Source organism: Cupriavidus sp. 09_S30, from assembly GCF_056930435.1.
This window is the reverse complement of record NZ_JBXOWI010000002.1, coordinates 1251049-1366081: the sequence shown is the minus strand read 5'-3', so window position 1 is coordinate 1366081 and position 115033 is coordinate 1251049. Positions and strand designations below refer to the sequence as shown.

The window sequence follows — 115033 nt, the reverse complement described above, 5'->3', positions numbered from 1 at the left end:
TTCCCGCCGCCGGCCGCACCACGCGCGAGGGACGGCAGTGGCTGCGGGGCGAACCGGTCGAAGACACCGAGGTGTGGCGCAACGAAGGCATTGCCGGCCGTGCCGACCTGCGCCACATGCTGCTGCAGCAAGGACTGCGCGCCACGGTGCTGTCGCTCGCCGAGGTACGCGCGGACGACAGCGCACTGGCGGCCCGCATCGCAGCCCTTCAGGCCGAGGGCTGCCAGGCCATCGTCTGCGACGCCGCAACCGATGATGACCTGGATCGCATCGCGCGGGCCTCGGCCCGCCTGCCCCATGCCTTCTGGGTCGGCTCGGCCGGCCTGGCGCCGGCGCTGATGCGCGCGCTCGGACTGGGCCGCCACGCCGCTTCTGCGGCCGCTCCTGCCTCCGCACAGGCCGGTGCCATCCCGGCCAGCACACCGGTGCTGACCGTGGTCGGCAGCATGTCCAGCGTCTCCCATGCGCAGGCCGACCGCCTGCGGGCAAGCGCGGGCGCAGCGCTGCTGGCGCTGGAGTTGCCCGTCGATGCGCCGGACGATGCCCTGTCTGCACTGCGCGATGCCGTCGCGACGGCCTTGGGTGCGGGCCGCGACGTCCTGGTCGCGTTGAGCCAGGCGACCCGAGGCGACACCGCGGACGGACTGCGCTACTGCCAGCGCCTGGCCGCGCTGCTGGCGCCCGCCCTGCCCCTGGCTGGCGCGCTGATTGCCACCGGCGGCGAAACCGCCCGCGCCCTGCTTTCCGCCGCCGGCATCGACGCGCTGGAAATCGCCGACGAGATCGAACCCGGCATGCCGCTGCTGCTGGCACGCCGGCCCGGCGCACCGCTGCCGGTCGTCACCAAGGCGGGCGGCTTCGGCACGCCCGGCTCCCTGCATGCGGCGTGGCACCGGCTCGCCGGCGCCACGCGCAAGAACCAAGCGTCGGCCCCCGCCCGACCAAAGGAAACTCAGCAATGACTGCAACGACCTATCGCCCCGTCCTCGGCATCACCATGGGCGATGCCGCCGGCATCGGCCCCGAGATCATCATGAAGGCGCTCACGCACCGCGCGGTCTACGAGCAATGCCGGCCGCTCGTCATCGGCGACGCCGCCCGCCTGCGCGATGCGGGCAAGCGCGCCGGCGTGGCCTTGGAAGTGCGCGCCGTCGCGCGGCCGGCTGACGCCGGCTTCCGTCCCGGCGTGGTCGACTGCATCGACCTCGGCCTGATCCCGGCCGACCTGCCCTACGGCCAGCTCTCGCCGGTGGCCGGCGACGCCGCCTACCAGTACATCGCGCGCACCGTGGAGCTGACCTCGGCCGGCGAGCTCGACGCCATCTGCACGGCCCCGCTGAACAAGGAAGCGCTGCATGCGGGCGGCCATATCTTCCCCGGCCACACCGAGATGCTGGCGCACCTGACCGGCATCGATGAAGTCTCGATGATGCTGGTTGCGCCCAATCTGCGCGTGATCCACGTGACTACCCATATCGGCCTGCTCGACGCCATCCGCCGCATCGAGCCGGGCCTGGTCCAGCGCACCATCGAGCGGGCGCATACCACACTGGTGCGCGCCGGCATCACCGAGCCCCGCATCGGCGTGTGCGGCATCAACCCCCACGCCGGCGAGAACGGCCTGTTCGGCTATGGCGAGGAAGAAGAGAAGATCGTGCCGGCGGTGCGGGCACTGCAGGCGCGCGGCTGGCAGGTGGAGGGCCCGCTGCCCGCCGACACGCTGTTCTTCCGCGCCGGTCGCGGCGACTTCGATGTGGTGGTGGCGATGTACCACGACCAGGGCCATGGCCCGGTCAAGGTCATGGGGCTGGAGGCCGGGGTCAACATCACCGTGGGCCTGCCGGTGATCCGCACCTCGGTCGACCACGGCACCGCCTTCGACATTGCCGGCAAGGGCATTGCCGATGAGCGCAGCATGCTCGAGGCCATCCGGCAGGCTTGCGACCTGGCGGCCCACCGCGACGCGCCGCCGGCCGCGCGCGCAGCCTGAAGCCGGCCACCACAGCTTCCATACCGTAACGCAGCAGCCCAGAACCGGCGGGCACACGCCGGGCTGGCGGGATCATTCCCGCACCTGATCAGGAGACAATAATGACGTCGTTCTCGTACTGGGACACCGTCCTCATCATTGCGATGGTGGCGGTCTACATCGTGGTGACCAGCGTGGCCAGCGTCCGCCTGCGTAGCCGCAATTCCGAGCAGTTCATGGTGGCCGGCCGCTCGATGCCGGCGGTGGTCGTCGCGGTGCTGCTGATGTCGGAGTACATCGGCGCCAAGTCGACGGTGGGGACCTCGCAGGAGGCATTCAGCGTGGGGATCGCCGCCTCCTGGTCGGTGATCTCGGCGGCCATCGGCTTCCTCTTGTTCGGCCTGTTCATTGCCAAGCGCCTGTACGCCTCGGGCGAGTTCACCATCTCCGGCTTCATTGCCAAGAAGTACGGCAACGGCGCCAAGCTGGTGGTCTCCGCCGTCATGATCTATGCCTTGTTCCTGGTGAACGTGGGCAACTACGTCAGCGGCGCGGCGGCCATCTCCACCGTGATGCATATCAACCTGACCACGGCGGCCGTGATCACCGCCGTCATCAGCACCATCTATTTCGCCTGGGGCGGCCTCAAGAGCGTGGCCTACCTGACCATCGTGCACAGTGCCGTCAAGCTGCTCGGCATCGGCATCCTGGTCGCGGTGGCGTGGCGGCTGTGCGGCGGCATCACGCCCATGGTGCGGACCATGCCCGAGCACTATTTCACCTGGAATGGCGCGCTGAGCGGCGGCACCATCGGCGCCTGGATCATCGGCTCGGCCGGCGCCATCTTCTCCACGCAGTTCATCATCCAGGCCATCTCGTCCACCAAGAGCCCGGCCGCCGCGCGCCGGGCGTCGCTGATGGCGGCGGTGCTGTGCGTGCCCATTTCGATCGCGCTGGGCTTCATCGGCGTGGCGGCCAAGTACCTGTACCCGGAAATCAAGAGCCTGTATGCGCTGCCGGTCTTCCTGGAGCACATGCACCCGCTGCTGGCCGGTGTCGTCACCACCTCGCTGGTCGCCTCGATCTTCGTCAGCGTGTGCACGGTCGCGCTCGCCATCGCCTCGCTGATCGTCAAGGACTTCTATGTGCCGCGCTACCAGCCCACGCCCGAGCAGGAACTGCGGGCCACGCGCTGGATCTCGCTGGTGGTCGGCTTCCTGCCGCTGGTCTTCGTGCTGTTCGTGCCGCAGATCCTGGCACTGTCCTTCTTCACCCGCGCGCTGCGCCTGTCGGTCTCGATCGTCGCCCTGATCGGCATCTACCTGCCCTTGTTCGGCAGCAGCCGCGGCGTCATCGGCGGCCTGGTCCTGGCCGCGCTGGCGACCACCGCCTGGTATCTGCTGGGCAACCCGTTCGGCCTCGACAATATGTATATCGCGCTGGTGACGCCGGCCCTGGTGCTGGTGCTCGAAAAGCTGTGCGCGCCCGCCGGCGCACGCCATCGCCAGGCGCCCACAGGCGCTCGGACCAACGGCACAGCGCAATGACTGACCGCTATCCTCAGGGAAACGACATGAACGCCAACGCCCCACTCGCCACACTCGCCACCGCGCCGGCACAGACCGATCACGACGGCGAGGTGCACATCGCGCACGCCGACGCCGGCCGCCGCGAGGCCTATCTGCCGACGCCCTGCGTGCAGAACCACGCCGCCAACCTGCACGCGCTGCCCAACGGTGACCTGCTTTGCGTGTGGTTCGGCGGCACGCAGGAAGGCATTCCCGATGTCTCGATCTATCTCTCGCGGCTGCCCGCCGGCGGCAATGGCTGGACGCCGGCGGTGAAGCTGTCGGACGACCCGACGCGCTCGGAACAGAACCCCATCCTCTTCACCGCCCCCGACGGCCGGCTCTGGCTGATCTACACCGCCCAGCTCTCCGGCCACCAGAACACGGCCATCGTGCGCCGGCGCATCTCGACCGACGGCGGCCACAACTGGGGCCCCATCGAGACCCTGTTCGACCGCCCCGGCACCTTCGTGCGCCAGCCCATCGTGGTGCTGCCCGACGGGGCCTGGGCCTGCCCGGTCTTCCTGTGCCGCACGCAGCCGGGCGAACGCTGGGTCGGCAACGACGACATCAGCGCCGTCATGGTGTCGGACGACCAGGGCCTCACCTGGCGCGAGCACGAGGTGCCCGGCAGTGTCGGCTGCGTGCACATGAATGTGCAGCCCCTGGCCGACGGCAGCCTGCTGGCGCTCTACCGCAGCCGCTGGGCGGATCATATCTACGCCAGCCGCTCGCGCGACGGCCGCGCCTGGAGCGCGCCGGAGCCCACCGCGCTGCCCAACAACAACTCCTCGATCCAGTTCGTCGCGCTGCGCAACGGCCACCTGGCCCTGGTCTTCAACGAGAGCGACGCCTCGCACAGCAGCGGACGCCGTGCCTCCCTGTACGACGACATCGAGGATTCCGAGGACAGCGGCGAGCTGCGCGAGCAGCAGGCATCGGCGCGCGGCACCGCCTTCTGGGGCGCGCCGCGAGCACCGCTGTCGCTGGCGATCTCCGAGGACGGCGGGCGGACCTGGCGCCGCCGGCGCAACCTGGAGATCGGCGACGGCTACTGCATGACGAACAACTCCGCCGAGCAGCGCAACCGCGAGTACTCCTACCCGTCCATCGTGCAGGGGGCGGACGGCGCCCTGCATATCGCCTTCACCTACTTCCGCCAGCGCATCAAGTACGTGACGGTCGACGAATCCTGGGTGAGGGGCTAAGGGGCTGAGGCAGCCGGGCCGCAGGCATGCGCAGACGGATTTGCTACATTTGATCCCTGTCGCATGCCACCCGGCATGCGCCGCCCTTGCTACTGGAACGCCCGAGATGAAAGTGACGAAGCGCCGCGAGGCCATGCTGAACGCCGTGCTGAGCGGCATGAACGATGTTGCGACGCTGTGCGAGCACTTCGGCATGTCGGAAGCCACGGTACGGCGCGACCTGCGTGCGCTCGCCTCGGACCGCCGCATCCTGCGCACCTACGGCGGCGCCGCGGCGGTAGGCTCGCACGAACCGGAAGCGCCGCTGGAAGAGCGCCGCCTCAGCGGCCAGGCGCAGAAGGAAGCGATCGCGCTGGCGGCCTACGCGCATCTCGCCGACGGTGACACGGTCTTTCTCGACGGCGGCACGACGACCGCCGCGCTGGCGCGCCACCTATCCGGCAAGACGCTGCAAATCGTCACCAACAACCTGCTGGTGGTCGGCACGCTGGCGGCCACCGGCCTGCCGGTGACGCTGATCGGCGGCGAGGTCCGCGCGTCGAGCATGAGCACGCTGGGCGCCCTGGCCCAGCTGACACTGAGCCGCATCAGCGTCGACAAGGCCTTCCTCGGCGCCGACGGCGTAGTGGCCTCGAACGGACTGTGCGAGGCTTCGGCAGAGCAGGCCTATCTCAAGGAATGCGTGATCCGCCAGTCGGCGCAGGTGTTCGTGCTGGCCACGGCGGACAAGATTGGACGGGCCAGCCAGCAGCATTGGACTCCCATCGAGCGCCCCTGGACCCTGATCACCGACAACGGGGTCACGCTGGAACAGCTGGCCCCATTTCAGGCGCGCGGCGAAGTCCGCGTGCAGACCGCAGGCCCGACCGACTCCCCGGCCGGCTAGCTGGCTAGCTAGGCAGACAAGCCAGAACACCCCCGCAACGGAAGCTGCATCATGGAAGCCCCCTCGCAAGAACCGCGGCATGCGGTCGTCACCGGCGCCTCGTCCGGCATCGGCCGCGCCATCGCCATGCGCCTGCTGCAGGACGGCTGGCGCGTGACCGGCCTGTGCCGTAGGCTGCCGGCCGAAGCTGTCGAGCGCCTCACCATCGTGCCCGTCGATGTCACCGACCTGACGCGGCTGGTGGCAGTCTGCGACCAGCTCGGCGCCGTCGATGCCCTGGTGCACGCCGCGGGCATCATGCGCACCGCGCCGCTGGGCGAACTGTCGAGCGAAGACGGCGCGGCCATGTGGCGGGTCCATGTGGAGGCGGCGGCATGCCTGGCCGACCGGCTGGCGCCGCGCATGCCGGCGGGCGGGCGCATCCTCCTGATCGGCAGCCGCACCGCCAACGGCGCCGCCACACGCAGCCAGTACGCCGCCACCAAGGCGGCCCTGGTCGGCATGGCGCGCTCCTGGGCGGCAGAACTGGCGCCGCGCGGCATCACCGTCAACGTGATCGCGCCGGGCGCCACCGACACCCCCTTCCTGCGCGATCCCGCCCGCGCCCACACGCCGCCCCGGATGCCGCCGATCGGCCGCTTCGTCTCGCCCGAGGAAGTCGCGGCGCTCGCGGCGTTCCTGCTCGGCGAGTATGGCGGTGCCATCACGGGCCAGCAGATCGTGATGTGCGGCGGCGCCTCGCTGTAGCGTTGCGTCCCGAGCGCGGGCGCCTTGCCGGCCGTAGTGACGGGATGGCTACGCGCCCTTGAAGCGCGGCTTGCGTTTCTCTTTCCAGGCCAGCGCTCCCTCCTTGATATCGTCGGACTGGATGGCCCGCTGCATGTCGGCAGCCAGCGCCGCGGCATCCAGCGCGCCGCGCGCGATGCCGTTCAGGTGCGTTTTCATGCCCTGCACGGCCAGGGGCGCCAGCGCGGCGATGGTCTCCGCCAGCCGGTCGACGTGTGCGTGCAGCTCGGCCTCCGGCACCATGCCGGTGAGGAAGCCGCAGCCCAGCATCTCGACGGCGTCGATGCGCTCGGCCGTCAGGAAGAGCCGCTTGGCCGCATTCAGGCCCAGGCGGCTCACGTAGCGCTCCATGCCGCGCCGGTAGAAATGCAGCCCGAGGCGGGCCGCCGGCATGAACATCTCGACCTTGTCGGTGCCGACGCGGAAGTCGCAGGCGAGGGCCAGGTCGGTCGCCCCGCCATACAGGCCGCCGTTGATCTCCGCGATGGTCACCGGCCGGCAGTCCTCGAGGGCATTGACCAGCGGCTCGAAGCCGGCCCCGCGCTGGCCGGCCGCCAGCTTGCCGATGTCGAAGCCGCTGCAGAAGTACTTGCCGCTGCCGCGCACGCGCAGCACCCTGACCTGGCTGGCGTTGACGGTATCGATGTGCCGCTGTAACTCCTGCAGGTCGTCCGGCCCCAGCCGGTTGGCCAGCTCCGGACGCCGCAGCGTGACGGTGGCGATATGGCCGGCGATCTCCAGGGATGGAAGGGCGCCTTCTTTGGACATGTCTGTGTCTCCAATCTATCAACAAGAAGAATCTTGACGCGGAGGCGTTCTCGCCCCCGTCTGTGTGCGCGCCGGACGGATCGCGGCAGGGTCAGGGAAGCAGCACAGCGGAGCCCGTGGTTGCGCGGCCCTCCAGCTGCCGATGGGCCTCGCGCACGTCGTCGAGCCGGTAGCGGTGATTGACTTCCAGCCGCAAGCGGCCGTGCTCCACCGCCTCGAACAGCGCGCCCGCCGCCCGGCGCAATGCGTCGGCATCGGCGATAAAGGTACGCAGCGTGGGCCGCGCAACGATCAGCGATCTGGCGTGCAGCAGTTGCAGGTCGAATGCTTCCACGTCCCCGGACGCCGTGCCGTAGTTGATCGCCATGCCGCAGGGGCGCAGGCATTGCAGCGACGGCAGGAACACGTCCTTGCCGACGGCGTCGTAGACCACCGCCACGCCCTTGCCGCCGGTGAGCGCGAGCACGCCCGCCACGAAGTCTTCGCTGCGGTAGTCGATGACGTGGTGGCAGCCATGGGCAAGTGCCACCGCCTTTTTCGCCGCCGTGCCGACGGTGCCGATCACGCTTGCGCCCAGCGCGCGCGCCCACTGCGCCAGCAGGATGCCCATGCCGCCCGCGGCGGCATGCACCAGCACGGTGTCGCCAGGCTCGACGGCATAGAGCCGGCGCACTAGGTACTCGGCAGTCAGGCCGCGCAGCAAGGTAGCGCCGGCCACCTCTTCGGACAGCGCGTCCGGCAGCGGCACCACGCGCTCGGCCGGGACATTGCGCGTCACCTGGTAGGCCCCAGGATGGAAGCAGGCGACACGCTGGCCGGGAGCGATGCCGGTGGTGCCGGCACCGATCGCCACGACCTGTCCAGCGCCGACCGACCCGAGCGTGATCGGGAACGGAACATGCGCGTGCGGGCCATGCGCCCCTTTGCGCTGGTAGATGTCCGCGAAGTTCAGGCCGATCGCCGACTGGCGCACCTGGACTTCCCCTGGCCCGGGGGGCGGCACCTCGACCTCGAGCACCTCGAGCACCTCGAGCACGTCGGGGCCGCCATGTTCACGTATTTGTACAGTCTTTGATTGCATACAAAACCCCGACCACCGTGTTCGCGATGAGCGATCCAGGCCTGCCCGTTAGCGTCTACCCTGATCATTCAGCGTCTTTTTTACATCGCACCCAGTCCGGAGCCCCTCGCCGCGCCGGTCCAAGTCAGCGGAGATTACCGGAAGGGTCGGTTCTCCGCATCATGGAAACTCCGTATACGTATTTTTATAAAACGTATCCGTATACTTTGCGGCATTGAATTATTCATCGAGGAACACCGATGCCGCTTTACGCGCAGGACATTGCGGCTGGCGCGCCAGCCGATCTCCCCCTATCCGGTTGCACCGTGCTGGACCTGTCGATCGCACGAGCCGGCCCGGCCGCGGTACGACTGCTGTCAGACTGGGGCGCCGACGTCATTCGCGTGGAACCCCCGCCGCCGCGCGACCGCGGCTCCGTCACCGGGCGGCGCCGCGGTTCGGACGAGCAGAACCTGCACCGGAACAAGCGCAGCCTCTGCCTGGACCTGAAAACCGCGCAGGGCGCCGAAGTGCTGGCACGGCTGGTGAAGCGGGCCGACGTGGTGGTCGAGAATTTCCGCTCGGTCGTGAAGGAGCGCCTGGGCCTGTCGTACGAGCGGCTCAGCCAGCTGAATCCGCGCATCATCCTGGCCAGCATCTCCGGCTTCGGCCAGGATGGCCCCTACCGGGAGCGGCCCGGCCTGGACCAGATCGTGCAGGGCATGTCCGGCCTCAGTTCCGTGACCGGCGAACCCGGCCAGGGGCCGCTGCGCGTCGGCATCGCCATCTCGGACACGACCGCCGGCATGTTCCTGGGCCAGGGCATCCTGCTGGCCCTGCTGCACCGGGAGCGCACCGGCCGCGGCCAATGGGTGCACACCTCGCTGATCGAAGGCATGCTGAACAAGCTCGACTTCCAGGGCGTGCGCTACACGGTCGACGGCGATGTGCCTACGCAGCAGGGCAACGCCCATCCCACGCTGGTACCGATGGGCACGTACCGCGCGCGCGACGGCGTCGTCAATATCGCCGCCAGCACCGACCGCATGTGGTCGAACCTCTGCCATGTGCTCGACGCCGGCTGGCTGTCGGCAGAGGCAGACTTCCACGACGCCGCCAGCCGGGCGGCCCACCGGCACCGCCTCGACGAGGCGATCAACCAGGTGACGTCGGGCTTCACAACCGCCGAGCTGACCGCCCGGCTCAATGCGGCGGGCGTGCCCTGCGGCCCGGTCTTCGATATCGGACAGGCATTCGAAGACCCCCAGGTTCAGCATCTGCGCATGACCCGCCCGGCCCACCACCCGGTGCTCGGCCAGCTCGAGCTGCTGCGTTCGCCGATCAATCTGTCCGCCGCCCCGCACCCCGAGCGCTTCACGCGTGCGGCGCCCGACCCGGGAGAACACACCGACCAGGTCCTGCGCGAACTGGGCTACGACGACGACCACGTTGCCTGCCTGCGCGCGGACAACGTCGCGGCCTGAGCGCGGCCTTCCCGCCCTCCCGCCATCACAGCTTCGACACAAACGATAACGGAGACACCCATGACACTTGCCCTCCGGCACGCGGCGATGGCCGCTGCCATCGCATTCACCGCGGGCGCCGCCGCCTTGCCCTCGGCGGCCCAGGCGCAAGCCTATCCGAGCCGGCCGATCCGGCTGCTGGTCGGCTACACGCCCGCAGGCGCCGCCGACTATGTGGCGCGCGTCTTCGGCGAAGCGCTCTCCAAGGAACTGGGGCAGCCCGTGCTGATCGACAACAAACCCGGAGCCGGCAGCACGCTGGCGTCGGCGATGCTCGCGCAGGCCGCGCCCGACGGCTACACGCTGGGCCTGGCCACGGCCACCATCTACGGCGTCGACCAGCACCTCTACAAGGCGCGCTACAAGGCCGAGAACTTCACGCCCATCACGCGCCTGACCATCTCGCCGCTGATCCTGGCCGTCAACAAGAACCTGAACATCAACGACGTGAAGGCACTCGCCGCGAAGGCCAAGGCGAACCCTGGCAAGTTCAACTATTCGTCCTCCGGCATCGGCGGGGCACCCCACCTGGCCGGGCTGCAGTTCGAGAAGGCGATCGGCGCGCAGATGACGCACGTGCCCTACAAGGGCGGGGCGCCGTCGCTGCAGGCCGTGGCGGCGGGCGAGGTAGAGATGTCGTTCGGCACGGCCGCATCGGTGCTGCCGCTGGGCAACCAGGGCGTGATCAAGATGATCGGCGTCACCACGCCACAGCGTTCGGCGGTCGCGCCCAAGCTGCCCCCGCTGGCTGAACTTGGGCTGCCCGGCTTCGACTTCACCTTCTGGTTCGGTCTGTTCGGTCCGGCCGGCCTGCCGCCGGAGATAGGCAACCGCCTGTTCACCGCCGCAACGAAGGTGATGGCGGACCCGCAGATCCGCGCCAAGCTGGCCACCAACGGCAGCGAAGTGGCGACGTCGCGCTCGCCTGCCGAGTTCGCCAATTGGGCCGCAGCCGACGGCCGCACCTCCCTGGATCGAGTCGTGGAGGCCGGGGTGAAGGTGGATTAGCGCAGACGGAGACGGCGGCGCAGGCAAGGACGGCGGTGCTGCGCCGCCGCCCGGACACCGCTAGCGCCGGGCCCGCATCCGCGCCGCCTCGTCGGCCGGCATGGCCGCGATCATGTCGGCATAGACATCCCCGCCGGTGGCGATATGGCGGACCATGGCCTTCGCCGCGGCCTCTTCATCGCCGCGCAGGATGGCGTCCATCACCGCCTTGTGTTCTTCCAGCGAGGCCAGGATGCGCGCCGGCTTCTCGAAACGCAGGTCGCGCATGCCGCGCATGCGCGCGCGCATGGTGACGATCTGCCGCGACAGGATTTCATTGCAGCACGCCTCGTAGATGACGTGGTGGAAGCTGTCGTTCGCCGCGCGGTAGCGCTCGCCGTCCGCCTGCTCCGCCGCCACGCGGCACGCCTCATATCCCGCCTGCATCGCCTCCCGCTGCGCCGCGGAGATACGGCGCGCGGCGAGCTGCGCTGAGAGCGCTTCGAGCTGCACCAGGATCTCGCTCATGGCGACGTACTCGCGCAGCGTGATCGAGGAGACGATGGCGCCCTGGCGCGGCACCAGGTCCACCAGGCCGGCCGAGGCAAGCTGGATCAGCGCCTCGCGCACCGGGGTGCGCGACACGCCAAAGCGCGCCAGCAACTGCTGCTCCTCGATCTGCGCGCCACTGGGCAGCTTGCCCGACAAGATCTCCTGTTCGATGGCGGAGCGGATGGTCTCGGACAAGCTCTTCTTTTCTTCGGACATGGGGAGACGGATAGGGCAAAAAAAGCCGGAAAGCGGAGCACGCGGGATTTCACTCCCGCACCGCTGTACGTATGCATAATGCAGGCATAAGTGTACAGTACCGGCAGCCCGCGTCCCCCTGCCCCCGCTCCTTGCGCGCTTGCGCGGCCCCGCTGGCGGGGCCTCTGCGCGCTCACATATGGAAGTTCAGCGTCATCACCGCCGAGCGGCCCGGCGCCCAGGTCGCGTAGATGGGATAGGCCGAAGAGAAGTACTTCTTGTCGAAGATGTTCTGCAGGTTCAGCTGCAGGTCGAGCGTCTTGTTGATGCGGTAGGTGGCGACGGCGTCGAAGCGCGCATAGCCGGGCGTCCACTTGCGCGTGGTGGCGGTGACCGAGGCGTAGGTCAGGCTGGAGAACGTGGCGCCGCCGCCGATCGACAGCTTGGGCAGCACGTCATAGTAGGTCCACAGCGTGAAATTATGCTTGGGCACCATGACCATGGGCAGGCCGGACGCGGAAGGATTGGCGGGCCCGCCATTGGTCGTGATCGCATCGAGGTAGGAGTAGCCCCCGAACACGCGCCACTTGTCGGTGAGATTGCCGGCCGCGCCCAGTTCCACGCCGCGCACACGCTGGCTGCCGGCGTTGATGGTGCCGCCCAGGCCATCGGCGACGCGTGCATTGGTCTTGTCGGTCTGGAACAGCGCCGAGGTCAGCGACAGGCGGCGGTCCAGCGCGTCCCACTTGGCGCCGACCTCGATATTGCGGCTGCGCTCGGGCGACAGGTTCTGGTTGCCGTTGTTGATCTGGTCGGTACCACCGCCCAGCCCGCTGTTGGCGCCCGGCGGGTTGGCCGAGGTGCCGTAGGACGCGTACAGGCTCACCGCGTCGACCGGCTTGTACACCAGGCCGAGCTGGTAGCTGAACAGGTTGGAGGTATTGTTCAGGTCCGGCGCGCCGGCCTGGGTGGCATTGACATCGAAGCGGTCGAAGCGGGTGCCGGCATTGAAGAGCCAGCGGTCGCTCAGCTTCACGCTGTCGAACAGGTAGGCCGACCAGACATTGGTGCGGGTGCGCGTGGGCGCGCCGGGGAAACCCTTGTCGCCGTTGAGCACGATGTTGCCGGTCCAGGGCACGTCCGGGTTCCAGCCGCCAACCAGCGTGCAGTTGAATGCCACCGAGCACGGTCCCCCGGTTCGGATGTTGTTCCCTGCGCTGTCGCTGACCAGATAGCCTTCGTAAAGGCTGTTTTCCCAACTGAATTCCACTCCGGCGGTCAGCGTATGCTCCATGCCGAACAGCCTGGCCTTGCCGGTCATCTCGGTCTGGTTGGCGATGCTGTTGTTCGCGTACTTGCCGCTCTTGGCCTGGAGCTGCAGGATGCCCGGGTTGTTGTTCAGGAACTGCGGGTTGGTGGCGACGTAGTCCAGCGTCGCGCGGCCGAACATGGTGGTGTTGCGGATCTTCCAGTTGTCGTCGATGCGGTGCTCGACGCGGATTTCACCGGTATCCGTCTGCCCGTAGCGGTAATCGCGCGTATTCAGCCCATAGAACTGCGAGCGCGTGATGCCGCTGCCCGCGCCCGGCGTGCCGCCGGTGGTACGGAACGGCACGCTGAAGTCGGGCATGTCATAGCTGTTCAGGTGGTAGTAGCTCAGCGTCACCGTGGTCGGCGTATTGAGCCCGAACGCCACTGAAGGCGCTACACCCCAGCGCCGGCTATAGACATTGTTGCGGCCCGGCTGGTTGGCGTCGTGCCCCATCACGTTCAAGCGCACCGCGGTTTCATCGTTGATGCGCCGGTTCATGTCCAGGGTGGCGCGCTTGTACGCCTCCGTGCCCAGACCGAGGCTGGCCTCGGTGAAATCGTCCGCGCGCGGCATCTTGGTAACGATGTCGATGCTGCCGCCCACCGCCCCGCGCCCCGCGTAGACCGAGTCAGGCCCCTTGATTACGCTGATCTGCTCGATGGCAAAGGTCTCGCGGTTCTGCACACCGGAATCGCGCAGGCCATCCACGAAGATCGAATTGCGCGACTCGAATCCGCGGATGACCGGACGGTCGGCCGAAGGGTTCGCCGCCGCATCCCCGCCCAGGAAGGTGATGCCGGGCACGGTCTTGAGCGCATCCGAGAACGTGGTGGCGTTGGTCTGCTTGAGCAGTTCCTCGGGAATCACGGTGACCGAGCGCGGCGTATCGATCAGCGGCGCGACGAACTTGTACGAGGGCAGTGCCTTCGTCTGCAGCGGCGAGTCGGCTGTCACCACGGCAGCGGGCAAGGTCGCGACCGGTGCCTTCTGTTCGTCCTGGCCCTGCTGCGTCGCTTGTTGGGCAGCAGCGGGCGTGGCATGGATAAGGCTTGTGCAGTAAAGCACACCGACGGACGCGAGCACACGGGTGCGCGTCTTGAAGGGGGAAATCATGGCGTCGACAAATCGAGGGATGTAAAGCGCACGCAAGATGCGTGGAAGGCGGCGACGGCGAAGGCACTAGGCAGGGCGGATCGGCAGGCTTGCCGGCCCGATCCGGCGTCAATGCCGACACCGAAATCACGAACGCGAATGCGAGTGATTCGCAATAAGCGCGAAGTGTATCGAGTATGTGGCGAAATGTAAACACGCGCTTAATGCAAAGCGACGGATCCGGCGCCGTGGACTCGGGCCCGACAGCCGCCCCAAGTCCGCCTGCGGCCGGCCCTGCGGGACGCCCACGTGCCGCGAACGCCGGGCGGGCTGTGCAAGATCAGCATTGCGAGTGCGTGCGATCTGCGTGCGATCTGCAGTAAGCTGCAACATCCCCACCCGCCGACAGGCTTACGGAAGACCAATACCGTGACAGAACTACAAGACCAGGGCCAAGCCAGCCCCGAGACAGCCCCCATCTATCCTTTCGCCGCACCGCCCGAGCCAGGCAGCGTGCTGGAAGTGGCGCCGGGCGTGCACTGGATCCGCATGCCTCTGCCCTATTCGCTAGACCATATCAATCTGTGGGCCATCGCCGATGGTGAGGGCTGCGCCGTGGTCGATACCGGTGCGCGCACCGACGAGGCCGTCGCCATCTGGCGCCGGCTGGGCAGCAGCGTGCCCGGCCTCGACAGGCTGACGCGCGTCTTCGTCACGCATATGCACCCCGACCACGTCGGCATGGCCGGATGGCTGACCCGCAAGTTCGGCTGCAAGCTCTGGATGACCCGGCTGGAATACCTGAACTGCCGCGTCGCCACCTCGGACACCGGCCGCGAGGCGCCGCCCGATGGCGTGGACTTCTACCGCGCCGCGGGCTGGAGCGAGGCCGCGCTGGAGGCCTACCGCGCCCGCTTCGGCCGTTTCGGCCAGCATATCCATGCCCTGCCGGACAGCTTCCGGCGCCTGCAGGACGGCGACGAGATCATCATCGGCAGCCATGTCTGGCGCGTTGTCGTCGGCACCGGCCACTCGCCGGAGCACGCCTGCCTGTACTGTCCCGAACTCAAGCTCTTGATCTCCGGCGACCAGGTGCTGCCGCGCATCTCGTCCAACGTCTCGGTCTACCCGATCGAGCCCGATGCCGACCCGATCGCCGACTGGTACGCCTCGCTGGACAAGATCCAGCGTGAAGTGCCCGATGATGTGTTGGTGCTGCCGTCACACAACGATTGCTTCCGCGGCCTGCACGCCCGTCTCGACAAGCTGCGCCGCGGCCAGGACCGCAGCCTCGAGCGCCTGCGCAGCGAGTTGCACGAGCCGCGCCGCGCCGTCGACGTCTTCGGTGCCCTGTTCTCGCGCGCCATCGTCGAGTCGGACCGCGCCCTGCTGGGGCTGGCCACGGGCGAGAGCATCGCCTGCCTGAACTACCTGGTCCATCGCGGCGAAGTCCGGCGCGAATTGCGGGACGACGGCGTCATGCTGTACCAATTGGTCTAGCAAGGCGGCCCACTGTCCCGGCTGCGGCTGCGTCTGCGGCGCCGGCAGCAGACGTGCCGGTCTGTCGGCAGGAACGCTCAGACCGATGCAGCCAACCCGGCGATGTTCTCTCGCGCACGCGCATCGCAATCCGCGAACGCCGGGGTCAGGAACAGGCGTTCGCGCTCTGCCAGTGCCTGGAGGAAGGCAATGCGCCGCCGCAGGAAGGCGTCGTACAGCGCCTCGCCTGCCAGCCCGGTATGCGCGGCCAGCACGGCGCGGTTTTCTTCGAACACCGCCGCGGTGTAGGCCGCGAATGCCTCGGCGGGGGCCGCGAGCCGGTAAAGATCCAGATCCAGCACCACTTCGGCCTCCAGCAGCGACGGCACGTGGGCGCGGGTATCCAGCACGATGCGCGCCGCCATGGCCAAGGTACTGGCGTCGGTGCCCGCCGCCAGCGTCGGGATCCATGCCGCCGAAGCCGCCTCGTTGTGCTCGCAGCCCGGCACATAGACCGCATCGTGGAGCAGCACCGCCAGCGCTTGCGCCGGCGCCAGCGCAATGCCGCGGCTGTGCGCCACCTCGAACATCTCCAGCACATGGCGGCGGTCGTGGTAATGCCGGTACGGCGCGTCGTAGCAGGCCAGGGCCTGCAGCACCGCCGCCCGCGGCAGGAAATCCAGGCAGCCCAGCGCCGCCGGCCAGTCTGGCGCGAAGCGGGGCTGGTCGCCCTGCGGCGTCTCGACCGGCTCAAGGAAGACATCGAGCGGCCGCACCCACAATTGCGAGCGGTCGCGCATGGCCTCGTACACCACGACCTGGGAAAGATCCGCTTCGATACGGCCCAGGCCTACGATGCGGTACGCGCCCCCTTTGTAGTGGCGGTATGGCATGCCCGGCAGCAGGTCGGAAGCGGCATCGGCAGCGGTGGTGGACGTGGCGTCGGCGGGGTCCAGCGGGGAAAGCGGCATTGGCGTCGTGGCAAGGGGCGGGTTGCGGGTCGCGCGCCGGCCAGTGAAGCCCGCGGCGCGCGGTGATTCTCTCACGAGGCCCGGCAAGGGGCCCGGGGGCATCAGCCCGCCTTCGTCCGCTTAGTTGGAAAACGCATAAGCATCGTCGTTCTTATTCGTTCCCGCCCATCCCCGGCACGCCGTAGAGTGGGCAGTCCTCTGCAGGTCGATGGCTGCAAACCCGCCAGCCCCGCCGCGCAGGGCCCTCGCCTGGTAAGGCGCGGGCCGCCCAAGCCCTCAGGAAGCCATCATGCCATTCAGCGCCCCGCCGGAGCCAGCCACGCCACATCCGAGCGCCAGCAGCACGCCGGCAGGCAGCGGCCGAGTGCGAGGCGCATGGCGCAGCGGTGCAGGCCTGGCAGCGGGCGCCGCCGGCGTCGCGCTATGCTTGCGCGGTGGTTCCGGATGGCTCGAATTGGCGGGCCTGTTCCTTGCCAGCCTGGGCGTACACCTCTGGGTTCTGTCCCGCCAGCGGGTCTAGCTTCGACGCCCGACCTGGACCCGGTCTGCGTGAGCCTGCTCAGACGATGTCCTTGCGCAGGAACAGGCTGAGCGGATCGGACCGGTAGCTGCCAAAGGGTGCGCACGCCATCCGCGCTGCGTAACGCCCCCGCTCGCTCTCCCCCCGTCTCGATGCCCTCGTCAGGTGGCGCCGGCAAGCGGCCATTTGGCACGGCGCTCTGCACAAGTGGGCAGGCGCGTTTCACCGGCGATCCGGAAGGTGCATTTATATACACTCGCGAATGTATATAATTCACCCCCTGTCCGGAGCACCAAGCACGCGCCGCGTGCCCCTCCCCTCGCTCCTTCCCTGTGTCGCGCCGCCAGCTTGCCATCGCGGCCTCCACACAGCGTCCGCCTTGTGGACGAGCCTTGACAAGGAATCACATTGAACGCCATTGAAGTCATCCTGGGCATGCTGGTGGCCGTCGTCGCCAGCGGCTATCTCGCCCGCCTGTCGCCGGTCGCGCTACCCCTGCCCCTGGTACAGATTGCGCTGGGCGCGCTGATCGCGGGGGTCTTCCACGCCGGTGTCGCGCTGGACCCTGCTACCTTCTTCCTGCTGTTCCTGCCCCCGCTGCTGTTCCTGGATGGATGGCGCATCCCCAAGAGCGGACTCGCGCGCGACCGTACGGTCGTCCTCGAACTGGCGCTCGGCCTGGTGGTGTTCACGGTGGTCGGCGCCGGCTTCCTGATCCACTGGATGATCCCGGCGATGCCATTGCCGGTGGCCTTCGCGCTGGCCGCGATCGTCTCGCCGACCGACCCGGTGGCGGTCTCGGCCATCACCGCGCGCACGCGCATGCCCAAGCGCCTGATGCACATCCTGGAAGGCGAGTCGCTGCTCAACGATGCGTCGGGCCTGGTGTGTTTCCGCTTCGCGGTGGCGGCGGCGCTGACGGGCAGCTTTTCGCTGGCGCACGCCTCCCTGACCTTCCTGTGGATGGCGCTGGCCGGGCTGGCCATCGGCGTTGGCACCACCCTGGCGATCAGCTTCGCGCAGCGCTGGCTGGCGCCGCGCGTCGGCGAGGAAAGCGGCTCGTCCATCCTGGTGAGCCTGCTGATTCCCTTCGGCGCCTACCTGCTGGCAGAAACGGCTGAGGCCTCGGGCATCCTGGCCGCCGTGGCCGCTGGCATCACCACCAGCTACGTGGAATTGCGCGGCCGCACGGCGGCGGCCACGCGCGTGCAGCGCACCGCCGTGTGGGACACGGTGCAGTTCACCTTGAACGGCATGATGTTCGTGCTGCTGGGCGAGCAGCTGCCGCGCATCCTGCAGGGCGCGGTCGCCTCGGTGGCGCAGAGCGGGCACCTGAGCCCCTGGTGGCTGGCGGTGTACGCGCTGGCGATCAATGTGGGGCTGGCGCTGCTGCGCCTGGCCTGGGTCTGGGTGTCGCTGCGGCTCACGCTGAAGGCGGCGCGCCGGCGCGGCGAAGCCGTGCGCAAGCCGCACTGGCGCCTGGTGGTGGCCACCTCGCTGGCCGGGGTGCGTGGCGCCATCACGCTGGCGGGTGTGCTGACGCTGCCGCTGCAGACACTGGCCGGCGAGCCGTTCCCGGCGCGCGACCTGGCGATATTCCTGGCCGCCGCCGTGATCCTGCTGTCGCTGCTGACCGCCAGCATCGGCCTGCCGCGCCTGCTCGAAGGCCTGGAGTTCCCCGAGGAACCGGCCGAGAAACTCGAGCAAGACCTCGGCCGGCGCCAGGCCGCCGAGGCCGCCATCGCCGCCATCGAGCAGGCCCAGTTCGATGCCTTGCGCGCGCCTGCCGACATGGACGTCTACGCCAATGCCGCGGCCCACGTGATCTCGCTGTACCAGCACCGCCTGGAACTGGACGGCAGCGTGCCGGGCGACACCGACCCCGCGCAACTGCGCAAGGCCGACCAGGCCGAGCGCGAAATGCGCCTGGCCGGCCTGCGGGCCGAGCGCCAAGCCATCTTCTCGCTGGCCCGCCAGGACCGGATCTCCGACGAAACCGCGCGCAAGCTGGTGCGGGAACTGGACCTGATGGAGTCGCGCTCGCGCTAGGGGGCATGGCGGGTCCCGGCGCCGTCAGCCGCGCCCCCGGCACGCAGCCGGGTGTAACATGGCTGACCCGCACCGTGCCGCAGCCCGCGGCCGGCCGCCCAACCGATCCGGCGCCCCGGCGCCCCGCGACCAGGCCAGCAGACGGCATGAAGAACCGCCCGCTCCAGCTCCTTTCCTGCCATGCGCCCGGCATGCAGGCGGTCGTCGCCGACACGCGCCAGACCTTTGCGCGGCATACGCATGAACAGTTCGGCGTGGGCGTGATCGATCGCGGCGCGCACCGCTCGCGCAGCGGACGCGGCGTCGTCGAGGCCGCTGCGGGCCACATCATCACGGTCAACCCCGGCGAAGTTCATGACGGCGCGCCGCTCGGCGACGGCGGCCGCGCCTGGCGCATGCTTTATTTCGATCCGGTACTGGTGCAGCAAGCAGGCGAAGAGATTGGAGCCGGCAAAGCGGTCTCATGCGAATTCACGCAGCCTGTCGTGACCGACTCCGCCATCGCCACCGGCTTCCACCGCCTGTTCGCGCTGATGACGAGCCCGGCACCGGCGGGCGGCACGCTGGAGTGCGACAGCCTGCTGCTCACCCTGCTGGCCCGGCTGACCCAGTGCGGCACGGCGCCGATGACGCAGGCCCCTGCCGCCATCCTGCGCGCCAAGGCGCTGCTCGATGACGACCCCGCCGCCGCCCTCACACTGGCCGACCTGGCGCGCGCCAGCGGCCTGAGCCGTTTCCAGGTGGTGCGCGGCTTCACCCGCGCCACCGGGCTGACGCCGCACGCCTACCTGGTGCAGCGGCGCCTTCACCGCGCCCGCGCCCTGATCGCGCGCGGCACGCCGCTGTCCGACGCCGCCGCCGCCAGCGGCTTTGCCGACCAGAGCCATATGACGCGGCTGTTCGTGCGCAGCTTCGGCATCACGCCCAGCGCTTACGCGCGCGCCTGAATCCGGCAGCCTCTGTCCCTCCCTCCGCGCACGCTGCAATTCTGTTCAAGACGCAGCGCCCCATGCCGGCCTACGCTGTGGCCTTTCCTTCCCGGGGGCCCCCGATGCAACGACGATTCCTTGGCTATGGCTGCCTGGCGCTGGCCATGGCGATGGTGGGCAGCACCGTCGCCGGCAGCAAGATCATCGCCGCCGGCCTGCCGCCCTTCACCGCCACCGCGCTGCGCTTCGCCCTCGCACTGCCGTGCTTCGTGCTGCTGATGCGCTTGACGCGGGCTGCCTGGCCGCGCCCGCACCGCCGCGACTGGCTGCTGCTGTGTCTGCAGGCCGCCGCCGGCAGCGTAGGCTATACCACCCTGCTAATCGCCGGCCTGCGCCTGACCTCGGCGGCCGACGCGGGCGTGATCATCGGCACGCTGCCGGTGGTCTCCGCCGGCATTGCCATCCTGGTATTGCGCGAGAAGCCCGGGCCGCGACTGTTGCTGGCCATCGGGCTGGCGACGGCGGGGGTGGCGGCGATCACCTTCGCGCCCGGTGCCGGCAGCGGGCATGCCTTGTCCGGCAGTCTGCTGGTGCTGGCGGCGGTCGTGTGCGAAGGACTATTCATCCTGCTCAACCGCCGCCTGCGCCGGCCGATCGCGCCGCTGGCGTTGTCCACCATCATGAGCGGCATCGGCCTGTTGGTCTGCCTTGTGCCTGCTCTCTTCGAAGCCCGGCCGGCTACGCTGTCCGCACCGGCCCTGGCGGCCGTCGCCTACTACGCGCTCGGGCCCACCGTGTGTGGTTTCCTGCTGTGGTACGCCGGGTCCGCCCGCACCAGCGGCACGGAGGCCGCGCTGTTCACCGCGCTGGCTCCCGCATCGGCGGTGCTGCTCGCCTTCGCCTGGCTCGGCGAGCCGGTACGCTGGCCGCAACTCGCCGGCGTGGGCTGCGTACTGCTGGCCGTGCTCAGCCTCGTGCTGGCGCCGCGGACCGGCAGCGCCCCGCTTACTGGATCTTCGACGGCTGCCCGACCGGCACCAGGTCCTTGCCGTCGAACCTGACCATCTGCATGGTGTTGATGGGGAAATAGCTGGAGGGCGAGTTGCTCAGCGTAATGCCCGGCAACATCATCGCGAAGCGCACGTCCTTCAGCGTGGTGGCCTGCTTGAGCACGTTCTCGCGCGTCAGATTGTCGCCCGCCTTCTTCAACACATACTCCAGCGCCTGGCCGCTGATATAGCCATACACCGCGATGCTGTTGGCCACGTCCTCATCGGGCAGGTAGGTCTTCAGGAAGTTGCGGTAGGCCTGGGTCTCGGGATCGTTGTCCCACTGGCTCTGCGATGCGTCCTTGAAGAAGCGCATCGACAGCACCCCGACCGACTTGTCCAGGCCGGCCGGCGCGAAGGTGCCTTTCACGTAGGCGGACACATAGGTCACGTACTGCTGGTCGGGCCGCCAGCCGAGGTCGTAGACCTTCCGGATCGCCTGCGCGGCCTGGCGCGCCAGGGAGAAATTGACGAAGACATTGGCGCCTGACGCCTTGAGCTGGACGATCTGCGAGTCCACGCTCGGGTCGGACGTCTCGTAGGAGGCCTGGGCCACGATCATCTTGTCGGCCTTGGCCCCCAGGCCCTGCCGCAATCCTTGCAGCAGGTCCTTGCCGAAATCGTCGTTCTGGTAGAGCACGGCAATCTTCGCATCGGGCCGCGTCTTCAGGATGTTCTGGGCGAAGAAGGCGCCTTCGGCCTCATAGCTCGGGTTGAACGGCACGGTCCAGCGGAAATGCTTGGGATCGTCGAATTTGCCGGTGCCAACCGACACCATCAGGTTGGGCACGCCCTTGACATTGACATAGCGCTGGATAGCCAGGTTGGCTGCCGTTCCTACGTTCCCCGACAGAACCAGCACCCCGTCCTGCTCCACCAGCCGGCGCGTGGCTTCGATGGTCTTGGGCGGCGAATACTGGTCGTCGTAGGTGATGAAGCGCACCTTTCGCCCATTGATGCCGCCGCGGTCGTTGACCATCTTCATATAGGCCGCGATGCTGCGGCCGATGGCGCCATAGGCCGATACCGGCCCGCTGTACGGATTGGCGTTGCCGATGCGGATCTCGGTATCGCTGGCGCCGGTGTCGTACTGCTTCTGGGCGTGCGTGACCGGCGCGGCAAGCGCCAGGCCCAGGGCGGCCGCGATGCCCAGGGCTGTCGAACGGTGCATCCTTGACTCCTCCATTTTGCGGCCGCCTGGGGCCGCTTCTTGTCGCGATTGCCACATGCTTGCCACCTGCCGCCGCGGCCTGCGCCGCGCGGCTAGCGCGCGGCGAAGCGCTCTCTCGCCTTGCGCACCAGGCCCGCCACGCCGGCCGGCATGACGAAGACGAACAGGATCAGTACCACGCCGTAGATCGCCCACGGCGCGGCCTTGGAGATCTTCTCGGCCGCGCTCGGCACGAACATGATGAAGAGCGCGCCGTACAAGGCGCCGGAGATGGTGCCCACGCCGCCCACCACCACCCCCACCAGCAGCGAGATCGACAGGAACATCGGGAAGGAATCCGGAGCGACGAACTGCACCGCGATCGCCGACAGGGCGCCGCCCACCCCCGTATACATCGCCGAGACGGCGAAGGCGCCGGCCTTGTAGTGGCGGTTGTCCACGCCCATGCCTTCGGCCGCCAGCGGGTGGTCGCGGATGGCCACGATGGCGCGGCCGACGCCGCTCTCCAGCAGGTTGCGCGCGAGCAGGAACATCACCGCCACCACCGCCAGCGAGAACAGGTAGAGCCACTGGTCCTGCGTCAGCGGCAGGCCGAACGGCGCATCCGGCTTCATCAGTACGATGCCCTGCACGCCGCCGGTCCATGGCTCCAGGTACTTGTACTTGAGCAGTTGCGGCATCGCCACGCTGAGTGCGAAGGTGGCCAGCGCCAGGTAGAGGCCTTCCAGCTTGAGCGCCGGCAGCCCGAACAGGTAGCCCGCCACCAGGCAGACCCCCGCGGCCACCGGGATGGTGGCCCAGTACGGCACGCCGAAATGATCCATCAGGATGGCGGAGGCATAGGCACCGATCGCATAGAAGGCGCCGTGCCCGAGCGAGATCTGCCCGTTGTAGCCGGTGAGGATGTTCAGCCCGAGCAGCGCCACGGCGTAGGACAGCACCATGGTGGCCTGGAAGATGGCGTAGCCCTGTGCCACGAAGGGGAAGGCCAAGGCCAGCGCCAGCAGCAGGAGCAGCCACGGCGAAACGCGCAGGCGGCGCGCGGGGGCCGCGGGCTTGGCCAGCGCACTTGGCGCGGCGGCGGTGGGGTCGAAGGAAGTCATGGTTACACCTTCATCACGATGGTCTTGCCAAGCAGTCCGGAGGGACGCACGATGAGCACCGCCACGATCAGCACCAGCGCCACCGTCAGCTTCAGCTCGGTGCCCACCACATAGGTGCCGATCAGGTTCTCCAGCACGCCGACGATAAAGCCGCCCAGCACCGCGCCGGCCGGATTGTCGATGCCGCCGATCAGGGCGCCCGCGAAGGCGTAGATCAGCACGCCGCTCATCATGCCCGGATCGAGGAATACCACCGGCGCCACCAGCATGCCGCCGATGGCGCCCACCGCGCCGGCCAGGCCCCAGCCGAGCATCAGCATGCGTCCCACATTGACGCCCACCAGCCGCGACGACACCGGGTTCTGCGCCGCCGCGCGCATGGCCAGCCCGAGCGGCGTGAAGCGGAAGAACAGGAAGAGCAGCGCCATCACCGCCAGCGTGACCGCGATGGCGCCCACCTCGTGCGGCGACATAAAGCTCGAGCCGTACCATGCGTCGTCGGGAAAGGGGCTCGGGAATTGCTTGATGGTGAAGCCGAACAGCCAGCCCGCCAGGCTGTGGAAGATCATCAGCAGGCCGACGAAAACCACCACCACCGACAGCACTGGCGCCTGGCGCATCGGCCGGATCACCGCCAGCTCCACCAGCGCGCCCAGCGCGAAGGAGAGCAGCACCGTCAGCACGAAGGCCGCCCAGTACGGCAGACCCGCCTGGATCAGCATCCAGGCCAGGTAGGTGGAGAACATCGCCATCTCGCCCTGGGCGAAGTTCACGTGGTGCGTGGACTGGTAGATCATCACCAGCGCCAGCGCGACGCTGGCGTAGATGCTGCCGGTGGCAAGCCCGGACAGCAGTTGATGCAGGAACGCATCCATCTTGTCTCCTTCGATTGCCGTCGTTGCTTTCGTTGCTGTCGTTTCTTCTTGTCGGCCTGCCGGTCCATGCCGGCGGGCTCGGTGGTGCCTGTGGTGCCTGTGGTGCCGGTCCCGCCCGCTCAGGCGCCGAGATAGACGCGTCGTACGGAATCGTTGGTGCGGATATCCTGCGGCGTGCCGTGCAGTACGATGCGTCCCGTCTCCAGCAGGTAGACCGAATCGGCGATATCGAGCGCCAGCGACGCATCCTGCTCGACCAGCAGGATGGACACGCCCTGCTCGCGGTTGATGCGGCGCATGATGTCGAAGATGTCGCGCACGATCAGCGGCGCCAGGCCGAAGGACGGTTCGTCGAGCAGCAGCAGGCGCGGGCGCGACATCAGCGCGCGGCCGATGGCCAGCATCTGCTGTTCGCCGCCCGACAGCGTGCCCGCCTGCTGCGCGCGCCGCTCCTTCAGGCGCGGGAAATAGGCGTAGATGCGCTCGAAGTCCTCGGCCACGCCCGCCTTATCGCGGCGCAGGTAGGCCCCCAGGCGCAGGTTCTCCTCGGTGCTCAGGCCGAGGAAGGTGCCGCGGCCGTCGGGCACGTGGGCCACGCCCAGGCGCACGATGTCCTCGGTAGCGCGGCCGTCGGCGCGCGCACCGTCGATGCGGATGGAACCCGTGGTGCGTACCATCATCTGGCACAGTGCGCGCAAGGTCGTGGTCTTGCCCGCGCCGTTGGCGCCCAGCAGCGCCGTGACTGAGCCCGGACGCATCTCGAGGTCGATGCCGTGCAGCACGGCCGTGGCGCCGTACGAGGCGTGCAGGTCCTTGACGTCAAGCAGCGCTTGCATGCTGGCCTCCCAGGTAGGCGCGAATCACTTCCGGGTGCTGACGCACCTCCGATGGCGTGCCCTCGGCGATCTTGCGGCCGAAGTTGAGCACGACGACCTTGTCCGACACTTCCATCACCAGGCTCATGTGATGCTCCACCAGCAGCACCGTGATACCCAGGCGGTCGCGTATGCCGCGGATCAGCGAGCCCAGGCTTTCCAGTTCCTCGTGGTTCAGCCCGCAGGCCGGCTCGTCGAGCAGCAGCAGGCGCGGCCTGCCGGCCAGCGCGCGTCCCAGTTCGACGCGCTTCTGCGTGCCGAAGGGCAGGTCCGCCACCACGCGCCCGGCGACATCCTCCAGGCCCAGGAAGTGCAGGATCTCGTCGGCACGCCGCAGTGCATCGCGCTCGATGCCGCGCTCGCCAGGCAGGCGCAGCATCGTACGCAGGAAGCCGGCATGGTGCTGGCTGTGGCAGCCCACCAGCACGTTCTCCCGCACGGTCATGGTGCGGAACAGCGCCAGGTTCTGGAAGGTGCGCCCGATGCCGATCCCCGCCATCCGATGCCGGCGCAGGCCCGACACGCGCCGGCCGCCGAACTCGATGCTGCCGGTGCCGCAGTCATAGATGCGCGACAGGCAGTTGAACACGGTGCTCTTGCCCGCGCCGTTGGGGCCGATCAGGCCGCAGATCTGGCCCGGCGCGACGCTGAACGAAACCGCATCGAGGGCAAGGATGCCGCCGAAGCGCACCGATACCGCATCGACCTTCAGCAGGGGCGAGGTTCCCTGCGGCTGCTTGTCCTGTGACATGACGGCGTTCTCAGAGGTGGATGGGGACCAGGGCCCCGGATTGGGGATGCCGCGTCGGCGCTCTGCTGCAGCCAGCTTGCGGGCTGGCCGCCGGGACAACGGTGACCGTACGTCATTCTTGTTGCGGGCCGTTCGGGCGGGCTCGTCGAAAACGACGATTTGAGCGGCAGCGGGTGTTGTCCGCCCTTTCGTACCAGGCGCGCGCCGCCCTCTGCCGATCTCAGTTGACGTTGCGCCCGCGTCCGCGCCAGTGCGGCTCGCGCAGCTGGTACTTGAGCAGCTTGCCCGCCGCCGACAGCGGCAGCGCGTCGCGGAACTCGACGCTGCGCGGGCACTTGTAGCCAGCGATCAGCGTCTTGCAGTGAGCCACGACCGCGGTGGCGTCCGGTGCGGAGCCGGGCGCGGCGACGATCACCGCGTGCACGCGCTCGCCCCACTGCTCGTCAGGCACGCCGATCACCGCGCACATGCGCACGCCCGCCATCTGCAGGATGGCGTTCTCGACTTCCGCCGAATAGACGTTCTCGCCGCCGGTGACGATCATGTCCTTGATGCGATCGACCACGTAGAGGAAGCCATCCTCGTCCAGGTAGCCACCATCGCCGGTATGCATCCAGCCGCCGCGCAGCGCGGCCGCGGTCTGCTCCGGCTGATTCCAGTAGCCGGCCATCATGCTCGGCCCACGCACCGTGATTTCGCCCACGGTGCCGCGCGGCACCTCCTTGCCGTCGGCGTCGACGATGCGCACCTCGGCCAGCGGCATCGGCAGGCCCGCCGAGCGCAGCCGGCCGGGATCGCGTGCCGCGCCCGCATGGCACCAGGCCGGCAGGCAGCTCACCACCGGCGACAGCTCGGTCATGCCGTAGAGCTGCGCGAAGCCGGCCTGCGGGAGCGCCGCCAGCGCCTGCTCCAGCAGCGTGCTGTCGATGGGCGCGGCGCCGTACAGCACCATGGCGAGGCTGCTCAGGTCATACTCGCCGAACTGCGGCGCATCGAGCAGGCGCTTGAGCATGGTCGGCACCAGGAAGATCTCGCTGCCGCGTTCCTCATGGATGGCACGCAGCACGGCAAGCTCGTCGAAGACCGGCAGGATTACCTGCTTGCGCAGCCGCAGCATGAGTTGCAGCGTCAGCCCCATGCCGCCGACATGGAACATCGGCGCGGCCTGGATGCCGACCGCGCGCTCGGGGCGCGCCGCCGCCACGATGGCGCCCAGCGCGTTGCTGACGAGGTTCGTGTGGGTCAGCATCACGCCCTTGGGCAGCCCGGTGGTGCCGCCGGTGTACATGATGGCGGCCAGGTCCGCGCCGCTGCGCAGCGTGTCCTCCACCGGCGCGGCCTGTGCCAGCAGCGCCTCGTAGCCGAGCATGCCGGCGGGCACCGCGCCGTCGCCGACATAGACCAGCGTGCGCAACGCGCGCGACAGGCCGCGCACGGCCTGCGCCTGCCCGGCGAACACCTCGTCGACCAGCAGGATGCGCGTGTCGCAGTCGTCCAGCGACCAGGCGATCTCGCGGGGGCTCCAACGCACATTGACCGGATTGACCACGCCGCCGCCCCACCACGTGCCGTAGAGATAGTCGACATAGCGGTCGGAATTCAGCGCCAGCATGCCGACTCTGTCGCCGGGCCGCATGCCCAGCCGCTGCAGCGCGCCGGCCAACCGTGCGACACGGTCACACAGCGCCGCGAAGGTGGAACGGCGCGCGCCGAAGACGAGCGCTTCGGCCTGGGGACGCTGGCGCAAGGCCTTGTGCAGCGGTTGGGTCAGGAACATGGTGAGGGGGTGGTCGAGGTAAAGGGGGCCGGTAAACCTGGTGGCTTGGTGGCCTGGTGGGCATGGTGGGCGTGCGGACCGACGCGGCCGCCGCCGCATGCCACCGTACAGGCATGGCGGGGCATTGCAGCGGCGCGACCCAGGCCGCGCCGGCGCGTGCCTCAGATCACGCCACGTTGCTTCAGGTCCGCGACGGCGGCAGCCGGGAAACCCCAGTCGCGCAGCACCGCCTCGGTGTCGCTGCCGCGCGCAGCCGGCCCGCGCGGCGTCGGCGCGGGGGTGCGCGAGAAGCGCGGCGCGGGCGCCGGCTGGGTCACGCCGTCGATCTCGACGAAGGTGCCGCGCGCGCGGTTGTGCGGGTGCGCCGGCGCCTCGTCCCAATCCAGCACGGGCGCGAAGCAGACATCGGAACCCTCCATCAGCGCGCACCATTCGGCGCGCGTCCTGGTCTTGAACACGTCGGCCAGGCGCAGCTTCAGCACCGGCCAGCCGTGCACGTCGCGCTGCGCCGCGAAGGCGGGATCGTCGATGCCGCTCAAGCGGATCAGCTCGGCGTAGAACTGCGGCTCGATCGCGCCGATGGCCACATACTTGCCGTCGGCGCAGGCATAGGTGCCGTAGAAATGCGCCCCGCCATCGAGCAGGTTCTCGCCGCGCTGGTTGCTCCACGTGCCGGCCGCCTTGAAGCCGTACATCATGGCCGACAGCAGGGCCGCGCCGTCGGTCATGGCGGCGTCGACCACCTGGCCCTTGCCGCTGCGCACCGCCTCCAGCCGCGCGCACAGCACGCCGAAGGCCAGCATCATAGCGCCGCCGCCGAAGTCGCCGACGTAGTTGAGCGGCACCACCGGCGGCTCGTCCGGTCGCCCGATGGCGTGCAGGGCACCGGTCAGCGCGATGTAGTTGATGTCGTGCCCCGCCGCCTGTGCCAGCGGGCCATGCTGGCCCCAGCCGGTCATGCGGCCGTAGACCAGGCGCGGATTGCGCGCGAGGCAGGCGTCGGGCCCCAGTCCCAGACGCTCCATCACGCCGGGGCGGAAGCCCTCGATCAGGATGTCGGCCTGCTCCACCAGCGCGAGCACGGTCTCGGCCCCGCCCGGCCGCTTCAGGTCAACGGCGACGGAGCGGCGCCCGCGCGCCGTCACATCGAAGCGCGCCTGCTTCGGCAGCACCTCGCCCGACGCACCGGGACGGTCGACGCGGATCACCTCGGCACCCATGTCGGCCAGCATCATGGCGCAGAACGGCGCCGGGCCGATGCCGACCATTTCCACCACCTTCAAGCCTTGCAATGGTCCCGTCATTTGTCAGCTCCTGGCAACGGTGAAGCGGGTTTCAGGGAAGTCGGGGCAGGACGCCGGTTCCTGGCGCCCGGATTCATTCTTCATGCCCACGCGGGGGACGGCGGCAGGGGCCGACTCGGCGCCCCACCCTTGATGCATCCGATCATAGGAACAGGGCGCAGCCGCGGCATCGTCGGATAAGACGATTGCCCTGCGCCTTCTCGTCCGCTTCGTCCGCTTCGTCCGCTTCGTCCGCTTCGTCCATTTTGTCCGCTTCGTCCGCACCTCCCCCGCCTAGGCCGTGCTGCTGTGCGACATGGCTGAACGTCGCGATCGTTGTATGCTTTGGCGCGATGCAGCGCTGGCGGCATGTGTCGCCTGCGCTGCACACCCTGCCGTTGGTCCGGAATTCCCCTATGCACAAGTCGGTCGACCCGTCCCGTACTCCGCTTTCCAGCAAGCTCAGCCCGCCCACCACCACGGTTTCCCAGGTAAGCCGCGCCGCCATCCAGGAACGGGTGCGCGCGGCCGGCGCCGCCAAGGTCGTGCTGGTGCGGGCCCCCGCGGGCTTCGGCAAAACCACGGCGATGGTGCAGTGCCGTGCCCTGCTGGAGGAAAGCGGCGTCGACACGGCCTGGCTCACGCTGGACGGCGCCGACAACGACCCGTCCCGCTTCCTCGCCTGCCTGGCGGCGGCGGTCGGCAGCATGCCCGGGGATGCCGCCGCGCATGCCGGCGGCGCGCCCGACGCGGGCTATCGCTCGCCTGCCGACATGGCGCTGGACATCATGGCCAGCCTGGCCTCGCGCAACTCGCCCTTCGCCCTCTTCCTGGATGACTTCGAAGCGCTGCAGGAGCCGACCGTGCTGCGCCTGATGCGCGAGATCCTGGAAGGCCTGCCGCGCGGCGGACGGCTGGTGATCGGCTCGCGCGGCCTGCCCGACCTGGGCCTGGGCCGGCTGAGGGCGCGCGGCCAGTTGCTGGAGATCGACGCCGAGCTGCTGCGCTTCTCGTTGCCGGAGACAGCGGAGCTGCTGAACCGGCGTCGCGACATCGCGCTGCCCGACGACGAGGTGGCGCGCCTGCACGGCAAGGCCGAAGGCTGGGTCGCTGCCCTGTGGCTGGCCTCGCTGGCGCTGGAGCGCCGCGACGACGGCCAGGACCGCGCGGCCTTCATCGCGCGCTTCTCCGGCTCGAACCAGGCGCTGGCAGACTACCTGGCCGAGGACGTGCTCGCACGGCAGCCGCCGCCCGTGCGCGACTTCCTGCTGCGCACATCCATCCTGCGCCATCTCGATGCGGCGCTGTGCGACCACCTGCTGCCCGGCACCGACAGCGCCGCCATGCTGGCGCGGCTGGAAGAATCCAACCTCTTCCTGACGCCGATGGAAGGCGAGGCGCGCAGCTATCGCTATCACAGCCTCTTCTCCGGCTTCCTGCGCGCGCAGCTGCAACGCGAACAGCCGCAGGAGGAACGCCGGCTGCACCGCGCTGCCGCCTGCTGGTACGAGGAACATGGCCGCCCGGTGCCGGCGATCGACCACGCGCTGGAGAGCGGCAACTTCGAGCACGCGGTGCGCCTGCTGGCGCGGCATGCGGTGAGCCTGCTGGAAGGCGGCCGCATGCGGCTGCTGACGCGCTGGTTCGCTGCCATCCCGCCATCCTGCATCGCCGACTCGGCCCTGCTGCAGGTGGTGCACGTCTGGGCGCTGTGCCTGACGCGCGGCCCGCGCGAGGCCCAGGCCATGCTGGATGCCTACGGCTGTGCCGACAGCGAGGACCCCGAAGTGCGGCCGCACGTGCTGGCCCTGCGCCCCTTCCTGCTCGCCGTGATGGACCAGGCGGAAGCCGCCTTCGCCCTCGGCCGCGAGGCCTTGCGCCACATGCCGGCGCGCCAGTGCTTCGCCGACGGCGTGCTGTCCAACTGCATGGCCTACCTGTTCGCCGTGATGGGCGAGTACCAGGAGTCGCACCGCCTGCTGGATGCGGCACGCAGCAGCCAGAGCGCCGTGGCCAGTCATTTCATCAAGATGTACTCCGAATCCGTCGGCGGCATCATCGACCTGGAAGAAGGCCGCCTGCGCGAGGCCACGGCGCGCTTCCGCATCGCCGTGTCCGCCACGCACGCGGCCTCGCACCGCCACACCGGCGGCAATGCCTGGGCCGGCGTGCTCTATGCCGCGAGCCTTTACGAAGCCAACGACCTCGACCAGGCCCAGCACCTGCTGCACGTCTATGTGCCGCTGGCCAGGGACGCCGGGCTGGCGGACCACATGATCCAGGGCTACCGGCTGCTGTCGCGCATTGCCTTCCACCACGGTGACGTCGACCAGGCCTTCCACTACCTGACCGAGCTGGAATACCTGGGCCACCAGCGCCAGCTGCCGCGCGTGGTCAGCAGCGCCAAGCTGGAACGGGCCCATCTGCTGACCATGCAGGGCCATCTGCAGAGTGCGCGCGAGGAGATGGAGCGCGCCGACGACAACGCGCTATGGGAGCGCGTGGCGCGCCTGCGGCTGTCCGCGCACGACATCCACTACCACGGACTGGCCGAACTGCGCTGGCTGATCGCGGCCGGGCGCGCCACGCAGGCCTTGCCGCGGCTGGCCGACGGCATCGAAGCCGCCGTGCGCAGCCGGCGCTTCCGCCGCGCGCTGACATTGCGCGTCCTGCAGGCGATGGCGCTGGCGCAGGCCGGCGACGCGCCGGCGGCCGTGGCCGCCATGGCCGGCGCGCTGCGCACGGGCTGCGCGGAGGGCTTCGTGCGCCTGTTCGCGGACGAGGCCGAGCGCGCCGCCCTGCTGGTGCGCCAGGTGGAGGCGATGTCACTGGACGAAAGCGCCGCTGCCGATCCCATCTTCCGCGCCTACCTGCAGCGGCTCATGCAGGCCTTCGGCGGTGCCGGCCCTGCCGATGCCGCGCTGCAGGCCCCAGCAGAATGCCCCGCCCTGGTCGAGCCGCTCACCGCCAAGGAGATCCGGCTGCTGACGCTGGTGGCCGAAGGCTATTCGAACAGCGCGCTGGCCGAAAAGCTGTTCGTCTCCGACAGCACGGTGCGCACCCACCTGCGCAATATCAACGGCAAGCTCAACGCGCAGAACCGCACCCAGGCGGTGGCCATCGCCCGCCGCCTGGAACTGATCCACTGATCCACTGATCCACTGATCCACTGATCCGCGGATCCGGCCGGCCGCAGTGCCACGCCGCGCCCGCGCGGCCGGAGCGACTACAGCGCGCGCGAGATCACTTCCTTCATGATCTCGTTGGTGCCACCGTAGATGCGCTGGATGCGCGCGTCCACGTACATGCGCCCGATCAGGTATTCGTTCATATAGCCATAGCCGCCGAAGAGCTGCAGGCATTCGTCGACCACGCGGTTCTGCAGTTCGCTGGCCCACATCTTGGCCATCGAGGCGCCCACCGTGTCGAGCCGGCCGGCCACGATGTCCTCGACGCAGCGGTCGATGTAGGCACGCGCCACCTTGACGTGCGTGGCGATCTCGGCCAGCTTGAACCTGGTGTTCTGGAACTGCCCGATCGGCTGGCCGAAGGCCTCGCGCTCGCGCGAGTACTGCAGCGTCGCCTCGTAGGCGCCTTCCATCGCCGCCGCCGCGCTGACGCCGATGATCAGGCGCTCATACGGCAGGTCGCTCATCAGCTGGAAGAAGCCCTTGCCCTCCTCGCCGCCCAGCAGGCAGTCGGCGCCCACGCGCACATTGTCGAAGAACAGCTCGGAGGTGTCCTGCGCCTTCAGTCCGATCTTGTCGAGCACCTTGCCCACCTGGTAGCCCGGGCAGTCCGCCGTCTCGACGATCAGGATGGACATGCCCTTGGCCTTCTGTGACGGGTCCGTCTTGGCCACCACCAGCACCAGGCCGGCCAGGTAGCCGTTGGTGATGAAGGTCTTGGAGCCGTTGATCACATAACCGTCGCCCTGGCGCTCGGCGCGCGTGCGCACGCCCTGCAGGTCGGAGCCGGCACCCGGCTCGGTCATGGCGATGGCGCCGATCAGCTCGCCGCGCGCCATGCGCGGCAGGTAGCGCTGCTTCTGCGCCTCGGTGCCATGGTTGAGCAGGTAGTGCGCGACGATGCTGTGCACCGACGTGGCCATGCCGGTCAGGCTGCGCCGTGCCATCTCTTCGTCGAACACGGCTTCGTGGCGGAAGTCGCCACCGCCGCCGCCGTAGGCCTCGGGAATGTCCGCGCAAAGCAGGCCCAGCTCGCCCGCCTTGCGCCAGATCTCGCGGCCGACGTGCCCACGCTTGCGCGCGGCCTCGTCATGCGGAACCATCTCGTTCTCGACGAAGCGCACCACGGTGTCGCGGTACATCGCCAGTTCCTCGTTCATCCACGAGCGTGGAAACTCGATTGCCATGACTGTCTTTTCTCCTGGATAGGTCCCGGGCGGCGGGGCAGCGCCGGGCGCTATTTATTGGCCGAGCACCCCGCCGATCGGATCGTAGCCGGTGCCGTTGAAGCGCACCATCTGCATGCCGGCGAGCGGGTGGAAGTTGGTCGGGCTGGTCTTGAGCTTGATGCCCGGGTAGAGCATCGGCAGCGTCATGTCCAGGCTGGCGGCCTGCTTCATGATGTTGGCGCGCGTCAGGTTGTCGCCCGCCTGCTTGAGCACCTGCACCATGGTCTGCGCCATCGAGTAGCCGGTGACATTCAGGGCATCGCTGGCGTCGCCCTCCGGGTAGTACTTCTTCATGAAGGCGGCGAAGTCGGCCTCTTCCTTTGTACCCTTCCAGCGCGGGTCGGACGGATCGCGCACAAAGGCCGCCGACAGGATGTCCTTGGCATTCTCCAGCCCGGCCGGCTTGAGCACCGCCGTAACGGAGCTCGACACATTGGCGAGGTAATGCACCGGCTTCCAGCCGATCGCCGCCGCCTTGCGGATGGCCTGCGCGGCAAACTTCGGTGTGGAAAGGTCGACCAGCGTGTCGGCGCCCGAGCTCTTCAGGCTGATCATCTGGCTGTCCACGGTCGGGTCGCTCAGCTCGTAGCTGGCCTGCGCCACCACCAGGGCCCTGCCCTTCTCGCCGAGGCCGTCGAGAAAGCCGCGCAGCATGTCCTTGCCGAACTCGTCGTTCTGGTAAAGGATGGCGATCTTCGCCTGCGGCCGGTTGGCCAGGATGTGCTTGGCGTAGATGTGGCCCTCGCTCAGGTAGCTGACGTTCCAGCCCATGGTCCAGGGAAAGTGCTCGGGGTCGCCCCAGCGGTGGGCGCCCGAGCTGACGAAGAGCTGCGGCACCTTCTTCATGTTCAGGTACTTCTGCGTGGCCGCATTGCTGGCCGTGCCCAGCGGCGCGAAGATCAGCAGCACCTGCTCCTGCTCGACCAGCTTGCGCGTCTGCTCCACTGCCATCGGCGGGCTGTAGGCGTCGTCCAGCGAGACGAACTTGATCTTGCGGCCGTTGATGCCGCCCTCGGCGTTGATCTTGCGGAAGTAGGCGTCGGCGGCCTTGCCCACCGTGCCATAGGCGGACGCCGGCCCGGAATAGGGCACGGTGTTGCCGATCCGGATCTCGCTGTCGCTTGCGCCCACGTCATAGGTCTTCTGCGCCTGCGCCAGCGAAGCCAGGCCGACCAGCCCGGCCGCCGCCAGCCACCTGCCCACTGCCGTCATCGTGCGGATTGCCATACCTTTCTCCTCGTCGTTGTCCTGTCGTGATCCCCGATCTCTGATCCTTGCCTCGGCGGCCGCGGTGGCGCCACCGTGCCGCGTCTGGCCTCAGGCGCGCGCCTTCTGCTCGCGCCCGCGCTGCTGCACGGCCTCGCGCCGCCGCGCGATCTCCTCGCGCGGCACCGCCTGGCTCCATGCCTTGGAGCGCTGCCGCTCCAGTTCCAGCGCTGCGCCCAGTTCCATCGCATAGCCTTCGTCGATGAGCCCCTTCATCTCGGGCAGCATTTCCGGCACCGCCGACAACATGTCCTCGGCCAGCCGGCGCGCTTCCGGCAACAACTGTTCCGGCGCCACCACGCGGTTGACCAGGCCGATCCGCGCCGCCTCTTCAGCGCCCACGAAGTTGCCCGTCAGTGAGATTTCCTTGGCCCGGCCGATGCCGACCAGCCGGCTGAGCTTCTGCGACAGCCCCCAGCCGGGCACGATGCCCACGCGCGCATGGGTATCGGCAAAGCGCGCCTCGCTGGAGGCGATCAGCATGTCGCAGGCCAGCGCCAGCTCGAAGCCGCCGGTGATGGCCGCGCCATTGATGGCGCCGATGACCGGCCCCGTAAAGGTGCCGAGCACGCGGACCGGGTCGCTGGTGCTGACGAAATCCGACAGCCCCCGGCCGCCGGACAACTCCTTCAGGTCCAGCCCGGCGCAGAAGGCACGCCCGGCACCGGTCAGGATCAGCACGCGCACGCGCGGATCGGCCTGCAGCGCCGAGATGGCCGACGCCAGTTCGCGGCACAGCGCCACCGAGAGGGCATTCATCGCCTGCGGCCGGTTCAGCGTCAGCACGGCATAGCCGGCCTCGGCGATCTCGACCAGAACGTTGGCGGATTCTGGGTGGTGCGTTTGCGTCATGATGGCTGTCTCTCGGTGGCGGGACGCAGGCATGCGCCTTACGAGCGGCCATGGCCGCGACGGCCGCTGCCGCCATACCAGGCGCAGCGGGCGGCGCCGGGGCGGCCGCATCGCAAGCGCATGGCGAGCGCATCACGAGCACACTTCGGTGGGCGCTCGCCATGCCTGTCCCCTGATTGTTCTTGTATGCAGTGGCCGGGCACACGGAGCGCCCCGGCCGGCTGAGACGATTCTGGAGAGCGCACCGGCGGCAGGCGTCGTCCAAAACGACGATTCTGCGCGCCCGGCCAGTCCGCTGAATCATTGAAATGGGAGGTGAAGGACATGCCATGCGGGAATCAGCGCTAGGCGCAAAGCGCAGCAATAGCACGGCTATTGCGAGCATTTGCAACGACGCGATGAGCCCGCATGGCATGGCAGGCACCGACCAATTTCAGTGATTCAGTGGACTAGCCCAGGCGCGGCAAGTAGCGGAAGGCGAGGAGCACCGGTTCGAGCAGCACCATGCCGAACAGGATGCCGAACAAGCGTTGCAGGCCGGGGCCGACAGCGGCATCGGCATAGCTGTCGGGCACCAGTACGACCAGGAAGGCCAGCACGAACTGCGTGCCCACGTAGGCAATGCCGACCGGTCCGTTCTCGACGTGGCGGCCGGCGGCCACGCCCAAGGCCACGGCGGCGGTCATGGCAAGCGGCTGGTGATGGGTCAGCAGCAGCGCCAGCGCGGCGACCAGGCCGCCGGCGCAGCAACCGAGGAAGCGGTGCAGCAGTCGCGTCGAGATGGTTGCGTGCGCGCCCGGTCCGGACGCCAGGCTTGCCGCCGGCACCATCATCACCGCCATGATGGTAATGCTCGACTGGCTCAGCGCGCTGACGCCCAGCCAGCGCCATGCCCAGGGAATGAGGGCTAGCGCCAGCGCCGCCTGCAGCACATGCGCCGCGGCGGCCCGGTGCCAGAGCAGCCACGGCCGCCGCGCTATCGCCGGGCGGCTCACGGGCCCCAGCAAGCGGCGCAGCGTCAGCGTCGACACGGCGCTGACCAGCACGCACGCGGCGGTGCCGATGCCGACCTCGGTCAGGCGCGCGGTGGCGAACGACAATGCGCTGCCGGGATGCTGTATGGCGTCGATCAGCACCATGCAGAACGTCAGCCCGGTGAACAGCCAGGCGTAGCCATACCGCCCCACCAGCGCGAAATACAGTGTCAGCGCGCCGACCGCAGCCAGCGCCGCGCTGGCCAGCAGCGGCGGCCATAAGGATGGCGCGGCGCCGGCCCCCGGCACGCCCGCCGCCAGGCCCCCGGCCAACTGCCACGCCAGCGCCGCGCCCGCGCCGGTACCGACCACGCGCAGGATGCCCCGGCGCAGGCTTTCCGCCACGTGCGAGCGCATCACCATATAGCCGCTGAACGCCGCCCAGCCGACATTGGTGCCGCCCAAGCGATGCGAGCAAGCGATGGCCAGCAGCACCGACAGCACGGCTTCGGCCTCGTCCACCAGGCGCGGGCCGAAGCGCGCCGCCCCGGCGAAGTCGCGCGCCAGCGCCGCGCCCACGACGCGCAGGTCGGCCAGGGCCGCGGACGCCGTGGCTGCCTTGCCGTCTCCGGCGCGGACATCGCGTTTCTCACCCGTCATGGATAGCTCGGCTCTTGGGGAGCGTGCCGGCACGGAAATCCGCAAGGGCCCGCCTGGCCACGCAGCGCTCCCGAGAAAAACGCCGGGAAGTTCTGGCAGCGTCCGCCGGCACTTGGCACTTGGTATTCGGCAGTGACGGGGCAGATCCGCGCCTGGCAGCGGTTGCATCAGAGACAGCATAGACAGGATCGGGCCCGCCTGCCCTTCCCACCTGGCGTCAGCCGCGCGGCGCGCCCGTCAGCAGGTGCTGTATCAGTTGCCGGGTGTGCGCCGGCAGCGCGTCCAGGTCGCGCACGCAGAGCAGCAGCTTGCGCGCGGCCCAGGGGTCGCTCAGCGGGATGCGCTTGATGCCGGCGGAGCGGGCGCAGCGCACGGCCACGGCTTGCGGCACGATGCCGACGCCGATGCCCGCGCCGACCATGCGGCAGATCGCCTCCAGGCTGCGCAGCCTGACGCGGTAGTTGAGGCGCCGGCCTTGGCGCCGGGCATGGTGCTCCACATGCTCCTGCAGGGCGCTGCCCTCCGACAGCCCGACGAACGGCTGGTCGACGACGTCGGCCAGGCTTGCGCTGGTGCGCGTGGCCAGCGCGTGGCCACGCGGCACGATCAGCGCAAGCGGGTCGGCCCGGAAGACGAAGGACTGCAGGCCGGTGAGGTCGGCCGCGTCGGAGACCACGCCGATATCGCAAAGCGCGTTGTGCACGGCATCGACGATCTCATAGCTGACCCGCTCCTCCAGATCGACCGAAATCTGGGGATGCTCGGACAGAAAGCCGCTCAGCGCCTGGGGCAGGTGCTCGCTCAGCGCCGAGGTGTTGCAGAGCAGCCGGATATGGCCCTTGAGGCCCCGGCCATAGCCGGCCAGTTCGCCCTGCAGGCGGTCGACCTGGTGCAGCACCAGGCGCGCCTGCTGCGCCAGCGTGTGGCCGGCGGCAGTCGGCCGCACGCCGCGCCGCTCGCGCACCAGCAGGGGCGTGCCCAGCGTCTCCTCCATGCCGCGGATGCGCTCGCTGGCCGAGGCCAGCGTCATGTGGGTGGCTTCGCCCCCGGCCGTGATGCTCCCCGCCTCGAGGACGTTCAGGAAGAGCCGCAGGTCGGTCAGGTCGAAGCGCATGCCGCCACCTTATCACGCCATGCCTCAGGCTGCGCCTGAGCCACGCTTAGCAACTTCCAAATTTTCAGAGCCTGCCCCGCCCGCCACAATGGGCTTCAGGATGCCGCCAGCGCTGGACCCCGCGCGCCGCGGCGCTCCACGCGAAGCCCCCACCCCCGCGCCATGCGCCCGCTTTCCATGATGCTTGCTCAAACCCTATCCATTGCAGACACTGCGCCGCTGCTGGCCGCGGCTGCGGTGTTCGCCGTGGCCGGCATCGCCAAAGGCGTGGTCGGCCTGGGCCTGCCCACGTTCTCGATGGCCCTGCTGGCCCTGATGATGCCGCCCGCGCAGGCGGCTGCCCTGCTGATCCTGCCGTCTCTGTTCACCAATGTCTGGCAAGTCCGGCCCTGGTCCACGCTCGGCCCCTTGGCGCGGCGGCTCGCGCCGATGCAGCTCGGGGTCTGCGCCGGCACGCTGGGCGGTGCCTGGCTGCTGGGCGCACCCGCCGGCATGTGGGCCGGCATCGCGCTAGGCTTGGCGCTGGTCGGCTACGCCGCCTGGAGCCTGGCCGGCGCGCCGTTGTCCGTGCCGCCCCGCCTGGAACGCTGGCTGGGTCCCGCCACCGGCGTCGCCACAGGGCTCGTGACCGCCGCCACCGGCGTGTTCGTGATTCCCGCCGTGCCCTATCTGCAGGCACTGGGTCTGCGGCGCGATGAACTGATCCAGGCGATGGGACTCTCCTTCACCGTCTCCACGCTGGCCCTGGCGGCGGGTCTCGCCCTCAACGCCCGCTACACCGGCGTGGTGCTGGGCGAATCCGCGCTGATGCTGGCGCCCGCGCTGGCCGGCATGGCAGCTGGCCAATGGCTGCGCCAGAGGCTGTCGCCCGCGGTATTCAAGCGCTATTTCCTTGGCACGCTGATCGTGCTTGGCGTGCACATGGTCCTGCGCGACGTGCTCACGCTTTGAGCGCCCGCTTGGAAATGGCCGCAGCCGGCCTTGCGTGATCGCTTTGCGCGCCTGCGCCCTATGCCTATCCGCCCGCGCCGTACCGCAGCCTGCGCTGCGCGAGGTCGGTGGCCACCCGCGTCGCCAGGCCGAGGTCCGCCGGCGTCAAGCGGTAGAAGGCGGCGACCGCCTCGGTATCGCTGTCCAGGTCGACCAGTGCGTCGGCCGCGGCGCGCGCGCGCCGGATCTGGGTGAAGCCGTCCAGGAAGGCGCTGACCGCATCGGGGTCGAAATGCGTGCCACTGCCGCCGGCAATGATCGAGCAGGCGTCGTCTTCTGTCATGCGGGGCCGGTAGCAGCGCGACTCCGTCATCGCGTCGAATGCGTCGGCCACTGCCACGACCCGCGCGGCCAGGGGAATGGCATGGCCGGCGAGCCTGGCCGGATAGCCGCTGCCGTCGAAGCGTTCATGGTGGTGGCGCGCGATCACTGCCGCGTACTGCAGCAGTTCGTCCGTGCTGGAGGCCAGCGCTTGCGCGCCGATCTCCGTGTGCTGTTCCATGATGCGCCACTCCTCCGGCTCGAGCTTGCCGGGCTTGAGCAGCACGTGATCGGGAATGGCGAGCTTGCCCAGGTCATGCACCGGGGTCGCCAGCCGGATGCGCAACTGCTCGGCTGTATCCAGTGCCATCAGCTCGGCGAGGCAGGCAGCAATCTGCGCGGTGCGGATCAGATGCCCGGAGGCGCCCGGGTAGCGCGCGCACCCGGCCAGCGTCAGGCTGGCCAGCGTGACAATGGCCTGGTGATTGCCGATCGCCGGCCCGGCGTGCGGAACGGGCGGGGTGTGCAAAGCGTGCGGGGTGGGCGGAGCTGGCGGGGCATGCGGCGTGTGCGGGGCGCTAGGCTGGGCCATCGCCATCGGAGCGCCGGTCCTGCCGCCTTCGTTGTCGCACGGCCTCGGGGGGCGACCGTCGACTGTCATTTGCCGCCTCCGAAGCCGGCGGCTGCTGTTGTCATCATCTTGTTCTTGCTTGCTACGTTCTTCCGTCTGCGCGAGGGTGGGCAAGCCCGGGCCCCGTCGCGAGGCTGCGCAGTGTAGCAGTGCCCTGCGCCGGGCGGGAACCCGCGCGGGCGGGAAATCGCCGATTCGGGCCACCTATGGGCCGATGCCTTGATGTGGATCAAGCGGCACTCTAATTGCGGGCGGTGCCAACAGTTCGCAGCACATCTCCACATGCGCCTGCCGCCGCTGCGCCAGTTCGATATCGCTGAGCGGGCCGGCCACGATCGCCATCACGACAGTCGCCACGATAGGCGAGAGCAGCAGCCACGGATGGCGCATGGCCACGCTCTGGCCGCACAGGCCGCGCTGCACGGCCTGCGCCAGCAAGCGGCCGACGTCCGCATGCGAGCCGTCGAGCGATGCGCGCCGCCAGCGTTCTATCACCTGCGGCACCCGTGCGCTTTCCGCGAGCAGCAGCCGCATGGTCCCGATCATCGCGGGATTGGCCAGGCTCCCGTAGAGGTGGGTGACCAAGCGTTCGGCGAATTGCCGCGTCGTTTCCACCCCGTCGAGCAAGGCCGCGGCATCCAGCGGTTGCGGTGCCAGGTGATTGTCGAGCAGAGCCTGCAGCACCTCCTCTTTGCTGGCGAAATGCACATACAAGCCACCCTTGGACAAGCCAGCGCCGCGCGCAATGTCCTCCATCCGCGTGTCGGCGTAGCCGTGTGCGGAGAATGCCTGCAGGGCGGCATCCAGTATCTGTTCGATGCGCAGTGCGGATGGCAGCCGCTTGCGGCGGCTCGCCTCGCTCGCTGTGGCTGGGATTGCGTGGGGATCTTGCTGCAGCATGACAGGACGGCACCTCGGCCGGCTGGGTGCACAATGACAATGGATGCCTGCATTAGAAACTGACTGGTCGGTCACTAGCTTGATACCAATCAAGGTTCGGCTGCGCGCTTTTCGTCACAATGCAGGCATGCACACGACAACGCGTGCCCCGGGCGCGCCGGCCAGGCCGAGAGCCTCACCGACGCCGCAATGCCAGCCAGCCGGGCGGCGCTCGCCGCGCAGCTGGCGCAGATCTGGAGCCGATTCCGTATGAGCACATCTTCCGAACGGCCTGAACGCGACGCCACCGCGGCCGCGCTCGACACCGCGGCGCGCGGCGCCTTTGCGCGCCTGACGGGCTCGCTGTCACCCGCGGCTGGCGCGCTGGCCTGGCTTGACTGGGCCTCCCACCTGGCGATGGCGCCCGGCAAGCGCCTCGAACTGGCGCAGCACGTAGTACACGAGGCCGCCGAACTGAACCGCTACCTGGCCGACTGCCTGGCCGCCGGACCCGGCGAAGCGCGCGCCTGCATCGTGCCACCAGCGCACGATCGCCGCTTTGCGGACCACGCCTGGCGGCAATGGCCCTTCAATCTCTGGCACCAGCGTTTCCTGCTGACGCAGCACTGGTGGGAAGAAGCCACCCGCAACGTCCCCGGGGTGGAACCGCATCACGCCCAGCTGGTGGCCTTTGCCGCCCGGCAGTGGCTCGACATGCTATCGCCAGGCAACCAGCTCGCGACCAACCCGGTGGCGTTGCGCCGGACCCTGGAGGAAGGCGGCGCCAACCTGCTGCGCGGCGCGCAGCATGCCTGGACTGACGTCATGCGGCGGCTCGCCGGCCAAGGTCCGGCGGGCGCCGAGCAATTCCGCCCAGGCCGCGAAGTCGCGATCACGCCAGGCAAGGTGGTGTTCCGCAACAAGCTGATCGAGCTGCTGCAATACAGCCCCGCCACGGGCAAGGTGCGCCCCGAGCCGGTGCTGGTGGTGCCCGCCTGGATCATGAAGTACTACATCCTGGACCTGTCGCCGGCCAACTCGCTGATCCGCTACCTGGTCGGGCAAGGCTACACGGTGTTCTGCGTGTCCTGGAAGAATCCCGGCGAGAGCTACCGCAACGTCGGCATGGACGACTACCTCACGCTCGGCGTGCAGGCAGCGCTCGATGCCGTCAGTGCCATCGTGCCCAAGGCCCGCGTCCATGCCACCGGCTACTGCCTGGGCGGTACGCTGCTGGCGCTTGCCGCCGCCACCATGGCGCGCGACGGCGACTCGCGGCTGGCCAGCCTGAGCCTGTTCTGCGCGCAGACCGACTTCAGCGAACCGGGCGAGCTCGGACTCTTCATCGACGAGAGCCAGGTCAGCCTGCTCGAGGCGCAGATGGCCCGCACCGGTTACCTGACCGCCCGCCAGATGGCCGGCGCCTTCCAGATGCTGCGCCCCTATGACCTGTTTTGGTCGCGCATGGTCAACGATTACGTGCTAGGGCAACGCCGGCCGATGTCAGACCTGATGGCATGGAACGCCGATGCCACGCGCATGCCGGCGCGCATGCATTCGGAATACCTGCGCCGGCTGTTCCTGAACAACGATCTGGCGGAGAACCGCTACCCGGTCGGCGGCCGGCCGGTGATGATCGGCGACCTGCGCCTGCCGATCTTCTGCGTCGGCACCGAGACGGACCACGTCGCGCCATGGCGCTCGGTCTACAAGCTGCACTACCTGTCGCAGGCGCCGCTGACCTTCTTGCTGACCAGCGGCGGCCACAACGCCGGCATCGTCAGCGAGCCCGGTCATCCGCGCCGCAACTACCGCATGCTGTGCCGCCCGACCAATCAGGTCAGCATGACGCCCGACGAATGGCTGCAGGCCGCGCCGACGCAGGCCGGTTCCTGGTGGCCGGAATGGAGTGCGTGGCTGGACAGCCAGTCCGGCGCGCCGGTGAATCCGCCGCATATGGCGGCGCCGCGCCGCGGCTACCCAATCCTGGGCGATGCACCGGGCACCTACGTGCTGGAGAAGTAGGCAATGCCATATCGTCCGCATCTGCCGGCGCTTCCGGCATGCGCCGGGAGGCTGTTGCCTGCCACCCTGCTGAGCGTGCTGCTGGCAGGCTGCATCTCGCTGGCGCCACCCTACCAGCAGCCCGCGCTGCCGGTGGCCAGCACCTACTACGAGCCGACCCAGGAAACGGATGGCGGCGGCACGCCCCTGCCGGCGGCCGCCGCGGTGACCTGGCAGTCGTATTTCCAGGATCCGGCGCTGCGCCGGCTGATCACCGCCGCGCTCGCCAACAACCGCGACCTGCGCATCGCCGTGCTGCGCGTCGAGGAAGCCCGTGCCGCCTACGCGATCCGGCGCGCGGACCTGTTCCCGACCGTCAGCGCACAGGCCGGCGGCACGCGTGCGCACACCCCGGGCGACCTAAACCTGACTGGCCGGCCGCTCACTGCCAGCCAGTACCAGGTCAGCCTGGGCGTCGCCGCCTGGGAGCTGGACTTCTGGGGCCGCGTGCGCAACCTGAAGGATGCCGCGCTGGAGAACTTCCTGGCCACCGACGCCGCGCGGCAAGCCTTTACGCTCAGCCTGATCGGCGAGGTCGCCGACGCCTACCTGACGCTGCGCGAGCTCGATGAGCGGCTGGCGCTGACCCGCGCGACCATCGCCAGCCGCGGCGAGTCGCTGCGCATCTTCCGCCGCCGCTATGAAATGGGCGCCATCACCAAGCTGGACCTGACCCAGGTGGAAGCGCTCTACGAGCAAGCCAAGGCACTTGGCACCGAGCTGGAACTGGTGCGCGCCCAGCAGGCGCACGCGCTTGAACTGCTGGTCGGCACGCCGCTGGCGCTGCCGCAGGCCACGGACCGGCTCGACGACGACGCCGTGCAACGCGACCTGCCGGCCGGCCTGCCCGCGGAGCTGCTCGACAACCGGCCGGACATCGTCGCCGCCGAGCACCAGCTGCGCGGTTCCAACGCCGATATCGGGGCGGCACGCGCCGCCTTCTTCCCGCAGGTGACGCTGACCGGCGCCTTCGGCACGGCCAGTGCCGAGCTGAATGGGCTCTTCATCGGCCCGAGCCGGGCCTGGAGCTTCGCCCCCAGCATCACGCTGCCCATCTTCGATGCCGGGCGCCGCCGCGCCGGGCTGGACCTGGCCGAGGTGCGGCGCGACCAGGCCGTGGCCAACTACGAGAGGACCGTGCAGGCGGCCTTCCGCGACGTCTCCGACGCGTTGTCCGCGCGCCGCTGGCTGGCCGAACAGGTGGTGACCCTGCGCGCCACCGTGGCCGCCCAGGCCGAGCGCGAGCGCCTGGCCCGCCTTCGCTATGACCACGGCGCCTCGCCTTTCCTGGAAGTGCTGGACGCCCAGCGCGACCTGCTGTCCTCACAGCAGCAACTGGTGCAGACACGGCGCGCACTGATCTCCAGCCGCGTCGCGCTCTACACCGCGCTGGGCGGCGGCGTGCGCGAACTGGATGCCGGCCCGACCGTCGCCCAGGCGGCCGCCCGCAAAGCGAACCCTACTGAAGCCCCGTCCGCCGCAGGCGCGCCGGACGCCGTGCCCCAATAAACGAGGTCAATCGTCATGCGCCTACCCGTCCGAAAACTGGTCCCCGCCGCACTCGTGCTGGCCGTGGCAGCCGCCGCCTACTATGGCTGGAAGCTGGTCGGCGACAAGGGCCCCGGTGAGGGCTTGATCAGCGGCAACGGCCGTATCGAGGCCACCGAGATCGACGTTGCCACCAAGCTTGCCGGCAGAGTCACCGCCATGCTCGTCACCGACGGCGAGTTCGTCAAGGCCGGCCAGCCCTTGGCGCGCATGCAGATCGACACGCTGCAGGCGCAGCGCGAAGAGGCCGTCGCGCAGCGCCAGCGTGCCATCAACAGCGTGGCCAGCGCCAAGGCCCAGGTCGCCCTGCGCGAAAGCGACAAGCGCGCTGCTGAAGCGATCGTGGTCCAGCGCGAAAGCGAACTGGACGCGGCCCGCCGCCGCTTCGCCCGCTCGGAGACCCTGTCGCGCGAAGGCGCGTCTTCGATGCAGGAGCTGGACGATGACCGCGCCCGCGTGCGCAGTGCGGACGCCGCCGTGAATGCCGCCCGCGCCCAGGTCACCGCCGCGGGTGCCGCGATCGACGCCGCCCGTGCCGAACAGACCGGTGCCCAATCGGCGGTGGCCGCCACCGAGGCCACCATCGCCCGCATCGATGCCGACATCCATGACAGCGAGCTGCGCGCCCCGCGCGACGGCCGCGTGCAGTACCGCGTGGCACAGGCCGGCGAAGTGCTCGGCGCCGGCGGCAAGGTGCTCAATATGGTCGACCTGGCCGACGTCTACATGACCTTCTTCCTGCCCGAGCAGGTGGCCGGCAGAGTCGCGCTGGGCGACGATGTCCACATCATCCTGGATGCCGCGCCGCAGTACGTGATTCCCGCCAAGGTCAGCTTCGTCGCCAGCACCGCCCAGTTCACGCCGAAAACGGTCGAGACCGCCAGCGAGCGGCAGAAACTGATGTTCCGCGTCAAGGCCCAGATCAGGCCCGATCTGCTCAGGCAGCATCTGCAGCACGTCAAGACCGGCCTGCCCGGCGTGGCCTGGCTCAGGCTGGATGCCAAGACGGAATGGCCCGCCAAGCTGCAGGTGCGGGTGCCGTGACCGAAAACTGCCAGCCCCCCGTCGTCCAGGTCGGCGGCGTGACGCTGCGCTACGGCCGCACGATCGCGCTCAAGCAGGTTTCGCAGGACATCCCGGCGGGCCGCATGGTCGGCCTGATCGGGCCGGACGGCGTCGGCAAGTCCAGCCTGCTGGCGCTGGTGGCGGGGTCGCGCGCCGTGCAGGAAGGCAAGGTCATGGTGCTGGGCGGCGACATGTCCAGCGCACGGCACCGCAATGCGGTCTGTCCGCGCATCGCCTATATGCCGCAGGGCCTGGGCAAGAACCTCTACCCGACGCTGTCGGTCGAGGAGAACCTGCAGTTCTTCGGCCGCCTGTTCGGCCACGACCGCGACGAGCGGCGCCGCCGCATCGACACCCTGACGCACGCCACCGGCATGCACGCCTTCCTGGACCGGCCCGCGGGCAAGCTGTCGGGCGGCATGAAGCAGAAGCTGGGTCTGTGCTGCGCGCTGATCCACGACCCCGACCTGCTGATCCTGGATGAGCCCACCACCGGCGTGGACCCGCTGGCGCGCGCCCAGTTCTGGGACCTGATCAACGGCATCCGCGTGCAGCGCCCCGGCATGAGCGTGATCGTCGCCACCGCCTATATGGATGAGGCACAGCGCTTCGACTGGCTGATCGCCATGGACGACGGCCGCGTGCTCGCCACCGGGACGCCGCCCGAGTTGCTGGCGCGCACCGGCACGGACTCGCTGGAGGCCGCCTTCATCGCCCTGCTGCCCGAGGAGAAGCGGCGCGGCCACCAGCCGGTCCAGATCCAGCCCCTGCAGGTGGACGAGAGCGCCGGGATCGCCATCGAGGCGCGCGACCTGACCATGCGCTTCGGCGACTTCGTCGCGGTGGACCATGTCAACTTCCGCATCCGCCGCGGCGAGATCTTCGGCTTCCTCGGCTCGAACGGCTGCGGCAAGTCCACCACCATGAAGATGCTGACCGGGCTGCTGCCCGCCAGCGAAGGCAAGGCCTGGCTGTTCGGCAAAGAGGTGGACCCGCGCGACATCGATACGCGCCGCCGTGTGGGCTATATGTCGCAGGCCTTCTCCCTGTACGGTGAGCTCACCGTGCGGCAGAACCTGGTGCTGCATGCGCGGCTGTTCCACGTGGCGGAGGCACTGATTCGCGCACGCGTGAACGAGATGGTAGACCGCTTCGGCCTGCGCGAGGTGCTGGACACCCTGCCTGAAAACCTCCCCCTGGGCGTGCGCCAGCGGCTTTCGCTGGCGGTGGCGATGGTGCACAAGCCCGAGCTGCTGATCCTCGACGAACCGACCTCCGGCGTCGACCCGGTGGCGCGGGACAACTTCTGGCGCCTGCTGATCGCCTTGGCGCGCGATGACCGTGTCACCATCTTCATCTCCACCCACTTCATGAACGAAGCCCAGCGCTGCGACCGCATCTCGCTGATGCACGCGGGCCGCGTGCTGGTCAGCGACACGCCGGACGAACTGACGCGCACGCGCGGCAGCGCCACGCTGGAGGAAGCCTTCATCGCCTATCTCGTCGATGCCGGCGCCGGCACGCAGGGCGGCGTGCAGGAAGCCGAACCGGCCGAGGCGCTGGAGATGTCCGCCGCGTACGCCCCCAGGCCGTCGCGCCGCTTCAGCCTGCGCCGGGCGCTCAGCTATATGTGGCGCGAGTCGCTCGAGCTGCGCCGCGACCCGGTCCGGGCCACGCTGGCGCTGGCCGGCTCGCTGCTGCTGATGTTCGTGATGGGATTCGGCATTAGCATGGACGTCGAAGACCTGCACTACGCCGTGCTGGACCGCGACCAGTCTGTGATGAGCCAGAACTACGCGCTCAACCTGGCTGGCTCGCGCTACTTCATCGAGCGCCCGCCGATCACCGACTACGCTCAGCTCGACCGGCGCATGCGCAGCGGCGAACTCTCGCTGGCCATCGAGATCCCGCCTGGCTTCGCGCGCGACGTGCAACGCGGCAAGACCGTGCAGATCGGCATGTGGATCGACGGCGCCATGCCACAGCGGGCCGAGACCGTGCGCGGCTACGTGCAGGGCATGCACCAGGGCTGGCTGGTGGAGCAGGCGCGCGAGCGGCTGGGCCAGAAGGCCGCCGCGCCGGTCACGGTCGAGGCCCGCTTCCGCTACAACCCCGACGTGCGCAGCCTGCCGGCCATGGTGCCGGCGGTGATCCCGCTGCTGCTGCTGATGATTCCCGCGATGCTGACCGCGCTGGCGGTAGTACGCGAGAAGGAGCTGGGCTCCATCATCAACCTCTACGTGACGCCGGTGACGCGGCTGGAGTTCCTGCTGGGCAAGCAGGGTCCCTACGTGCTGCTGGCCCTGCTGAACTTCCTTCTGATGACACTGCTGGCGGTGACGCTGTTCGACGTGCCGATCAAGGGCAGCTTCGCCACGCTGCTGCTCGCCGCGGCCATCTTCAGCGTGATCTCCACCGCCATCGGCCTGCTGGCATCCACCTTCACGCGCAGCCAGATCGCGGCGCTGTTCTTCACCATGATGGGCACCATGGTGCCGGCGGTGCAGTTCGCCGGGCTGCTGAATCCGGTGTCCTCCCTGGAAGGCAGTGGCCGGCTGATCGGCCAGATCTACCCCGCCACCTATATGCTGACCATCAGCCGCGGCGTGTTCAGCAAGGCGCTGCACCTGTCCGACCTGCACGGCGCCTTCTGGCCCTTGCTGGTATCGGTGCCGGTGATCCTGGGCGCCGCGGTGTGGCTGCTGAAGAAACAGGAGACCTGAGATGGGCCGCCCGACGCCCTTCCGGCTGCGCCATGCGGCCAATATCTACCGCCTCGGCGTCAAGGAGCTGTGGAGCCTGGCGCGCGACCCCATGATGCTGATCCTGATCGTCGTGGCCTTCACCGCGATGATCTACTCGGCCGCCACGGCCATCCCGGAGACGCTGCACATGGCGCCCATCGCGGTGACCGACAACGATGGTTCACCGCTGTCAGCGCGCATCGTCTCGGCCTTCTACCCGCCGCACTTCGGGCATCCGGTCATGGTGACGCCGGCCGAGGCCGATGCCGGCATGGATGCCGGCCGCTACACCTTCGCCATCGACATCCCGCCCAACCTGCAGCGTGACGTGCTGGCGGGGCGCCCCGCCGAGATCCAGCTCAACATCGACGCCACGCGCATGAGCCAGGCCTTCACCGGCAGCGGCTACATCCAGCAGATCATCAGCGACGAGGTCAGCGAGTTCGCGCGCCGCTACCGCGCGCCCGCCGAGCTGCCCGTCGACCTGGCGGTGCGCACGCGCTTCAACCCAAACCTGACCCAGTCCTGGTCCGGCGCGTTGATGGAGATCATCAACAATGTCACCATGCTCTCGATCATCCTGACCGGCGCCGCGCTGATCCGCGAGCGCGAGCACGGCACCATCGAGCACCTGCTGGTGATGCCGGTCACGCCCACCGAGATCATGCTGGCCAAGGTCTGGTCCATGGGACTGGTGGTGCTGGTCGCCGCGGGCTTCTCGCTGACCTTCATCGTGCGCGGCGCGCTGCATGTCCCGATCGAGGGCTCGATGTGGCTTTTCCTCGCCGGCGCCGCGCTGCACCTGTTCGCCACCACCTCGATGGGCATCTTCATGGCCACGCTGGCGCGCAGCATGCCGCAGTTCGGCATGCTGCTGGTGCTGGTGATGCTGCCGCTGCAGATGCTCTCGGGCGGCAGGACGCCGCGCGAAAGCATGCCGGTCTTCGTCCAGGACATCATGCTGGCGGCGCCGACGACCCATTTTGTCGAGCTGGGCCAGGCCATTCTCTACCGCGGCGCGGGCATGGGCGTGGTGTGGAAGCCTTTCCTCTTCCTGCTGCTGATTGGCAGCGTGCTGTTTGCCTTCTCCCTGGCGCGGTTTCGCAAGACGCTCAGTCAGATGGCGTGAGCGTCTTCTCCTCGCGTTCTTCCTTGAGCGGATCTTTGCCTGCGGATCTGTCTCGCTGGCTGGGGCTGGGGTTGGGTGGGTTGGTTTCACGCGAAAGCCCTCGCCATCACGCTTGTTGTCTCCCCTCTCCCGCTTGCGGGAGAGGGGCCGGGGGTGAGGGCAGGCGCTTGCATGCAGCGACGTGCCGGACCACACCATCGGCCTCGTTTTAGCGTTGGCGTGCTGGATCACACCGACGGCTTCGTCTTGGCCTTACCATGCTGGACAACACCGACGGCTTCGTTTGTGCGTGGTGCCTTGCTAGACCACCCCTCACCCCGGCCCTCTCCCCATGAGGGGAGAGGGGGTCAAGACACTATGCTTGGCCAACGGCGTTGGCGCATCCTTTGGCTTCGGCCGCTCAGGCCGCTCCCTCCCCGCCCGGCGCCGCCTTGCCCTGCTCCACCCGGCGCAGCGCCGCCCCCACCTCACCGTAGAACTGCTTCAGCGCCGCCGCCTCGAGGTCGGGCGGCAGCAATGCCGGCCATAGCAGCGCGACGAGGTTCTGCGCCGTCTTTTCGATATCCACCGGACGCCCGCCGACCACCGCGTCCCAGAGCACGTGCTCCATCGGGCCAAGGATGGCCGAGCGCAACAAGCTCAAGGGCAGGTCGGCGCGGATCTCGCCGGCCTCCCGCGCCCGCGCCAGCAGCTCCATCAACGGCGCCGTATAGCGCCGCTGCAGCGGCAGGAAGACATCGCCCAGGCCTTGGCCCTTGGCGCGCCCCTCGGACAACACGAGCGCGCACAGGCCGGTGCCCTGGATCAGGAACAGGCGCAGGTGGGTGTGCACGAAGAACTCGAGCTGCACCTTGGTACTCTGCCCGCGCGGCATGCCGGTCTCGATCGCCGCGATGATCTCGTCGTACCAGTCCTGGATCACGCGCGCGCACAGCTCCCGCTTGCTGTGGAAGTACGTGAAGATGGTGCCTTCCGAGATGCCCAGCCGCTGCGCGATCTCGGTGGTGGTGGTGCGATCGTAGCCGAACTCGGAGAACACCTCGCGGCTGACCCGAAGGATGTCCCGTATGCGTTGCTCTGCCTTGGCGCGCGCGGGAACGCGGCGCCCGACCACGGTGTCGTCCATCGAACTATCCTTGTTGCGTGGGCAGCCGGCCGGGTGCGGCGCCCGCCGCACCGCGCCTGCTCCACGCAGTTTGTTGAATGCCACTCAATTTTGCATTTGCAATTTCGCCGACGTCGGTGTAATTTTACCCCGTTGACGACGGAACAAACGCAGCATACAGCAAAAAATAAAGCAGTCAGATTGCCGTAACATAGTTGAGACACACTCAAGATTCAACGGCAAGCACGCAATCTGCAATCTGGAGACGACTATGACCGAGACCACGCGCACCGAGACAGCCGTGGGGCTACCCGTGGATGGAATGGCGCACGTCAAGGGTGACACGCGCATCCCGCTGTCCGAGCAGACGGTTCCCGACTTCCTCGCGGCCACGGCCGCACGCTTTCCCGACCGTCCGGCCGTGGTATTCCGCGAACAAGGCGTGCGCTGGACCTGGCGGGAGTTTGCCGCAGCCGTTGACGCCATGGCCGCCGGCCTGATGGCGCTGGGACTGCAACGCGGCGACCGGGTCGGCATCTGGTCGCCCAACCGGGTCGAATGGCTGCTGACCCAGTTCGCCACCGCACGCGCCGGCCTGGTCATGGTGAATATCAACCCCGCCTACCGCCTGGCCGAGCTGGAATACGCGCTGAACAAGGTGGGCTGCAAGGCGGTGATCGCGGCGGAGGCCTTCAAGACCTCGCGCTACCTCGAGATGCTGCAGACACTGGCGCCGGAGCTGGCCACCAGCGAGCCGGGCGCGCTGCAGGCCGTGCGCATGCCGGCGCTGCGCTGGGTGATCCGCATGGGTGAGGCGCACACGCCCGGCATGCTCAATTTCGACGAGATGGTCGCCCGCGGCGCCACGGTGCCCCGCGCTGACCTGGACGCCGTCACGGCCACGCTCGACCGCAACGACCCGATCAACATCCAGTTCACCAGCGGCACCACCGGCGCGCCCAAGGGCGCTACGTTGACGCACCGCAACATCGTCAACAACGCCCGCTCCATCGCCATGGCGATGCGCTTCTCCGAGCAGGACAAGCTGTGCATTCCGGTGCCGCTGTATCACTGTTTCGGCATGGTGCTGGCCGTGCTGGCCTGCGTGTCCACCGGTGCCTGCATGGTGTTCCCCGGCGAGGCCTTCGACCCGGTCGCCACCATGGCCGCGGTCAGCGAGGAACGCTGCAGCGCGCTGCATGGCGTGCCGACCATGTTCATCGCCCAGCTCGATCACCCGGATTTCTCCAAGTACGACTTCTCCACGCTGCGCACCGGCATCATGGCAGGCGCCCCCTGCCCCATTGAGGTGATGAAGCGCGTGATCAAGGACATGCACATGGCCGAGGTCACCATCGCCTACGGCATGACCGAGACCAGCCCCGTCTCCTTCCAGAGCGCCACCGACGACCCGCTGGACAAGCGCGTGTCCACGGTGGGCCGGGTGCTGCCCCATCTGGAATGCAAGGTGGTCGACATCGACGACCAGGTGCTGCCCGTCGGCGCCACCGGCGAACTCTGCACGCGCGGCTACTCGGTCATGCAGGGCTATTGGGACGATGAGACCCGCACGGCGGAGGCCATCCGCGACGGCTGGATGCACACCGGCGACCTGGCCACCATCGATGCCGACGGCTATTGCAATATCGTCGGCAGAGTCAAGGACATGCTGATCCGCGGCGGCGAGAACGTCTATCCGCGCGAGATCGAGGAGTTCCTGTTCCGCCATCCCAAGGTGCAGGCGGTGCAGGTGTTCGGCGTGCCCGATCCCAAGTATGGCGAGGAAGTCTGCGCCTGGATCGTCCTCAAGCCCGGCCAGAGCGCCACCGAGGACGAGATCCGCACCTTCTGCCGCGACCAGATCGCGCACTACAAGATCCCGCGCTACATCCGCTTCGTCGACGAAATGCCGATGACCATCACCGGCAAGGTGCAGAAGTTCGTCATGCGCGAGCGCATGACGGCGGAGCTGCATCTGAACGAACCGAAGACCGCCTGAACCGGGCGGCCTGCGAAGGACTGCCAGAAAGCCAGATAACAAGCCGACCTGAGCCGGCGCCCAACCACTTACGAAAGCACACGACCATGACCGAACTACCCGGACTGAAATTCGACCTCGGCGAAGACATCGAGATGCTGCGCTCCAGCGTGCGCGCCTGGGCCCAGGCCGAGCTGGCCCCGCGCGCGGCCGAGATCGACCGCACCGACCAGTTCCCGATGGACGCCTGGAAGAAGATGGGCGACCTCGGCGTGCTGGGCATCACGGTGGCCGAGGAATACGGCGGCGCCAATATGGGCTACCTGGCCCATATGATCGCCATGGAGGAAATCAGCCGCGCCTCGGCCTCGGTCGGCCTGTCCTACGGCGCGCACTCCAACCTGTGCGTGAACCAGATCCACCGCAACGGCACGCCGGCCCAGAAGGCCAAGTACCTGCCCAAGCTGGTGTCGGGCGAATGGATCGGCGCGCTCGCCATGAGCGAGCCCAATGCCGGCTCCGACGTGGTCAGCATGAAGCTGCGCGCCGAGCTCAAGGGCGACCGCTACGTGCTCAACGGCACCAAGATGTGGATCACCAACGGCCCCGACTGCGACGTGCTGGTGGTCTACGCCAAGACTGAGCCCGAGCTGGGCGCGCGCGGCATGACCGCCTTTATCGTCGAGAAGGGCATGAAGGGCTTCTCGGTGGCGCAGAAGCTGGACAAGCTGGGCATGCGCGGCTCGCACACCGGCGAGCTGGTATTCCAGGACGTGGAAGTGCCGGTGGAGAACATCCTCGGCGCCGAGAACAGCGGCGCCAAGGTGCTGATGAGCGGACTGGACTACGAGCGCGCAGTGCTCTCCGGCGGCCCGGTCGGCATCATGCAGGCCTGCATGGACGTGATCACCCCTTATATCCACGACCGCAAGCAGTTCGGCCAGAGCATCGGCGAGTTCCAGCTGATCCAGGGCAAGGTGGCCGATATGTACACCACCCTGCAGGCCGCCCGCAGCTACCTGTACACGGTGGGCAAGAACCTGGACTCGCTGGGCAGCGACCACGTGCGCCAGGTACGCAAGGACTGCGCCGCGGTGATCCTGTACACGGCGGAAAAGGCCACCTGGATGGCCGGCGAGTCGGTGCAGATCCTCGGCGGCAACGGCTATATCAACGAGTACCCGGTCGGCCGCCTGTGGCGCGACGCCAAGCTGTATGAGATCGGCGCGGGCACCTCGGAAATCCGCCGCATGCTGATCGGGCGCGAGCTGTTCTCCGAAACCATGTAAGCCATGGGCGCGGCGCGCCACGAAGCGTCGCGCCGCCGCCCACGCTGATAGCCGCCACCCCGAACCGGAAGCAGCCGGCGACGCCCGCCCCGAGTCGCCCCCCGAGCCGCCCAAGAATCGCACGAGACCCCATGCCCATCCTCGAATCCAAGCTCAATGCCCGCGCCGAGGCCTTCAAGGCCAATGCCGAGGCCATGCAGGCCCTGGTGGCCGACCTCAAGGCCAAGATCGCCAAGCTCGCCGAAGGCGGCGGCGAGGCCGCGCGCGACAAGCACCTGGCGCGCGGCAAGCTGCTGCCGCGCGACCGCGTGCAGCAGCTGCTCGACCCCGGCACGCCCTTCCTCGAACTGTCGCAGCTGGCAGCCTACGATATGTACGACGATGCCGCGCCCGGCGCCGGCATCATCACGGGCATCGGCCGCGTGGCCGGCCAGGAATGCGTGATCGTCTGCAACGACGCCACCGTCAAGGGCGGGACCTACTACCCGCTGACTGTCAAGAAGCACGTGCGCGCGCAGGAGATCGCCGAAGAGAACCACCTGCCCTGCATCTACCTGGTGGACTCGGGCGGCGCCAACCTGCCCAACCAGGATGACGTGTTCCCGGACCGTGACCATTTCGGCCGCATCTTCTACAACCAGGCCAACCTGTCCAAGCAGGGCATTCCGCAGATCGCCGTGGTGATGGGCTCCTGCACCGCGGGCGGCGCTTACGTGCCGGCGATGAGCGATGAGTCCATCATCGTCAAGAACCAGGGCACCATCTTCCTGGGCGGCCCGCCGCTGGTGAAGGCCGCCACCGGCGAGGAAGTCAGCGCCGAAGACCTGGGCGGTGCCGACGTGCACACCCGCCTGTCCGGGGTGGCCGACTACTTCGCGCAGAACGACCTGCACGCGCTGTCGCTGGCGCGCAATATCGTGCAGCACCTGAACCGCCGCAAGCCCGACCAGATCCGCCTGCACGAGCCGAAGGAGCCGCGCTATCCGGTGGAAGAGCTGTACGGCGTGATCCCCACCGACACGCGCAAGCCCTATGACGTGCGCGAGGTCATCGCGCGCATCGTCGACGATTCCGACTTCGACGAGTTCAAGGCCCGCTACGGCACCACCCTGGTCTGTGGCTTCGCCCGCATCTGGGGCTATCCGGTCGGCATCATCGCCAACAACGGCATCCTGTTCTCGGAATCGGCGCTCAAGGGCGCGCACTTCATCGAGCTGTGCTGCCAGCGCAAGATCCCGCTGGTGTTCCTGCAGAACATCACCGGCTTCATGGTGGGCCGCAAGTACGAGAACGAAGGCATCGCCCGCAACGGCGCCAAGATGGTGACGGCAGTCGCCACCGCCCAGGTGCCGAAGTTCACCGTGATCATCGGCGGCTCCTTCGGCGCCGGCAACTACGGCATGTGCGGGCGCGCGTATTCGCCGCGCTTCCTGTGGATGTGGCCCAACGCCCGCATCTCGGTGATGGGCGGCGAGCAGGCCGCCAGCGTGCTGGCCACCGTGCGCCGCGACGGCATCGAGTCCAAGGGCGGCAACTGGAGCGCCGAGCAGGAAGAGGCCTTCAAGCAGCCGATCCGCGACCAGTACGAGCATCAGGGCCACCCCTATTACGCGAGCGCGCGGCTGTGGGACGACGGCGTCATCGACCCGGCCCAGACACGCACGGTCCTCGGGCTGGGGCTGTCGGCCAGCCTCAATGCGCCGATCGAAGACATGAAGTTCGGCGTGTTCCGCATGTGAGTGGCACCCATCTACAGGATCGCCCCATGGAATTCACCACCCTCACCGTCACTACCGCCCACCACGTCGCCACGGTCACGCTGAACCGGCCGGACGTGCGCAACGCCTTCAACGAGACCGTGATCGCCGAGCTCACGGGCGCCTTCCGCGCGCTGGGCGCGGAGCCCGAGGTGCGCGCCATCGTCCTGGCCGGCAACGGCCCGGCCTTCTGCGCCGGCGCCGACCTGAACTGGATGAAGAAGATGGCCGGCTACTCCAACGAGGAGAACCATGCCGACGCGCTCACGCTGGCCGAGATGCTCTACACCATCTGGTCCTGCCCCAAGCCGGTGATCGCCCGCATCCATGGCGACACCTACGCCGGCGGCGTCGGCCTGGCGGCGGCCTGCGACATCACCGTGGCGGCCGACCATGCGCACTTCTGCCTGTCCGAGGCGCGCCTGGGCCTGCTGCCCGCCACCATCAGCCCCTATGTGATCCGCGCCATGGGCGAGCAGGCGGCGCGCCGCTACTTCATCACGGCCGAGCGCTTCGACGCCGCCGAGGCGCTGCGCCTGGGCTTCGTCCATGCCGTGGTCGGCGCCGACGCGCTCGATGCCAAGGTCAACGAGATCAGCGCGGCGCTGGTGGCCAACAGCCCGAACGCGGTACGCGAAAGCAAGCGCCTGGTGCGCGAGGTGGCCGGCCGCCCGATCGACGACGACCTGCTGGGCGACACCGCCGAGCGCATCGCCGCCATCCGCGCCTCCGACGAAGGCCGCGAAGGCGTGCGCTCCTTCCTGGAGAAACGCACGCCAAGCTGGCGACCTGCCTGAGCCTGCGCCCATCGCCGCCTTTCCTCCCCTCTCCCGCCTGCGGGAGAGGGACCGGGGGAGAGGGCCGGCATGCGCCAGCACGAAGGCATCTGCGACACCACGGCGCCGGCCTATCGCCCGCCCCGTTCCCGACCAAGGGGAAGGGGAAGTGAACCGAGCGCACATCAGACAAACACCGGTCCTGCCCGATACCACACTGGTAGATAGAACATGTTCAACAAGATCCTGATCGCCAACCGAGGTGAAATCGCCTGCCGCGTGGCAGCCACCTGCCGCCGGCTTGGCATCCGCACCGTGGCGGTGTACTCGGACGCCGACGCCGATGCGCGCCACGTGGCCTTCTGCGACGAGGCCGTGCACATCGGCGGGGCCGCCGCACGCGACAGCTACCTGCGCGCCGAGCACCTCATCGAGGTGGCGCGCGAGACCGGCGCCCAGGCCATCCACCCCGGCTACGGCTTCCTCTCCGAGAACGAGGGCTTCGCCGAGGCCTGCGCGGCCGCCGGCCTGGTCTTTATCGGCCCGCCGGCCTCGGCCATCCGCGCCATGGGCAGCAAGAGCGCGGCCAAGCAGCTGATGGAGACCGCCGCGGTGCCGCTGGTGCCCGGCTACCACGGCGAGGACCAGGACCCGGCGCTGCTGCGCCGCGAGGCCGACCGTATCGGCTACCCGGTGCTGCTCAAGGCCAGCGCGGGCGGCGGCGGCAAGGGCATGCGCGTGGTCGAGGCGCCCGAGGCCTTCGAGGCCGCACTGGCCTCGGTCAAGCGCGAGGCGCTGGCCAGCTTCGGCGACGAGCGTGTGCTGGTCGAGAAATACCTGACGCGCCCGCGCCATATCGAGATCCAGGTCTTCGCCGACACCCACGGCAACTGCGTCTACCTGTTCGAGCGCGACTGCTCGGTGCAGCGGCGCCACCAGAAGGTGCTGGAAGAGGCGCCGGCACCGGGCATGAGCGAGGAACGCCGGGCCGCCATGGGCGAGGCCGCGGTGGCCGCAGCGCGCGCGGTGGGCTACGTGGGCGCGGGCACGGTGGAGTTCATCGCCAACCAGGATGGCTCCTTCTATTTCATGGAGATGAACACCCGGCTGCAGGTCGAGCACCCGGTGACCGAGATGATCACCGGCCAGGACCTGGTCGAGTGGCAGCTGCGCGTGGCCGCGGGCGAGCCGTTGCCGCTGATGCAGGAGCAACTGCGCATCGACGGCCATGCGCTGGAGGCGCGCATCTACGCCGAGAACCCGGACAAGCAGTTCCTGCCCTCGACCGGCACGCTGCGCTACCTGCGCACGCCGGCCGCGGTGCAGTTCATGCGCGGCGGTGACGCCCACGGCCCGTCCGGCGTGCGCATCGACGCCGGCGTGCGCGAGGGCGACACCATCAGCCCCTACTATGACCCGATGATCGCCAAGCTGATCGTGTGGGGACGCGACCGCGAAGAGGCGCTGTCGCGCATGCGCCAGGCACTGGCGAGCTACCAGGTGGTGGGCCTGTCAACCAATGTGGCCTTCCTGCAGCGGCTGGTGGCCTGCCAGGCGTTCGCACAGGCGGACCTGGACACGGGGTTGATCGAGCGCAACCGCGACGCGCTGTTCCCGCCGCCCGCGCCGGTGGGCATGGAGGGCATCGCGCTGGCGGTGGCGGCGCTGCGCGCGCGCGAAGCGGCCGAGCGCCGCGTCGACGAAGCCGACGCGAACTCGCCCTGGGCGCGCGCCGGCGCCTGGCGGCTCAACGGTGACAGCCACGCCGCCTACCTGTTCCGCTCGCCCGAGGGCGAGCTGCGGGCCAGCCTGCGCAGCAGCGCAGGCGGCGAGTGGCTGAGCCTGGATGGCAGCAGCGCGCCGTTCCGCGCCGTGGCGCATGACGGCAGCTGCACCGTGGTGCTCGGCGATCGCACCGTGCACGGCAGCTACTACCTGGAAGAGGACGCCGTCCACCTGTTCTGGAACGGACGCCAGGTGCGGCTGGAAATCGTCGATCCGCTCGCCCACGCCGGCGAGAGCGAAGGCGAAGGCGGCAAGCTGGCCGCGCCGATGCCCGGCCGCATCATCGCGGTGATGGTGCAGGCAGGCACCGCCATCCGCAAGGGCGATCCGCTGGTCGTGATGGAAGCCATGAAGATGGAACACACGCTGACCGCGCCAGCCGACGGCGTGGTGGGTGAAGTGCTCTACACGGTCGGCGACCAGGTGCAGGATGGCGCCCAGCTGGTGACCCTCGCCCAGCAGGCGGCCTGAGCGCCACCATCGTCCCCGGGCCGCCGGGGACGCCCGGTGCCCCGGCGCAAGTCGGCGGCGCCGCTTCAGGCGGCCTGGTGCGCTCGCGCCCCGCGGCTCGATGGCAGTGCCAGCGCCGTGGGCAGGGCGACGGCGCTGCGCTGCGCCGCCGTGACTTCCTCGCGCCACATCCCGATCCGGCTGGACCCGGCGCGCTCGCACGCATAGCAGAAACTCCCCGTCGCCCACTCTGGGAATTCCCGTGGCGGCGCCTGCACATAGGCCCGGTTACCACCATCCGCCCCACGCCAGATCGAGCTTCCACAGCGGCATCACCCCGCCGCTCAGTCTTGCCGCACTGCCGACGGGGCCTATAGTGGGAAGGGGAACCCAGTCTCCGCCTTCCCCCCGCGCCCGCCTTCCGGAAGCCCCATGCTCTACCACCTCGTCGAGTACCAGCGTTCGCTGCTTTCGCCCATGTCCGACTGGGCCTCCGAACTCACCCGTGCGTTCGCCGACCCAGGCAGCCCGCTGGCGCGCATGCCCGGAGCACCCTGCATGGCGGCGGGCTACGACATGCTGTCGCGCCTGGGGCGGGACTATGGCAAACCCGATTTCGCCATCCCCACCGTGCGCGACGGCGAGCATGAGTTTTCGGTGCAGGAACAGGTGGTGGCAGAGCGCCCCTTCTGCCGTCTTTTGCGTTTCGCGCCTGCGCCGGCGGCGGTGGCGCGGCCGCGGCCCGCCGTCCTGCTGTGCGCACCGCTGGCGGGGCATCACGCAGTGCTGCTGCGCGAAGTGGTGTTGGCGCTGCTGCCCGCTTGCGACGTCTACGTCACCGACTGGACCGATGCGCGCCGGGTGCCATTGTCTGCCGGCGGCTTCCATCTCGACGACTACGTCGAGCACCTGCAGGACTTCATCCGCCTGATCGAGGCGCCGGCTACACACGTGATGGCGGTGTGCCAGGCCACGGTGCCCGCGCTGGCGGCGGTATCGCTGCTCGCCAGCGCCGGCGAAACCCTGCCGCGCGGCCTGGTGCTGATCGGCGGTCCGATCGACGCGCGCCTGAGCCCCACCGCGGTCGACCGGCTAGCGGCGCGGCAGCCGCTGTCATGGTTCGCCCGCAACCTGATTCATATCGTGCCGGCGCACTATCCGGGCGCCGGACGCCGCGTCTATCCGAGTTTCCTGCAGCATGCCGGACTGGTGGCGGCGCATCCGGCGCGGCTGATGGGCTCGCACTGGGACTACTACCTGGACCTGGTGCACGGCGATGCCGCCGCCGCCGCACGGCATCAGCGCGCCTGCGACGAGTACAACGCCGTGATCGACATGGCGGCCGAGTTCTATCTCGACACCATCCGGGTCGTGTTCCAGGAGTTCCGGCTGGCGCGCGGCGAGTGGTCCGTGAAGGGACAGCCGGTGCGTCCGCAGGACATCCGGGACATGACCCTGCTCACCGTGGAGGGCGAGCTCGACGATATCGCCGGACCCGGGCAGACACAGGCGGCGGCTACGCTTTGCCGCGGCCTGGCGCCGGAAGAGAAGCGCCACCTGCTGGTCGCAGGCAGCGGGCACTATGAACTCTTCACCGGCCCGATATGGCGCGAGACGGTGTTCCCGGCGGTTGCCGCGCTGTTCGGCGCGGGGTGAACCGCGCCATGCCATCGCCGCTACCGGCCGGGTACCACTGACTAGCCTGCCGTCGCCTGCCGCCCGCTGGCGGGCGCCTTGCGCGCCAGCACCGGCACCAGCGCCGCGCCGGTATGGCTGGCCTTGAGCCGCGCCAGGTCTTCGGGGCTGGCCGCGCCTACGATGGTGCCGCCGGCCGCGCCGCCCTCCGGCCCCAGGTCCAGGATCCAGTCGGCCTCGGCGATCACGTCGAGATCGTGCTCGATCACCACCACACTGTGCCCGCCGTCCGCCAGCCGGTGCAGTACGCGGATCAGCCTGGCCACGTCGGCCATATGCAGGCCGACCGTGGGCTCGTCCAGCACATAGAGCGTGTGCGGCGCCTTCTGGCCGCGCCGGGTGATGTCGTCGCGTACCTTGGCCAGCTCGGTGACCAGCTTGATGCGCTGCGCCTCACCGCCGGACAGGGTCGGCGAGGGCTGGCCCAGGGTCAGGTAGCCCAGCCCCACGTCCTTCAGCAACTGCAGCGGATGGGCGATGCTGGTCATGGCGGAGAAGAACTCCACCGCCTCGTCGACCTCCATGGTCAGCACGTCGCCGATGTTCTTGCCGCGCCAGGTGACGGCAAGCGTCTCCGGATTGAAGCGCTGTCCGTGGCAGACGTCGCAGGGCACCTTCACATCCGGCAGGAAGCTCATGCCGATGGTGCGCACGCCCTGGCCCTCGCAGGCCGGGCAGCGGCCGTCGCCGGTGTTGAAGGAGAAGCGTGAAGCGCTGTAGCCGCGCGCGCGCGCCTCCAGCGTGTCGGCGAACAGCTTGCGGATGGTGTCCCACACGCCGATATAGGTGGCGGGACAGGAGCGCGGCGTCTTGCCGATCGGGGTCTGGTCGACTTCCAGCACGCGGTCGATCTGTTCCCAGCCGGTGATCTGCTCGCAGCCGTGCCAATCCAGCCGGGCTTCGACCTTGACCTTCGCCCTCGCCTTGCCTGCATCGGCCGCTTCCTTCTGCGCGGCGGCGCGCGCGCGGCGCGTGGCCGGCGACGACAGCACCGAGCGGCCCACCGCATCGAGCAGGTTGGCCATCAGCACGTCGCGGGCGAGCGTGGACTTTCCGGAGCCGGACACGCCTGTCACCGCCACCAGCCGGCCCAGCGGAATCGCGGCGGTGACCTTGCGCAGGTTGTGCAATGCGGCGCCGTGCACCGTCAGCCATTGCGCCGGCTCGGCCTGCTCCTCCGCCCCGCCGGCGCGGCCTGGCCGCACCGGCCGCCGCTCCTGCAGCGGGTGCACCATGGGATTGGCAAGGAAACGACCCGTGGTCGAGTCCGGGCTGGCCTCCAGGTCGGCCACTCTGCCCTGCGCCACCAGGCTGCCGCCGCGTTTGCCGGCGCCCGGGCCAATGTCGATGATGTGGTCGGCGCGGCGGATGGTGTCTTCGTCATGCTCCACCACCACCAGCGTGTTGCCCTTGTCACCCAGCTTGCGCAGCGCGTCGAGCAGGATCTGGTTGTCGCGCGGATGCAGGCCAATGGTGGGCTCGTCCAGCACATAGCAGACGCCCTGCAGATTGCTGCCTAGCTGCGCCGCCAGCCGGATACGCTGCGCCTCGCCGCCCGACAGGCTGGGCGCGGCCCGGTCCAGGCTCAGGTAGCCGAGGCCCACCTCCTCCAGGAATTCCAGGCGGCTGCGGATCTCGCTGACCACGTCGCGCGCGATCTCGGCATCGCGGCCGGACAGCCGCAGGCCGGCGATCCAGGCGCGCGTGTCCGACACCGTCCATTGCGCCACGTCGACGATGGCGCAGGCATCGAAGGTGACCGCGCGCGCGACCGGGTTCAGGCGCGTGCCGCTGCAATCGGGGCACGGCGTCTCGCCCACGCCTTCGGGCTCCTGCTCCTCCGAAGGCAGGGTCTGCTCGCGCCCACGCCCGTCCTCGGCCATCACCGTATCGTCGTAGGCGGCGCGCTGCTCGCGCGTCAGCAGCAGGCCGGTGCCGACGCAGCTGGTGCACCAGCCGTGCTTGCTGTTATAGGAGAACATGCGCGGGTCCAGCTCCGGGTAGCTGGTGCCGCAGACCGGGCACGCACGCTTGGTGGAGAAGACCTTGGTCTCGCCCACTCTCCCGGTGCCGCCGCCATTGCGCATGGCGTGGTCGAGCCCGTCCAGCGGCGCCAGCAGGTGCATCACGCCCTTGCCGATCTCCAGCGCCTGGGCCAGCAGCTCGCGCAGCCGCGCCTCGTCATCGGGCGAGACCACCAGGTCCCCCACCGGCAGTTCGATGGTGTGTTCGCGGAAACGGTCCAGCCGCGGCCACGGGTCGACCGGCAGGAACTCGCCGTCCACGCGCAGATGCGTGTTGCCGCGAGCCTTGGCCCATTTGGCCAGGTCGGTGTAGACGCCCTTGCGATTCACCACCAGCGGCGCGAGCAGCCCCACATGCTGACCGCGGTAGTCACGCAGCAACTGCGCGGCGATCGATTCCATGCTCTGCGAGGTGACGGGCGTGCCGTCGTGGATGCAGTGCTGGATGCCCAGCTTCACGTAGAGCAGGCGCAGGAAGTGCCAGACCTCGGAGGTGGTCGCCACCGTGCTCTTGCGCCCGCCGCGCGATAGGCGCTGCTCGATCGCCACCGTCGGCGGGATGCCATAGACGGCATCGACCTCGGGGCGGCCCGCCGGCTGCACAATGGAACGCGCATAGGCATTGAGCGATTCCAGGTAGCGGCGCTGGCCCTCATGGAACAGGATGTCGAAGGCCAGCGTCGACTTGCCCGAACCCGACACGCCGGTGACCACGTTGAACTTGCCGTGCGGGATCTCGACGTCGAGCGACTTCAGGTTGTGCTCGTGCGCGTTAACGATGCGCACCGCCTGCTGGGCCGTGGCTGCGCGGCGCGCGCGCGCGGCCTGCAGCGCGGTCTGCAGCGGCATGCCCTCGCCATCGCGCACCTGCGGCGCGGCCGCGCGGGCCATGGCCGCCATCGCGTATTCATATTGCGCCAATGCCTGGCCCGTATGCGAGCCGGCGCAGCGCTTGACCTCGTCCGGGGTGCCGGCGCACAGCAGGCGGCCGCCCGCGTCGCCGCCCTCGGGGCCGAGGTCGATCAGCCAGTCGGCGGCGCGGATCACGTCGAGGTTGTGCTCGATCACGATCAGCGAATGGCCGCCGTCGAGCAGCTTGCCGAAGGCGCGCATCAGCTTGGCGATATCGTCGAAGTGCAGGCCGGTGGTGGGCTCATCGAACATGAAGAGCTTGCCTTCCTCCGGCAGCGGCTTGACGCGGCCGCTGGTGGCCTGCGCGGTCTCGGCCAGGAAGCCGGCCAGCTTGAGCCGCTGCGCCTCGCCGCCCGACAGGGTCGGCACCGGCTGCCCGAGCTTGACGTACTCCAGCCCCACGTCCTCAATCGGCTGCAGCACGCGCAGCACGCCGGCGTCGCGCGCAAACAGCGCGGCCGCCTCGCTGACTGTCAGGTCCAGCACCTCGGCGACGTTGAGCAGGCGCGGCAGGCCGTCGGCGCCGGTGCGCTCGATCTTCACCTCCAGCACTTCGGCGCGGTAGCGCGTGCCATCGCAGTCGGGGCAGCGCAGGTAGACGTCGGAGAGGAACTGCATTTCCACGTGCTCGAAACCCGAGCCGCCGCAGGTGGGGCAGCGCCCGTCGCCGGAGTTGAAGCTGAAGGTGCCGGCCGTGTAGCCGCGCTGCAGCGCCAGCGGCGCCTTGGCGAAGAGCTTGCGGATCTCGTCGAAGGCGCCCACGTAGCTGGCCGGGTTGGAGCGCGCCGTCTTGCCGATCGGCGACTGGTCGACGAAGACCACGTCGCTGACCTGGTCCGCGCCCGACAGCGCGCGATAGGCGCCCGGCGCCTCGGTGGCCTTGCCGAAATGGCGCGCCATGGCCGGGTAGAGCACGTCCTGCAGCAAGGTGGACTTGCCCGAGCCCGACACGCCGGTCACGCAGACCAGCCGGTGCAGCGGGATCGACACCGTTACGTCCTGCAGGTTGTGCTGGCGCGCGCCTTCCAGCACCACGCTTGGCGTGTCGGGCGCGACCGGACGGCGCTGCCACTGGGTCGCGTCGGCCACGCGGCGGCGGCCGCCCAGGTAGTCGCCGGTCAGCGTGGGCTCCGCGCGGATCTCGCCGGGCGTGCCGTCGAAGACGATGCTGCCGCCGCGCTCGCCCGGCCCCGGGCCCATGTCGATCAGGCGGTCTGCGGCCAGCATCACGGACGGATCGTGCTCGACCACCACCAGCGTGTTGCCCGCATCGCGCAGGCGCTGCATGGCCTCGACGATGCGGTTCAGGTCGCGCGGGTGCAGGCCGATGCTGGGCTCGTCCAGCACGAACAGCGTGTTGACCAGGGAGGTGCCCAGCGCCGTGGTCAGGTTGATGCGCTGCACCTCGCCGCCCGACAGCGTGCGGCTCTGGCGATCCAGCGTGAGGTAGCCCAGGCCCACGTCGCACAGGTATTTCAACCGCGTGCGCACCTCGGCCAGCAGCAGCTTGAGCGCGTCGTCCAGCATCGCGCTGGGCAGCGTGAGCTCGTCGAAGAAGCGGCGGATGCGCTCGATCGGCAGCAGCATCAGGTCGTGCACGGTCAGGCCCGGCAGCGCCTCCAGCTGGGCACGGCTCCAGTCCGCCCCGCGCGGCAGGAAGCGCTGCTGCGACGCCAGCACGGCATCGGCGTTGGCGCGGCTGCCCAGGCGCCACAGCAGCGCCTCGGTCTTCAGGCGGGCGCCGCCGCAGGTTTCGCACGGCGTGTAGCTGCGGTACTTCGACAGCAGCACGCGGATGTGCATCTTGTACGCCTTCGACTCCAGATAGCTGAAGAAGCGCATCACGCCATACCACTGCTTGTTCCACTGGCCGTCCCACTCCGGCGAGCCGTGGATGACCCAGTGGCGCTCGGCCTCGCTCAGCTTGTCCCAGGCGATATCGCGCGGAATGCCGGCGCGCGCGGCGTAGCGCATCAGGTCGTCCTGGCACTCCTTCCAGGCCGGCGTCTGCATCGGCTTGATGGCGCCGTCGCGCAGGCTCTTGCGGCCGTCCGGGATGACCAGCCCCAGGTCCACGCCGATGACGCGGCCGAAGCCGCGGCAGGTCTCGCAGGCGCCGTAGGCGGAATTGAAGGAGAACAGCGCCGGCTGCGGCTCGGCGTAGCGCAGGTCGCTCTCCGGGCTGTGCAGGCCGGTGGAGAAGCGCCACACCAATGGCTCGGCGTCTTCGGCCAATACGTAAACATCGACCCGGCCGCCGCCGCGCTTGAGCGAGGCCTCCAGCGCCTCGATCACGCGGGGCTTGTCGGCGCCGGGCAGGCGGAAGCGGTCGGCCACCACGTCCAGGATCTTGCGCGGCCCGGTCGCCGAATCGACCACCCGCTGCGCCTGCACCCGCGTGTAGCCGCTGACCGACAGCCACTGCTGCACCTCCTCCTCGGTGGTGCTCTCGGGCAGCTCCACGGGGAAGGTCACCACCAGCCGCGCGCCCTCGTGGGCCGTGCCGGGCGCGGTGCGCGCCAGCAGTTCGGCGTGGATGGTCTCCGGCGTGTCGTGGCGCACCGGCAGCGCGGTCTCGCGGTCGAACAGCTCGGCCGCGCGCGCGTACAGCAGCTTCAGGTGGTCGTTCAGTTCCGTCATCGTGCCGACAGTGGAACGCGAGCTGCGCACCGGATTGGTCTGGTCGATGGCAATGGCCGGCGGCACGCCGTCGACTCTGTCCACCTGCGGGCGGTCCATGCGGTCCAGGAACTGGCGCGCATAGGCGCTGAAGGTCTCGACGTAGCGGCGCTGCCCCTCGGCGTAGAGGGTGTCGAAGACCAGGCTGGACTTCCCCGAGCCCGACGGGCCCGTCACCACGGTCAACTCGCCTGTGTGCAGGTCGAGGTCAACGTCCTTCAGATTGTGCTGGCGCGCGCCACGGATGCTGATCAGATTTTCGCTGGACAATTTGTTCTTCCAAATCAACGCATTACATGCAATCCAGCGCCATCCCGAGGCGCGGAAAGCCACAGTATCACACCAAAAGAATCAGACGTTCTGGCAGGCGCTTCCGATCGGTCGACCGGTTCCATCGCGCGCCGCGCTCGGATTATACTGTATATCCGTACAGTATCGTTACGAGCACCATGCCAGCCTTTCTTGCCACATCCATCCTGCTGGAAGCCGACTTCCTGCCCGGCGACCGCGAAACGGTGCGCCTGCCATGCAACACCGTCGTCGTGCACAACGGTGCCGTCAGCGTGCGCGGCGTGGAGACGTGGCGCATCGAAGCGCTGCGCTGGCAACCCGACAGCCTGGCCTTCGAGGCGGCGGGCGAATGCCATCGCTATCGCGTCGGCCGCCCGGCCCTGGCAGGCGCGCTGACTGCCCGCTTCCCGATCCGCCTGACCAGTGCGCCTACCGACGCCGGGCGAGGCTGACGTGCCATACCCCCGCGCGCGCGCCGGCCTGTCACGCGGACTTGGTAAGCTCTCGTCTTCGATCCACCGGCTGCGGCAAGCCGCGCATGCCGGTTGACGGCATCACGACACGGCGCCCCCGGGGGCATACGCGCGGCCGGAATGCGAAACGAAAAACCGTGACAAGGACAGGTGACAGGGACATGCGTGACAAAGAGAAGGCCGAGATGCAGCAGGTTTCCTTCTATCTGGTGCTGGTGGCGGTCTCGGTGGCCTTCTGCTTCGTGCTTTGGCCCTATTCCGGCGCGGTCTTCTGGGGCGCCGTGCTGGCCATCATCTTCCATCCGGCCAATCAATGGCTGACGCGCAAGCTGGGCGGCCGCGGCAATCTGGCCGCGCTCGCCACGCTGGCGGTCTGCGTTCTGATCGTGGTGCTGCCGATGGTCTTCCTGGCCGTCGCACTGGTGCAGGAGGGCAATGCCCTGTTCCAGGAGATCCGCACCGGGCAGATCAATTTCGGCGCCTACTTCCAGCATGTCATCCAGGCCCTGCCGCCATCGCTCGGCGGCCTGCTGCAGCGGCTGGACCTGGCCGACATCGGCGGGCTGCAGGCAAAGCTCACCGCCGGCGCGGCGCAGGCCAGCCAGTTCCTCGCCACGCAGGCGTTAAGCATCGGCCAGAACACCTTCCAGTTCATGGTCGGCTTCGGCGTCATGCTCTACCTGCTGTTCTTCCTGCTGCGGGACGGCCAGGAGATTTCGCGGCGCATCATCCACGCCATCCCGCTGGAAGCGGGACACAAGGACCACCTGCTGCGCAAGTTCACCACGGTGGCGCGCGCCACCGTCAAGGGCAATCTCGCCGTGGCCGCGGTGCAGGGCGCGCTCGGCGGACTGATCTTCTGGGTTCTCGGGATCCAGGGCTCGCTGCTGTGGGCAGTGCTGATGGCCTTTCTCTCGCTGCTGCCGGCGGTCGGCGCCAGCCTGATCTGGGGGCCGGTGGCCGTCTATTTCCTGCTCACCGGGGCAGTTGGCAAGGGCATCGGCCTGGCCGCCTTCGGCGCCATCGTGATCGGGACCGTCGACAATGTGCTGCGGCCCATCCTGGTCGGCAAGGACACTCGCATGCCCGACTGGGTCGTGCTGATCTCCACGCTGGGCGGCCTGTCGCTGTTCGGCCTGAACGGCTTCGTCATCGGCCCGCTGATCGCGGCGCTGTTCATCGCCACCTGGGACCTGTCCACCGCCACGCGCGAGGAGATCGCGCGCCGCGACGGCCTGGCCGGCACCGGCGCCAGCCGTGTCGACAAAGGCGGGCCCGCCAAGGACGCCGCGGCCGGCGTCGGCCCCGACACTGCCGCCGGCCAGGGGCCCGGCGGCCGCTCGGAGTAGGCTGGCCTGCCGCTGGCCGGGCTATGTGGGCACTCTGGGCGATGCGGGGGCCTGCTACCGCCCCCGCAACACGTGCTTCATCAGCTTGCCCGTGGGCGTGCGCGGCAGCGTCTCGTGGAATTCAACCAGGCGCGGAATCTTGTAGCGCGCGATCAGCGGTGACAGGAAGGCGCGCAAGGCCTCCGCGTCGGCCTGCTCGCGCGCCGCGCCCGGCTTGAGCACGATGCAGGCGATCACGGTCTCGCCCCACTCGGGGTGAGGCCGGCCGATCACGGCCACGTCCTGCACCAGCGGATGCGCGGCCAGCGCGTCCTCCACTTCCTTGGAATAGACGTTCTCGCCGCCGGTGATGACCATGTCCTTGGCACGGTCGACGATGTACAGGTAACCGTCCTCGTCGACCCGCGCGAGATCGCCGCTGGCATACCAGCCTTGAGAGTCGATGGCCGCGCGCGTGGCCTCGGGATCGTCCAGGTAGCCGGTCATCATGGCGTCGGAACGCAGCTGGATCTCTCCGACTTCGCCCGGCCCGGCGGCGCGGCCCTCCGTCGTGACCACGCGCAACGCCACGCCCGGCATGCTGGCGCGGCCGATGGACCCCGCGCGCGTCAGCGCGTCCTCGGCATAGAGCGCGGTGCCCAGCGGCCCGGTCTCGGTCATGCCATAGACCTGGATGAAGTTGTGCGAGCGATAGGCTGCCACCAGCCTGCGTGCCATATCTGCGCCGAGCGGCCCGCCACCGTAGGTCCACAAGCGCATCGAGCTCAGGTCATAGGTTTCGAAGTCCGGCACCACATGGAGCGGGGCCAGCAGCGCAACCGGTGCGCAGAATGTGCTTGTGGTGCGTTCCTGTTCGATGATGCGCAGGAAGGCGGCCGGTTCGTAGTCGCGCAGCAGCACCACGGTGCCGCCCATCAGCAGCGTGGACATGGTCCAGTTGTTCAACGGCGAGGCGTGCCAGATCGGCATGGCGATCAGCATGCGCTCCTCGCGCGTGATCGACATGCCTGCAGCGGTGGCCAGCGCAGCGGCGAACACATTGGCATGCGAATGCAGGCAGCCCTTGGGCTTGCCGGTGGTGCCCGAGGTGTAGAGGATCTCGGCAAGCTCGCCGTCTTCCGGCACCACGCCCTCGGTCTCCTGTGCCGCCGCCACCAGCGCGTCGAAATCGTCCACGCCGTCGGCCGGGCTGCCGGTGCAGAGCCGGCGCACCGGCGTTGCCAGCCGTGCCATCACGGCGTCGAGGCGGCCATCGTGGATGCAGAGCCGCGCGCCGCTGTGACGCAGGATGTAGTCCACCTCGGCCGCCTGCAGCTTGTGGTTGACCGGCACCACGGCGGCGCCCAGCCGCAGCGCGCCGAACATGGCGACGAGGAAGCCGGGCGTGTTCGCGCACATCAGCGCCACGCGGCCGCCGCGCACCACGCCCAGGCTGCGCAGCACGGTGGCCGCGCGGCGCGTCATCGCGTTGAAGTCCTGATAGCTCAGGGTCTCGCCTTCGAAGCGTATGGCAGGCCGGCCTGGCTGGTTGCGCACCGTGGCCTCGAGCATCGCGATCAGGTTCATGCAGTGTCTCCGTGCGGTAATTGTTATGGTTGACGCGGCGGCGGCCCTGCACGGCCCGCCGCGCGGCCGCGGGTGACGGCCGGCCGCCGCCCTTGTCCTGCGGGGCCGGCTCAGGCGGCCCAGGCCATTTCCAGCAGGCGCGCCTCGTCCTCGCCGCTGGCCAGGCCCGAGCTGATGCCGGGCACCGCACCCCAGTCGGCGTCGAACCGGCTCGCCAGGTAGGCCTCGGCCGCCAGCGGGTCGGCGTGCCGCAGCATCAGGCAGGCCTGGGCGGTCAGCGCAAGGCGCGTGGTGAACCGGCGCGCCTCGGCCTCCAGCGTCTCGGGCGGCAGCAGCAGCGCGTCCTGCAGCTTGCCGATGCTGGCGGCGACGCGCGCATCGCCGCCGCCCAGCTCGCGCAGCCGGGCCAGCACGGCGCCGAAATCGTCGGGCTTGCGGCTGATGGCGCGCAGCACATCCAGGCACATCACATTGCCCGAGCCCTCCCAGATGGAGTTGACCGGGGCCTCGCGGAACAGCCGGCCCATGGGACCTTCCTCGACATAGCCGTTGCCGCCGAACACTTCCATCGCCTCGCCCGAAAGCTCGACCGCCCGCTTGCAGATCCAGAACTTGGCCGTCGGCGTCAGCACGCGCCGCCAGCCCACCAGCGCGGCATCCTCGTCGGCGAAGGCGCTGGCCAGGTCCATCGCCAGCAGCATGGCGGCCTCGCTCTCCAGCGCCATATCGGCCAGCAGCCGGCGCATCAGCGGCTGCGCCACCAGCTTCTTGCCGAACGCGGCGCGATGGCGCGCATAGTGCAGCGCCTGCACCAGCCCCTGGCGCAGGAAGCCTGCGCTGGACAGCGCGCAGTTGAGCCGGCTGTAGGTGGCCATTTCGAGAATGGTGGGAATGCCGCGCCCCTCCTCGCCCACCAGGATGCCCCAGGCCTCCTTGAGTTCCACCTCGCTGCTGGAATTGGAACGGTTGCCCACCTTCTCCTTCAGGCGCTGGATCTCGACTGCGTTCTTGCTGCCGTCCGGCCGCCAGCGCGGCACATAGAAACAAGACGAGCCGGCCTCGGTGTTCGCCAGCACGAGGTGGGCGTCGCACATCGGCGCCGAGAAAAACCACTTGTGCCCGGTCAGCAGGTACTCCGCGCCCCGCCCCTCGCCACGCAGGCTGACGGCCCGGGTGGTGTTGGCGCGCACATCGGTGCCGCCCTGCTTCTCCGTCATGCCCATGCCCACGCAGATCGAATCCTTGGAGGCGATGGGCAGGTCGCGCGGATCGTGGTCACGCGCCAGCAGCTTGGCGGCGAGCTGCTCGTACAGCGCAGGCTCCTTCTGCAGCACGGGAATGCAGGCCTGCGTCATATTGGTGGGACACAGCGAGCCGGACTCGATCTGGCTGTGCATATAGAGCGAGGCGCCGTAGCCGGCCCAGGCAGACGGCCGGGTGTCGGCGAACGGCAGGTTGGCCAGGCCGCTGCGCCGCGCGATCTGCATCACCTCATGCCAGGCCGGGTGGAAGCGCACCTCATCGATGCGCTCGCCGGTGCGCGAGAACGTGTGCAGCTCCGGTGTGTGCCGGTTGGCATCCTCCGCCTGGCGGATGGTCTGTTGCGCGCCCAGCAGCGCGCCCTGCCGGCTGAGTTCGGCCGCGTGCCAGCCGGCGCCACCGCGCTCGACCGCGCGCTGCAGCGGCACGTCGGTGGCGAAGAGGTTGTAGTCCTTCAGTTCGGGTACCTGGTTCTTGACGTCGTGTGTCTTCCATTGCATGGCGGGTCTCCTTGGTGCTGCCAGGCGGGCCGTGTCGCGGCGGATGCGCCCGGGAAAGCGCGCCGCTGCGCCGTGGCGGGCGCGCCCTTGATATAGTCGAGCGGTCATTCTAGGAAGGAATGCGCACGCGCATGTTCGGCTTCAGGAGAGCCATGCCCCCACCCGCCAAAGCCCCGTCAAACACGCGCCGCAAGCCGGTCCAGGCCCGCTCGTGGCAGACCTCGCTGGCCATCCAGGAAGCCTTTGTTCGGCTTTTGGTGCAGACCGGCGACTACGGCGGCATCAAGATCCGCGCCATCGTCGACCTGGCCGGCGTCGGCCTCGGGACCTTCTACGAGTACTTCAGCAACAAGGAGGAGCTGGTGCGGGTCTGCCTGCACCTGCGCACCAAGGGCATCCTGCAGGCCATGAATGACGTGCTCGACGCCAGCAAGGGACGCCGGCTGCGGGACATCGTCGATGCGCTGGTCGACGTCAATATCGACAGCCACCGCCCCACGCCCGAACGCTGGGGACCGCTCTACCTGCTGGAGCGCCACTATTCCGGCCAGGCGGCGTACCAGAAGACCTACGACCGCTTCATCGACACCTGGCGGCGTGCCTTCCTGCAGGCGCGCGACTGGCCCGCGGGCGTGGCCGCGGACGAGGCCGCGGCCACGGCCCAGACCGTGGTCTATGGCCTGGTGGCGCGTGCCTGCATCAGCGCAGGCGCGAAGCTGGACCATGAGCGCCTGCGGCAGCAGGTGCGGCTGGCCCTGCACGGCTACCTGCGCGAATCCCGGCGCGCTGCGTCAGCCAGTTGATCCGCAGCCGCTTGATCGGCAGCCCGTCTGATCGGCTGCCGGGCCGCATTCAGCCCAGCGGCAAGGCGGTGCTGTACAGCACCTGCTTGAGGGCAAAGCTCGAACGGATGCTGGCCACGCCGGGGATGCGGGTGATCTGGTCGATGATCAGGCGCTCCAGCGCCTCCACGTCGGGCACCACCACGCGCAGCAGGTAGTCGGCATCGCCGGACATCAGGTAGCACTCCATGACCTGCGGCAGGCCGGCGATGCGGCGCTCGAAGCTGTCCAGCGTCTCGCGCCGCTGCTTGTCGAGCGAGACCTGGATGAAGACCACCACCTTCAGCCCGAGCTTGCGTGCATCGAGCAGGGTCACCTTGCGCGAGATCACGCCCTGCTTTTCCAGTTGCCGCACGCGCGCCAGGCAGGGCGAAGGCGACAGGTTGACTCTGCTGGCCAGCTCCACATTGGTCAGGCTGCCGTCGCGCTGCAGTTCGGAGAGGATTCGGATATCGGTGGCATCCAGGTCGATGTCCAGCACATTACGCTCCAGATTATTTGAAGCGCAGCATTCTATGCTGAATCGATGGTTCGACGCAGTGAAATACGGGCGATGCTGCGGTGCAATGAACCGTAGACTCGCTGCTCGTTACAGCCGCCGCACAGGCCGGCGGCACGGTCTCACGAGTCGATTCATGCAAGCAAGTCAAACGTCGCAAGGCATCCGCAGGTTCCTCCCCCTCGCCTGCGCGGTCGCCATCTGGGGAGGCAACTGGCCGGTGATGAAGCTCGGGCTGGCTCATGTCAGCCCGCTGTGGTTCGCCACGGCGCGCTTCGGTTCCGCCGCGGCGATCAGCTTCGCGGTGCTGGGCCTGTTGGGCCGGCTGCGCCTGCCCAGCCGCAAGGAATGGCCGCTGGTGCTGGGCGTGGGCCTGATGCAGATGGCCGCCTTTACCGCGCTGGCGCTGTGGGCACTGCAATACGTACCACCCGGGCGCGCCTCCGTGATCGCCTATGCCACCTCGATCTGGGTGATCCCGCTGTCCTCGCTCGTGCTGCGCGAACGGCTGTCGCGCGCGCAATGGCTGGCCACGGTCTTCAGCTACGGCGGCATCGCCATCATCGTCTCGCCCGCGCTGGCGCACTGGCAGGCACAGGTGGCGCTGGGCCTGCTGATGCTGCTGGGTGCCTCGCTGGCCTGGTCGGTCAATATCATCCAGCTGCGCGCCAACCGGGAGGTGCGCCTGGGCGTCGACATGATTCCCTGGGAATGCGCCGTGGCCACGCTGCCCCTGCTGGCGCTGGCCTTGCTGCGCGACGGCCTGCCGGACGTGCCGGCCTTCGAGGCGATCTGGCCGGTGGTGCTCTATACCGGTCCACTGGCCACGGCGCTGACCTTCATCGTGGTGCTCAATATCACGCAGACGCTGCCGCCGGCGGCCACCTCCATCGCCATGCTCTGTGTCCCGCTGCTCGGCCTGCTGCTGTCCGCCGTGGCCTTTCACGAGCGCATCACGGCGGACCTGTCCGCCGGGCTGGCGCTGATCGCGCTGGGCGTCGCCACCACGGCGCTGGGGCCGCGGCTGGAGCGCCAGGCGGCGCGCGCCGGACGCTCCTGAACCGGCATGGCATGCCGCGCCGCCACTAGGCGAGGCGCGCCGCCGCCCTCAAGGCTCGACCGAGGTCTGCCGCTTGAGGCAGCGCAGCACGAAGGTCGAATGGCTGTGGCGCAGCCCAGGCAGCTTGTAGAGCTTGTGGCGCAGGAACTCCTCATAGCCCTCCGTGCCCGCCACCGCCACCTTGATCAGGTAGTCATACTCACCCGTCAGCAGGTAGGCCTCCAGCACTTCGGGCAATTGCGCCAGCGCCTCGCCGAAGCGGTGCAGCATGTCGTCGTCGTGGCGGTCCAGCGTGACTTCGATCAGCACCGTGTCAGGCAAGCCCAGGGCCTTCTGGTTCAGCATCGCCGCATAGCCCTCGATCACCCCGCCCTCTTCCAGCGCGCGCACGCGGTTCCAGCAAGGCGTGGCCGACAGCCCTACCTGTTCGGCCAGCTTGGCATTGGAGAGGCGACCGTCGCGGCGCAGCGCACGCAGGATGCGCCGATCGGTCTCGTCTAGCTTAGGTAGCGCGGTCATGAGATATCCGAAGAAGAATAATCGACCAGAGATTGTACCAATACAAGTCGATTCATCTCCAAACGATGGCAATCACAAGGGAATAAGGAAGGCAATTCCGACAGCGGGCTGGTAAATTTATCTCAACAACAACCCAAGCCGCCGATGCCATGCCCCCGCTGCCGACCCTCCATCTCTCCCTCCGATTCACCGGTGCCGACCTGTTCGGCACGCTGGAATGGACCCTGGCCAATGCAAGGCGCACCGGCCTGAGCCTGCATTCGCTGCGCGTCGGCCAGGATGCCCGGGCGCCGGTCAGCCTGTCGGTCTGCGCGCAGGAAGCCGACCTGCTCGACCTCTTCGTCAGGCGCCTGGCGAACGGCATGGATGTGGAGGTCGTGGACATGGTGGAGACACCGGGTCCGGCGCACGAAGTCCACGATGTGCACGATGTGCACGAGATCGCGCTGCAGGCGGCCTGACGCCCCAGGCCTGCCGGGCCTTCCTCAGTCCGCGCCGGCTTCCGGCAGCAGCTCGATGCCGTCCAGCTCGGCGGCGCAGATGTCACGCACGATGGTCATGAAGTCGCGCACATACGGCCGCTCGGCCATGGCCGCCGGCACGGTGGCATAGAGTTCGCTCCATAGGCCCTTGGCGCCGATGCGCTTGGCCAGCACGTAGTCGTGGTCCACGTAGTTCTTCACGCCCCAGTTGGGCAGGGCCGCCATGCCGCGCCGGCTGGCCACGAGCTGCAGTACGGCCACGGTCAGCTCCGCGGTTCGGCGCGGCAGCCGGATGCCGGCAGGCTCCAGCACCTCGCGGATCAGGTCGATACGCTGTTCGGGCACCGGATAGGTGATCAAGGTCTCCCCGGCGAAGTCTTCCGCCTCCAGCCGCCGGCGGTTGCGCAGGCGGTGCTCGTTGGCGAGCACGGCGAGGATCTCGAAACGGAACAGCGGCGTCACCGCCAGCCCGCGCTGGCCCACAGGCATCGAGCCCACCACCAGGTCGGCCCGCCCTTCGTCCAGCAGGGACAGCGGGTCCGCATGGAATCCGGCGACCAGGTCGATCTCCACCTCCGGCCAGCGGCGCCGGAACTCATCCATCACGGGCATCAGCCAGTCGAAGCAGGTGTGGCACTCCAGCACGATGCGCAGTTCGCCGCGCGTGTCGCCCTTGAGGCGCGACAGGTCGCGCTCGGCCGCGCTGATGGCCGCCAGCGCTTCGCGCGCCAGCGCCAGCAGGCGTTCGCCGGCCGGCGTGAAGCGCAGGCCGTGGCGGGTGCGATCGAACAGCGCCATGCCGTAGTGCGCCTCGATCGCCTTGATCTGGTGGGACAGGGCCGACTGGCTCACGTGCACGCGCTCAGCGGCGGCGGCCAGCTTGCCGGACTCGGCGATAGCCACCAGCGAGCGGAAATGACGGACTTCGATCACGCTGCCTCCGCCCGGGTGCTGGGCCGTTCCCGACAGGGGGTATCGCGCCTGATATGAATCGTTTTCATATGTTGTTTAAAACTTGTCGCTTGATTCATTTTACGCGGACTCCGACACTGTGCGCCATCGTTTCCATCCTTTCCATCCAGAACAAGACATGGCCCGCACTCATCTCCTCGGCTTCCCGCGCATCGGCGCACAACGGGAACTCAAGTTCGCGCAGGAAGCCTTCTGGCGCGGCGAAACCGACGAAGCCGCCCTACGCGAGACCGCCGCCGCGCTGCGCCGCCGCCACTGGCAGCAGCAGGCGGACAGTGGCCTGGACCGCGTCGCCGTCGGCGACTTCGCCTATTACGACCAGATGCTGGGCATGAGTGCGCTGCTTGGCGCGCTGCCCGGCCGCTTCGGCTTCGATCCGGCGCGGCTGACGCTCGCCCAGTACTTCGAGCTGGCGCGCGGCAACGCCGCGCAGCCGGCGCTGGAGATGACCAAGTGGTTCGATACCAACTACCACTACCTGGTGCCGGAACTCGGCCCCGAGACCCGCTTCGACGGCGGGGTGGACTGGTTCTTCGACGAAGTGCAGGAAGCCCGGGCGCTGGGCCTGGCCGCCAAGCCGGTGCTGATCGGCCCCGTGACCTACCTGCTGCTGTCCAAGTCGCACGCAGCGGGCTTCGACCGCCTGCGCCTGCTGCCCGCGCTGACCGCCGCCTATCGCCGCATCCTGGAGCGCCTGGCCGCGCTGGGCGTCGACTGGGTGCAGATCGACGAACCGGCCCTGTGCCTGGACCTGGACGCTGCCTGGCTCGATGCCTATGAGAGCGCCTACGCCGGGCTCGCCGGCACCGGCGTCAAGCTGCTGCTGGCCACCTACTTCGACACCGCTGCCGACCACGCCGTACGCGCCGCCGCGCTGCCCGTGGAGGGCTTCCACCTCGACCTGGTGCGCGCTCCCGGCCAGCTCGATACCTGGCTCGCGGTGCTGCCGCCCGATGCCGTGCTGTCGGCGGGCGTGCTGGACGGCCGCAATATCTGGCGCGCCGACCTGCGCGCGGTGCTTGCCAAGCTGGCACCGCTGCATGCCCGCCTCGGCGAACGGCTGTGGCTGGCGCCATCCTGCTCGCTGCTGCACATCCCGGTCTCACTGCAGGGCGAACACCGGCTCGACCCCGAGATCCGATCCTGGCTGGCCTTCGCCACCGAGAAACTGGACGAGCTGCGCACGCTGGCGCGCGCGCTGAACGAGGGCGAGGCCGTGGTGGCAAGCGAACTGGCGGCATCCGACGCCGCCCAGGCCTCGCGCCGCGGCTCCACGCGCGTGGTCAATCAGCAGGTGCGCGCGCGGCTGGCGGCGGTCAGCGCCGACATGGGCGAGCGGCGCAGCCCCTTCGCCGCGCGCATCGCGCGCCAGCAGGCGGCGCTGCAGCTGCCGCCGCTGCCCACCACCACCATCGGCTCCTTCCCGCAGACCGGCGCGATCCGCCAGACCCGCGCCGCCTACAAGCGCGGTGACATCGGCGCGCTGGAATACCTGCAGCGCATCCGCGCCGAGATCGAGTCGGCCGTGCGCAAGCAGGAAGCGCTGGGCCTGGATGTGCTGGTGCATGGCGAAGCCGAACGCAACGATATGGTCGAGTACTTCGGCGAACAGCTGTGCGGCTATGCGTTCACCGAGAACGGATGGGTGCAGAGCTACGGTTCGCGTTGCGTCAAGCCGCCGGTGATCTACGGCGACGTCTACCGCCCCGAGCCGATGACGGTAGACACCGCACGCTATGCACAGTCCCTGACCGAGCGGCCCATGAAGGGCATGCTGACCGGCCCCGTGACGATGCTGCAGTGGTCCTTCGTGCGCGACGACCAGCCGCGCGCCGACACCACACTGCAACTGGCGCTGGCCATCCGCGACGAGGTGCGCGACCTGGAGCAGGCCGGCATCCGCGTGATCCAGATCGACGAGCCGGCGCTGCGCGAAGGGCTCCCGCTGCGCAAGGCGGACTGGGCCGCCTACCTGGACTGGGCCGTGCGCGCCTTCCGCATCAGCGCCGCCGTGGCCGCCGACGAGACGCAGATCCACACCCATATGTGCTACGCGGAGTTCAACGACATCCTGCCGTCGATCGCCGCGCTGGATGCCGACGTCATCACCATCGAGACCTCGCGCTCGGCAATGGAACTGCTGCGCGGCTTCGGCGACTTCGCCTATCCGAACGATATCGGCCCCGGCGTCTATGACATCCACTCGCCGCGCGTGCCTTCGGTGGAGGCGATCACGCGCCTGCTCGAGCGCGCCTGCGAGGTGATTCCGGCCGCGCGCCTGTGGGTCAATCCGGACTGCGGGCTGAAGACGCGCGGCTGGCAGGAAACCGAGGCCGCGCTGGCGAACATGGTGAGTGCTGCGCGTGCCTTGCGCGCGCGCGTTGCCGCCGGCACGGTGCCGGTGGCACGGCGCGAGAACGCGCTCGCAGTGTCGGACAGCGGCATCCACGCCGCGCGCGGCCACGCCTGCGCCGACTGCGCTGCGACCGCGGCCTGAAGTTCACTGGTGTGCGACCAGTTGCGGCGCGGGCCTGCGTTAGAAATTCTGAGAACCCGCGGCGCCCGCGCTACTGCGCGCGACGCACCGGCGGCGGCATCCAGCGGCCCTCGAGCGCCTCCGGCTTGGGCCAGTACAGCCGCATCGTCAGGCTGAAGGGTCCGGCGGGGGCAGGCAGCCAGTTCGATGCCTGCGCCCCGTGCGGCCGCTCGTGCTGGATGATCAGGTCGAGCGAGCCGTCGCGGTTGCGGTGCAGCCGGTCCCTATCACCCAGCGCATAGCGACCGAGCGCGTTCTCGGCAAAAGCATGCTTGCTGTCGTAGAGCGTCAGCGACCAGAAGGCGCGCACCGGGGGCAGTTCGCCTTTGTCGAAATGCAGCACATAGCGGTGCTCGCCGGAGAGGGGCTGGCCATCCGCATCGGTGTAGGTCGATGGGTAGAGGGCATCCTGCGGCAGGTTGGCACCCAGCCCGGTGCGCGCCACGACCGCACGCCGCAGATAGTCGGTGCCATACTCCCCGAGATTGCGCGCGACCTGCCAGCCGTTGTTCGCGGCGCCGCCGGCTTGCCGCTGTGAGGCGGACTGGATAAGCGCCAGCGCGGCGGTCGCACCTTCCTGCACGGCCCGCGCGGTGGACGGCTCCAGCACGGTCGTCTTGTAGGGCTCGCCAGCGACGATGCCCAGACTGGCCATCTTGGCGACCATCGCCGCATCCGCCGGCGCCGGCGGATTGGCGGGCAGCAGCGCCGCCAGGCGGCTGAAGAATGCCTGCGCGTCCATCTGCGCCACCTGGTCGACCGGCGACCCTTCGCGCGGCGACAACGGCATCGGGCCCTCCCTGGCGGCCGATTGGCCGGTCCGGCCCCAGGCCGACAGCGGTGTCAGCTTGAACTGGTCCTGCAGATGGTTGACCGCGCCGAAGTCATGCTTGCCATTGGTCTGGATGCGCCCGATCAACCAGACCATCTGCGTCGGCGACTTGATCTCGATGACGCCCTGCGGCAGGCGGCCGCTGAAACCCGGGCCCGTGATCGCATAGCTGGCCGGACGCGCATCCGCCGTGCGCGTGCCCGGTGCGGCGAACACATTGGTCCATGCGTCGAGCATCTGCACCAAGTAGTAGCGTCCGTGCATGGCCGGCACCGTCATGACGATGGGCTCGTCCGACAAATCCAGCCAGGCGGTCGAATACAAGGTGTCGGCATTCGGGCTGACCACGTCGGTAAACGAGGCATCGGGGAAGACGCGTGCGTGCTTGAAGGAATTGGGGGGTGTGCGCGCGGTCATGGTTTCGCGCGTGATGTCCATCAGCACCAGCGGATAGCCGTAGACGAAGACCTCGGTGGCGAGAGCCCGCATGGCGGGATCCGCCGGCGTGGCTACCGAGGTGTCGGTTCCCGGACCCGTCCTGCTGGCAGAGCAGGCGCAAAGCAAAAGCCCGAGCATGGCAATGCCAGCGCGGCTGAATAGTCGATTCATGACCCCGTTTCCCTTGTCGGAATTGGCTACCCGTCGCGATATCGCTGCTTGGCAGTGGCACGCGCGAGCGCATCGCTGTGGGCAGATGATGGGACCGCGGGTTCCGCGCTGTCAATTGCGCACACCGGACGCTGCGCGTGGCAGCGAACACAAAGCGGCCCCCTGGTGGCCACGGCGACGTAGATTCGTACAAGATGCGCGCAAGTTCGACTTGCGCGGCAGAGACCGAGACTCGCCCGCGCGCCGAGCGGAGGCTGGCCGCACGACCTGGACCAGAGCCCCGGCACGAGACGAGGCGGAACGATGAAACTCACATCTTCCAAGCTGCCGCGAAGACTGCTGCGTCAGGCAATCGAAGCGCTGTGCCCTGCAGCGCGGCGCCTGGCCCGTCCGTTCACCCGCCGCGGCCTCGCTGGCTGGCGCTCCCTTCTTGCCGCGGCGCACCGTCCGGCTTCGCCACAAAGGCCTCCCTGTATCCGCTGCGCAACTGGCGGTATCGCAATCGCCATTCGGCCCGAAAACTTGGACTACACTGAATCGGCTGGCGCACCGGCCGACCCGCAACGGCACGAGCGACGGCATCGTACGGGTACGGATGCGGCAGCCCTTCCGCTCGGAGTCCGCTTCTGCCGATGCGATAGCGGAACCAATCGCGGCAGAAGCGGCGCCCCTCCCCACTCCGGCCAACGTTCAAATGTTCACGGAGGCAAACGAACGATTCCTGGATCCAGCTTTGTCCCCCGTGGCGCCGACGCTGTGATCGCGCCGCCCGCAACGCCTGCTCTCCACTGGCGTTGCAACGATTGACACGAGATCGACAAGGAAGGGCACGATGAAGACATCCCGCGCATGGATCGCGCTGCTGCCGCTGGTTCCCGGCGCCGCGCTCGCACAAAGCAGTGTCACGCTGTACGGCATCCTCGATGCCGGCATTGAGTACGTGACCAACCTGCCCAACAGCAACGGCGGTCCCAGCTCGCTCGTGCGCATGTCCACTGGCAACTTGTCGACCTCGCGCTGGGGCCTGCGCGGCGCGGAGGAGCTGGGCGGCGGACTCAAGGGCGTGTTCGTGCTGGAGAATGGCTTCGACCTCGAATCCGGCAGCGCCAACCAGGGCGGCCGGCTGTTCGGCCGCCAGGCCTTCGTCGGCCTGCAGCAGCAGTACGGCACCCTGACGCTGGGCCGCCACCAGACCCTGCTCTACGACTTTTCCGCGACCTTCGACCCCATGGCGATCGCGACCCGCTACTCGATCATCATGCATGACAAATGGATGACCGGCCGCGCCGACAACTCCATCAAGTTCTATGGCGCGGCGGGTGCCATCAACTACGGCTTGCTCTACAGCACCGGCTATGACAGCCAGGCGGGCGGCGAGATCCCCGGCGCCTACCGAGCCGGCAAGGCGTGGTCGGCGTCGCTGGGCTACGCCAACGGCCCCTTCGCCGTCGGCACCAACTACGACGAAGTGCGCGGCAGCACCGTCGCGCTGCAGGACGACGTCGAGCGACGCGCCGCCCTCGGCCTTTCATACCAGGTCGGTCCGGCCAAGGTCCTCGCCGGCTACCGCTATTACCATGGCATCTTCGACAGCACCAGCAGCTCGCTGCGCACCAACCTGTACTGGGCCGGCGTGCGGTACGACGCCACGCCGGCATTGTCGCTGACCGGCGCCTTCTACTACACCGACGTGGCCCACAGCTCGGGCGACCCGTACAGCTTCGTGCTGTCGGGCTCGTATGCGCTGTCCAAGCGCACCGACCTCTACACCGTTTTCGGCTACGCCAAGAACCGCGACGGCTCCGGCCTCAGCCTGACCGGCCTCAACCCCTCGCTGAACCCGGCTGCCACCACGCTGGAGAACACCTCCACGCAGGTCGTCAATGGCGAGAACCAGTTCGGCGCGATCATCGGCGTGCGCCACCGCTTCTAGGCGCACCTTTGGCAATACACGTCGCGACCTGAGCGAGCGCCAAAACAAAGAAGGCGCCGCGAAGGCGCCTTCCATCAGGCCAGATGACCCGCCCGCTCTACGCGGCGGGTCGGTCATGACCGGTGCTCAGGATCCCGGCTTTGCCGCGGCATCGTCCTTGGGCTTATTGGTAGGGGTATGGCTGCTGTGGCCATGGCCCTTGGTTGTCTTCGCCGGCGTGGCGGGCTTGGCGGGCTCGTTTTGATCCTGGGTAAGATCGGAGCGCGTGTCCTTATTCATTCCCTGAGAATACGGGTCGAATTTATCCCCCACTTTCGCACCTTCCGTATAGGGATCGACTTTCTCGCCCGCCTTTGCGCCTTGGGAATAAGGATCAAACTGCTTGCCTGCGCCCTGGGCGGCGGCATGCAGGGCGACGCCGCCCAGACTGAGCGCGATTGCAATGGAAAGAACGGTTTTCATCAAAGCCCCTCCAAAATTACCTCTCGCCCGAATAAGCACATTATCCTACACATAACGTCAGGCGAAACGACATAGGAAATTACAGAGTGAGCAATATGGCTAGCAATGTCAATATCCAGATTATATTGTGATGCCGCTTGTACATAATGACGAGACCGGCCGAATCCAGCCGCCTAGGTGCCGACAGTCTTGACCATCTCAGTCGTCTGCCGCTGGCCCAGGCCGGCGTAGAGGGGCTGGCCCGCCGCCGTGGCAGCCATCAACTGCTTGATAGTGGGCGCGATCGCCTTTCTGGATTCGCCGACCTGGCGGCCGGCTTCGGCAGCGCTTACCGCCGCGCAAGACCGAAACGCGAAGCGGCCGGCCTGCGGCGTCAGACGTGATAGCTGGCCACGCGGACCACGGTGTGCTCGTCCACCCAGTTCTGCAGCGCCAGGGCCTGGATGCGCTCGCGGTGCCGGTCGAAGACCTCGATCAGGCCGCCGATCTGGCCCTGGGCCAGTTCATCGAGTGCCGAGCGGGTCACCTCTCCACGGCCCTGTGCGCCGTCCACGATGATCGCAAACGCCACCGCGTCGCCATCGTCCGCGATCTGGGGGGAATGAATCTGAATGGAATTCGACATGCTGAAGCTCCTGAATGGCAGGCGGGGATGCTAGCACGATGCCGGCATGTCGGCCTGAAACGGGCCTGAAGCCGGCCCGGCCCGAACGATGCTAGGCGGCCGGCGTCCAGTTCCGGCCGGACATCGCCTTACACCCGTGCCGCTACCTCGAAAGCTGCCTGCCCGCCGCTTGCCGCGTGCCGCGGCAGCGTTTCGCAGGCGGTGCAGCGGGCCGTGCCGCGCGCAATGCCTTCCCAGCCGGCGAGCAGCTCGTGCCCGCACTGGCAGCGGTAGGCGGCACGCTTGCGCTTGATCCCGCGCGGCCAGGAAATGCAGGTGAAGCGCCCCACTCTCTGGCCCACCGCATGCGGCCACGCCTCGGCCACGAGCAGCGGGTTCTGGAGGCTGCCCTGGCGCAGCAGCGGGACCCGGCTGTGGCTGCCCCAATCTCGCGCGTACTTTCGGCTTGCCGGGACGTGAAGAAGGTACCAATGAGACGGCTTGAACTGCCCGAGCAGGACGGCCCGTGTCCACTCCGTGCTGCTCTCCCACTGCCGAAGATGTTTCACGATCGCTCCCCTATGCTTTCCATCCGCGCCGGAACGCGGGCGCCCCGCCCCTCGCTCGCTGGCAGCGCGGCCGCCGACCCTCGCGATGGGGGGACAAGCAAACTGTAGCGAAGCTGGATCGGCCATGCGCGGCTTCCCGATCTGAATTTTCCTGTCGGGCCTGTTAAGCGAATCTGTCCAGCCAATACACCCTGACCATGGCCAGGATGGCCTGCAGTACCCCGCCCATACCGTCCGCATCACTCACAATTGCTTTCATTTGCCGTCGAATCGGCAAACTAGACTGAATCAACACCACACGGTGCTCCTCGTTTGGCTTTCTCAACGCCGCCGGGCATGACTTGACTGGCGGCGTCTTTTCGTCCCGGGCGCAATGGGGCAGTCCGCAGACCGTTCCAGCCCGAGGGCAAAGTGCCCTCCCAGCTTCACCACCCTGCGCCATGCAGGCGCGGGCACGGAAATACCCCCCGAAGACCGCCCTATTCAGCGCATTGCTTCGCCAGCAGCCTGGGTAGCATGCATGTATCCGGTTGCCGCGAAGTTGCGGCTTGGGCGGCAGGGCCCTCGCCTCTGTCCGCCCTTTTCTCGTCCCGCGCCCAGGTCAGTCGTCCGCCAGGGAGCCCACCCGTCACAGGCAGATGCCGTTCGCCCTGGAATTGGGGCCGATGGTCACCGTAGCGAAGTCGACGATACGCGGATTGCCCCGCGAGCAAGCCATGGTCCAGGCCTGCCGGTTCCGCACCGCCGTCCCAAGCAACAGCTGCGTGCCGCCCGGCGGGACGTATCATTGCACCCGTTTCGCCGGGCCACCCCGGCGGCACCGCCCCAGCCCGCGAACCCAACCCTCAGAAGGACTTGCGCCGATGTCGGCCCAGCTCGCCATCCAGATCGTCATGTCGACTCTCGGCGCGATGATGCTCGCCATCATCTGGTCGCTCAGGCGCAGCGCGGTGCCCGGTGTCCGGCAATGGTGGCAAGGGAATATCGCCGTCGCCCTGTCGCTCATGCTGTTCGGGCTGCGCGGCCAGGCCAGCGACCTGCTCTCCATCGTCGCCGCCAACGCCCTGTTGCTATGGGGCACGGCGCAGTTCTACGCAGGCCTGCTGGTCTTCTGCGAACGCCGGCCGCATTGGCGCGCGCTGGCGTGCGCCATCGCCGCGGTGATGGCGGGCGTGGTGTTCTGGCGCTACGGGACGGACGACTTCAATCTGCGGGTGATGCTGGTCTCGGGGCTGCAGGCCGCCCTGTCGCTGCATGCGGGTGCCGTCTTGCTGCGCGAGCGGCAACGCAACGCGCCGAGCCAGTACGCCGCCGCCCTCTTCGCGCTGTTCTTCGGTTCGGCCTACGCCCTGCGCGCCATGATGTCGGCGAGCGCCGCACTGGGATCCGCGCACGGCGCCGAGGCCCCCGGACTGCATATCGGCTTCATGCTGCTCGGCCCCCTGGCCATGCCGGCCATGACCATGTGCACCGTGCTGATGATCCACGATCGGCTGGTGCGCCGGCTGGAAGACGCCGCCAATACCGACTTCCTCACTGGCGCCCTGTCGCGCCAGGCCTTCGAACGCGAGGCCGGCCAGCAATTATCCACGGCCCGGCGCGGCGGCCCCCTTTGCCTGCTGATGATCGACATCGACCATTTCAAGCGGGTCAATGACAACTTCGGGCACGCCGCCGGCGACGCGGTGCTGCAGCGGTTCGCCCGGCTGGCTCGCGCGCAGACGCGCCCGTCGGACCACGTGGGCCGCCTGGGCGGCGAGGAATTCGCCGTCCTGCTGCCGGGAACGGGCGCCTGTGAAGCTAGCCACATCGCCGAGCGTATCCGCGCCCACGCCGAAGCGGACTGCGCCGGCGGCGCTTGCGGCGAAATCCGCTTCACCATCAGCACCGGCCTTGCCGCCTGGAAGCCGGGCGAATCCCTGGCCGAGCTTGCCGCACGCGCGGATGCCGCGCTGTACCACGCCAAACGCCAGGGCCGGAACCGCATTCACGCGGCGCAGGATGCCGAGCCGGAGCCTGCAGTCGGCTTCGCTACAGCGGAGCACACTGCGTAAGCACCCAAATGACAAAGAGCTTCCGCTTCCGGAAGCCCTTCGAAGAGGTGGCGCGACTGCGCCCCGGACCGGATCTGGAGATCCGATGTCGGGGCGACCCACAAGCGCACGAGCCCAGCCGTGCAACTCAACGACGCGCGTGCCGGGTGAATCCGACTTGGCCAGGCTTGCGGTTCGGCGCGAAGCCATTCTCCGCCAGTGTCTCGTCGATGCTGTCGTAGAACGTACCGATCTTGTAGATCTCACGCGCCTCCTTCGCGCTGGCGACATCCCGACCGAATTCGCGCGAGATCCGTGCGAGCTGCTCGATCTGTTCGACCGTGCCCATCTTGCGGTCCCGTCGCTGCGTCCAGATGTTGTCCTCGATCCCGCAACGCACATGCAGCCCCATGGCGATGGCCATCATGTTGAGCGGCAGCACGTTGAGCATCGAGGTTTCCAGCGTCAGCACCGAGCCGTTCGGGCACCCCCGCACGAAGTTTGCCAGGTTGTAGATGTTGGGCGCCTCGAAGCCGCCGCCGATCGCTACCCAGGTCAGGATCAGCGGCACGTTGCAGGTGCCCCGTCGCATCATCCGCTCCACGGTTTCCAGTTGCGCGATGGTGGCAAGCTGGAAGTGTGTCTGGATGCCGTTGCTGCTGAGGCGGCGGATATGCTCTTCCACCCATTCCGGTCCGGCAGGGATCGTCATCTCGCGGTAGGCGCGGTAATTCGCGGGCTCGGCCAGGGATGTGCCAGCGACGTCGGCTGCGCACATCTGTTCGACCACGTTCATCTGGTTCGTGTTGATCGCGAGTGTTACCTGGTCCGGTGTCGGCTTCAGTTCCGCCAGCATGTGGCGGGTATCGTCCGACAGCCACTTGGCCACATCGCCTTCGTTCTCCGGCGCGAAGGAGATCGACCCGCCAACCTGCAGGATCATGTCCGGCACCCGGGCCCGGATGCCGGCAAGCAGTTCATTGAACTTGGACAGGCGCTTGGAGCCCTTCCCATCGGCTTCACGCACGTGAACATGCAGCACGGTGGCGCCGGCGTTGTAGCAGTCCACAGCCTTCTGGATCTGCTCCTCCATCGTCACAGGAATGTCTTGCGGAAAATCGGATGGCATCCATTCCGGGCCAAAAGGGGCTGCAGTGATGACGAGCTTCTGCTGATTTTCAGGGAACAGCGAACCGTCGATGAAGTCCATGTCTCTCTCCTTGGGATAGATCGTTCAGGCCAGGACCGGCTGGGCCGTATGCGCTGTACGCGCCTTGATTTCGCCTTCGCCGATGCCGAAGGGCTTGTCGCCGATGATGCCGGCGCGCTCCATCTTGCGATGGCAGGGCGCGTAGTCCATCACTGCGTAGTGCTGGGTGCTGCGGTTGTCCCAGATCGCCATGCTGTTGGCCTTCCAGCGCCAGCGCACCTGGTATTCGGGAATGAAGGCCTGCGTCACCAGGTAACGCAGCAGGTCGGCCGCTCCCGGGCTGTAGTCCTGGCCGTAACGCACGTATGCGGGCGTATGGAAATTGGTGAAGTGGGTGGTGAAGCCGTTGACGAAGAGAACCTTCTCGCCGGTTTCCGGGTGAAGCCGTACGACCGGATGCTCTGCATCCGGGTACTGCGCCTTCAACGCCAGGCGCTTCTCGATCGGCATGGCCGCGCCGAAGCTCGCCTCGATGCTGTGCCGTGCCCGCAGGCCGGCGATTTGCGCCTTGACGTGGGCCGGCAGCTTCTCATAGGCGAGAACCATGTTCGCCCACATCGTGTCACCCCCGACCGGAGGCGCTTCCACGCAGCGCAGCACGCAGCCCATGGGCGGCGTCTCGCGCCAGGTCGCATCGGTGTGCCAGGCGTTCTCGTAGCGGTCCATCGGCTGGTCGGGCCGCTTGTAGATCTGCACGAGCCCCGGGTGCTCCGGATGGCTGCCGGCAACCGGGTGGTCTTCCAGCCTGCCGAAGCGTTCGGCGAACGCGACATGCTCGGCGCGGGAAATGTCCTGGTCTCGCAGGAACAAGACCTTGTGCCTTAGCAACGCGGCACGGATCTCGTCGAAGAGGCCATCGTCATGAATGGCATCGGAGAGCCTCACGCCGATGAGTTCGGCGCCGATGCTGGCGGTCAGTTGTTCTACGCGCATCATTGCGCCTCCTCACGGGCCACGCATGCGCAGCAGGTCGTGCAATGGAAAAAGCGGGGTGTGGTCAATTTCTGTCTCCTGTCGTTTCGATCTCGTAGTTCAACGCGTGTCGCGTTGGAATCAAGGTAGGACTTGCGCGTGGGCCGGACTTTGCATCTCGTGCCAGACGCGTAGCGTTTGGTGACAGGAGGCGGCGCCGGATCGGCGCGATTTGATGGAGATCAAACCGAAGGCGTCCCGACTGACCGCCACGGTCCCGCTATGACATTGGTCGAGAGAACGGAGGCGATCGCAAGCCTTGCTCAGAAGGGCGAGCCAGCGGTGATCTTCAGACCGCTGGCCCAGAAGGACGAGGTCTCAAGACGCCCATTGCCGATTCTTGACCCGAGGTATGCCGCTGGCGGCACCTCATCTTGCGCCGTCGAAGCGTTGTGCCGGCTCCAGAAGGCCAAGGGCAAGCTGCGTGGATCGTTCGGTCCACCACAATAGTGCTGGTCATGCGTTCCCCGGCTCGCTTGCGTGAATGCATTTATGAGCTATTGCTTGTTCTTATGTCACCCGCCCGGAGCAACATCATGGATACACGAAGCGAACTGCAAGCCACCGTCGACGCCCTGGTGCAAGCGAGCAAAGGCCTGTTGGCCGCCGACGAGAGCGGGCCGACGATCGCCAAACGGTTCCAGCGCATCGGTGTGGAATCGAGCGAGGAGAGCCGGCGGGCATGGCGTACCCTGCTCCTGTCGACACCAGGTCTTGGCGAATTCATCAGCGGCGTGATCCTCTACGAGGAGACGCTCGGCCAGCGCACCGACGATGGCACGCCGCTGCCAGAACTTGCCGTGCGCCAGGGCATCGTACCTGGCATCAAGGTGGACAAGGGCAAGCTCGCGCTCGCCCACGCTCCCGGAGACGAGGTCACCGAAGGTCTCGACGGGCTGGCCAAGCGGCTTGCCGGCTATCGCCAACAGGGCGCGCGCTTCGCCAAGTGGCGCGTGGTATTCAACGTGTCGGACAAGCTGCCGGGCCGGCTTGCCATCGAGGCCAATGCGCAGGCGCTGGCAAGCTATGCCGCTATCTGCCAGGAGTCGGGCGTCGTGCCCATCGTCGAGCCCGAGGTGCTGATGGATGGCGCGCACTCCATGGCGCGATGCGCCGAGGTCACCGAGGCCGTGCTGCACGAAGTCTTTCACGCCTTGCACCGGCATGCGGTGGTGCTCGAACACATGCTGCTGAAACCCAGCATGGTGCTCCCAGGCAAAGAGGCCGCGCAGGCAGCTCCGGCAGAGGTTTCCGTGCAGACTGTGCAGGTGCTCAAGCGCACGGTACCGGCGGCGGTGCCAGGCATCTTCTTCCTCTCCGGCGGCCAAACGCCCACTGAGGCCACCGCCAATCTCGATGCCATGAACCGGCTCGGCCCATTGCCCTGGCGCTTGAGTTTCTCGTACGGGCGCGCCTTGCAGGAGCCGCCCCTGCTGGCCTGGCGCGGCGAGGCCGCAAATGTAACGCAAGCGCAACGGGCACTGCTGCAGCGCGCAAGGCTGAATGCCATGGCGTGCTCGGGGCAATACCAAGCGGCGCAGGAGAATGAAGCGAGTTGAGCATTTGACGAGCATGGCCAATACGAAGAGCCACGCCGTCCTGCGAGCCGGGACGGCCCCGGAATTGGGCTCGGATTTCGCGAGACCCTTGCAGACGCGATTGCGCTTAATGGTTGACGGGAGCCAGCGTGCGCAATTGGTCAATGAGCGCTTGGCGGCAATCAGCCGTGCTACTCCGCCGAAGGTCGGATATGAGTCTTCCCGGCAGCGCAAATTGCTTTGCAATGGAGACCCTGACCGCCTACGCTTGGAGGAACTTTGCCAAGTCACGAGCAAGGCGCTCGTGGTACCAGAGCCAAGCGCTGGAGCGGGCGCGCCTCAGCCAATGCGGCCTCGTGCATCTGGCTCCGATGCGTCGCGATGAAGGTGACATGGTCACAATCCAATGCGAAAGCGAATATCGGCTCCTCTCCTGGCTTCCCTGCTGATCTGGCCGCTCTGGGTGCTGGCACAGACCGAGGCCATCCCAGCCTTTAAGCAGCTGGATTCGCTCGAGGCACGGGTACAAGGCTGCGTGACCTGCCACGGCCAGAGCGGGCAAGGCACGAACAATGGCTACTATCCGCGTATCGCGGGAAAGCCCGCGGCGTACCTGTACAACCAACTGGTAGCATTCCGCGACGGCACGCGCAGGTATCCGCCGATGAATTATCTGGTCGCTTACCTGCCTGACGCCTATCTACGCGAGATCGCCGAGTACTTCTCCAAATTGCAGCCACCATTTGCGGCCAGGGAGGGGGCAGCCGCCGACCCCGGCGTTCTGGCACGGGGGCAGACCCTGGTGAACAGCGGGGACACCAGCAAGGGTGTCCCGGCCTGCACTGCCTGTCACGGCAGTGCACTCACGGGCATGGAACCTGGCATACCGGGACTGGCCGGCCTGCGCTCGACCTATATCGCGGCGCAATTGACCCGGTGGCGGATCGGAGAGCGGCATGCGACCGAACCGGATTGCATGAAGCGCATTGCCACGCGCCTGAGCGACTCGGACATCTCGGCGGTGGCGGCCTGGCTGGGCCAACAACCGCCGCCGAAGAACCTGTCGCCCGAGTCGTCCAACCTCGTGCGCATGCCTTTCGCATGCGGTAGCCAGCGGTGACCCGAAATGCGAACAAGCGCACGCCTCGCGATCGGCCTCGTCCTGCTGGCGGCGATCGGCGCAGGCGTCCTGTACCTGCTGCGCCCCGGCATGTTGCCCGAGAAGAAGAACGTTGTCGCAGTCAATCCGGCGACACAGGTCATCAATCAGGGCGAGTATCTGGCTCGTGTCGGAGACTGCGTAGCCTGCCATACCGCGCCCGAGGGAAAGCCGTTTGCGGGGGGGCGCGCCATGCCCACACCATTCGGCAATCTCTACGTGCCCAACATCACGCCGGACGATGAAACCGGTATCGGCCAGTGGAGCGCAGACGACTTCTACCGGATGATGCACACAGGTGTGTCGCGCGACGGTACGCTCCTTTATCCGGCCATGCCTTTCGCGTCCTATACCCGGATCACGCGGGCTGACTCGGATGCCATCTATGCCTACCTGATGTCCGTGCCGCCGGTGCGGCAAGCCAACCGGCCACACGAATTGCGTTTCCCCTTCAACCAGCGTGACCTGCTGATTGGCTGGCGCACGCTGTACTTCAAGGAAGGCGAGTTCACCCCCGACCCGAACCAGTCTGCGCAATGGAACCGTGGCGCTTACCTGGTCCAGGGCCTCGGCCATTGCGCGATGTGCCACACGGCGATCAATGCATTGGGCGGTTCCAGCGAATCGAAGGCGTTCGAGGGCGGCATGATCCCGAACCAGAACTGGTACGCGCCGTCGCTGACTTCCAACCGCGAGGCCGGCCTGGGGGACTGGGACATCAAGGACATCGTGGACCTGCTGCAGAAGGGCATCTCGCACCGGGGCACGGTGTACGGGCCGATGGCGGAGGTGGTCTACAACAGCCTGCAGTACATCAGCGACGCGGACGCCGAGGCGATGGCGGTGTATCTGAAGGCCTTGCCGCCACGGGAATCCGAGCCGCCGCCGACAAGCCAGGCACGCCTGGTCAGCCCGTCCGTCATGGAAACGGGCCGCAAGGTGTACGCGCTGCAATGCGCGACCTGCCACGGCGAGGAGGGCAAGGGCAATCCTCCGTCGTATCCGCCGCTGGCCAGCAACCGGTCCATCATCATGTCATCGCCGGTCAACTCGATCCGCATGGTCCTCAACGGCGGCTATGCGCCCGGCACCACGAAGAATCCACGGCCATATGGCATGCCGCCTTTCTCCCACATCCTGAACGACGAGGAAGTGGCCGCAGTCGTGACATACATCCGCGTGGCATGGGAGAACAGCGGCACTCCGGTGTCGCCGTCCCAGGTGAACGAGCTTCGCAAGCTGCTTCCCGAGTGAGAACCGACAATGGCCGATCCCGTCCATTCCGAACAGGCAGAGGGTGCCCAAGACGAGGTTGAGCGAATCGTCAGCGGCGGCCCGTCCGGGGCGTTTGCTGTCGCGGGCATTGCCACCGCGATCGTGATCGCGCTCTACTTTGGTTTCTACTTCGTGGTGTACCTGCCACGAGGCGCCGTCCAGTGAAGGACGATATGCCCCCCACCGCGCCCCACAGTGATGACTTCGAGGCGGTCGCCGAGGCGGCGGAACGACGCTGGGCAGTCATCGTCGCAGTCATCATTGCCGTGCTGGTGGCGATCATGATCTTTGTCGGGCTGCACTGGGCGTCGATGCCACCATCGCGTGTCGAAACGGTGGACGCGAAGACGCTGCACATACAGGGCGAGTTCGTCGAGAGCAACCTCGGGACGGCGATGGGTGCCGATGGCAGGGTCACTGTGCGGGTGGTGGCCCAGCAGTATTCCTTCGTTCCGCAGTGCATCGTCGTGCCCGCCGGGGTGCCCGTCACGTTCCGCGGCACGAGCTCCGATGTCGTCCACGGTTTCATCGTCGGTATGACCAACGCCAATACGATGCTGATTCCCGGTTTCGTGACGACATTCACAACCACGTTCCCCCACGCTGGCGAACAGCTGATGCCTTGCCACGAGTTCTGCGGTATCGGGCACGAGGCCATGTGGGCTCACGTACAGGTTCTGCCCGCTGACGAGTTCATCGCCAAGGCGCGCGCGGAAGAAAGGCTGAGCTGTGTTCCTCACTAGACGACTCGTACTGGCCCACCTCTGGGTTGCCTTCGCAGCCTTCCTGGGTGCAATCATGCTTGGGGAATGGCAGATGTACATGCGCAGCCCCCTGACGGCGTGGATCAACAATCCCGAGCACTATTACCGGTCCGTCACCGCGCATGGCACCGTGATGGGGTACGTGATGCCAACGCTGGTGGCGATGGGCTTCGGCTACGCGATCACGGAGCTTGCACTGAAGCGCCCGCTGATCGGCCTGCGCTGGGCGTGGGCCGGGTTCTGGCTACTGGTGGCCGGCACGGTCATGGCCGCGGTCACGATGGGCCTGGGCAAGGCCTCGGTCCTCTACACGTTCTACCCGCCCATGGTTGGCAGTCCCTTCTACTACCTGGGCGTCGTTCTGGTCGTGGTCGGATCATGGGTGTGGGTGGCGCTGATGGGCGTCAACCTGTGGGCATGGAAACGGGACAACCCGGGCGCAACCGTGCCGCTGGCCATGTTTGGCAACGTCGCCGGCGCGTACTTGTGGGCGTGGACGTCGCTGGGCGCCGCCCTTGAACTGTTGATCCAGATTCTTCCCGCATCGCTGGGCCTGACCGATACCATCAACGCGGGACTGGCCAGGGTGTTCTTTTCATGGACCCTGCACGCGATCGTCTATTTCTGGCTGATCCCGGCCTACCTTGCCTTCTACACGATCGTGCCGCGTGCCATCGGCGCACGGCTATATAGCGACACCATGGCCCGCGTGGCGTTCGCGTTGTTCCTCGTCTTCTCGATGCCGATCGGGATCCACCACCTGTTCGCCGACCCGCAGGTCGGCGCCGGGTTCAAGTTCGTGCATGCCGTGATGACCGCGATGGTCACGATACCGACGCTGCTGACGGTCTTTACCATCGTGGCATCAGTCGAGATCGCCGGCAGGCTGCGCGGTGGCACGGGCGTTTTCGGATGGATCCGTACCCTGCCATGGGACAACCCCATGATGCTCGCGGTGACCTTCTCTTTCGTCATGCTGGGCTTCGGCGGCGCAGGCGGCATCATCAACATGAGCTACCAGCTCAATGGATCGGTGCACAACACGCAGTGGATCACCGGCCACTTCCATCTGATCTTCGCTGGCGCCATCGTCATCATGTACATGATGGTGGCGTACGACCTGTGGCCACAGTTGACCCACTGCGCGCCGCTGCCGCAGAGGCTCATTCGCCTGCAGCTCTGGTTGTGGTTCGTTGGCATGCTGGTGTTGTCGCTGCCGTGGCACCTGGTCGGGCTGCTTGGCATGCCGCGGCGCATGGCCTACTACGACTACACGCATCCTGCGCTGCACCCGCAGGCCTGGACCGTGGTCGCGTCGACCTTCGGCGGATTGGCGCTCGTCATCTCGGCCATTCTCTTCATTTGGGTGCTCGCGCGCGCGCAGTTGCGTACCGGCGGCACCACAGCGCCCGCGTCCTATACATTCAGCACGCCGGTCCACCCTGGCGTGCGAGCCCCGCTGGCACTGAACGGGCTTGGCCTGTGGGTGGCAATGATGATCGGGCTCACCGTCGTCAATTATGGCTATCCAATCGCGCAGCTCGCACTGCTGAAAGATGCCTACGTGCCTGTGGTACCCGTCGGGAGCCGGTGATGGACGACGATGAAGGCGGAATGTACGCGTGGCGCAATCCATGGTTCCGCCGGAGCCTGGTATCGCTGGTTGCCCTGACAGCGGTTGCGATCCTGGTCGGGTTCGTCTGGCTGCCCTCGGTCCATTCCGACTTCACGGCGGAAGGCATCTGGGCCGCCATCTGCCGGGCCGCGGGCGCTCCGGCTTCCTGGGGCGACAAGGCGACCGCGAAGGAAGGGCGACGGTCGACCGACGTCGTCCTTGACCGGTCAATGGCCCGGGCCGGCACCGCGGATGCGATCGGCCGTGGCGCCACGCTGGCACTGAACTGCACCATGTGCCACGGCGCGCAGGGCATGAGTCTGTCGAACGCGCCCAACCTCGCGGGGCAGTACCCCGAAGTGGTGATCAAGCAGCTTCACGACTACAAGACCGGCATGCGATCGAGCGCGATCATGGAGGCCCTGTCCACCAGGCTTTCCGAGCAGGACATCAATGACCTGGCGGCATACTACGCCAGTCTCCCCAAGGCAAGGACCGCGCCGACAACCTATGACGAAACGCTTCCGCCGCTGGTCCGCGTCGGCGCGCCACTGCGCAACATCGCGCCCTGCATTGCGTGCCACGGAGGGGTCGATCAGAAGCTAGGGGCACCGTGGCTGGAGGGCATGCCGAAGGAATACCTGACAAGCCAGTTGAAGGCGTTTGCGAAAGGGGACCGCCACAATGATCCGGAAGCGCAGATGCGCAATATGGCGCGCACGATGACGCCGCAAGAAATCGAAGAAGTCTCCACGTTCTACGCGCGCAAAGTTCCGCAGGCGCAGGAGAAATAAGCTGCGCGCCGCTACATGTAGCGTTGAAAGCGGGGGCGCCATACCAGCATACGTGCGAGACGGACATCGGTCAGGCCGGCAATCAAGCCCGACGCGACACGATTCCCATCGAACCGCTTAACGAGGCTGGTGAGGCCGACGAAGAAGCCGAAGTCCTCGATGGTGTCGATCACATCGAAGTACCTGAACACCGGCCCGAAGGTCGCGTCGACGAGGCTGAATACCGGCCCGGCAAACAAGGGGCCTCGCCCAGTGCGGTCTCGAACTGCACGAACTCCGGCACGCTCGCCGCGGCCGGCGAAAGGCTCGGCGCGCATTACTTGCACTTGGGACTAACTCGCCTCCCCGTAGCGCACCGCCGTGCCTCGCCTTCAGCACCCACGAACGGAAAGCCCCTCGGCACTTACCCCTAATGTCCCAGATTGCAAAACATCCGTCCCGTGAAGTGAAATGACCGGGCGGCAGCTTTGCATACTGGCAGTCCGTCCGACCCCAAGCCTGATGGAAATTGGGTCTATGGGGACACAGACGCATCGTTGAGTACACCTCCCGGTGCCGCTCAAATTTAACGAACCACCGGTGGAAACAGCGCTTCCGAGCCTTGACGACATCGTGCCATTTCCGCGAGGGGAAAATGGAAAGCACCAAACGAGTCGGATATCACGATTTCAAAGCCTACACGGCGCGGCTATCGAGCGGGAAGTACCAAGGTTTCGTACTCGTGCGACACCACACGCTGGTGGGGACAGTTCAGTGGGTGTTTCGAGCCGGGAGGGTGAAGGCCGCAGAAGAAGATGCCTTCACTTGCGCTGAACTGAAAGCCGCCACGCTCATCCGCATCGCGTTGGATGGCCCGATTCAGGGCAGAAGTATCCGCAAAGCAGCCTGAAAGACTATCGATCTGCAGCACCGTGATGTTGGTGACGATCTGGAAAGTCTCCTTACTTCGATGGCATGCCTGCGAAGGGAAATTGATTGGCCTTACATCAGAATTAAGAAAAATAATGTGCGTTGCCGAACATCAATGACTCACTCGGGGGATGGCCGCTTTAACTCTACAAGGACATATTGTCCACTAGAGCGCGCTTGTAGCACGCCGCGATATGGGGGCTCCGTATTGTGGTTGGGAGGATTGATTTCGATAATGAGGCACAAAAGGTAACAGCACCCACCTCAGTTTGCTCAGCTATCAAACTGGCGGATAGTGCAGGGATGACATGGGAGCAGGATGTACCTTTGTGAGGCGATATGCGCTGAAACGGTTGCGCGCCCCAGGATGCAAGAAGAAACAATGATAAAGGATATTCGCATACGCGCGGCCGGGTCTGCAGATATGCAAGCCGTCTCGCAGGTGCTCCGCTCCTGCGGGTTGCCAATCATCGATATAGACCACTCGTCCTACCTCGACAGCCTGGCTGTCCTCGGCGAAAACGTAGTCGGTTGTGCCTGCGGCGAAATCTATGGCGAGACGGTCGCCGTCCATTCCGTTGCGGTGTTAGGTGAGTACCGGGGCCACCATATTGCCAGTCATCTTGTCAGGACCGTCCTGATGCGTGCCCGCGCCAATGGCTGCACGAAAGCTGCAGTGCTCACGCCAGAGCATCCCGCGTTCTTCGCTCGCTTTGGATTCACACTCACCGCCGCAGGCGACATGCCACAAGAGATGCAGCTTTCGAAAGAGTTCGTTCGGCGCTTCGGTGCAAGAACGCATTACATGTGCCGCCGACTGGAATGACGAGTCAGGAGATGGTGCTGCAGCGCCAGCCGGCTGCCGAGCGAGCGCGCCACTAGCACCAGACGATTGCCGTTGTGAATCAGGTGCTAGCTTCCGGGGATACGCCAGAACTTGAAGGCGCGAGCATCCGAGACGGCGGGTCGGCGTCCAAGATGATCTTGTTCACGCAGGTCGGGGGAAAGAAAAACGGCTTGGGGCGCTGAAACGCTCCAAGCCGTTTCTTTACTGCTCGTATTAGGTGGCGCGGCTGGCAGGATTCGAACCCACGACCCCTTGGTTCGTAGCCAAGTACTCTATCCAACTGAGCTACAGCCGCACGCGAGGACGCAATTATTAACCAGCGCAGCGTGGAACGCAAGCGTTTTCTGAGTCGACCCTCTGCATGCGATGTTTCACGGTGCAACGGGAGCGGCTTCGCAGCGTCCGCGCGGCTTGTGGCTTGGGGGCTTGTGGTGCCGCGGTGTCTCTACCAGCGGTAGCGCGCGCCGACCGTCGCGCCGGCATTGTGTCCTACCGGCTTGACCTTGAACCAGAGCTTCATGCCGCTGGCGGTGCTGCTGTGCGCGCCCACGTTAAAGGAGAACAGGCCTTTCAGCAGATCGGTATCGACCTTCGTACCGACGATATTGATGGTCTGCGTGCGGCTGTTCTGCCACCAATCGGCCTCGACGAAGGGGTAGACGCCGGACAGCCGTGTCGGCTGAGCACGGTAGAGCCGCACCGCGACGCCTGCCGCGCTGGCATCGAGCAACTGGTCGCCGAAGGCCTGGTGGCCCGGCCCGCCGCCAGGCTGCTGGGCGAACTGCACGCGCGACTGGATGACCATTCCACCGGTATGCGGCACCACGCTGTCATAGGCAAGCGACATTGCCGTGCTGCGCGCATCGACAAAACCGATGGCCGTGGTAGCGTCGTCGACATGCAGGGAGGAGACATGCTCGCGCGCCCGGCTCATCGCGACCTCCGCCCTCTCGATCAAGGACGGGCCGCGCGGCTCGTCATACTCGGCCGGCGGCAGCATCTGGCGAACGTACTCGACAGGCTCTGCCTTTGCCGGCATTGGCGAAGTGAACCCGGTCGATACCGGCGCCGCGGAAGCCGCAGCGGGCGCGCCCACTGATGCCCTGGAAGCCGCGGGGACCATGGCGCCGATCCTGCCGATGGCCGCGACGGTAGCCTCCGGCTGCGTAGAAGACAGATCCGTGCCCTGCGCCTGGTCTGCGGATGGCAGGCCGGCCGAGGGTGCCGCCTCCGCGCGTGTCGCTGCGTCTGCGCGCCCGACCAAGGCCTGCACGGGCGTAGCGGGCTGCGCTGGCGACTCGGCCCGCGACGCGGGCTCCGCCACGCTTTCTGGGATTGCCGATGAGGTGGTGATGGTGGTTTCGTCAGGCCGGGGTTGGCGCCAATCGGTGGAGGATTCCTCCGCCTGCACCAGTGCCGGCAGCAGGATCAGCAGCAAGGCGCCGCAACGGCAGAGTGGCAGATGACAAGCCGGGGATGCGAGGGGCACAAGGTGCTGGCAGCGTTCGGACCGGGGTCCGAACCCTCCCTCCTTCGCCAGTGACAAGACCATAGCCATGGCGCGCTCCTCTGCCTCATGAACGCCGCCCGATTTGCTTGAGCATAGGACAAAGCGCGGGCCTGTGTAAGCGCCAAATGGGCGCCCGTCGACACACCCCGCCACGCGCGGACACGCTGCTTCGGGCGCTGATTCAGCGACGTAACAGTTCTGAATGCCTGGAGAAAGGCCGTATGCGCGCGTGCCCGCAGCTGTGCTTCGCGAAACACCGCCACCAGCAAACGCCGCCAGCAAACGAGGCGCGACGGAAAAAGAAAAAAGCCCGCATCGCTGCGGGCTTTTTCCGGTTGCCTGAGAGAGGCGCGCCTCTCGCAAACTGAATGATGGTGCCCAGAAGAGGACTCGAACCTCCACAGTGTTGCCACCGCTAGGACCTGAACCTAGTGCGTCTACCAATTCCGCCATCTGGGCTTCGTCTCACCGCATTGCTGCGTGCGAAGCGAAGAAGATGATTATGCTGGCTGATGCAGCCTACGTCAAGCCGTTTCGATAAAAAAAGTCACAGAAATGCGCCAGAATGTTCCGCCCCCCTTGCGGCTTAGCTGACCAGGATCGGATCAGCTCCCCTCCGCGTCGGGCTGGAAGCTGACCGTCGCGGGCCGACCGGACAGGTAAAGCGTAGCGGTGGCCGGGAGCGTGCTGGCCACGATCTTGCCGGCGCGCAGCACCAGCAGGCGGGTGGCGCGCAGCCGCAGCGCCTCGACGGGATCGCGCGCCTGCAGCAGTACGAGGTCCGCCCGGCAACCCGGCGCCAGCCCATAGCCGTCCAGGCCGAGAATGGCGGCCGGCGTCTGCGTGACGGCGGCGAAGCAGTCGCGCATCGATTCCTGCCCGGTCATCTGCGCAACGTGTAGTCCCATGTGCGCCACCTCCAGCATGTCGGCCGAGCCCAGCCCGTACCAGGGATCCATCACGCAGTCATGGCCGAACGCGACCGGTACGCCGGCGGCCAGCAGTTCAGGGACGCGCGTCATGCCGCGCCGCTTGGGGTAGCTGTCGTGGCGGCCCTGCAGGGTGATGTTGATCAGCGGGTTGGCGATGGCCGCGACGCCTGCCTCGCACATCAAGGGCAGCAGCTTCGAGACATAGTAGTTGTCCATCGAATGCATGGAGGTCAGGTGCGAGCCCGCTACCCTCCCCTGCAGCCCGAGGCGCTGGCTGTGGTAGGCCAGCGTCTCGACGTGCCGCGACAGCGGATCGTCGCTCTCGTCGCAATGCATGTCGACGCGCAGGCCGCGTTCGCTCGCCAGCTCGCAGAGGATGCGTACCGACTCCGCACCGTCGGCCATGGTGCGCTCGAAGTGCGGGATGCCGCCGACCACGTCCACGCCCATGTCGAGCGCGCGCTTGAGGTTGTCCAGCGCACCCGGGGCGCGCAGCAGGCCGTCCTGCGGGAAGGCGACCAATTGCAGGTCGAGATAGGGCCTGACCCGCTCGCGCACGTGCAGCAGCGCTTCCACCGCCAGCAGCCGGGGGTCGCAGATATCCACGTGCGAACGGATCGCCAGCAGCCCCTTGGCCACCGCCCAATCGCAGTAGGCCAGCGCGCGCTCGACCAGCGCCTGCTGCGTCAGCAATGGCTTGAGCTCGCCCCACAGCGCAATGCCTTCCAGCAGCGTGCCCGAGCGGTTCAAGCGGGGCTGGCCGTAGGAGAGCGTGGAGTCCATGTGGAAATGGGCATCGACGAAGGGCGGCGACACCAGTTGTCCGGCCGCGTCGATCTCCTCGCCGGCGCTGGCGGCCAGCGCCGGTTCCGCGGCGGCGATATGGGCGCCCGCGATGCCGATGTCGATACCGCGTCGGCCGTCGGGCAAGGTGCAATTGCGCAGGATCAGGTCGAGCATGGCGTGTTCCGCTGGAATGTTCCGCTCAGGGCTTCCGCCTGCATGCGCGGCCGCTGTCTTCGCCCGCCACGCAGGCGCGCGCCTCCCGGGAGGTGCGCGTCCCCATCGGCGGCGGCATGTTCCGGCGCCGCCCGCACTGCCGCTCAGACTACATGTCCACCGCCCTCGAAGGCAATCGGTACCGGCGTGTGCCCACCGTCTTCGGCATCCACCAGCCCGCAGCCGCGCAGCAGCAGCGCGACGAGGTGGTCGGTGGCGCGCTGGAACTCGCGCGTGTCCAGGCGGCTCACGCCGAGCACTGCGCATACCTGCGCCTCGAAGTCTGCATAGGTCTGTGTGGCCGCCCAGATGGTGAAGAACAGGTGCTGCGGGTCCACGCTGGCCATCTGGCCGCTGGCCACCCAGCGACGGATCACCTCCGCCTTGCGCGCCACCAGCGCACGCAGCGCGCCGCTCAACACGTCGGCAATCTCCGGCGCGCCGTGCAGCAGTTCGTTGGCGAACACGCGCGAGGCGTCCGGATGGCTGGCCGACAGCCGCATCTTGGCGCGGATGTATTGCTCCAGCGCCTGCCGCGGGGGCTCATCGGCATTGATGATGTCGGTCTCCGACAGCCAGAGTTGCAGCGTGTGGGCCAGCACCGCGCGATACAAGGCCTGCTTGGTGCGGAAGTAGTAATGCAGGTTGGACTTCGGCACACCGGCGCGCACGGCGATTTCCGCCATGGTGGCGCCGGCGAATCCCGCGCGCGCGAACACATGCTCGGCCGCGCGCAGGATGCGCGCCTCGTTCTCCTGCCGGATGCGTCCGCCGCACGCCTCGCGCGCCCGCGCCAGGCCGCCCGGCATGGCTAGGGCATCCATCACCGTGTGCCGTAGAGCCGGTCGCCGGCGTCGCCGAGGCCGGGCACGATGTAGCCATGCTCGTTGAGTTCCTCGTCGATGGCCGCCGTGACGATGGCCACATCCGGGTGCGCCGCCTGCACCGCGCGCAAACCCGGGCGCGAGGCAATCAGGCAGACGTACTTGAGCGCGCTGACACCCGCCTCCTTCAGCCTGTTGAGCGCGGCCACGGCGGAATTGCCGGTGGCCAGCATCGGGTCGACCACGATCACCAGGCGTTCGTGGATGTCCTCCGGCATCTTGAAGTAATACTCGATCGGCTCCAGCGTCTCGGGGTCGCGGTAGAGGCCGATATGGCCGACACGGGCCGCTGGCAGCAGTTCGAGCATGCCGTCCAGGAAGCCGTTGCCCGCGCGCAGGATGGAAACCAGGCACAGCTTCTTGCCCGACAGCACGGGCGAGTGCATCGGCGCGATCGGCGTCTTGATGGCAATCATTTCCATGGCCAGGTCGCGCGTGGCCTCGTAGGTCAGCAGTTGGCTGATTTCGCGCACCAGCCTGCGGAAATTGTCGGTGGTGGTCTCCTCGCTGCGCGCCAGCGTGACTTTGTGCTGCACCAGCGGATGGTTGACCACCAGCACATTGGACGCGGCCTGCTGCCGGTTCGGCACGGAAGAGATGTCGTTCATGGTGTCGCTCCTGGATGCGGTGGAGACGCTAGCCCCGGCGGGCAGGCTGTCCGGGTGCTTCAGAACACGGTGCCGTCGCTGATCACCGGGAATGGCGGCGCGCCGCCCGGCGGCCGGCGCTCGGCGGCGATGCGGCGCCCGGCCGCCCAGGTGCCGCCCTCCAGCACGCGCGCCAGCGGGAAGGCCTCGGCCGTCAGGCCAAGCGCCTCGCGCACGCTGTGCGCCACCAGGTCGAGCCCTGTGACGGTCAGTGCCCGCCACTCGACGATGGCCGGCTCGTCCACCGTGTGCGCCGTCGTGGCGAACGCCGGATCGCGCGGCACCATCAGCGCGAAGTCGTAGAGCAGGCCGCCATTGCGGTATTCCGGCAGGCCGGTCAGCACGTCCACCCCGGTCACGGTCAGGCCGCCATCTTCCAGCGGCTCCAGCATGGAGTAGGTCAGCCACTGCGTGAGCTTGTGGAACGGCACCAGCCCCCCGCTGGCGGCGGCATGCGGCCAGCAGTCGCCCAGCGAAACGCCTTCGAGCACGATGCGCCCCGGCCAGACCGGGCCCAAGGCCACCAGCAGGGTGTGCAGGACGAAATCCGCCCCGATGCGTCCGTCGCTCGCATGTGCCTGCAGGTAGTCGAACAGATTGCCCAGCCGGGCAGGCGTGCCGAATACCGCCGGCGTGGCCTGCGCCACCTCACCCATCCGGCGCAGCAGGCCGGCCCGCCCCTCCAGGCCCACCAGCGGATTGTGCTGCGCTACCTGGAAGGCGCTGGCAATGGTGGAGGCGTCGATGCGCATCAGCCGCTCGGCGTCCGCGCGCAGCGGGTCGCCGCCGCCGGCGGAGAAGCCGCCGCGCGTGAACAGGTCGAAGCTGGCCACGCCCAGGCCCTCGGAGCGGCTCAGGATCAGGTCGCTCGCCGAGTCCCGGTAGCGCCAGTCCGGCCCGGCCCCGGCATCGAGCAGCACGCTCGGGATCACCAGGTCGATGCCGATCCGTGCGCGCTCGCTGCTATGCTCCGGCCCGTTCAGGCCGGCGCGTTCGCACAGCAGCCGCCAGCGGTCTATGGTCTCGCCCGGCGCGCCGCTCTCGAAATGGCGCCAGCGGCTGTGATAGGGCACGGCCAGGCCGGGAAAGCGGCGCCGGATGGTCGCCGTCACATAGTCCGCGATGGCCGGCACCCGCTCGGGATGCCAGCTAAACAGCGCCGACTCGCCGGCCTCGACGAAGCGTGTCACTTCCGCGCAGCGCGCGCGCACCGCTTGGGCGCTGAGCAGCGCGCCGGCAGGATGGTCGGGCGGCACCGGGCTGGCCCAGCCACCGCCCTCGGGTCCGCCGCCGGCGGCGGCGCCCGTCAGATCCCGTTCCGGATAGGCATTCATTCTTCCAACCCCCTGCCCTTGGCCAGCGCCAGTTCGCTGGCATCGGGCGGTGTATACCGCGTGAAATAGCCGGCTGCGACCTTGGCATCGATTTCCACCCGGGCGTCGGCCGGAATCAGCTCGTCGGGTATCGGCACCTGCTCGACCACCTCGATGCCCTGCGCGGTCAGCGCCCCGTGTTTCACGTTGCTCATCGAAGCCCAGCGGTCGATGCGGCGGATGCCGAGCCAGTGGAATACATCGGGCATCAGCTCCTGGAAGCGCATGTCCTGCACGCCCGCCACGCATTCGGTGCGGGCAAAGTAGGTTTCCGCGCGATCGCCACCGGCCTGCCGCTTGCGTGCGTTATAGACCAGGAACTTGGTGACCTCGCCCAAGGCGCGGCCTTCCTTGCGGTTATAGACCACCAGTCCAACGCCGCCCTGCTGCGCCATCTCGATGCACACTTCGATGCCGTGCGCCAGGTAGGGCCGGCAGGTGCAGATGTCGGAACCGAACACGTCCGAGCCGTTGCATTCATCGTGCACACGGCACGCCACGCGCGTCTCCGGCTTGCCGAGCTGCGTCACGTCGCCGAAGAAGTAAAGGGTCATGCCGCCGATCGGCGGCAGGAAGACCTTCAGGTCCGGACGCGTCACCAGTTCGGGGAACATGCCACTGGTCTGCTCGAAGAGGCTGCGCCGCAATACGCTTTCCTTGATGTTGAAGCGGCGGGCCAGCCCCGGCAGGTGCCAGACCGGATCGATGGCGGCCTTGGTCACGCGCACGTCGCCGTTCGGATACAGGGTCTCCCCGTCAGGCTTGAGGCGGCCGGCGGCAATCGCGGCCATCAGTTCCGGCATGTTGATATGGGCGCGCGTGATGGCGATCGTCGGGCGCACGTCCACGCCGGCGGCGATGCGATCGGAAAATGCCGTCGAGACAAGGTGGCCCCAGGGATCGAGCGAGACGATCTTGTCCGGATCGCTCCACTGCGAGTGGGGCCCGATCGATACGGCCGGTGCGGTGTCAGTCAGGTCTGGCCGATGGTCCCGCTGCAGCGCGCCGGAAGCCACGGCGAGCGCGCGATAGACGGCGTAGGCTCCGGCATGCGTCCCGATCACGTTACGGTGCGCGGGATTGGTCAGGCTGGCGATGACCGGACCGCGCTCGGCAGCGGTGGGCGCCCCCCAGCGGATGGGCTCGGCAGGCTTGTCGCGGCGAGCGTGCGAAGTCAGGACGATGTGATCGGACATGACAGCCTCGGCGGGAAATCCTGACCAAACGGTCAGGTTTACGCTTCCATACTAGGCAATCTTCATGCCATCCCCAAACCGGGATTTTCATGCTCTGTGGCGGAACGCACACGCCATATGCGCACTGCCGACGTGCATGCCACGCCACGCACGGCAAGCGGCGTCCGCGGGGCGCGCACCATGAAAAAGCGGCACCCATCGGGTGCCGCCTCGGCATCAATCTGCAGGCCCGCGCCGCGGCTCAGGTCGCATGGTGACTACGCCACAGCGTCACGCGCGCGCGCAGATGGCCCAGCAGGTCCGCCCCTTCCACATAGCGGTGGAAGAGCGCCCCGGCGATATTGCTGCCCACCCAGGCCACCACCATGCCGACGGCGTTCGCCACCGGCCGGCCGGGCAGGAAATGGAAGAACAGCGCATTGACCACGAGGCAGACCGGAAAGTGCACCAGGAACACCGAGTAGGAGATGCGGCCGAACCAGGCGACCACCGCCCCCCCTTGCCACTGTTCCAGCCAACCCCGGTGGCGCGCCAGGCCGAGCAGCAGGGCCACCACCAGCGCCACGGCGATGCGCAGCCGGAAATCGACCGAGAGGGCCAGCAGCGCGACCGCGCCGAGCAGCAGCAGGGGCAGCGGCGAGCGGCCTGGACGCGAGGCCCAGTAGGTCAGCGTGCCCAGGCCATAGGCGCCGAAGAAATAGACAGCCCAGGCATCCCATGCCGCATCCCGGTTGAACCAGAACAGCGAGGCCAGCGCCATCCCCAGCACCAGGCATACGCCGGCGCGGCGCGAGCCGAGGCCGACGGCGCGGGCAGCCCACAGCATGCCCAGCAGCAAGGCGAATAACTGCATGTCGATGGCCACGTACCAGACGCCGGCCGATAGCGCGTCCACATCCAGCAGGTTGTGCAGCAGCAGCACGTGCGCGACGAACTGGCGCAGATGCGGCGCGGCGGGAATCGAGTCGTGGTGCATCCAGTGCCGCGCAATGGCGGCACCCGCTATGGCCAGCACGATGGCGACCGTATAAGGCAGCACGAGCTTCTGGTAGCGCCGCCACAAGGCAGCCAGCGGATGGGCGACCAACAACTCGCCGGACGGCGCGAGACTGCGTGCCGCCAGGAAGCCGCTTATCACCAGAAAGACTTGCACCGCGATGCGGGCATATTGGGACAGCCAGTCCAGCACATCGGGCGCAAGCACATGCGCGGCATCCGACATGGGGCCGTAGAAGGCGAGATGATGCAGAACAATCAGCTGCGAACTGACCGCCTTGAGCGCGTCGATGCACGCCAAGCGCGAAGAACGGGGGCTCATTGTTTTTGTTTGTCAAGCGAAAGAACGAAGGGATTGATTTTACTCCCATGAGGGAGCCTCCGCCAGTGGCTGATCGCTCACCCGGCATGACATGCCACCGCTGCCGCGCCTTCACAGTCCGCGGCTGATGCGGCCCCAAAGAGCCGCATCAGCCCCGCCGACGACCTCCGCCCCCCTCTGCTGTTTCATCCCCGTTGCATTCGCCGGCGCGGCGGCCATCGCAATCACCCGCATGCGCCTGGAGACCGCCTTGTGTCGGTACGCCCGGCAGGAAGCCGCCTGCGGGGGAAGGCACCGCTCCATGCGACACCGAAGACACCCGCAAAAGCCTGGAATACCGCCTGGAGCTTGGGTTCTCCGCCTGGCGCGCGGCGCCGCGCTGCAGGCCCGGCAGGGCGGGAGGCGCCGGCCACCGCGCGCCCTGCATCGCGTGACGGGGCGCTTACTGCGTAACACATTCGCAACCGATTGCAATGCCAAACCGCCGGCAGGGCTAGACGAGTGCCTCGCCGGCTCGCGCCGACAGGACCCGCCCGGAACCAGCCCGACTGCGCCAATGCCCCGCCTGGCGCGGGCTGCACGGCTTTCCATGGCCAATTGCCGGCCTGGCTCTGCAGCGGCCCTGACTTGATTTGGCATGGACATTGCCTAGCAGGTCACCAGGAACACTCCGCGGCGCGGGAAGTCACGCGCCACCACGGCCGGAAACCTGTGGACATGACCACCATGCCAAGCGAACGCGCCCGCAGCGTCCCGTACCCTGACATCGCCAGCAGCACCGGGTTGCTGCTGTACGACTTGCCACATGCCGCGTGCCGCGGCGAACTGCGGGCGTACTTCCAGCCCAAGCTGGCGATGGGGAAGACCTGCCAGCTCGTCGGCGCCGAGGCCCTGGTACGCTGGCAGCATCCGCGCCTGGGGCTGCTCGGGCCGGATACGTTCGTTCCCCTGGCCGAGCGCAGCGGCGACATCGGCTCGATCGGCCAGTGGATGCTGCACGAGGTATGCCGGCAATTGCAGGAATGGGATGCGCAAGGCCTGGCCGCGCCGGAGATCGCGATCAATATCTCCCAACAAGAACTGTGCGACCCGCATCTGCTGGCACGGATCGAACACTGCCTGCGATGCCACGGCGTCGCCCCGCACCGGCTGATGCTGGAATTCACCGAAACCACGGCCATGAACGACCCGGACCGGGTCGCCGGCGTGCTCGCGGCGCTGCGCGCGACCGGCCTGCGCGTGGCGCTGGACGATTTCGGCACCGGCTACTCCAGCCTCGCGCGCTTGCATCGGCTGGCCGCCCACGAACTCAAGCTGGACCGCAGCTTCGTGGCGCCGCTCGGTGCCGGCGAAGCGAAAGCCTGCGCCATCGTCGCCGCCATCGTCGCGCTGGGACATTCGCTCGGCATGCAGGTGGTCGCGGAGGGCGTGGAGACGCAGGCGCAGCTCGAGACCTTGCGCAGGCTGGGCTGCCATCACGTACAGGGTTTCCTGTTCTCGCGCCCGCTCGCGGCCGCCGCCTTTGCCCGCGGCTGGCTGCACTAGCCACCCACCACGGCCGCCGTCGCAGCGGCCCCTTCAGTTCTGCCCGGGCGGCCCGGACACGGCCGGCTTGCGCATCAACGTGATCGGCGCCCCGCCAGACAGGAGACGCGTCAAGGGTTCCGGCTGCGCCACGAGGTCCTGCAGGGTATACCGGTCCAGCACATCGAAGTAGGCCTGCAACGCATCCGCCAGCACGCCCCGCAAGCCGCAGACCTGCGTGATCACGCAATGGTTGTCCTCGGCATGGAAGCACTCCACCAGGCCGAAATCCGGCTCGGTGGCACGGATGACATCGCCTACCCGGATCTGGGCCGCAGGCCGGCCCAGGCGGATGCCGCCCGAGCGGCCTCGCACCGTGTGCAGGAAACCGGCTTGGCCAAGCCGCTGCACGATCTTGATCAAGTGGTTCTTGGGAATGGAAAAAGCATCGGCCACCTGCTGGATCGTGACCAGATCGTCAGGATGGACCGCCACGTAGATCAGCGTGCGCAGGCTGTAGTCGGTGTAGTCCGTGAGTCTCATGTCATCGAGGCAAGGCCGGGGACATTCCAGTCTAACATCGATTCCGGATGCATCTTATCGGCCGCAACCCTGGCTCCGTTCGCGCGATTTTATCAGACCGATCTCACGATTTTCCCCGCTCTTTCGGGGGGTTGTTGCCAGAATGGGACAATGCTATCAGACAAATGTTATCGATCCCGTGCAGGGGCCTGCAAAGCACTTGCTTCGAGACCGCAAGAGATATGAAAATCCAACATTCATTCAATAAGAACTATCTGTAGCTAAAAATAGGAAAATACTGGGTGACCTTGTCCTCGCTTCAATACCTGACGGAACGCCATTGCTCTTCGCAATGGCGTGATGTTCTTGGCGCTTTTGCATCCGAACTCGGCGATACGCTCGATGTAGCGAGCCTGCGTGAGTTGATGCGCCGGGTCGGCGCGCGCTTTGCCGCCCGGTTCGACCTGGGCCAATGCGATACGATCGCCGACCTGGAACAGGCGCTGACGCAGGTGTGGCTGCGCACGGATTGGGGCTGGACCCAAATCGAGGACAATGGGGAGACTCTGACCATCCATCACCATTGCGCTCCACTGCGCACGGCGCTTGGCGAGTCTGCCGATGCCTGGTCGCCCGGGTTCCTGGAAGGCGCGTACCAGCATTGGTTCCGTGCCCTGGGGTCATCCGACGCCCTGGCCCTGACCCAGGTGACGCAGATCGACGCCACGGGCACGGTCGCCTTCCGCTTCGGACGCTGAATGGATGGGGTGACCGGCGCTGGCGCACCACAGACGTCTGCGGTGCCGCGCCGAGTTCCTTTGACCAGCCAAAGAACATGAGCCAGTCCGACGATCTGACCAAATTATTCAAGCGATTCGGTGGCGACTCCACGTCCTACCGCGAGATAACCCGCAGCGAGAGTGCGCAACAGGCACGCGCGCGCTGGCCGCTGCTGTCCGCCGTGCAGGCGGACCGCCCCGAGGAAGTGCCTCCGGTGGCCCTCGGCGAACTGGCCGGCGGCCCGCTAAGGCACGCCTCGACGCCTCAGCCGACGCCCCAGCTAGCGCCTCAATCGGTTTTGCCGCTGCCGGTGCGCACCGCAGGCGTGCCGCCGGCGGGTGGGCCGTCCCCCATGCCAGCGCCGAAGCCCGCTGCGGCCACGCCGGCTGCGCCGGCCGCGCTTGCGCCCCTTACCGCACCGCAAGCCGCCCACGCCATGCAGGCGCACGCTGCCGCGCCCGCCCCGGCCAAGCTGACGCTCCAGCAAAGGCTGGCGGACATGACGGTGCCACCGCCGCCGCCCGCTCGTGTGCCGGCACCCGACTTCGTCGCGCCACCGCAGCCGGCCCAGTTCACCACCGCCATGGCGGCCGCGTCAGCCGGTGCCGCCAGCGCGGCGGCCGGCACGGAACTCAGCCGGGTCTTTGCGCGCCTGGAAGGCCGTAGCGCAGATCCCGCCACCGAGCGCGCGCAATTGCGCCGCTCCTTGCTTGACCGGTTGAAACGCCCATGAAGGTCGTTTCCGTAGTATCGGCCAAGGGAGGCGTCGGCAAGACCACCCTGTCCGCCAATCTCGCGCAGGCCCTGGCGCTGGCGGGGCAACGCGTGTTCGCCATCGACCTCGACCCGCAGAACGCGCTGCGCCTGCATTTCGGCATGCCGCCCGATCAGATCGACGGTCACGCGCGGGCCACGCTGGCCGGGCAACCCTGGCATGAAAGCGTGTTCCAGGGGCGCTCGACGGTGCAGGTGCTGCCCTTCGGCGCACTCAACGAAAGCGACCGCTCCAACTTCGAACAACGGCTCAGCAACGAACCCGGCTGGCTGCGCTCGCACCTGGGCCGGCTCGGCCTGGGCTCCGGGGATGTCGTCATCGTCGACACACCGCCCGGTCCCTCGCCCTACATGCGGCAGGCCCTGTCCTGCGCGCAGGTGTGCGTCGTCGTGACGCTGGCCGATGCCGCCTCCTATGCCACGCTGCCGCTGATGGAGGACCTGATCCAGACGTACTGCGAGGGCCGCCCCGACTATCTGGGCCATGCCGTGGTGGTCAACCAGGTCGACGTCAGCCGCCAGCTTGGCAAGGACGTGCTGCAGGTGCTGCGCCAGCAGTTCGGTGACCGGCTGCTCGGCGTGGTGCATCGCGACGAGGCCGTGGCGGAGGCGCTGGCCTTCGACCGCAGCGTGCTCGAATACAACCCTCACAGCCAGGCCACGCAGGACCTGCAACGCTGCGCCGGGTGGTTGCGCCAGGCGCTTGGCGCCCATGGAGTCATCGCATGAAACGCCAGGCCACCGCACCCGCGGCCGCCGGGGCTGCATCGCGCCCAGGGCCGTTCCATCGCCTCTCCGGGCGCATGAAGCGATTCGGCAACGACTTCGTCGCCCTGCGCCTATGGGACCATGCCGCCGCGCGCGCGGCGGCCTTCGTCCTGGCGCTGTTGCTGTTCCTGCTGGTCGTGACGGTGCCGCTGGACTTCTGGCAGCAGGTCGGGTTCGCCGCTGCTTGCTTCGTCATGGCGGTATGGCTGAACCGGATCCAGGGACGGCTGTCGACGCTGATCATGGTCGTGCTGTCGATGTCCGCCTCGAGCCGCTACATGTACTGGCGCCTGACGGAGACCATGGGCTTCACCCACTGGACGGACATGGCCTTCGGCACCGGCCTGGTGCTCGCCGAACTGTATGCCTTCGCGGTGCTGATGCTGGGCTACTTCCAGACCGCCTGGCCGCTCAAGCGCAAGCCGGTGCCCATGCCCGAGGACACCACGAGCTGGCCGACCTTGGACATCTTCATTCCCACCTACAACGAGCCGCTGTCGGTGGTGAAGCCGACCGTGTTTGCCGCCATGTCACTCGACTGGCCGCCGGACAAGATCCGCGTGTATGTGCTGGACGATGGCCGGCGCGACGAATTCCGCGCCTTCTGCGAGAAGGTCGGCGTCACGCACCTCACCCGCGACAACAACCATCACGCCAAGGCCGGCAACATCAACGAGGCGCTCAAGAAGACCGACGGCGAGTATGTCGCCATCTTCGACTGCGACCACATCCCGACGCGCTCCTTCCTGCAGATCTGCATGGGCTGGTTCCTCAAGGACCGCAAGCTCGCCATGCTGCAGACGCCGCACTACTTCTTCTCGCCCGACCCGTTCGAGAAGAACCTGCGCACCTTCCAGGAAGTGCCCAATGAAGGCGAGCTGTTCTACGGCCTGGTCCAGGACGGCAACGACCTGTGGGACGCCACCTTCTTCTGCGGCTCCTGCGCCATCATCCGCCGCGCGCCCCTGCTCGAGGTCGGCGGCATCGCGGTGGAAACCGTGACCGAGGACGCGCACACCGCGCTCAAGCTGCACCGCAAGGGCTATGGCACGGCCTACCTGGCCATCCCGCAGGCCGCCGGCCTGGCAACGGAAAGCCTGTCGGGCCACGTGGGCCAGCGCATCCGCTGGGCACGCGGCATGGCGCAGATCTGCCGGGTGGACAACCCGCTGTTCGGCCCCGGGCTGTCGCTGCCGCAGCGCCTGTGCTACCTGAACGCGATGCTGCATTTCTTCTATGGTCTGCCGCGCCTCGTGTTCCTCACCGCACCGCTGGCCTACCTGCTGTTCGGCGCGCACGTGATCCAGGCTTCCGCGCTGACCATCGCCATCTTCGCGCTCCCCCACCTGCTGCACGCCAACATGACGAACTCGCGCGTGCAAGGGCAATTCCGCCACTCCTTCTGGGCCGAGGTCTACGAGTCGGTGCTGGCCTGGTACATCATGCGGCCGACGCTGGTCGCCTTCATCAACCCCGCCGCGGGCAAGTTCAACGTGACGCCGAAAGGGGGCGTGATCGAGGAGGCCTACTTCGACTGGATCATCTCGCGCCCCTACCTCGTGCTGCTGCTGTTCAACCTGCTGGGCATGGTGGCAGGCGTGATGCGCCTGTTCGTCTGGCATGAAGTCGAGACCACCACCGTGGTGCTCAACCTGATTTGGACGGTGTACAACCTGATCATCCTGGGCGCCTCGATCGCGGTGGCGACGGAGACGCGGCAGATCCGCGAATCGCACCGCGTGGCGATGCGCCTGCCCGCTTCGTTGCGCCTGGCCAACGGCAACATCGTCGCCTGCGAGACGAGTGACTTTGCCGAAGGCGGACTGGGCCTCAAGTTGCCGCCCGGCTGCGAAGTCAAGCAGGGCGACGCGGTCGTGGTGTCGCTCTACCTGCAGGACGACGAGCACGCCTTCCCCGGCCGCGTGGTCTTCCACGGACGGTCCCACACCGGACTGGAACTCGATGAGATGACGCCGCGCCAGGAAATGGAGTTCGTGCAGTGCACGTTCGCGCGCGCCGATGCCTGGATCGATTCCTGGGGCCGCAAGCGCCCCGACGCGCCGCGGCTGGCGGCACGGCAGATCCTGCAGATCGGCATGATGGGGTTCCAGAATGTGATGTTCCATCTCGGACGCGAATTGCGCCGCCTGCTGCGCAGGCCCGAGCCGCAGACGCCGGCGCACTGAAGCCGGCACGCTCGCCGCGTCCCAGGCGCCGGCCGCCCCGGGCGGCCGGCGCTCCCAAACACAACGGAAGTCAGGAACAGAAAGAGACACCCTTGATGACGACTCGACGCCCATCCGACGCGCACGCGCAACGACGCGCGCGGCCCGCCCGCCTGAGCGCCGCACTGGCACTGGCCCTCTTGGCAGCCACGCCCGCCGGCGCCCAGCGCCAGTCCGTGCCTGCCGCCGCGCCCCAGTCGCCAGCACAGGCCCAGGTCGCCGACGGCGCCGCTGCGTCGATGGGGCCGCGCGCCGCCTCGCAGCAGGTCAGTTTCACGCTGAAGCAGCTCGGCGCCGACCACCCCTTCCAGCTTCGCGGCGTCGACGGCGTCAACGGCGTCCCCTTCTCCGTGCGTGCGGACCAGGTGGTCACCGGCGCCCGGCTCAAGCTGCGCTATACCTATTCCCCGGCGCTGATCCCCGCGTTGTCGCATATCAATGTGATCGTCAACGGCGAGGTCGCCGCCACGCTGCGGGTGCCCAAGGAGCAGGCGGGCACCACGATCGAGCGCGAGATCACGATCGAGCCGCGGCTGATCACTGAATTCAACCGCCTCAACCTGCAGCTCATCGGCCACTACACCACCGAGTGCGAAGACCCCTTCCACTCCAGCCTGTGGGCCACGGTCAGCAATGACAGCGTGCTGGACCTGACGGTCACCCCGCTAGGCATGGCCAATGACCTCTCGCTGCTGCCGCTGCCATTCTTCGACCGGCGCGACGTGCGCCGCATGACGCTGCCCTTCGTCTTCGCCGGCGCGCCCTCGCCGTCCACGCTGGAGGCCGCAGGCGCGGTCTCGTCGTGGTTCGGGGCACTGGCCGGCTACCGCGGCGCCGCGTTCCCGGCCGCGCTGAACCAGGTACCGGCTGCCGGCAATGCGGTGCTCTTCGCCACCGCCGACGAGCGCCCCGCCGGCGTCTCGCTGCCGCCCATCTCCGGCCCGACCGTGGCCATTGTGCCCAATCCCGGCGATGCCAACGGTAAGCTGCTGCTGGTGATGGGCCGCGACAGCGCGGAGCTGAAGAAGGCGGCCCAGGCCCTGACGCTGGGTTCGCGCGCACTGTCCGGCAGCACCGCCACCATCACGCAGATCGACCAGATCGCGCCGCGCCAGCCCTACGATGCCCCGAACTGGCTGCGCACCGATCGTCCGGTGCGCTTCGGCGAGCTCGCCGACACGCGCGACCTGAACGTCTCGGGCTACAACCCGGATCTGGTGCGCATCAACCTGCGCTTGCCGCCCGACCTGTTCGACTGGCGCGGGCATGGCGTGCCGATCGACCTGAAGTACCGCTACACGCCGCGGCCGGTGCTGGACAAGTCCACGCTGAACGTCAACGTCAGCGGACGCTTCCTGCGCGCCTTCCCGCTGCGCGCGGTCAAGGACCAGCAGGGCCGCGTCACGCAGTTGCTGGAGAGCGTGCTGCCCGACGGCTCGATTCCCGAGACCGCCCACATCAGGCTGCCGCTGTTCCAGTTGCCGGCGCAGTCGCAGCTGCAGTTCCACTACTACTACGACTACCTCAAGCAGGGCGCCTGCAAGGACGTGCTGATCGACAACGTCAAGGGCGCCATCGATCCGGATTCGACCATCGACGCATCGGGCCTGCCGCATTTCATCGCCCTGCCCGACCTGGCCGTGTTCGGCAACAGCGGTTTCCCGTTCACCCGCCTGGCCGACCTGTCCGAGACCGCGGTGGTGCTGCCGGACAAGCCCGGCCCCGAAGATTACACCGCCTTCCTGACGCTGCTCGGCCGCATGGGCGAATCGACCGGCTATCCGGCCACCGGCCTGACGGTGACGGGGGCCGCCCAGGTCCAGAGCGTCGCCTCGCGCGACCTGCTGGTCGTGGGCACGCCGCAGAACCAGCCGCTGTTCAGCAGCTGGGCCGACCACATGCCAATCGGCCTGGGCCCCAACGAGAGGCGCTTCACGCTGACCTCGATCTACTCGACACTGCTGGGCTGGTGGAACGGTGCCGAGCTGTCGCGCAACCGTAACGTCGCCGCCCGCCTGTCCGTCAACAGCAACGGCAGCGAGGCCGCGCTGGCCGGTTTCGAATCGCCGCTGCAGAGTGGGCGCAGTGTCGTTGCCGTGATCGGCAACACGCCGCAAGGCCTGCAAGCGATGACCGAGGCCCTGCTGACACCGGAACAGCTCGCCCAGGTGCAAGGCAGCCTGGCGCTGCTGCGGGGCAAGACCGTCGACAGCCTGGCCGCGCAACAGAACTACTTCGTCGGCCGCCTGCCGCCGTGGACCTATGCGCACTGGTGGCTGTCCAAGCGGCCTTACGCCCTGGTGCTGATGATAGGTTTGTCCGCCCTGCTGCTCGGCGCCATGCTGTTCCTGACACTGCGTGCCCGCGCGGCGCGGCGCAAGGGAGGCGAGGCCTGATGCGGCAACCCCCGCAACTGTCTCGACTGCGCCGGCGCCTGCTCGGGTGGTGCGGCGCGCTCGGCGCCTCGCCGCTGCTCGCCGCCCTGCCGCTGCGGGCGCGCGCCGCCGCGCCCGCCTGCGACTGGCCGCTGTATCGCCAGTTCCTGGCCCGTCTCGTGCAGGAAGACGGCCGCGTGATCGATCCCTCCACGCAAGAGCAGCACAGCACCTCGGAGGGACAGTCCTACGGCATGGTGTTCGCGCTGATCGCCAATGACCGCGCCACGTTCGACCGCATGTGGCAATGGAGCGTGGCCAACCTCGGTGCCGGCGACCTCGGCAACAAGCTGCCGGCCTGGCGCTGGGGGCGCCGCAGCGACGGCTCCTGGGGCGTGATCGACGCCAACTCCGCATCCGACGCCGACCTCTGGTTCGCCTACGCCCTGCTGGAGGCCGCGCGCCTGTGGAAGCAGCCGCGCTACGCCGAGGCGGCCCGCGCGCTGCTCAAGCAGATCGCTGCGCAGGAAGTCACCACGCTGCCGGGCTTCGGCACGATGCTGCTGCCCGGCCCACAGGGCTTCGTCTCCGGCGGCCAGAAGGACGCCGCAAAGGATGATGGCAAGGGCGACGTTAAGGCCGACGGCAAGGCCGGCAGCAAGAACGTCGAGCCGCGCCAATGGCGCCTCAACGCCAGCTACCTGCCGGTGCCGCTGCTGCGCCGCCTGGCCGCCGCCGACAGCGCCGGTCCCTGGGCCGCGCTGCCCGCCCAGACGGGCCGCTTCGTCGCGGCGGTGACCAAGCAGGGCATCGTGCCCGACTGGTCCGCGTACCGCAGTGCGGACGGCTTCATCACCGATCCCGTCAAGGGCGACGTCAGCAGCTACGATGCCATCCGCGTCTACCTGTGGTCGGGCATGACGCCGCGCGCCGACGCCGCCGGCCGTGTC

General features: G+C 68.0%; 89 protein-coding genes, 2 tRNA genes and 1 pseudogene (2 of these 92 running past the window's edge). 49 read left to right on the top strand and 43 right to left on the bottom strand.

All coding sequences use genetic code 11. From position 1 onward, the window contains the following. The 6 genes from AC1Z3O_RS26200 to AC1Z3O_RS26175 form a co-directional block, all read left to right on the top strand. Window positions 1–962, top strand: partial view of a four-carbon acid sugar kinase family protein gene (locus AC1Z3O_RS26200; RefSeq protein ID WP_483518952.1) — the 3' portion only. 346 nt of this gene lie to the left of the window's left edge; 962 of the gene's 1308 nt are visible here — the last part of the coding sequence; its start codon lies beyond the left edge, outside the window; it ends in the stop codon at window positions 960–962. Next, window positions 959–1990 (top strand): 4-hydroxythreonine-4-phosphate dehydrogenase PdxA, encoded by a 1032-nt coding sequence (gene pdxA, locus AC1Z3O_RS26195; protein WP_483518950.1) that lies wholly within the window; start codon window positions 959–961, stop codon window positions 1988–1990. The genes AC1Z3O_RS26200 and pdxA overlap by 4 nt, the downstream gene beginning before the upstream one ends. Before the next feature lie 101 nt (window positions 1991–2091). Beyond that, window positions 2092–3516: a sodium:solute symporter family protein gene (locus AC1Z3O_RS26190; RefSeq protein ID WP_483518948.1), complete on the top strand. Its 1425-nt coding sequence runs from the start codon at window positions 2092–2094 to the stop codon at window positions 3514–3516. Between the two features lie 26 nt (window positions 3517–3542). Next, window positions 3543–4745: a sialidase family protein gene (locus AC1Z3O_RS26185; protein ID WP_483518947.1), complete on the top strand. Its 1203-nt coding sequence runs from the start codon at window positions 3543–3545 to the stop codon at window positions 4743–4745. A 106-nt stretch (window positions 4746–4851) separates the two neighbouring features. Then, a complete protein-coding gene (locus AC1Z3O_RS26180) occupies window positions 4852–5631 on the top strand; it encodes a DeoR/GlpR family DNA-binding transcription regulator (protein WP_483518945.1) in 780 nt (259 codons plus the stop codon). A gap of 51 nt (window positions 5632–5682) precedes the next feature. Beyond that, a complete protein-coding gene (locus AC1Z3O_RS26175) occupies window positions 5683–6378 on the top strand; it encodes an SDR family NAD(P)-dependent oxidoreductase (protein WP_483518943.1) in 696 nt (231 codons plus the stop codon). Window positions 6379–6426: 48 nt separating this feature from the next. Here the strand turns inward: AC1Z3O_RS26175 and AC1Z3O_RS26170 are convergent, their stop codons facing one another. Both AC1Z3O_RS26170 and AC1Z3O_RS26165 read right to left on the bottom strand, forming a co-directional pair. Beyond that, window positions 6427–7185, bottom strand: coding sequence for an enoyl-CoA hydratase/isomerase family protein (locus tag AC1Z3O_RS26170; protein ID WP_483518941.1), 759 nt, complete (start codon window positions 7183–7185; stop codon window positions 6427–6429). 91 nt (window positions 7186–7276) lie between these two features. After that, window positions 7277–8266 (bottom strand): quinone oxidoreductase family protein, encoded by a 990-nt coding sequence (locus AC1Z3O_RS26165; RefSeq protein ID WP_483518940.1) that lies wholly within the window; start codon window positions 8264–8266, stop codon window positions 7277–7279. Between the two features lie 239 nt (window positions 8267–8505). Between AC1Z3O_RS26165 and AC1Z3O_RS26160 the strand changes: the two genes are divergently transcribed. Both AC1Z3O_RS26160 and AC1Z3O_RS26155 read left to right on the top strand, forming a co-directional pair. Next, the gene (locus tag AC1Z3O_RS26160; RefSeq protein ID WP_483518939.1) at window positions 8506–9729 is read left to right on the top strand and encodes a CaiB/BaiF CoA transferase family protein; all 1224 of its coding nucleotides are present in this window, start codon (window positions 8506–8508) and stop codon (window positions 9727–9729) included. A 60-nt stretch (window positions 9730–9789) separates the two neighbouring features. Further along, window positions 9790–10776, top strand: a complete 987-nt coding sequence (locus AC1Z3O_RS26155; RefSeq protein ID WP_483518937.1) for a Bug family tripartite tricarboxylate transporter substrate binding protein — start codon at window positions 9790–9792, stop codon at window positions 10774–10776. A 60-nt stretch (window positions 10777–10836) separates the two neighbouring features. On the opposite strand, the gene AC1Z3O_RS26150 is transcribed toward AC1Z3O_RS26155, so the two are convergent. Both AC1Z3O_RS26150 and AC1Z3O_RS26145 read right to left on the bottom strand, forming a co-directional pair. Next, window positions 10837–11523, bottom strand: coding sequence for a GntR family transcriptional regulator (locus AC1Z3O_RS26150; protein WP_483518936.1), 687 nt, complete (start codon window positions 11521–11523; stop codon window positions 10837–10839). Window positions 11524–11695: 172 nt separating this feature from the next. Continuing rightward, window positions 11696–13927 carry a TonB-dependent receptor gene (locus AC1Z3O_RS26145; protein WP_483518934.1) on the bottom strand — a complete coding sequence of 744 codons (2232 nt, stop codon included), beginning with the start codon at window positions 13925–13927 and terminating at the stop codon, window positions 11696–11698. Window positions 13928–14335: 408 nt separating this feature from the next. Here AC1Z3O_RS26145 and AC1Z3O_RS26140 point away from each other — a divergent pair, with 408 nt between their 5' ends. Then, entirely contained in the window at window positions 14336–15406 is a 1071-nt protein-coding gene (locus AC1Z3O_RS26140; RefSeq protein ID WP_483518932.1) for an MBL fold metallo-hydrolase, read from the top strand. A 77-nt stretch (window positions 15407–15483) separates the two neighbouring features. Here the strand turns inward: AC1Z3O_RS26140 and AC1Z3O_RS26135 are convergent, their stop codons facing one another. Further along, the gene (locus AC1Z3O_RS26135) at window positions 15484–16356 is read right to left on the bottom strand and encodes a DUF1653 domain-containing protein (RefSeq protein WP_483518930.1); all 873 of its coding nucleotides are present in this window, start codon (window positions 16354–16356) and stop codon (window positions 15484–15486) included. A 928-nt stretch (window positions 16357–17284) separates the two neighbouring features. On the opposite strand from AC1Z3O_RS26135, the gene AC1Z3O_RS26130 reads away from it, so the two are divergent. The 3 genes from AC1Z3O_RS26130 to AC1Z3O_RS26120 all read left to right on the top strand — a co-directional run bounded on the left by AC1Z3O_RS26130 (window position 17285) and on the right by AC1Z3O_RS26120 (window position 20915). Further along, window positions 17285–18925 (top strand): Na+/H+ antiporter, encoded by a 1641-nt coding sequence (locus AC1Z3O_RS26130; RefSeq protein ID WP_483518928.1) that lies wholly within the window; start codon window positions 17285–17287, stop codon window positions 18923–18925. Between the two features lie 146 nt (window positions 18926–19071). Beyond that, the gene (locus tag AC1Z3O_RS26125; protein WP_483518926.1) at window positions 19072–19872 is read left to right on the top strand and encodes an AraC family transcriptional regulator; all 801 of its coding nucleotides are present in this window, start codon (window positions 19072–19074) and stop codon (window positions 19870–19872) included. 104 nt (window positions 19873–19976) lie between these two features. Further along, entirely contained in the window at window positions 19977–20915 is a 939-nt protein-coding gene (locus AC1Z3O_RS26120) for a DMT family transporter (protein WP_483518924.1), read from the top strand. Here AC1Z3O_RS26120 and AC1Z3O_RS26115 read toward each other — a convergent pair. The 7 genes from AC1Z3O_RS26115 to AC1Z3O_RS26085 all read right to left on the bottom strand — a co-directional run bounded on the left by AC1Z3O_RS26115 (window position 20860) and on the right by AC1Z3O_RS26085 (window position 28759). Continuing rightward, the gene (locus AC1Z3O_RS26115; protein WP_483518922.1) at window positions 20860–22074 is read right to left on the bottom strand and encodes an ABC transporter substrate-binding protein; all 1215 of its coding nucleotides are present in this window, start codon (window positions 22072–22074) and stop codon (window positions 20860–20862) included. The two genes, AC1Z3O_RS26120 and AC1Z3O_RS26115, sit on opposite strands and share 56 nt — an antisense overlap. 92 nt (window positions 22075–22166) lie before the next feature. After that, window positions 22167–23177, bottom strand: a complete 1011-nt coding sequence (locus AC1Z3O_RS26110; RefSeq protein WP_483518920.1) for a branched-chain amino acid ABC transporter permease — start codon at window positions 23175–23177, stop codon at window positions 22167–22169. 2 nt (window positions 23178–23179) lie between these two features. Further along, window positions 23180–24052: a branched-chain amino acid ABC transporter permease gene (locus AC1Z3O_RS26105; RefSeq protein ID WP_483518918.1), complete on the bottom strand. Its 873-nt coding sequence runs from the start codon at window positions 24050–24052 to the stop codon at window positions 23180–23182. A gap of 119 nt (window positions 24053–24171) precedes the next feature. Continuing rightward, entirely contained in the window at window positions 24172–24888 is a 717-nt protein-coding gene (locus AC1Z3O_RS26100) for an ABC transporter ATP-binding protein (RefSeq protein WP_483518916.1), read from the bottom strand. Beyond that, window positions 24872–25678 carry an ABC transporter ATP-binding protein gene (locus tag AC1Z3O_RS26095; RefSeq protein WP_483518914.1) on the bottom strand — a complete coding sequence of 269 codons (807 nt, stop codon included), beginning with the start codon at window positions 25676–25678 and terminating at the stop codon, window positions 24872–24874. The genes AC1Z3O_RS26100 and AC1Z3O_RS26095 overlap by 17 nt, the downstream gene beginning before the upstream one ends. 220 nt (window positions 25679–25898) lie before the next feature. Further along, window positions 25899–27455 carry a long-chain-fatty-acid--CoA ligase gene (locus AC1Z3O_RS26090; protein ID WP_483518911.1) on the bottom strand — a complete coding sequence of 519 codons (1557 nt, stop codon included), beginning with the start codon at window positions 27453–27455 and terminating at the stop codon, window positions 25899–25901. Window positions 27456–27616: 161 nt separating this feature from the next. Then, window positions 27617–28759 (bottom strand): CaiB/BaiF CoA transferase family protein, encoded by a 1143-nt coding sequence (locus AC1Z3O_RS26085; RefSeq protein ID WP_483518909.1) that lies wholly within the window; start codon window positions 28757–28759, stop codon window positions 27617–27619. 395 nt (window positions 28760–29154) lie between these two features. Between AC1Z3O_RS26085 and AC1Z3O_RS26080 the strand changes: the two genes are divergently transcribed. Beyond that, window positions 29155–31887 carry a winged helix-turn-helix domain-containing protein gene (locus tag AC1Z3O_RS26080; protein ID WP_483518906.1) on the top strand — a complete coding sequence of 911 codons (2733 nt, stop codon included), beginning with the start codon at window positions 29155–29157 and terminating at the stop codon, window positions 31885–31887. A gap of 77 nt (window positions 31888–31964) precedes the next feature. Here AC1Z3O_RS26080 and AC1Z3O_RS26075 read toward each other — a convergent pair whose 3' ends face one another. The 5 genes from AC1Z3O_RS26075 to AC1Z3O_RS26055 form a co-directional block, all read right to left on the bottom strand. Further along, a complete protein-coding gene (locus AC1Z3O_RS26075; protein WP_483518904.1) occupies window positions 31965–33113 on the bottom strand; it encodes an acyl-CoA dehydrogenase family protein in 1149 nt (382 codons plus the stop codon). 54 nt (window positions 33114–33167) lie between these two features. Continuing rightward, window positions 33168–34382: an ABC transporter substrate-binding protein gene (locus AC1Z3O_RS26070; protein WP_483518902.1), complete on the bottom strand. Its 1215-nt coding sequence runs from the start codon at window positions 34380–34382 to the stop codon at window positions 33168–33170. Between the two features lie 90 nt (window positions 34383–34472). Continuing rightward, window positions 34473–35273, bottom strand: a complete 801-nt coding sequence (locus tag AC1Z3O_RS26065; RefSeq protein WP_483518900.1) for an enoyl-CoA hydratase — start codon at window positions 35271–35273, stop codon at window positions 34473–34475. A gap of 449 nt (window positions 35274–35722) precedes the next feature. After that, the gene (locus AC1Z3O_RS26060; protein WP_483518898.1) at window positions 35723–36907 is read right to left on the bottom strand and encodes an FUSC family protein; all 1185 of its coding nucleotides are present in this window, start codon (window positions 36905–36907) and stop codon (window positions 35723–35725) included. A gap of 217 nt (window positions 36908–37124) precedes the next feature. After that, window positions 37125–38021: a LysR family transcriptional regulator gene (locus tag AC1Z3O_RS26055; RefSeq protein ID WP_483518896.1), complete on the bottom strand. Its 897-nt coding sequence runs from the start codon at window positions 38019–38021 to the stop codon at window positions 37125–37127. A 177-nt stretch (window positions 38022–38198) separates the two neighbouring features. On the opposite strand from AC1Z3O_RS26055, the gene AC1Z3O_RS26050 reads away from it, so the two are divergent. Continuing rightward, on the top strand, window positions 38199–38972 hold the full coding sequence (locus AC1Z3O_RS26050; protein ID WP_483518894.1) for a sulfite exporter TauE/SafE family protein: 774 nt from the start codon (window positions 38199–38201) through the stop codon (window positions 38970–38972). A 64-nt stretch (window positions 38973–39036) separates the two neighbouring features. Here the strand turns inward: AC1Z3O_RS26050 and AC1Z3O_RS26045 are convergent, their stop codons facing one another. Together AC1Z3O_RS26045 and AC1Z3O_RS26040 are read right to left on the bottom strand one after the other, a co-directional pair. Next, on the bottom strand, window positions 39037–39933 hold the full coding sequence (locus AC1Z3O_RS26045) for an HD-GYP domain-containing protein (protein WP_483518893.1): 897 nt from the start codon (window positions 39931–39933) through the stop codon (window positions 39037–39039). Between the two features lie 174 nt (window positions 39934–40107). Then, a complete protein-coding gene (locus tag AC1Z3O_RS26040) occupies window positions 40108–40803 on the bottom strand; it encodes a TetR/AcrR family transcriptional regulator (protein ID WP_483518891.1) in 696 nt (231 codons plus the stop codon). Window positions 40804–41052: 249 nt separating this feature from the next. Between AC1Z3O_RS26040 and AC1Z3O_RS26035 the strand changes: the two genes are divergently transcribed. Genes AC1Z3O_RS26035 through AC1Z3O_RS26015 form a run of 5 tightly spaced genes read left to right on the top strand, consistent with a single transcriptional unit; the run spans window position 41053 to window position 49332 of the window. Then, complete coding sequence (locus AC1Z3O_RS26035; protein ID WP_483518889.1) at window positions 41053–42807, top strand: PHA/PHB synthase family protein; 1755 nt, start codon at window positions 41053–41055, stop codon at window positions 42805–42807. A gap of 3 nt (window positions 42808–42810) precedes the next feature. After that, window positions 42811–44355 carry an efflux transporter outer membrane subunit gene (locus AC1Z3O_RS26030; RefSeq protein ID WP_483518887.1) on the top strand — a complete coding sequence of 515 codons (1545 nt, stop codon included), beginning with the start codon at window positions 42811–42813 and terminating at the stop codon, window positions 44353–44355. A gap of 15 nt (window positions 44356–44370) precedes the next feature. Continuing rightward, the gene (locus tag AC1Z3O_RS26025) at window positions 44371–45438 is read left to right on the top strand and encodes an HlyD family secretion protein (RefSeq protein ID WP_483518885.1); all 1068 of its coding nucleotides are present in this window, start codon (window positions 44371–44373) and stop codon (window positions 45436–45438) included. Beyond that, window positions 45435–48182, top strand: coding sequence for a ribosome-associated ATPase/putative transporter RbbA (gene rbbA, locus AC1Z3O_RS26020; protein ID WP_483518883.1), 2748 nt, complete (start codon window positions 45435–45437; stop codon window positions 48180–48182). The genes AC1Z3O_RS26025 and rbbA overlap by 4 nt, the downstream gene beginning before the upstream one ends. A 1-nt stretch (window position 48183) precedes the next feature. After that, window positions 48184–49332: an ABC transporter permease gene (locus tag AC1Z3O_RS26015; protein WP_483518881.1), complete on the top strand. Its 1149-nt coding sequence runs from the start codon at window positions 48184–48186 to the stop codon at window positions 49330–49332. A 400-nt stretch (window positions 49333–49732) separates the two neighbouring features. On the opposite strand, the gene AC1Z3O_RS26010 is transcribed toward AC1Z3O_RS26015, so the two are convergent. Continuing rightward, window positions 49733–50458, bottom strand: a complete 726-nt coding sequence (locus AC1Z3O_RS26010) for a TetR/AcrR family transcriptional regulator (RefSeq protein ID WP_483518879.1) — start codon at window positions 50456–50458, stop codon at window positions 49733–49735. Window positions 50459–50708: 250 nt separating this feature from the next. On the opposite strand from AC1Z3O_RS26010, the gene AC1Z3O_RS26005 reads away from it, so the two are divergent. From AC1Z3O_RS26005 to phaZ, 6 genes are all read left to right on the top strand, one after another. Further along, a complete protein-coding gene (locus AC1Z3O_RS26005) occupies window positions 50709–52436 on the top strand; it encodes an AMP-binding protein (protein ID WP_483518877.1) in 1728 nt (575 codons plus the stop codon). 86 nt (window positions 52437–52522) lie between these two features. Then, window positions 52523–53704 (top strand): isovaleryl-CoA dehydrogenase, encoded by a 1182-nt coding sequence (locus tag AC1Z3O_RS26000; protein WP_483518875.1) that lies wholly within the window; start codon window positions 52523–52525, stop codon window positions 53702–53704. A gap of 131 nt (window positions 53705–53835) precedes the next feature. Beyond that, entirely contained in the window at window positions 53836–55443 is a 1608-nt protein-coding gene (locus AC1Z3O_RS25995; protein WP_483518873.1) for a carboxyl transferase domain-containing protein, read from the top strand. 26 nt (window positions 55444–55469) lie between these two features. Then, on the top strand, window positions 55470–56258 hold the full coding sequence (locus tag AC1Z3O_RS25990; RefSeq protein WP_483518871.1) for an enoyl-CoA hydratase/isomerase family protein: 789 nt from the start codon (window positions 55470–55472) through the stop codon (window positions 56256–56258). Window positions 56259–56468: 210 nt separating this feature from the next. Next, a complete protein-coding gene (locus tag AC1Z3O_RS25985) occupies window positions 56469–58493 on the top strand; it encodes an acetyl/propionyl/methylcrotonyl-CoA carboxylase subunit alpha (RefSeq protein WP_483518869.1) in 2025 nt (674 codons plus the stop codon). A gap of 411 nt (window positions 58494–58904) precedes the next feature. Continuing rightward, window positions 58905–60128 carry a polyhydroxyalkanoate depolymerase gene (gene phaZ / locus AC1Z3O_RS25980; RefSeq protein ID WP_483518867.1) on the top strand — a complete coding sequence of 408 codons (1224 nt, stop codon included), beginning with the start codon at window positions 58905–58907 and terminating at the stop codon, window positions 60126–60128. A gap of 41 nt (window positions 60129–60169) precedes the next feature. Here phaZ and uvrA read toward each other — a convergent pair whose 3' ends face one another. Continuing rightward, the gene (gene uvrA / locus AC1Z3O_RS25975) at window positions 60170–66052 is read right to left on the bottom strand and encodes an excinuclease ABC subunit UvrA (RefSeq protein ID WP_483518866.1); all 5883 of its coding nucleotides are present in this window, start codon (window positions 66050–66052) and stop codon (window positions 60170–60172) included. A 179-nt stretch (window positions 66053–66231) separates the two neighbouring features. Here uvrA and AC1Z3O_RS25970 point away from each other — a divergent pair, with 179 nt between their 5' ends. Both AC1Z3O_RS25970 and AC1Z3O_RS25965 read left to right on the top strand, forming a co-directional pair. After that, entirely contained in the window at window positions 66232–66525 is a 294-nt protein-coding gene (locus AC1Z3O_RS25970) for a hypothetical protein (RefSeq protein ID WP_483518864.1), read from the top strand. Between the two features lie 182 nt (window positions 66526–66707). Next, window positions 66708–67895: an AI-2E family transporter gene (locus AC1Z3O_RS25965; RefSeq protein WP_483518862.1), complete on the top strand. Its 1188-nt coding sequence runs from the start codon at window positions 66708–66710 to the stop codon at window positions 67893–67895. Between the two features lie 54 nt (window positions 67896–67949). Here the strand turns inward: AC1Z3O_RS25965 and AC1Z3O_RS25960 are convergent, their stop codons facing one another. Together AC1Z3O_RS25960 and AC1Z3O_RS25955 are read right to left on the bottom strand one after the other, a co-directional pair. Then, window positions 67950–69461 (bottom strand): class I adenylate-forming enzyme family protein, encoded by a 1512-nt coding sequence (locus AC1Z3O_RS25960; protein WP_483518860.1) that lies wholly within the window; start codon window positions 69459–69461, stop codon window positions 67950–67952. A gap of 110 nt (window positions 69462–69571) precedes the next feature. Next, the gene (locus AC1Z3O_RS25955; RefSeq protein WP_483518858.1) at window positions 69572–71221 is read right to left on the bottom strand and encodes an acyl-CoA dehydrogenase family protein; all 1650 of its coding nucleotides are present in this window, start codon (window positions 71219–71221) and stop codon (window positions 69572–69574) included. Window positions 71222–71373: 152 nt separating this feature from the next. Here AC1Z3O_RS25955 and AC1Z3O_RS25950 point away from each other — a divergent pair, with 152 nt between their 5' ends. Then, on the top strand, window positions 71374–72024 hold the full coding sequence (locus tag AC1Z3O_RS25950) for a TetR/AcrR family transcriptional regulator (protein WP_483518856.1): 651 nt from the start codon (window positions 71374–71376) through the stop codon (window positions 72022–72024). 49 nt (window positions 72025–72073) lie between these two features. On the opposite strand, the gene AC1Z3O_RS25945 is transcribed toward AC1Z3O_RS25950, so the two are convergent. Continuing rightward, window positions 72074–72544 carry an Lrp/AsnC family transcriptional regulator gene (locus AC1Z3O_RS25945; protein ID WP_483518854.1) on the bottom strand — a complete coding sequence of 157 codons (471 nt, stop codon included), beginning with the start codon at window positions 72542–72544 and terminating at the stop codon, window positions 72074–72076. A gap of 154 nt (window positions 72545–72698) precedes the next feature. On the opposite strand from AC1Z3O_RS25945, the gene AC1Z3O_RS25940 reads away from it, so the two are divergent. After that, a complete protein-coding gene (locus AC1Z3O_RS25940) occupies window positions 72699–73622 on the top strand; it encodes a DMT family transporter (protein WP_483518852.1) in 924 nt (307 codons plus the stop codon). A 48-nt stretch (window positions 73623–73670) separates the two neighbouring features. On the opposite strand, the gene AC1Z3O_RS25935 is transcribed toward AC1Z3O_RS25940, so the two are convergent. Continuing rightward, window positions 73671–74141 carry an Lrp/AsnC family transcriptional regulator gene (locus tag AC1Z3O_RS25935; protein WP_483518850.1) on the bottom strand — a complete coding sequence of 157 codons (471 nt, stop codon included), beginning with the start codon at window positions 74139–74141 and terminating at the stop codon, window positions 73671–73673. Between the two features lie 149 nt (window positions 74142–74290). Here AC1Z3O_RS25935 and AC1Z3O_RS25930 point away from each other — a divergent pair, with 149 nt between their 5' ends. Next, a complete protein-coding gene (locus AC1Z3O_RS25930; RefSeq protein ID WP_483518849.1) occupies window positions 74291–74602 on the top strand; it encodes an AsnC family transcriptional regulator in 312 nt (103 codons plus the stop codon). A 24-nt stretch (window positions 74603–74626) separates the two neighbouring features. On the opposite strand, the gene AC1Z3O_RS25925 is transcribed toward AC1Z3O_RS25930, so the two are convergent. Next, complete coding sequence (locus AC1Z3O_RS25925; protein WP_483518847.1) at window positions 74627–75556, bottom strand: LysR family transcriptional regulator; 930 nt, start codon at window positions 75554–75556, stop codon at window positions 74627–74629. Between the two features lie 157 nt (window positions 75557–75713). Between AC1Z3O_RS25925 and metE the strand changes: the two genes are divergently transcribed. Next, the gene (gene metE / locus AC1Z3O_RS25920) at window positions 75714–78092 is read left to right on the top strand and encodes a 5-methyltetrahydropteroyltriglutamate--homocysteine S-methyltransferase (protein WP_483518845.1); all 2379 of its coding nucleotides are present in this window, start codon (window positions 75714–75716) and stop codon (window positions 78090–78092) included. 70 nt (window positions 78093–78162) lie between these two features. Here the strand turns inward: metE and AC1Z3O_RS25915 are convergent, their stop codons facing one another. After that, complete coding sequence (locus AC1Z3O_RS25915) at window positions 78163–79572, bottom strand: DUF1254 domain-containing protein (RefSeq protein WP_483518843.1); 1410 nt, start codon at window positions 79570–79572, stop codon at window positions 78163–78165. An 832-nt stretch (window positions 79573–80404) separates the two neighbouring features. Between AC1Z3O_RS25915 and AC1Z3O_RS25910 the strand changes: the two genes are divergently transcribed. Further along, the gene (locus AC1Z3O_RS25910) at window positions 80405–81505 is read left to right on the top strand and encodes a porin (protein ID WP_483518841.1); all 1101 of its coding nucleotides are present in this window, start codon (window positions 80405–80407) and stop codon (window positions 81503–81505) included. A gap of 126 nt (window positions 81506–81631) precedes the next feature. Here the strand turns inward: AC1Z3O_RS25910 and AC1Z3O_RS25905 are convergent, their stop codons facing one another. From AC1Z3O_RS25905 to AC1Z3O_RS25895, 3 genes are all read right to left on the bottom strand, one after another. Continuing rightward, window positions 81632–81967 (bottom strand): amino acid ABC transporter permease, encoded by a 336-nt coding sequence (locus tag AC1Z3O_RS25905; RefSeq protein ID WP_483518839.1) that lies wholly within the window; start codon window positions 81965–81967, stop codon window positions 81632–81634. A 373-nt stretch (window positions 81968–82340) separates the two neighbouring features. Then, window positions 82341–82592 (bottom strand): DUF1488 family protein, encoded by a 252-nt coding sequence (locus AC1Z3O_RS25900; RefSeq protein ID WP_483518837.1) that lies wholly within the window; start codon window positions 82590–82592, stop codon window positions 82341–82343. Between the two features lie 128 nt (window positions 82593–82720). Then, entirely contained in the window at window positions 82721–83140 is a 420-nt protein-coding gene (locus AC1Z3O_RS25895; protein ID WP_483518835.1) for a hypothetical protein, read from the bottom strand. Window positions 83141–84003: 863 nt separating this feature from the next. Here AC1Z3O_RS25895 and AC1Z3O_RS25890 point away from each other — a divergent pair. Then, a complete protein-coding gene (locus AC1Z3O_RS25890; RefSeq protein WP_483518833.1) occupies window positions 84004–85194 on the top strand; it encodes a GGDEF domain-containing protein in 1191 nt (396 codons plus the stop codon). Window positions 85195–85321: 127 nt separating this feature from the next. On the opposite strand, the gene AC1Z3O_RS25885 is transcribed toward AC1Z3O_RS25890, so the two are convergent. Together AC1Z3O_RS25885 and AC1Z3O_RS25880 are read right to left on the bottom strand one after the other, a co-directional pair. After that, entirely contained in the window at window positions 85322–86383 is a 1062-nt protein-coding gene (locus AC1Z3O_RS25885) for a beta-keto acid cleavage family enzyme (RefSeq protein ID WP_483518831.1), read from the bottom strand. 24 nt (window positions 86384–86407) lie between these two features. After that, a complete protein-coding gene (locus tag AC1Z3O_RS25880; protein ID WP_483522002.1) occupies window positions 86408–87316 on the bottom strand; it encodes a TauD/TfdA dioxygenase family protein in 909 nt (302 codons plus the stop codon). Window positions 87317–87891: 575 nt separating this feature from the next. Here AC1Z3O_RS25880 and AC1Z3O_RS25875 point away from each other — a divergent pair. From AC1Z3O_RS25875 to AC1Z3O_RS25845, 7 genes and pseudogenes are all read left to right on the top strand, one after another. Continuing rightward, window positions 87892–88914 (top strand): class I fructose-bisphosphate aldolase, encoded by a 1023-nt coding sequence (locus AC1Z3O_RS25875; RefSeq protein ID WP_483518829.1) that lies wholly within the window; start codon window positions 87892–87894, stop codon window positions 88912–88914. Window positions 88915–89299: 385 nt separating this feature from the next. Continuing rightward, window positions 89300–90013, top strand: coding sequence for a c-type cytochrome (locus AC1Z3O_RS25870; protein WP_483518827.1), 714 nt, complete (start codon window positions 89300–89302; stop codon window positions 90011–90013). 114 nt (window positions 90014–90127) lie between these two features. Further along, window positions 90128–91306, top strand: a pseudogene (locus AC1Z3O_RS25865) (c-type cytochrome); the annotation flags it as partial. Between the two features lie 9 nt (window positions 91307–91315). Continuing rightward, window positions 91316–91492 carry a hypothetical protein gene (locus tag AC1Z3O_RS25860; protein WP_483518825.1) on the top strand — a complete coding sequence of 59 codons (177 nt, stop codon included), beginning with the start codon at window positions 91316–91318 and terminating at the stop codon, window positions 91490–91492. A gap of 8 nt (window positions 91493–91500) precedes the next feature. Next, the gene (locus tag AC1Z3O_RS25855) at window positions 91501–92070 is read left to right on the top strand and encodes a cupredoxin domain-containing protein (RefSeq protein WP_483522000.1); all 570 of its coding nucleotides are present in this window, start codon (window positions 91501–91503) and stop codon (window positions 92068–92070) included. Beyond that, complete coding sequence (locus AC1Z3O_RS25850; protein WP_483518823.1) at window positions 92057–93685, top strand: cbb3-type cytochrome c oxidase subunit I; 1629 nt, start codon at window positions 92057–92059, stop codon at window positions 93683–93685. The genes AC1Z3O_RS25855 and AC1Z3O_RS25850 overlap by 14 nt, the downstream gene beginning before the upstream one ends. Next, window positions 93685–94500, top strand: coding sequence for a c-type cytochrome (locus tag AC1Z3O_RS25845; protein ID WP_483518821.1), 816 nt, complete (start codon window positions 93685–93687; stop codon window positions 94498–94500). Before AC1Z3O_RS25850 ends, AC1Z3O_RS25845 begins: the two co-directional genes overlap by 1 nt. 11 nt (window positions 94501–94511) lie before the next feature. Here the strand turns inward: AC1Z3O_RS25845 and AC1Z3O_RS25840 are convergent, their stop codons facing one another. Further along, window positions 94512–94817 carry a hypothetical protein gene (locus AC1Z3O_RS25840; RefSeq protein WP_483518819.1) on the bottom strand — a complete coding sequence of 102 codons (306 nt, stop codon included), beginning with the start codon at window positions 94815–94817 and terminating at the stop codon, window positions 94512–94514. Between the two features lie 317 nt (window positions 94818–95134). On the opposite strand from AC1Z3O_RS25840, the gene AC1Z3O_RS25835 reads away from it, so the two are divergent. Then, window positions 95135–95389: a hypothetical protein gene (locus tag AC1Z3O_RS25835; RefSeq protein ID WP_483518817.1), complete on the top strand. Its 255-nt coding sequence runs from the start codon at window positions 95135–95137 to the stop codon at window positions 95387–95389. Window positions 95390–95791: 402 nt separating this feature from the next. Next, the gene (locus AC1Z3O_RS25830) at window positions 95792–96235 is read left to right on the top strand and encodes a GNAT family N-acetyltransferase (protein WP_483518815.1); all 444 of its coding nucleotides are present in this window, start codon (window positions 95792–95794) and stop codon (window positions 96233–96235) included. Between the two features lie 239 nt (window positions 96236–96474). Here the strand turns inward: AC1Z3O_RS25830 and AC1Z3O_RS25825 are convergent. The 9 genes from AC1Z3O_RS25825 to AC1Z3O_RS25785 all read right to left on the bottom strand — a co-directional run bounded on the left by AC1Z3O_RS25825 (window position 96475) and on the right by AC1Z3O_RS25785 (window position 105115). Beyond that, a tRNA-Arg gene (locus tag AC1Z3O_RS25825) sits at window positions 96475–96551 on the bottom strand. A 150-nt stretch (window positions 96552–96701) separates the two neighbouring features. Next, window positions 96702–97694, bottom strand: coding sequence for a hydrolase (locus AC1Z3O_RS25820; protein ID WP_483518813.1), 993 nt, complete (start codon window positions 97692–97694; stop codon window positions 96702–96704). A 444-nt stretch (window positions 97695–98138) separates the two neighbouring features. After that, window positions 98139–98225 (bottom strand) — tRNA-Leu (locus AC1Z3O_RS25815). A gap of 146 nt (window positions 98226–98371) precedes the next feature. Beyond that, window positions 98372–99658 carry an amidohydrolase family protein gene (locus AC1Z3O_RS25810; RefSeq protein ID WP_483518811.1) on the bottom strand — a complete coding sequence of 429 codons (1287 nt, stop codon included), beginning with the start codon at window positions 99656–99658 and terminating at the stop codon, window positions 98372–98374. Between the two features lie 143 nt (window positions 99659–99801). Continuing rightward, window positions 99802–100521: a TetR family transcriptional regulator C-terminal domain-containing protein gene (locus AC1Z3O_RS25805; RefSeq protein WP_483518810.1), complete on the bottom strand. Its 720-nt coding sequence runs from the start codon at window positions 100519–100521 to the stop codon at window positions 99802–99804. Continuing rightward, complete coding sequence (upp, locus tag AC1Z3O_RS25800; protein WP_483518808.1) at window positions 100521–101189, bottom strand: uracil phosphoribosyltransferase; 669 nt, start codon at window positions 101187–101189, stop codon at window positions 100521–100523. Before upp ends, AC1Z3O_RS25805 begins: the two co-directional genes overlap by 1 nt. A gap of 59 nt (window positions 101190–101248) precedes the next feature. After that, a complete protein-coding gene (locus tag AC1Z3O_RS25795) occupies window positions 101249–102562 on the bottom strand; it encodes a URC4/urg3 family protein (RefSeq protein WP_483518806.1) in 1314 nt (437 codons plus the stop codon). Next, window positions 102559–103797 carry a GTP cyclohydrolase II gene (locus AC1Z3O_RS25790; RefSeq protein WP_483518804.1) on the bottom strand — a complete coding sequence of 413 codons (1239 nt, stop codon included), beginning with the start codon at window positions 103795–103797 and terminating at the stop codon, window positions 102559–102561. The genes AC1Z3O_RS25795 and AC1Z3O_RS25790 overlap by 4 nt, the downstream gene beginning before the upstream one ends. A 241-nt stretch (window positions 103798–104038) precedes the next feature. Next, entirely contained in the window at window positions 104039–105115 is a 1077-nt protein-coding gene (locus AC1Z3O_RS25785) for an acyltransferase family protein (RefSeq protein ID WP_483518802.1), read from the bottom strand. A gap of 717 nt (window positions 105116–105832) precedes the next feature. Here AC1Z3O_RS25785 and AC1Z3O_RS25780 point away from each other — a divergent pair. Then, window positions 105833–106660, top strand: coding sequence for a putative bifunctional diguanylate cyclase/phosphodiesterase (locus tag AC1Z3O_RS25780; RefSeq protein WP_483518800.1), 828 nt, complete (start codon window positions 105833–105835; stop codon window positions 106658–106660). A gap of 33 nt (window positions 106661–106693) precedes the next feature. Here AC1Z3O_RS25780 and AC1Z3O_RS25775 read toward each other — a convergent pair whose 3' ends face one another. Beyond that, entirely contained in the window at window positions 106694–107182 is a 489-nt protein-coding gene (locus AC1Z3O_RS25775; RefSeq protein ID WP_483518798.1) for an Rrf2 family transcriptional regulator, read from the bottom strand. A gap of 281 nt (window positions 107183–107463) precedes the next feature. Between AC1Z3O_RS25775 and bcsD the strand changes: the two genes are divergently transcribed. From bcsD to AC1Z3O_RS25745, 6 genes are all read left to right on the top strand, one after another. Then, window positions 107464–107919: a cellulose biosynthesis protein BcsD gene (gene bcsD / locus AC1Z3O_RS25770; protein ID WP_483518796.1), complete on the top strand. Its 456-nt coding sequence runs from the start codon at window positions 107464–107466 to the stop codon at window positions 107917–107919. Window positions 107920–107996: 77 nt separating this feature from the next. Continuing rightward, window positions 107997–108674: a cellulose biosynthesis protein BcsP gene (gene bcsP / locus AC1Z3O_RS25765; protein WP_483518794.1), complete on the top strand. Its 678-nt coding sequence runs from the start codon at window positions 107997–107999 to the stop codon at window positions 108672–108674. Next, window positions 108671–109444 (top strand): cellulose biosynthesis protein BcsQ, encoded by a 774-nt coding sequence (bcsQ, locus tag AC1Z3O_RS25760; protein ID WP_483518793.1) that lies wholly within the window; start codon window positions 108671–108673, stop codon window positions 109442–109444. The genes bcsP and bcsQ overlap by 4 nt, the downstream gene beginning before the upstream one ends. Before the next feature lie 74 nt (window positions 109445–109518). After that, window positions 109519–111669 (top strand): UDP-forming cellulose synthase catalytic subunit, encoded by a 2151-nt coding sequence (gene bcsA, locus AC1Z3O_RS25755; protein ID WP_483521998.1) that lies wholly within the window; start codon window positions 109519–109521, stop codon window positions 111667–111669. A 95-nt stretch (window positions 111670–111764) separates the two neighbouring features. After that, complete coding sequence (gene bcsB, locus AC1Z3O_RS25750; RefSeq protein ID WP_483518791.1) at window positions 111765–114104, top strand: cellulose biosynthesis cyclic di-GMP-binding regulatory protein BcsB; 2340 nt, start codon at window positions 111765–111767, stop codon at window positions 114102–114104. Next, on the top strand, window positions 114104–115033 hold the 5' portion of the coding sequence (locus AC1Z3O_RS25745; protein WP_483518789.1) for an endoglucanase. Its footprint extends 348 nt past the window's final position; the window shows 930 of its 1278 coding nt (coding positions 1–930); it begins with the start codon at window positions 114104–114106; its stop codon lies off the right edge, out of view. Before bcsB ends, AC1Z3O_RS25745 begins: the two co-directional genes overlap by 1 nt.

Excerpts from the sequence above, each read along its gene's own strand:
- AC1Z3O_RS26045 (WP_483518893.1), bottom strand. The coding sequence starts at position 39,933 with ATGACAGTCGACGGTCGCCCCCCGAGGCCGTGCGACAACGAAGGCGGC.
- AC1Z3O_RS25940 (WP_483518852.1), top strand. The coding sequence starts at position 72,699 with ATGCAAGCAAGTCAAACGTCGCAAGGCATCCGCAGGTTCCTCCCCCTC.
- AC1Z3O_RS26060 (WP_483518898.1), bottom strand. The coding sequence starts at position 36,907 with ATGACGGGTGAGAAACGCGATGTCCGCGCCGGAGACGGCAAGGCAGCC.
- metE (WP_483518845.1), top strand. The coding sequence starts at position 75,714 with ATGGCCCGCACTCATCTCCTCGGCTTCCCGCGCATCGGCGCACAACGG.
- AC1Z3O_RS26085 (WP_483518909.1), bottom strand. The coding sequence starts at position 28,759 with ATGACGGGACCATTGCAAGGCTTGAAGGTGGTGGAAATGGTCGGCATC.
- AC1Z3O_RS26150 (WP_483518936.1), bottom strand. The coding sequence starts at position 11,523 with ATGTCCGAAGAAAAGAAGAGCTTGTCCGAGACCATCCGCTCCGCCATC.
- AC1Z3O_RS25885 (WP_483518831.1), bottom strand. The coding sequence starts at position 86,383 with ATGGACTTCATCGACGGTTCGCTGTTCCCTGAAAATCAGCAGAAGCTC.
- AC1Z3O_RS26155 (WP_483518937.1), top strand. The coding sequence starts at position 9,790 with ATGACACTTGCCCTCCGGCACGCGGCGATGGCCGCTGCCATCGCATTC.
- phaZ (WP_483518867.1), top strand. The coding sequence starts at position 58,905 with ATGCTCTACCACCTCGTCGAGTACCAGCGTTCGCTGCTTTCGCCCATG.
- AC1Z3O_RS25860 (WP_483518825.1), top strand. The coding sequence starts at position 91,316 with ATGGCCGATCCCGTCCATTCCGAACAGGCAGAGGGTGCCCAAGACGAG.
- AC1Z3O_RS26120 (WP_483518924.1), top strand. The coding sequence starts at position 19,977 with ATGCAACGACGATTCCTTGGCTATGGCTGCCTGGCGCTGGCCATGGCG.
- AC1Z3O_RS25905 (WP_483518839.1), bottom strand. The coding sequence starts at position 81,967 with ATGAAAACCGTTCTTTCCATTGCAATCGCGCTCAGTCTGGGCGGCGTC.
- AC1Z3O_RS26025 (WP_483518885.1), top strand. The coding sequence starts at position 44,371 with ATGCGCCTACCCGTCCGAAAACTGGTCCCCGCCGCACTCGTGCTGGCC.
- AC1Z3O_RS26100 (WP_483518916.1), bottom strand. The coding sequence starts at position 24,888 with ATGCAAGCGCTGCTTGACGTCAAGGACCTGCACGCCTCGTACGGCGCC.
- AC1Z3O_RS26000 (WP_483518875.1), top strand. The coding sequence starts at position 52,523 with ATGACCGAACTACCCGGACTGAAATTCGACCTCGGCGAAGACATCGAG.
- AC1Z3O_RS25830 (WP_483518815.1), top strand. The coding sequence starts at position 95,792 with ATGATAAAGGATATTCGCATACGCGCGGCCGGGTCTGCAGATATGCAA.
- AC1Z3O_RS26090 (WP_483518911.1), bottom strand. The coding sequence starts at position 27,455 with ATGTTCCTGACCCAACCGCTGCACAAGGCCTTGCGCCAGCGTCCCCAG.
- AC1Z3O_RS25810 (WP_483518811.1), bottom strand. The coding sequence starts at position 99,658 with ATGCTCGACCTGATCCTGCGCAATTGCACCTTGCCCGACGGCCGACGC.
- AC1Z3O_RS26030 (WP_483518887.1), top strand. The coding sequence starts at position 42,811 with ATGCCATATCGTCCGCATCTGCCGGCGCTTCCGGCATGCGCCGGGAGG.
- AC1Z3O_RS26005 (WP_483518877.1), top strand. The coding sequence starts at position 50,709 with ATGACCGAGACCACGCGCACCGAGACAGCCGTGGGGCTACCCGTGGAT.
- AC1Z3O_RS25785 (WP_483518802.1), bottom strand. The coding sequence starts at position 105,115 with ATGAGCCCCCGTTCTTCGCGCTTGGCGTGCATCGACGCGCTCAAGGCG.
- AC1Z3O_RS26175 (WP_483518943.1), top strand. The coding sequence starts at position 5,683 with ATGGAAGCCCCCTCGCAAGAACCGCGGCATGCGGTCGTCACCGGCGCC.
- AC1Z3O_RS25930 (WP_483518849.1), top strand. The coding sequence starts at position 74,291 with ATGCCCCCGCTGCCGACCCTCCATCTCTCCCTCCGATTCACCGGTGCC.
- AC1Z3O_RS25875 (WP_483518829.1), top strand. The coding sequence starts at position 87,892 with ATGGATACACGAAGCGAACTGCAAGCCACCGTCGACGCCCTGGTGCAA.
- AC1Z3O_RS25890 (WP_483518833.1), top strand. The coding sequence starts at position 84,004 with ATGTCGGCCCAGCTCGCCATCCAGATCGTCATGTCGACTCTCGGCGCG.
- AC1Z3O_RS25845 (WP_483518821.1), top strand. The coding sequence starts at position 93,685 with ATGGACGACGATGAAGGCGGAATGTACGCGTGGCGCAATCCATGGTTC.
- AC1Z3O_RS26110 (WP_483518920.1), bottom strand. The coding sequence starts at position 23,177 with ATGACTTCCTTCGACCCCACCGCCGCCGCGCCAAGTGCGCTGGCCAAG.
- AC1Z3O_RS26190 (WP_483518948.1), top strand. The coding sequence starts at position 2,092 with ATGACGTCGTTCTCGTACTGGGACACCGTCCTCATCATTGCGATGGTG.
- AC1Z3O_RS25855 (WP_483522000.1), top strand. The coding sequence starts at position 91,501 with ATGCCCCCCACCGCGCCCCACAGTGATGACTTCGAGGCGGTCGCCGAG.
- AC1Z3O_RS25910 (WP_483518841.1), top strand. The coding sequence starts at position 80,405 with ATGAAGACATCCCGCGCATGGATCGCGCTGCTGCCGCTGGTTCCCGGC.
- upp (WP_483518808.1), bottom strand. The coding sequence starts at position 101,189 with ATGAACGACATCTCTTCCGTGCCGAACCGGCAGCAGGCCGCGTCCAAT.
- bcsA (WP_483521998.1), top strand. The coding sequence starts at position 109,519 with ATGAAGCGATTCGGCAACGACTTCGTCGCCCTGCGCCTATGGGACCAT.
- pdxA (WP_483518950.1), top strand. The coding sequence starts at position 959 with ATGACTGCAACGACCTATCGCCCCGTCCTCGGCATCACCATGGGCGAT.
- AC1Z3O_RS26095 (WP_483518914.1), bottom strand. The coding sequence starts at position 25,678 with ATGTCACAGGACAAGCAGCCGCAGGGAACCTCGCCCCTGCTGAAGGTC.
- AC1Z3O_RS26040 (WP_483518891.1), bottom strand. The coding sequence starts at position 40,803 with ATGCTGCAGCAAGATCCCCACGCAATCCCAGCCACAGCGAGCGAGGCG.
- AC1Z3O_RS25960 (WP_483518860.1), bottom strand. The coding sequence starts at position 69,461 with ATGAACCTGATCGCGATGCTCGAGGCCACGGTGCGCAACCAGCCAGGC.
- AC1Z3O_RS26080 (WP_483518906.1), top strand. The coding sequence starts at position 29,155 with ATGCACAAGTCGGTCGACCCGTCCCGTACTCCGCTTTCCAGCAAGCTC.
- AC1Z3O_RS25880 (WP_483522002.1), bottom strand. The coding sequence starts at position 87,316 with ATGCGCGTAGAACAACTGACCGCCAGCATCGGCGCCGAACTCATCGGC.
- AC1Z3O_RS26105 (WP_483518918.1), bottom strand. The coding sequence starts at position 24,052 with ATGGATGCGTTCCTGCATCAACTGCTGTCCGGGCTTGCCACCGGCAGC.
- AC1Z3O_RS25965 (WP_483518862.1), top strand. The coding sequence starts at position 66,708 with ATGCGTGACAAAGAGAAGGCCGAGATGCAGCAGGTTTCCTTCTATCTG.
- AC1Z3O_RS25870 (WP_483518827.1), top strand. The coding sequence starts at position 89,300 with ATGCGAAAGCGAATATCGGCTCCTCTCCTGGCTTCCCTGCTGATCTGG.
- AC1Z3O_RS25935 (WP_483518850.1), bottom strand. The coding sequence starts at position 74,141 with ATGACCGCGCTACCTAAGCTAGACGAGACCGATCGGCGCATCCTGCGT.
- AC1Z3O_RS26115 (WP_483518922.1), bottom strand. The coding sequence starts at position 22,074 with ATGCACCGTTCGACAGCCCTGGGCATCGCGGCCGCCCTGGGCCTGGCG.
- AC1Z3O_RS25985 (WP_483518869.1), top strand. The coding sequence starts at position 56,469 with ATGTTCAACAAGATCCTGATCGCCAACCGAGGTGAAATCGCCTGCCGC.
- AC1Z3O_RS26145 (WP_483518934.1), bottom strand. The coding sequence starts at position 13,927 with ATGATTTCCCCCTTCAAGACGCGCACCCGTGTGCTCGCGTCCGTCGGT.
- AC1Z3O_RS26075 (WP_483518904.1), bottom strand. The coding sequence starts at position 33,113 with ATGGCAATCGAGTTTCCACGCTCGTGGATGAACGAGGAACTGGCGATG.
- AC1Z3O_RS26170 (WP_483518941.1), bottom strand. The coding sequence starts at position 7,185 with ATGTCCAAAGAAGGCGCCCTTCCATCCCTGGAGATCGCCGGCCATATC.
- bcsP (WP_483518794.1), top strand. The coding sequence starts at position 107,997 with ATGAGCCAGTCCGACGATCTGACCAAATTATTCAAGCGATTCGGTGGC.
- AC1Z3O_RS25840 (WP_483518819.1), bottom strand. The coding sequence starts at position 94,817 with ATGCGCGCCGAGCCTTTCGCCGGCCGCGGCGAGCGTGCCGGAGTTCGT.
- AC1Z3O_RS26065 (WP_483518900.1), bottom strand. The coding sequence starts at position 35,273 with ATGACGCAAACGCACCACCCAGAATCCGCCAACGTTCTGGTCGAGATC.
- AC1Z3O_RS25835 (WP_483518817.1), top strand. The coding sequence starts at position 95,135 with ATGGAAAGCACCAAACGAGTCGGATATCACGATTTCAAAGCCTACACG.
- AC1Z3O_RS25990 (WP_483518871.1), top strand. The coding sequence starts at position 55,470 with ATGGAATTCACCACCCTCACCGTCACTACCGCCCACCACGTCGCCACG.
- bcsB (WP_483518791.1), top strand. The coding sequence starts at position 111,765 with ATGACGACTCGACGCCCATCCGACGCGCACGCGCAACGACGCGCGCGG.
- AC1Z3O_RS25950 (WP_483518856.1), top strand. The coding sequence starts at position 71,374 with ATGCCCCCACCCGCCAAAGCCCCGTCAAACACGCGCCGCAAGCCGGTC.
- AC1Z3O_RS26055 (WP_483518896.1), bottom strand. The coding sequence starts at position 38,021 with ATGCGCTTCGACCTGACCGACCTGCGGCTCTTCCTGAACGTCCTCGAG.
- AC1Z3O_RS26125 (WP_483518926.1), top strand. The coding sequence starts at position 19,072 with ATGAAGAACCGCCCGCTCCAGCTCCTTTCCTGCCATGCGCCCGGCATG.
- AC1Z3O_RS26015 (WP_483518881.1), top strand. The coding sequence starts at position 48,184 with ATGGGCCGCCCGACGCCCTTCCGGCTGCGCCATGCGGCCAATATCTAC.
- AC1Z3O_RS25775 (WP_483518798.1), bottom strand. The coding sequence starts at position 107,182 with ATGAGACTCACGGACTACACCGACTACAGCCTGCGCACGCTGATCTAC.
- AC1Z3O_RS26185 (WP_483518947.1), top strand. The coding sequence starts at position 3,543 with ATGAACGCCAACGCCCCACTCGCCACACTCGCCACCGCGCCGGCACAG.
- AC1Z3O_RS25900 (WP_483518837.1), bottom strand. The coding sequence starts at position 82,592 with ATGTCGAATTCCATTCAGATTCATTCCCCCCAGATCGCGGACGATGGC.
- AC1Z3O_RS26160 (WP_483518939.1), top strand. The coding sequence starts at position 8,506 with ATGCCGCTTTACGCGCAGGACATTGCGGCTGGCGCGCCAGCCGATCTC.
- AC1Z3O_RS26050 (WP_483518894.1), top strand. The coding sequence starts at position 38,199 with ATGATGCTTGCTCAAACCCTATCCATTGCAGACACTGCGCCGCTGCTG.
- AC1Z3O_RS25790 (WP_483518804.1), bottom strand. The coding sequence starts at position 103,797 with ATGTCCGATCACATCGTCCTGACTTCGCACGCTCGCCGCGACAAGCCT.
- AC1Z3O_RS26165 (WP_483518940.1), bottom strand. The coding sequence starts at position 8,266 with ATGCAATCAAAGACTGTACAAATACGTGAACATGGCGGCCCCGACGTG.
- AC1Z3O_RS26035 (WP_483518889.1), top strand. The coding sequence starts at position 41,053 with ATGAGCACATCTTCCGAACGGCCTGAACGCGACGCCACCGCGGCCGCG.
- bcsQ (WP_483518793.1), top strand. The coding sequence starts at position 108,671 with ATGAAGGTCGTTTCCGTAGTATCGGCCAAGGGAGGCGTCGGCAAGACC.
- AC1Z3O_RS26180 (WP_483518945.1), top strand. The coding sequence starts at position 4,852 with ATGAAAGTGACGAAGCGCCGCGAGGCCATGCTGAACGCCGTGCTGAGC.
- AC1Z3O_RS25780 (WP_483518800.1), top strand. The coding sequence starts at position 105,833 with ATGACCACCATGCCAAGCGAACGCGCCCGCAGCGTCCCGTACCCTGAC.
- AC1Z3O_RS25805 (WP_483518810.1), bottom strand. The coding sequence starts at position 100,521 with ATGGATGCCCTAGCCATGCCGGGCGGCCTGGCGCGGGCGCGCGAGGCG.
- AC1Z3O_RS25955 (WP_483518858.1), bottom strand. The coding sequence starts at position 71,221 with ATGCAATGGAAGACACACGACGTCAAGAACCAGGTACCCGAACTGAAG.
- AC1Z3O_RS26135 (WP_483518930.1), bottom strand. The coding sequence starts at position 16,356 with ATGCCGCTTTCCCCGCTGGACCCCGCCGACGCCACGTCCACCACCGCT.
- AC1Z3O_RS25915 (WP_483518843.1), bottom strand. The coding sequence starts at position 79,572 with ATGAATCGACTATTCAGCCGCGCTGGCATTGCCATGCTCGGGCTTTTG.
- AC1Z3O_RS25995 (WP_483518873.1), top strand. The coding sequence starts at position 53,836 with ATGCCCATCCTCGAATCCAAGCTCAATGCCCGCGCCGAGGCCTTCAAG.
- AC1Z3O_RS25970 (WP_483518864.1), top strand. The coding sequence starts at position 66,232 with ATGCCAGCCTTTCTTGCCACATCCATCCTGCTGGAAGCCGACTTCCTG.
- AC1Z3O_RS26070 (WP_483518902.1), bottom strand. The coding sequence starts at position 34,382 with ATGGCAATCCGCACGATGACGGCAGTGGGCAGGTGGCTGGCGGCGGCC.
- AC1Z3O_RS26010 (WP_483518879.1), bottom strand. The coding sequence starts at position 50,458 with ATGGACGACACCGTGGTCGGGCGCCGCGTTCCCGCGCGCGCCAAGGCA.
- AC1Z3O_RS25795 (WP_483518806.1), bottom strand. The coding sequence starts at position 102,562 with ATGAATGCCTATCCGGAACGGGATCTGACGGGCGCCGCCGCCGGCGGC.